Source organism: Pseudomonas sp. Tav-5-1A (assembly GCF_055755055.1).
The window spans coordinates 3203275-3314628 of sequence record NZ_CM146901.1; the positions used below are offsets into that span (position 1 = coordinate 3203275).

The following is a 111354-nucleotide window of genomic DNA, read 5'->3' on the forward strand; positions in this document are numbered from 1 at the left end:
GTAGCAGCTGCCGCAGGCCGCGTCCTGGCCCTACGCCGATTCCAACTGCCGAATCACCTCATGCAACCGCTCGTTGGCAGCCGTCTGCAAGGCCACGTCCGGCGCCTGGCGCACCGGCACGCTGGCCAGGTTGGTCCAGTGGCCGTTGTCGAAGAACCGGTAGCTGGCGTTGCCCTGGGCCCAGTCGCCGGCCAGCAGCGCCTGCAGGTGGAAGGTCTCGGCCAGCTCGCTGGTGCGGCCGCTGGGGTTGCCGTCCAGGTGCAGGCTGAGCTGGTTGACGCCGCCCGGCCCGAACGGCAGCTCGGCGAACTCGCCCCACAGGTCGGCGTGGAATTCGCGCACCGGGTGGGTGGGCTGGGTAATGCGGGCGCTGCCAAACACCTGGCGGGTCACCGTGTTGACCACCAGGTCCAGGGTCAGCTCCGGCGCACCCAGGATGGGTTTGCGCACGTTGAGGCGGGTGTGAAACAGACCGATAGCGTTAGCCATGTCAGTGCTCCTTGCTCAGGCTTTGGCGGATTTGGCGGGTTTGCTGGCAGCCGCCTTGTTCTGGTCGATGGCGCTGTGCAAGGCCGCGCCCGCATGGTCGCCGGCCAGGCGTTTGAGCTGCACCAGGTCGCCGCCGGCAATGGCGGCTTCCACCGTGGCCTGGTGGAAGCGCGCGGCCTGGTCGACATGGCCGCGTTCGCGGATGCGCTGGGCGTCCACTTTCACCGGCACCTGCTCGACCGAATGCCACTGGCCGTTGACCTCATACGAGTAGCTGGCAACGCCGACCTGCCAGTTCGGCTCCAGCACCAGCTGCGCCTTGAAGATGATCGGCGCCGTCGGCCCCTGGCCCGCCTTGCGGCCCTGCAGGGTCAGCAGGATGCGCGCATCGGTCGGTGGAATCAGGCCCAGGTAGGTGTAGTCGCCTGCGACCTGCACATGCAGGTCCAGCGGCGGGTTGATGGCCTGGGTCAGGGTGGCGGCGCCGGTCAGCACGCGGCGCGGGGTGTTCACCAGCAGGTCCAGCTGCAGCTGCTGGGCCCCAGGCTTGTGGGTGCCCACATCCAGGGAAACGGGGAAAAGCCCAACGACGGTGTGCAGAGTTGATTCAGACATTGTTGCCTCCAATGCAAGCAATGGTTAAGGATCAAGTTGCGTTAGTCACAAGGCAGACGGTGGGTGGAGCGCGAAGCCCGCAGGCACGAAACCGTTCGCCGTGGCGCCTGGCGTTTAGGTATTGGCCTAATGATTACGGGTTGTTCGGCTCCGCATCTTGGGGTGCAAGTCGTGCCACCTGCCCGGTGGCTTCCTCAGTTAAGCACCGGTTTTCAGGTGTGCAGATGAAATCGGCGGGGTGCCGACAGGTGGTTGATTATTGCAGAAATAAGAATAACGTTATGCCCATTGCGGTGGCCCGACGAGGGGTCAACGAAACCCCTGCCGCGGGTCCTTCAACCACCCTTGCAGCTCTATCTCCGCCTGTTCCAGCGCCGTGCGGTTGAGCAGTTTGCGCAGCAAAGCCACGTGCACCGCGCGGGCGCGCAGGTTGAAGGCCGGCTGGCTGTCGATGTCGTCATTGGGCTGGCGCACGCCCAGTTTTTCGTACAGCTGCTGCAGGCGGTTCTGCACGCTGCGCAGCGACAGGTTGCGGCGCTGGCCGATGATGCGGTCGGTGAGGCCCAGGGCAATGTCCTGCAGCACTTCGTACTCAGCGTCCGTCAGGCCCAGCACGTGGTTCTGGCTTTTCTGCTGCACGCCGCGCACTTCGCGGTCTATCACGCACTGCTGTTCGATGAACAGGCTGCGCAGCGCCAGGCGCAGGCGGTCCTCGGAGGCAGTCTTGAGGATATAGCCGTAGGCGGCGCCCTCGGGGACGATGCGCGAGATGCCGCGCACGTAGGCTTCGTCGGCGTAGTTGGACCAGAACATGATCGAGGTTTCCGGGCGCTCGCGCCAGATCGAGCGGGCGGCCTCCACGCCGGTGCAGCGCGGCATCTGCAGGTCCATCACCACCGAGGTAATGGCGAACTCGCCGGCCAGGCGCTCGCCCACGTGGCCGTCCTCGGCCTCCATCAGCCGCGAGCATTCGGGCAGCGCCACCTCGATCACTTCCTTGAGGAAAGCACGGTGCACCGGGTCGTCTTCAATCAGCAGAATATCCATGGGGCAGGGCTCCTGTTCAGGCGTGGGCCGGCAGCGGCAGGCTGATTTTCACGCAGGTGCCCTTGCCATGCGGGCCCTTGCCGATGTGCACCTGGGCGCTGAGCAGTTGCGCCCGCACCTGCATGTTCTTCAACCCGCTGCTCTCCAGCGGGCCAGCGCCGTCCAGGCCCAGGCCGTCGTCGAGAATGGTCAGGTGCAGGTGGCTGTCGGTGGTGGTGATGTCCACGGCGATGGACTGCGGCGCAGCGTGCTTGATGGCGTTGTTCAGCGCCTCCTGGATGATGCGGAACAGGGCGATCTGCTGCGGCTCGGCCAGGCGGTTGGCGAGGCCATCGGTGCTGTCGTGCAGGTGGGTGGCGATGTCCAGGCCGCTGTTGCGCACGCTGCGCAGCAGCAGGTCTTCCAGGCCTTCCTCGAAGCCGAACAGCTGCAGCACCGTGGGCTTGACCGCGTCGATGATCGACCGCAGCTCCTGCATGCTGTCCTGCAGCGCGCCGCCCAGCTGCGCCAGTTCCGCGCCGCCGGCGTTGCCCTGCAACTGCAGGCGGCCGATGCGCCGGTACAGGCGGGTCATGTCGGCCAGGGTCTGGTCGTGCAGGTCCATGCCGATGCGCTGGCGTTCGTTTTCCAGCTCTTCGGTGAGGCGCAGCACACCCAGCCTCAGGCCTTCCTCGCGGGCGCGAATCTGCGCCTCGGCGATGGCCAGCTGCTTGGCCTGCTCGGTCTGGTGCAGGGCGTACAGGTAGGAGGCCAGCAGGTCCGCCACGTGCTGGGTGTGACGCACATCGTCGAGGGTGTAGAAATTGGCCGTGTGCATGGAGCAACTGAGCGCGCCAATGACCTCGCCGCGCGCCCGCAACGGCACGTGCAGGCGGCTGCGCAGGCGCGCGTCGAAGATCGGGTGGTTGATGGCGCCGGGAAACTGGAAGCGCGCATCGTTCATGGCGTCGTCGCTGAGAATATAGGTTTCGTCACCGCGCAGCAGCGCGCGGATCGGGCTCTGGGCGATGGGCAGCGGATGGTTGGCGAAGTCGCCCCAGGCGGTGTGCACACCGGTTTCGTAGGCGGACAGGTGGCTGTGGTTGTCCAGCAGCAGGCTCACGTCCAGGTGGTCGTGGGGCAGGATGTGGCGAATTTCCTCGGAAACGGCATCGATCATCGACTGGAAATCCAGGCGCCCGGCCAGGGCGCGGGAGATGCCAAGGAAGTGATGCAGCACGTTTTCGGCGGCAATGGGTGCGCGTGGCGCCATGGTGGTCGGCCTTTGTTGTTATGGGAAGCCTGGCCTGAGTATGACTGAAAGTGGCCTGCAGGCTTGCGCCAACCTTTTGCGGGATCCCGCAAGTAATGTGCGCGCAAAGGGTGTCAAGTATGCAGCAACGCCCCCGGACAGGCCCTGGCGGCCAGCGCAGACTGGGGGCGCAGTTTCAGTAATACCGGCACGACCGAAGCCTTCGGCGGCCTGATGCCCACAACAATAACAAGGGTAAAATCATGAAACGTCACCCGCTGCGCTCCGCGCTGCTGTCCACTGCATTGCTGATCACGCCGTTCATGCTCGCACAGGCCGCCACGGCCGATAAAACCATCGCCTTGTCCAACAACTACGCCGGCAATTCCTGGCGCCAGGGCATGCTCGCCAGCTGGCAGCAGACCAGCGAACAGGCGGTCAAGGCCGGCACCATTGCCGGCGCGGACTCGTTCACCACTGGCGAGAACCAGGCCACCGAACAGGCCGCGCAAATCCAGAACCTGATCCTGCAGGGCTACAGCGCCATCGTCATCGACGCCGCGTCGCCCACCGCGCTCAACGGCGCGGTCAAGCAGGCCTGCGACGCCGGCATCATCGTCGTCTCGTTCGACGGCGTGGTCACCGAGCCCTGCGCCTACCGCATTTCCATGGACTTCAAGCAAAGCGGCCAGCAGGCCATGGACTACCTGGCCAAGCGCTTCCCGCAAGGCGCCAACGTACTGGAAGTGCGCGGCCTGGCCGGGGTGTCGGTGGACGAGCTGATTCATTCGGGCATCAGCGCCGGCGCCACCCAGTACCCGCAACTGAAGATCATCGGCTCGGTGAACGGCAACTGGTCGCAGACCGCCGCGCAGAAGGCCGTGGCCGGCATATTGCCCAGCCTGCCGAAGATCGATGCGGTAGTCACCCAGGGCGATGACGGCTTTGGCGTCGCCCAGGCGTTCAGCGCGGCCGGCCGCCCGGCGCCGGTGATCATCTTCGGCAACCGCGAGGAAGAGCTGTCGTGGTGGAAGAAACAGAAAGACGCCAACGGCTACGAGAGCTTCTCCATTTCCAGCGCCCCGAGCATCAGCAGCCTGGCGTTCTGGGTGGCCCAGCAGCTGCTGGATGGCAAACAGTTGCCCCATGACCTGCTGTCGCCGGCGCTGAGCGTTACCCAGGACACGCTGGAATCCTCGCTCAAGGGCGTGGAAAAAGGCGGCATCGTCAGCCAGGCCTACAGCGTCGGCGATGTCGCCAAGCTGACCAGCCCGACTGCCCGCTAAAGGAGACCTGCGATGCAAGCCAATCAAGCGGCCCTGGTCAGCCTGCAGGGCGTGGGCAAGACCTTCGGCGCGGTGCGCGCGCTGAGCAACGTGGACCTGCAGTTCCACCCCGGGGAGTGCCTGGGCCTGATTGGCCACAACGGCGCCGGCAAGAGCACGCTGATGCAGGTGCTGGCCGGCACCCTGGCGGCGGATGCCGGCGCCTTGCACATGGCCGGCCAGGACGTGCGCACCGGCTACTGCGTGCAGGTGGCCCGCCAGCACGGCATTCGCTGCGTGTTCCAGGAACTGTCGCTGTGCCCCAACCTGAGCGTGGCGGAAAACACCCGGCTGATGTGCCCCGGCCTGCGTGGTTTTGGCTGGCGGCGCAAGGCGGCGGCGTTGATCGGCGCCAGCCTGGACAACATTTTCCCCGGCCATGGCATTGGCGCCGACGAGGTGGTGGCCGACCTGCCCATCGGTCAGCGGCAGATGGTGGAAATCGCCCGTGCCTTCTGCGTGGCGGGCGAGCACCTGGCGCTGGTGATCCTCGATGAGCCCACCTCGTCCCTGGACGCACGGGTGGCCGGGCAGTTGCTGGCCCACGTGCGTCGCTACGTGGCGGGCGGTGGCTGCGTGGTGCTGATCAGCCACATCCTCGGCGAGATGCTTGCCACCTGCGACCGTATCGCGGTGATGAGCGACGGCCAGGTGGTGGCGGTGCGTGCTGCCAGCGCCTTCGACCATGCCTCGCTGGTCGAGTGCATGGGCAGTGGCGCCAAGGCCCATGCCGGCGCGGGCGCTTTCGTGTCCAAGCGCGAGCAGGCCGTGGTGGTCAACCAGCGGCCGACGCGGCAAACCGATGGCCGCCACATAGCCGCCCATGCCGGCGAAATTGTCGGGCTGGCAGGCCTGGCCGGGCAGGGCCAAAGCCAGCTGCTGATCCAGGTGCTGCGCCAGCGCGTCGCCCAGGGCTTGCCGGTGGCCCTTGTGGCCGGCGACCGGCAGACCGATGGCGTATTCGCGCTGTGGTCGATTGCCCAGAACATCACCATCAGTTCGCTGGCGGCGCTCAAGCGCGGCGTGCTGCTGGACCCGCAGGCCGAGCAGGCCATGGCCGCCCACTGGCAGCAACGCATGGGCATTCGCACCCCCGACATGGCCAACCCGATCCTGTCACTGTCCGGCGGCAACCAGCAAAAGGCCCTGTTCGCGCGGGCGCTGGCGTCCGACAGTGCCCTGATCCTGATGGACGACCCCATGCGCGGCGTCGACGTAGGCACCAAGCGCGAGGTCTACGCCATCGTGCAGGAGGAGGCCGCGCGTGGCCGCACCTTCATCTGGTACACCACCGAGCTTGAAGAGCTGGACTATTGCGACCACATCTATGTGTTCCGCGACGGCCAGGTGGTGGCTGACTTCCCCCGTGATGAATTGAGCGAAGCGCAGGTGCTGCGCAGCTCGTTCCAGGAGGCCGTGGCATGAATGCGCCCCATCCCTTGCCCTTGAAAGGCCAAGCCGTGCAGGCGCAGGCAGCGCCCGCCGCCGTGAACCGCGCGCGGCTGTTGCGCAGCGCCTTGCCGGGGCTGTCGCTGGTGGTGCTGCTGGCCACCATTTTCATCATGCAGCCGCGGGCCATGAGCTACATGGGCATGAACCTGATGCTCAACCTGGCGGTGCCGATTGCCTTGGCCACCATCGCGCAGATGCTGATCATCACCGTCAACGACCTCGACCTGTCGCTGGGCAGCTTCATCAGTTTCGTCGCCTGCGTGGCCGCCACCTTGCTCAACCAGCATCCGCTGCTCGGTTGCCTGGCGCTGGTAGCCTGCGTGGTGGTGTATGCGTTGCTGGGGGCACTGGTGCATATCCGCCAGCTGCCCGCCATTGTCGTCACCCTGGGCATGTCGTTCATCTGGGGCGGCGCGGCGGTGTTGCTGCTGCCCGCGCCAGGTGGCAGCGCGCCGCAGTGGCTGCAGGCGCTGGTGAAGATCCGCACGCCGCTAGTGCCGTTCGCCATCATCGTCTGTGCGGTGCTGGCGGTGGCGGTGCATGCCTTCCTGATGCGCTCCACCCTCGGCGTGGTGCTGCGCGGCGCCGGCGGCAACCCCCTGGCCATCGCCAAGGCCGGCTGGTCGCTGTTGCGCATCAAGGTCACGCTGTATGCGCTGGCGGGTAGCTTCGGCGTGCTGTCGGGCCTGTTCCTGGTGGGCCTGACCACCTCGGCTGATGCCAGCATGGCGCTGCGCTACACCTTGCTGTCGATTGCCGGAGTAATCCTGGGCGGCGGCGAGTTCGTCGGCGGGCGGGTGTCGCCCATCGGCGCGGTAATGGGCGCGCTGACCCTGGTGCTGGCCGGCTCGCTGCTGTCGTTCATCCGCATTTCCCCCGATTGGCAGATCGGCGCCCAGGGCGCGATCCTGATCCTGGTGCTGGCCCTGCGCACCGCCGTCAACCGCCTGGAGGCTCGCCCGGCATGACTACCGCCACTGGTTTCAATCGGCTGCTGGGCAAACCCTGGCTGTGGGCATTCCTGGCCGCGCTGCTGGTGTGGCTCGCCACCCTGGCGTTCACCCGCGGCGAAGGCGCTGGCGCGCTAGTGTCGGGGGCGCTGAGCTTCTCTGCGTTCTTCGTGATCGTCGGCCTGGGGCAGATGTTCGTGATCACCACGGGGCCGGGCAACATCGACCTGTCGATCCCGGCCAACATCGCCTTGAGCGGCGCCGTGGGCATGAAGCTGATGGCCGGCCAGGACCTGAACATTGCCCTGGGCATCGCCGGGGTGCTGGCGCTGGGCGGGCTGGTGGGCTGCGGCAACTACGCGCTGATCCGCGTGCTGCGCATTCCGCCGATCATTGCCACGCTGTCGGCCAGCTTCCTCCTGCAATCGCTGGCCATCGCCTACGGGCGCAGCGTGCGCATCGCGCCGCCGGACGGCTTCTACCAGTTCACCACCGGGCATGTGCTGGGCGTGCCGTACCTGGCGATTTTCGTGGTGCTGCTGGCGGTGCTGGGCGGCTATCTGCTGACCCGTACCCGGTACGGGCGCTGGACTCTGGCGATCGGCCAGAACGCCCGCGCCGCCGAACTGGCCGGGGTGCGCGTGGAACGCGTGCGCTTTGCCACCTACGTGCTGAGCGCGGTGTTCGCCAGCCTGTGCGGGCTGCTGCTGGCGGGCTTTTCCGGCGGCGCGTCGCTGAGCATGGGCGACGAGTACCTGCTGGCCTCGATTGCCGTGGTGGTGATCGGCGGCACCTCGGTGGCCGGCGGTTTCTCCAACGTGCCGGGGCTGTGGGGCGCGGCGCTGTTCCTGTATTTGCTGGTGAGCATGCTCAACACCTTCGGCGCCAGTGCCGGGGTCCGCATGATTCTCACCGGCCTGATCATTATCACGGTGATTGCCGCCGTCAGCGGCCGCAAGCGCGCCCTGTGACCAAGGATTGCAGAATGATTGAAGACATCTACGAATACGCCGACCCGCGCTTTCGCACCCTGACCCTGCCCAACACCCAATTGGAGCGCCTGTATGACGGCTGCCGCTGGGCCGAGGGGCCGGTGTGGTTCAACGATGGCGGCTACCTGTTGTGGAGTGACATTCCCAACCAGCGGATCCTGCGCTGGACGCCGGAACAGGGGGTGTCGGTGTACCGCGCGGCCTCCAACTTCGCCAACGGCAACACCCGCGACCAGCAGGGCCGCCTGGTGACCTGCGAGCACGGCACCCGCCGCGTTACCCGCACCGAGCCGGACGGCACCATCACGGTGCTGGCCGATGCCTTCGACGGCAAGCGCCTGAACTCGCCCAACGACGTGGTGGTGCACCGCGACGGCGGGGTGTGGTTCACCGACCCCACCTACGGCATCCTCAGCGACTACGAGGGCTACCAGGCCGAGCCCGAGCAGGCCGGCCGCAACGTCTACCGTGTCGACCCGCACAGCGGCGAGGTGGTGTGCGTGGCCGACGATTTCGTGCAGCCCAACGGCCTGGCGTTCGCGCCGGACGGCAAGACCCTGTACATCGCCGATTCGGCGCGCACCCATGACCCCGCAGCGCCCCATCATATCCGCGCCATGGAGGTGGTGGACGGGCGCTGGCTGGGCAAGTCGCGGGTGCTGGCGCAGATCGAACCGGGCATTCCCGACGGCCTGCGGGTGGACGTGCAGGGCAACATCTGGACCAGTGCCGGCGACGGCATTCAGTGTTTCGATGCCCAAGGCATCTTGCTGGGCAAGATTTTGCTGCCCGAGAAGGTCGCCAACCTGACCTTCGGCGGGCCGCGGCGCAACCGGCTGTTCATCACCGCCAATACGTCGCTGTACCTGATTCACGTGGCTGTGGCCGGCGCGCAATACCCCTGACACCACGCCAACCTTCTTTGTGGGAGCTGGCTTGCCAGCGAGTTTTTAAAACTTCCAAAACTCGCTGGCAAGCCAGCTCCCACAGAAGACCGTCGTAGTTAAGTGGCTGCTTGGGTCAGCTCTTCAATCAATAACCGCGCGGGCGCGGGCAGGCTGACGCCATGGCGGGTAACGATCTCATACGGCTCGCTGCGCGAGGTTAGCGCATACGGCAGGTGCACCAGCATGCCGAAGTCCACGGCCATCCGCGCCACGTCCTCGGGCATTACCGCCACAAGGTTGGGGTCCTGCAGCAACAGCGACAGGGTGGTGAAGGTGGATGAGGTCTCGATGGAATAGGTCGGGAAGGCCAGGCCCGCTTCGCGGAATTCGCGCTCCAGGGTCAGGCGCATGGGCATGTTCACCGGGAACACCACCCAGCGTGACGCCGCCAGCTCATCGAGGCTGACGGTGTCGCGCGTGGCGAACGCGTGCGCCGGGTTGGCCACCACAATCAGCGGCTCCTGCTCGCGGGAGCGGCAGTCATACAGCGCCGGGTTCTTGCTGACGCTGGTACGGCACAGCGCCATGTCCAGGCGGCCTTCATCGAGCAACGACAGCAGCCGCGCGCTGGTGTCCTCGACGATTTCCACCGACAACTGCGGCTGGCGTGCCCGCAGGCGTGCCAGGGACTCCACCAACGCTGGTACCGCGCCCATGATCACGCCCACCGACAAGCGCCCGCCGTGGCCCTGCATGATGCCCAGCAGCTCTTCGCGCAGGTGCGCCACGTCGGTGTGGATGAGCCGCGCGTAGCGAATCACGCAGCGCCCCAGGTCATTGGGCTCCAGCCCTTTGCTGGTGCGCTCGAACAGCGGCGTGCCGAGGGTGGACTCGATTTCGTGCAACGCCTTGGTCGCGCCCGGCTGGGTGATGGCCACCGCTTCCGCGGCCTTGTGCAGCGAGCCATAGTCATCCAGGGCAATCAGCAGCCGAAGCTGCTTGAGGCGCAGGCGCGAGTTGATGGTGGCGAGGGACGGCAGCATGGTGGGGGATCACTAAAAGTTATCGGTGGATCAGCAGCTCTCATTAGGCAACAACCTGTGGCGAAATTAAAGTGATGCCCAACGCGGTGCTCAACGCACCCTGCATAAAAATAACAGCGGAGACCACAGCATGCGGTTGATTCAATTCGAAACCGGACCTCACCAGCGCTTCGTCGGCGTGATCAAAGGGGATTCGATCCAGGTGGTGCGCGACACCTCTACCACCCGTGAACTGGCGCTGGACGCCATCGCCAACGGCCGCAGCCTGGTGGCGGAAGTCCACGCCCGGGGCACCGACGTTTCCCCGCACAGCTACACCCAATTGCTGGCAGAGCGGCGTGTGCTGCCGCCCCTGGACCACGAAGACCCGGCGCACTGCCTGGTCAGTGGCACCGGGCTCACCCACCTGGGCAGCGCCTCGACGCGCGACAAGATGCACCAGCAGAACATCCAGGACGAAGCCGCGCTGACCGACACCGCGCGCATCTTCCAGTGGGGCATCGAAGGCGGGCGCCCGGCCCCCGGGACGGTCGGCGTGCAGCCGGAGTGGTTCTACAAGGGCGACGGCTCGATCGTGGTACGCCCTGGCGAGGCGTTCAGCAAGCCGCCGTTCGCCGAAGATGCCGGCGAGGAGCCCGAGCTGACCGGCCTGTACGTGGTAGGCGGCGACGGCAAGCCTTACCGCGTAGGCTTCGCTCTGGGCAACGAGTTCTCCGACCACGTGATGGAGCGCCGCAACTACCTGTACCTGGCCCATTCCAAACTGCGCAACTGCAGCTACGGCCCGGAGCTGCGGGTAGGCGAGCTGCCGGCCCACCTCACCGGCACTAGCCGCATTCGGCGCAACGGCCAGGTGCTGTGGGAGAAAGAGTTCCTCAGCGGCGAGGACAACATGTGCCACAGCCTGGAAAACCTTGAGTACCACCACTTCAAGTACGCGCAGTTCCTGCGCCCGGGCGACGTGCACGTGCACTTCTTCGGCACCGCGACGCTGTCGGTAGCCGATAACGTGCACACCCAGTTAGGTGATGAATTCGAGATCAGCATGGGCGAATTCGGACGGCCGTTGGTCAATGGAATACAAGCCGGCGAGCGCGAATTGGCCGCCGGCACCATCACTGCGCTCTAGAAGTTCTCGCGGGTCGCCTGCACCGGGCGGCCCCATTGCTGCCTGATAACAATCATAAAAAGCGAGAAGCGTATGAACACCAAGACCGAACGGGTCATGCCGTTGCAAGCGGCCGCTACCCCCACTGGCGCCACCACCGTGCGCTGGCGCATCTTCCTGATCCTGTTGCTGCTGTCGGCCATCAACTACATCGACCGCGCGTCGCTGTCGGTGGCCATGCCGCTGATTTCCACCGAATTCGAAATGACCCCGGCGCTGGAAGGCCTGATGCTCAGCGCCTTCTTCTGGTCGTACGCGCTGATGCAGATCCCCGGCGGCATGCTGCTGGACCGCTTCCAGGTGCGCAATATCGTTGGCGTCGCCACCGTGGGCTGGGGCTTCTTCCAGGCCATCGCCGGCGGCGCCCACAGCTGGATGATGCTGCTGGCCACGCGCATCGGCCTGGGCGTGGCCGAGTCGCCGATCATGCCCGCCGGCGCCAAGCTCAACGGCGCCTGGCTGACCCCCAATGAACGGGGCCGCGGCGCCACCCTGGTGGACGGCGGCGCGCCCTTGGGCACGGCGCTGGGCGCCATCATCATTGCCGCGCTGATCACCTGGTTCGAGTCCTGGCGCATCGCCTTCTTCATCGCCGGCGTCGGCACCATGGTGGTGGGCGTCTGGGCCTGGTGGTACATCCGCAACAGCCCGGCCGAGCACCCCAAGGTCAACGACGCGGAACTGGCCTACATCACCGACGCCAACGCGCAGGCCAAGCGCACCCACGGCGAGCGTGCCGCGGTGCTCAAGGAACTGCTGAAAAGCCGTTCGGTGCTGGCCATGTTCGCTGGCTACGCCTGCTACAACAGCGTGTTCTACGGGTTGCTGACCTGGATGCCGAGCTATCTGCACAAGGTGCATAACCTGGACATCAAGGCCATGGGCGGCGCCACTTTCCTGATCTTCATGTGCGGTTTCATTGGCGAGCTGTTCGGCGGCTGGCTGGCCGACAAGTGGAAGAGCGCCGGCGGCGAGCCCAACCGCGTCATGCGCACGCTGTTCGGCAGCGCCGCGGCGGTCACCGCCCTGTGCATCCTGCTGGTGGCCTACATTCCCGACGCGGGCACGGTCATCACCCTGCTGTGCGTGGCGCTGTTCTTCCTGCGCTGGTGTGGCATGTACTGGTGCCTGCCGGCCATTCTGGGCGGCAAGTCCAAGGCGGGCGTGCTGGGCGGCAGCATGAACTTCTGCGGCAACATGGTCGGGGTGATCGTGCCCATCCTGATCGGCCTGATCGTGCAGTTCACCGGCTCGTATTTCCTGGCCCTGATCTTCTTCGTGGTGATGGCCATGGGCTTGGTGCTGTTCTCCGCCATCATCGACTATCGCGAACGTGGTTTCGCTTGAATTCGCCGTTACCTGGAAGGTTAAACACCATGGAACTCATAACAAAAACAGGCAACAGCGTTGCCAATGCCGTGATTCGCCTGAACCCGCTGGACGATGTACTGATTGCCCGCCAGCCGCTGCCCCTGGGCCTTGAACTGGCGGTGGAAGGCCTGGTGGTGAAGCAGCCAATCCCGTCCGGGCACAAGATTGCCGCCCGTGACATCGAGGCCGGCCAGCCGCTGCGGCGCTATGGCCAGATCATCGGCTTCGCCAGCCAGCCGATCGCCGCCGGCCAGCACGTGCACGTGCACAACCTGGCCATGGGTGACTTTTCCCGCGACTACGCCTTCGGTGTCGACGCGCTGGGCGTTGGCGAGCGCCGCGAAGACACGTTCATGGGCATCGTCCGCAAAGACGGCCGCGTGGCCACGCGCAACTACATCGGCATCCTCACCTCGGTGAACTGCTCGGCCACCGTCGCCAAGGCCATCGCCGACCATTTCCGCCGCGACATTCACCCCGAGGCGCTGGCCGCCTACCCGAACGTCGACGGCGTGGTGGCGCTGACCCACAGTTTCGGCTGCGCCGTGGACCCGGACGGCGAGGCGCTGGCCATGCTGCGCCGCACCCTGGGCGGCTATGCCATTCACCCCAACTTCGCCGCAGTGCTGATGATTGGCCTGGGCTGCGAGACCAACCAGATCCCCGACCTGCTGGCCGCCCAGGGGCTGGAGCGCAACAACACCTTGCGCACCTTCACCATCCAGGGCACCGGCGGCACCTCGAAGACCATTGCCAGCGGGATCGAGCAGGTCAAGTCGCTGCTGGCCGGGGCCAACCGTGTGCAACGTGAGCCGGTCAGCACTAAACACCTGATCATCGGCCTGCAGTGCGGCGGCTCCGATGGCTATTCAGGCATCACTGCCAACCCGGCGCTGGGCAACGCGGTGGATCGCCTGGTGGCCGCCGGCGGTACCGCGATCCTGTCGGAGACCCCGGAGGTGTACGGTGCCGAGCACCTGCTGACCCGTCGCGCCGTAAGCCGCGCGGTGGGCGAAAAGCTCATCCAGCGCATTCACTGGTGGGAAGCCTACTGCGAGCGCATGAACGCGCAGCTCAACAACAACCCCTCGGCCGGCAACAAGGCCGGCGGCCTGACCACCATCCTGGAGAAATCCCTGGGGGCGGTGGCCAAGGCCGGCTCCTCGGACCTGGTGGACGTCTACGAGTACGCGCAAACCGTCACCGCCCATGGCCTGGTGTTCATGGACACCCCCGGCTACGACCCCATCTCGGCTACCGGCCAGGTGGCGGGCGGCGCCAACCTGATTGCCTTTACCACGGGCCGCGGCTCGGCCTATGGCTGCGCGCCGTCGCCGTCGATCAAGCTGGCCACCAACACGCGGTTGTGGGAAACCCAGGAAGAGGACATGGACGTCAATTGCGGCGGCATTGCCGACGGCAGCATGACCATCGAGGAGCGTGGCGAGCATATCTACCGGCTGATGCTGCGCATCGCCTCCGGCGAACGCAGCAAGAGCGAACAGCACGGCTATGGCCAGAACGAATTCGTGCCGTGGCAGATCGGCGCCATCACCTGAACCCGCTGCCAGCTTTTTCAAGGAACCCGCACCATGACCCAGATGACCGGCCACAGCTTTATCGGCGGCCAGCGCAGCCAGCAGGGCAATACGCTGCTGCAGAGCCTGGACGCCCACACCGGCGAGCCGTTGCCTTACCGTTTTTTCCAGAGCACCGAAGCCGAGGTAGACGCCGCTGCGCTAGCCGCTGCGGCCGCCTTCACGCCTTACCGGCAGTTGCCGGCCGAGCGCCGCGCGCAGTTTCTCGACGCCATCGCCAGCGAACTGGATGCCCTGGGCGAGGACTTCATTGCCCTGGTGGGCCGCGAGACCGCACTGCCGGCCGCGCGCATCCACGGCGAACGCGCGCGCACCAGCGGCCAGTTGCGGCTGTTTGCCAGTGTGCTGCGGCGTGGCGACTTTTATGGCGCGCGCATCGACCACGCGATGCCCGAGCGCCAACCGTTGCCGCGCGTGGACCTGCGCCAGTGCCGCCTGGGCGTGGGCCCGGTGGCGGTGTTCGGGGCCAGCAACTTCCCCTTGGCGTTCTCCACCGCAGGCGGCGATACCGCGGCGGCGCTGGCCGCTGGCTGCCCGGTGGTGTTCAAGGCCCACGGCGGGCACATGGCGACCGCCGAGTGCGTGGCCCTGGCCATTACGCGCGCCGCTGAAGGCACCGGCATGCCGGCGGGGGTGTTCAACATGATCTATGGCGCTGGCGTGGGCGCGGCGCTGGTCAAGCACCCGGCCATTCAGGCCGTTGGTTTCACCGGTTCGCTGGCCGGCGGCCGCGCCCTGTGCGACATGGCGGCGGCGCGCCCGCAACCTATCCCGGTGTTCGCCGAGATGTCGAGCATCAACCCGGTGGTGCTGTTGCCCCAGGCCTTGGCAGCGCGGGGCGCAAGCATCGCCCGGGAACTGGGCGCCTCGGTGATGCTGGGCGCAGGGCAGTTCTGCACCAGCCCCGGCCTGGTGGTGGGTATCCGCTCCCCGGCGTTTAGCGCCTTCACCACGGCGCTGGCGCAGTTCTTTTCCGAGCAAGCGCCGCAGACCCTGCTCAACGCCGGCGGCCTGGACAGCTACCGTCACGGCGTCGAGCGGCTCACGGGCACGCCCGGGGTAACCCTGCTGGCAGGCGCGCCGCAGGCCGGGCGCCAGGCCGGGCCGCGGCTGTTCAAGGCCGACGTGGCGTTGTTGCTGAACCAGGACCCGGTGCTGCAGGAAGAGGTGTTCGGCCCGGCCACGGTGGTGCTGGACGTGGCGGACGAGGCACAACTGGCCCAGGCGCTTGGCCAGTTGCAGGGGCAGTTGACGGCCACGTTGATTGCCGAGCCCGAAGACCTGCACAGGTTCGCGGCGCTGGTGCCGGTGCTGGAGCAGAAGGCTGGGCGGCTGTTGATCAACGGTTACCCCACGGGCGTCGAGGTGTGTGATGCCATGGTGCATGGCGGGCCGTATCCGGCAACTTCGGATGCGCGCGGTACCTCGGTAGGCACGGCGGCGATCGATCGCTTCCTGCGGCCGGTGTGCTACCAGAACTACCCGGACCATCTGCTGCCCGATGCGTTGAAGGATGCCAACCCCTTGGGCATTCGGCGTTTGGTGAACGGTCAGTTGCGCGGCGGGGCGTGACGCGGCCTGGGGCCGCTGCTACAGGCTGCGTTCGGGGGGGGGTTAACGGAACCTGCGGATAACTTCCACCAACCGCTCCAGATTGATCGGCTTGCCCACATGTTCATTCATCCCCGCCGCCAGGCACTGTTCGCGGTCCTGTTCGGAGACGTTGGCGGTCATGGCGACAATGGGCAGCTGGTCGGCCGGGATGGCCTGGCGGATGCGGCGGGTGGCTTCCTGGCCGTCGATGTCGGGCATGCGCAGGTCCATCAGCACCAGGTCGTAGGGCGGCTGGGCGTGCAAGGCGCGCTCCACCCCGGCCATGCCGCAGTCGGCCAGGTCGACGCTGGCGCCCTCGGCCTTGAGCAGGCCGGCGGCGACCATCTGGTTTACCGCGTTGTCTTCCACCAGCAGCAGCCGCAGGCCGGCCAGGCGTTTGGGCCGGGCAGGGGCGGCGGGTTTTGCTGGGGGGTGGCTTGGCGCCGGGCGCAGGTCGGCCAGGTGCCTGGCCAGCTGGCGCGGGGTCAGGGGTTTGGTCAGCAACAGCGGTGGCCGCAGCCCGGCGCCGTGCAAGGCCTGGGTGGCGGCGTCGCGGCTGAAGGCGGTCACCAGCACCACCAGCTGTTCGATGGCCTTCAGCGGGCCCAACGCCTGGGGCGGCTGCGCCTCCAGCAGGCGCCAATCCACCACCAGCACATCGAATGCCTGGGTGAACCCCTGGTCCAGGCGGGTGATGCGCTCGGCCGCCCAGCCCAGGCCTTCCAGGTTGCGCTTGAGCAGGGCGCCGGCCAGGGGGTTGTCGTCGACCAGCAGCACCTGCAACGGCGGCAACGGGCTGGCGGGCTGTTGCGCTGGGTCGATGGCCAGGCCCAGTTCGAACCAGAAGCGGCTGCCCAGCCCCGGTTCGCTGTCCACCCGCAGGTCGCTGCCCATCAGGTCGGTAAGCCGTTTGCAGATCAACAGCCCCAGCCCCGAGCCGCCGAACTTGCGCGCCGTGGAGGCATCGCCCTGGCTGAACGCCTGGAAAATCCGCGCCAACTGTTCGGCGTCCATGCCGATACCGCTGTCGGCCACGGCGAACTCGATGCCCACGCGGCTGGCGCTGCGGCGCACCTGGCGCACGCTGATCACCACCTGGCCGGCCGAGGTGAATTTCAGCGCGTTGCCCGCCAGGTTGATCAGCACCTGTTGCAGGCGCAGGCTGTCGCCGATCAGGCCCAGGGGCAGTTGCGGGTCGATATCGAACATCAGCTCGACGTCGTTGTGCGGCTGGTTGCCGGACAGCACCACGCCCAGGTCGCGCAGCAGCTCTTCGAGGTTGAACGGGTGTTCGTCGACCTGTAGCTTGCCGGCCTCGATCTTGGAATAGTCGAGGATGTCGTTGAGCAGGCCCAGCAACAGCGTGGCGGCGGTCTGGGCGCGGCTGACGAAGTCCTGCTGGTCGGCGTTCAGGCCCGACTGCGCGGCCAGTTGCAGCATGCCCAGCACGGCGTTCATGGGCGTGCGGATCTCGTGGCTCATGCTGGCCAGGAACGCGGACTTGGCCATGTTGGCCTTGTCGGCCTCGACCTTGGCCTTCTGCAGGTTGATTTCCAGCTCGCGCTGGGCGCTGACGTCGATGGCGAAGCCCAGGTAGCCGGTGATGGCCTGGGCGTGGTCGCGCATCACCGTCACTACCAGGTGCACCAGCAGGTAGCTGCCGTCCTTGCGCCGGTAATGGCACTGGAACACCGACGGCTCGGCCTGGTTGCGGGTTTGCGCGACGTAGCCGTCGATGCCGCTGAACTCGCCGCCGTAGCGGGCGGCCATCTGCTGGTTCTGGGCGCGCAACTCGTCGGGGTCGTGCATCAGCTCCGGGGTGAAGCGGCCGATGACTTCCTCGGCGCTGTAGCCCAGCATGCGCTCGGCGCCGCGGTTGAACACGCGGATGATGCGGTTGGGGTCGGTGGCGATGATCGACACGCCGGTGGCGGCGTCGAGGATGTTTTTCAGCAGCAGGTCCAGGCTTTGCAGCGCTTGGGTGCGTTGGTTGACCTCGCTTTCCAGCACCTGGGCCAATTGTTGCGTCTTGGCGTGGTGGGCTTTCTGCTCGGTGATGTCGCGCAGCAGGCGCTGGCGCAGCAGTTGCACCACCAGGGCCAGCAGCAGGCTGCTGAGCAGGCCCAGGGCCAGGATCAGCCCGGGCGGGGTAGGGTGCAACTGGCGGACGAACGGTGGGAACACCGTGAGGGTGATGTGCCAGGTGCGGCCGAACAGTTGCCGCTCGATGCTGGAGCTGGCCACGGCCTTTGCATCCTCGGGGCTGCGTGCCTGCACATAGAAGGGCGTGGCCGTCGCGGTGTCGGTGATGTCGGCGATTTCCAGCTGGGTGCCGGCGCTGTGCCAGTTCAGGTCTTTGAGCACGTCCCTGATCAACAGCGACACGTAGGTCCAGCCGATGCCCTGCGCGGTGCGCTGGGCATAGCCGTCAGGCGGGGTGGGCGTCTGGTACACCGGCATCACCATCAGGAAGCCACGGCGCACCTCGCCCTCGGTCTGCACCAGGGTGACGGGGCCGGTAAGCTGCGGCTCGCCGGTGAGCAAGGCGGCGTCGGCGGCCTTGCGGCGGTTGGGCTCGGAGGCGATGTCCAGGCCTTGGGCGATGTTGCGCGGGCCGGGTGGCTGCACGTAGCGGATCACGTAGACGTCGCCGTCGTGGGGGGCGAAGCCGTGCACGGTGAACGCGGTTTCGCCTTCCTGCACCGCCTGTTGGGTAAAGTTGGCGACCTGGGCGGCGGAGATCTTGCGCACGATGCCGAAGCTCAGCGCGCCGGGGAACTCCAGCACCACGTTGCGGGTGGCGTTGTAGGTGGCGAACTGCGCGGGGCTGAGGCTATCGACGCCCACGGTGTGCCACAGCCCGCGCAGGGAGCGCAGGCCGTACTGGTACAAGGTCAGGCGCTCCACCACCCGGTCGGCAATCTGGTTGGCCTGCTGGGCGACGGCTTCGTCGAGTTCCTGCTGGTTGGTGTCCAGGCGCTGCCACACCGCCAGTCCCGTGAGCACCAGCCCCAGCGCCAGGGCGGCAATGGCCCAGCCGGGGTTGCTCCGCAGCCTGGCGGCGGTAATCTCTGCGGCCATCGTAGACCCTTGCGCGGCGCAATCGTTGTTAACAATGTAGCAGCGGCCGGCAGGCCGCGTCAGGGTGGCGGACGCAGACTTCGGCATTGTCTTTGTGGGAGCTGGCTTGCCAGCGAGCTTTTCTGGCCCCAACAGCTCGCTGGCAAGCCAGCTCCCACAGGCCGCGTCAGGCGCGCTGGGGGAGCAGGGTCCTGGCGAGCTGCAGCCACGCCTGGGCCGCAAACGACAGCTGGCCATTGCGCCGCCACGCCAGCACCAGCTTCCAGATCAGCGCCGGCGAGCGCACCGGCACGATGGTGAATTGCTCGGGGCGCAGGGTCTGGCAGTACATCTGCGGCAGCAGCGCGATGCCCACGCCCAGGCCCACCAGCGAGGCGATGAAGTCCCACTGGCCGCTGCGGCCGCTGATGCGCGGCACGAAACCGGCCTCGGCGCAGGCGTCGGTGACCAGGTCATTGAGGGCGAAGGCATCGCCGTAGAAGATGAAGTCGCAGTCGGCCAGCTCGCGCAGTTCGACGAAGTCGCGGCCCTGCCACACGGACTGCGCCGGGGCCAGCAGGCACAAGGGCGACTCGAACAGCGGCAGCGAGTCGAATTCGGCCCAGATGTCGGCCACCCGCGGAAAATCCAGCAAAGTCCCCAGTTCCAGGGCGCCGTCGCGCAGGTCGGCGACCGTGGCGTTGCTGCCGATCTCGAACAGCTTCAGCTCGATTTTCGGGTGGTTGGCGTGGTACGCCGCCAGCACCGGCGCCAACACCGTGTGGGTGAAGGGCGACAGGCCCATGCGCAGCACGCCGCGCTCGATCTGCTGCAGGTCGCGCACTTCCACCTTCATGGCGTCGTGCAGGGCGATGATCTCGCGGGCCCGTTGCAACACCACCAGTCCGGCATCGGTGACCTGGAAGCGCTTGCCGTCGCGGGCCAGCAGGGCCACGCCAAAGCTCTGCTCCAGCTGCTGGACCATCTTGCTCACCGTCGGCTGGGTGACGTGCAGGCGCGTGGCGGCGCGGGTGAAGCTCTGCTGGTCGACCACTTCCACGTAATAGCGCAGGGCACGGATGTCCATGATGCATTCCAGATTGGCATGATTTTGATGAAGTTAATTCATTATATCTTTCAAGGTCAACTGGCTAGCATGGCGTCACTTCACCTGGTTCATTGCACCCTGGAACGCCCCATGTCGACCCGCCCCCTTACTCCCTCACGTCCCTCGCGGACCGCGCTGCGCTGGCTGCAAATCATCGGCCAGATCCTGCTGCTGATACTGGTCTGGTCCCTGGCCGACCGGGTTGCCACACTGGCGCACCTGCCCATTTCCGGCGGCATCCTCGGGCTGCTGGTGCTGGTGGCGCTGCTGCTGAGCGGGGTGGTCAAGCCGACCCTGTTCGAGCAGGGCGGCGAGCTGTTGCTGGCCAACATGCTGCTGTACTTCATTCCACTGGTGGTGTCGGTGGTGCAGTACACCAGCCTGTTCGAAAGCGAAGGCCTGAAGCTGATGGTCGCCATCGGCGTGGGCTTCGTCTCGGTGCTGGTGACCACGGCCTTCACCGTCGAGTGGCTGTGCGCCTGGACCCGCAAGCGCCAGTTGCAGCGCCTGACCGCACAGCGCGGCAAGCGCCCGGTGGCCGGCCCACAGGAGTTGGCACAATGAGCGCGTCGCTGATCTCGCTGCTGTTCCTGCTGGTGACCGTAGGGTTGTTCTACGCCAACCAGGCCGTCTACAAGCGCTACAAGCGCGTGTGGCTGATGCCCGCCATCGTCACCTCGCTGCTGTTGATCGTGCTGGTGCAGGTCACTGCCACGCCGTACCCGCTGTACTTCCAGGACGCCCATTGGCTGGTGTGGCTGCTAGGCCCGGCCACCGTGGCCTTCGCCTTGCCGATCTACCAGCAACGGCGGCTGATCCAGAAATACTGGCTGGCCCTGTGCCTGGGCAGCGTAGCGGGCATCGTGGTGTCCATCGCCACCACCGAACTGCTGGTCAAGGCGCTGCACATCGACAGCCACATCGCCCGCAGCCTGCTGGCCCGCTCGGTGTCCACGCCGTTTGCGGTAGAGGCCTCGGCGCACCTGGGCGGCACGGCGCAGCTGACCGGGCTGTTCGTGATCATCACCGGGCTGTTCGGGATTGTGCTGGGCGAGGTGATCCTGACGCTGCTGCCGCTGCGCTCGCGGGTGGCCAGGGGCGCGCCGTTTGGCGCGGCGGCCCATGGCTTTGGCTTGAGCATCGCCCGCGCCGTGGGCCCGGAGGAGGGCGCGGTGGCCAGCCTGACGATGATCTTCAGCGGCGTGCTGACCGTGGTGCTGGCACCGGCGATCGCGATGCTGCTGGGCTGACGGCCCTCACTTGAGGAAGTTGTTCACCAGCAGGTCCTTCACATCCCCGCCGCGCCCGCCCAACACCGCCTTGGCCGAGTACAGCGCCATGCCGGCCACCTGGGCGAACTCGACCTTGGCCGGCATCACCAGCTCCTCGGGGTTGACCTTGACGTCCAGCAGCGCCGGCCCTGGCTGGGCCAGGAATGCCTGCACGGCCTCCTCGAGCTCGGCGCCCTCGCTGACCTGCCGCCCCCACAGCCCCATGGCCCGCGCCACTTCGGCAAAGTCGGGGTTGTGCAGGTCGGTGTAGTTGTCCAGCAGGCCCTCGACCTTCTGCTCGATCTGCACGAAGTTCAGCGAGGCGTTGTTGTACACCACCACCTTGATCGGCAGCTTTTCCTGCACCGCAGTGAGCAAATCCCCGAGCAGCATGGCCAGGCCGCCATCGCCCGACAGCGAGATGACCTGGCGGTCCGGGTAGGCCTTCTGCAGGCCCAGCGCCTGGGGCATGGCGTTGGCCATGGTGCCGTGGCGCAGGCTGGTGAGGGTACGGCGGGCGCCGTTGACGTTGATATGACGCAGCACCCACACCATGGGCGAGCCGCCGTCGGCGGTGAACAGCGCATCGCTGCTGGCGTGCGTGTCCAGCAGGTGGGTCAGGTACTGGGGGTGAATCAGTTCGCCGTCGGTGTGGCGCTGGTCGTGGGCCAAGGTCTTCAAAGTGTCCTGGCGGTGCTTGAGGCATTCCTCCAGCCAGGCCACGGTGGTTTTTTCCTCGATAAGCGGCAGCAGCGCGCGCAAGGTCGGCAGCACATCGCCCACCACGCCCAGGTCCACCGGGTGGCGGCGGCCCAGGTGCGCGCCCTTGCGGTCCACCTGGATGACCTTGGCCTTCTGCGGGTAGAACTGCTTCCAGGCAAAGTCGGCCCCCAGCAACAGCAGCGTGTCGCACTCCATCATGGCGTGGTAGCCCGACTCGACGCCGAACACGCCGGTCATGCCCATGTTGTAGGGGTTGTCGTACTCGACGAAATCCTTGGCCCGCGAGGTGTGGGCAATGGGCGCCTTGAGCAGCCGCGCCAGCTCCAGCAGCTCGTCGTGGGCACCGGCGCAGCCGAACCCGGCATAGATGGAGACCTTCTTGCCGGCGGCCAGCAACGCCGCCACCTGCGCCAGCTCGTCGGGGTTGGGCTGGCTCTGCGGGCGGGGGTGGTGCGCGGCGAAGGGCAGGTCATCCTTGACCTCGGCCATGCTGATGTCCGACGGCAGGATGATCACCGCCACGCCGCCTTCGTTCAGCGCGGTCTGGGCGGCGAGGGCGGTGACCCGCCGGGCCTGGCCGGGCGTGTAGACCTGCTCGCAGAACACCGTGCAGGGGCCATAAATAGCCTTGAAATCCACCTCCTGGGGAAAGTCCATGCCCAGCTCACTGGTGATCACCTGGCTGGCGATCAGCACCATCGGCGCGCCGTTGCGCTGGGCCTCGAACACGCCGTTGATGAAATGCAGCCCGCCAGGCCCGCACGAACCAGCACAAGCAGTGAGCCGCCCGCTGATGAACGACTCGGCGCCGGCGGCGAAGGCGGCGACCTCCTCGTGGCGCATGTGCACCCACTGGATGTCGCTGCGGTGAATGGCATCGGTGACGTGGTTGAGTGTGTCGCCGACAATCCCGTAACAATGGCGGACTCCGGCGGCCTGGAGTGTTTCGATGACCACGTCGGCGACTTTTTTGCTGGGCATGGGGTTTCCTCGGTTTAGGGGCACAGCAGGTTAGTCACCATGCCCCGCCGGGGAGTTCAGGTTTTAGCCCATGCCGCCGCCCAGGGCACGGTACAGGTTGACCTGGGCCTGCAACTGCGCCAACCGGTCGCTGATCAGCGCCTGCTGGTTGCTGAACAGCGAGCGCTGGGCATCCAGAAGGGTCAGGTGGCTGTCGACGCCGATGCGGTAGCGCCGGTCTGCCAGGTGGTAGTAGGCCTGGCTGGCGGCCACCAGGTCCTGCTGCGCCTGCAGCTGTTGCTGGTAGGTTTGCCGCGCCGCCAGCCCGTCGGCGACCTCGCGGAACGCGGTCTGGATGGCTTTTTCGTAGGTGGCGACGCCGATGTCCTTCTGCAGCTTGGCGTAGTCCAGGCTTGCCTTCAGCGCGCCGGCGTTGAAGATCGGCAGGTTGATGGCGGGCGCGAAGGTCCAGGCCCCGGCGCCACCCTTGAACAGCCCGCCCAGGCTGGCACTGGCGGTGCCGGCGCTGGCGGTCAGGCTGATGCTGGGGAAGAACGCCGCCCGCGCTGCGCCGATGTCGGCGTTCGCGGCCTTGAGCGCGTATTCCGCCTGCAGCACGTCGGGGCGGCGGGCCAGCAGGTCTGACGGCAGCCCTGCGGGCACCTCTTCCAGCTGGTTGGCGGCCAGTGGCTGCGGCGCTGGCAGGTCGGCGGGCAATGGCGCGCCCAGCAGCAACACCAGGGCGTTCTCGTCCTCGGCCACCTGGCGCTGGTAGGTGGCCAGGCTGGCCCGGGCGCTTTCCACCGCAGTGCGCGCCTGGGCCACGTCCAGCGCCGAGGCCACGCCGGTGTCGCTGCTGCGCCGGGTCAGGTGCAGGCTTTGCTCGTAGGCGGCCAGCGTGTCCTGGGTAAGCCCCAGCAGCTCGCGGTCGGCCTGCCAGGTCAGGTAGGCGTTGGCCACGCTGGCCACCAGGCTGATCTGCGCGGCGCGGCGGGCCTGATCCTGGGCGAAATAGGTCTGCAGGGCCGCGTCACTCAGGCTGCGCACGCGGCCGAACAGGTCCAGCTCATAGGCGCTGACGCCCAGGTTTACCCCGTACTGGCCGGCGACGCTGGTCGCGCCGCTCTGGGACAGGTCGGCCGGGGTGCGCGCGCGGGTCGCCGTGGCGTTGGCGCTGACCGCCGGCAGCAGGTCGGCGCGCTGGATGCGGTACTGGGCGCGGTAGGCCTCGACGTTGAGGACCGCCACCTTGAGGTCGCGGTTGTTGTCCACGGCGCGCTGCACCAGCAAACGCAACGCCGGGTCGTGGAAGAAGCTGCGCCAGCCTTGCGGGGCGGCCGCGGCAGCCGCGGCCCCCTGAGGGTACTGCGCCGGCACCGGCGCCGCCGGGCGCTGGTACGCAGGGATCAGCGAGCAGCCGTCGAGCACGCTCACGGCCACCGCCAGGGCAATCAGGGTCTTTCTCATCAGGCAGTCTCACTCTCGATGGAGGCGGCGGGCTTGGGCTTGCGCGCGCCCTTGAACAGCGTCGATACGCTGACGAAGAACAGCGGCACCCAGAACACCGCCAGCAGCGTCGCGGTGATCATGCCGCCGATGACGCCCGTACCGATGGCGTGCTGGCTGCCCGAGCCGGCGCCAGTGGAAATGGTCAGTGGCACCACGCCGAGGATGAACGCCAGGGACGTCATGACGATCGGCCGCAGGCGCATCCGGCAGGCCTGGGTGGCCGCCTCGAACAGGCTCAGGCCTTGCTCGTGCAACTCCTTGGCGAACTCGACGATAAGAATGGCGTTCTTCGCCGCCAGGCCCACGGTGACTAGCAAGCCGACCTGGAAGAACACGTCGTTGGACAGGCCGCGCAGACTGGTGGCCACCAGCGCACCGATCACGCCCAGCGGCACCACGAGGATGACCGCGATGGGAATCGACCAGCTTTCATACAGCGCCGCCAGGCACAGGAACACCACCAGAATCGAGATGGCGTACAAGGCGGGCGCCTGGGAGCCGGACAGGCGTTCCTCGTAGGACAGGCCGGTGAACGAGATGTCCACGCCCGACGGCAGTTGCTGGGCGATGCGCTCGACCTCGGCCATGGCTTCGCCGGAGCTGTGGCCAGGGGCCGGGGCGCCGAGGATTTCAGTGGAGGACACGCCGTTGTAGCGCTCCAGCTTGGGCGAGCCGTACACCCACTGGCCCGTGGCGAACGCCGAGAACGGCACCATCTGCCCGCTGCTGTTGCGCACGAACCACTTGTCCAGGTCTTCGGCGTGCATGCGCGAGTCGGGCTGGCCCTGCACGTACACCTTCTTCACCCGGCCACGGTCGATGAAGTCATTGACGTAGCTGCTGCCGTAGGCCACCGACAAGGTGGTGTTGATGTCCGTCAACGACAGGCCCAGGGCACGGGCGCGTTCGTCGTCGATGGTCAGGTGGTACTGCGGCTCGTCGGGCAGGCCGTTGGGGCGCACGCCGGCGAGAATCGGGCTCTTGGCCGCCAGCTCCAGGAACTTGTTCCGCGCTTCCATCAGCTTGGCGTGGCCGACGCCGGCCTCGTCCTGCAGGTAGAAGTCGAAGCCGGTGGCGTTGCCCAGTTCCAGCACCGAAGGCGGCACCACGGCGTACACCAGCGCGTCGCGGTACTTGAAGAACTCCTGCTGGGCGCGCGCGGCAATCTTGAACACCGAGTTGTCGGCGTTGCGTTCGTCCCACGGCTTTAGCAACACGAAGGCGATGCCCGAGTTCTGGCCACGGCCGGCAAAGTTGAAGCCGTTGACGGTGAACACCGAACTGACGGCGTTGCCCTCGCCGTGCTCCTTGTCCAGCAAGTAACTGGACATGCGGTCGAGCACCTTCTGGGTCTGCTCGGCGGAGGTGTTGGGCGGGGTCTGCACCTGGGTGAAGATCACGCCCTGGTCTTCCTCGGGCAGGAACGAGGTGGGGATGCGGGTGAACATCCACATCATGCCCACCACCAGCAGCGCGTAGGCCATGAAGGCCGGCATTTTGTGGCGGATGACACTTCCCACGCCGCGCTCGTAGCTGGCGGTGGCCGCATCGAACTGGCGGTTGAACCAGCCGAAGAAACCGCGCTTGGGCTGGCCGTGGGCGTGTTCGTCAATGGGCTTGAGGAAGGTGGCGCACAGCGCCGGGGTAAACACCAGCGCCACGAACACCGACAAGGCCATGGCCGAGACGATGGTGATGGAGAACTGGCGGTAGATCACGCCGGTGGAGCCACCGAAGAAGGCCATGGGCAGCAACACCGCCGACAGCACCAGGGCGATACCCACCAGTGCACCCTGGATCTGCTGCATGGACTTGCGCGTCGCCTCCTTGGGCGACAGATGCTCTTCGGCCATCACCCGTTCGACGTTTTCCACCACCACGATGGCGTCGTCCACCAGCAGGCCGATGGCCAGGATCATGCCGAACATGGTCAGGGTGTTGATGGTGAAGCCGGTGGCAGCCAGGATCCCGAAGGTCCCCAGCAGCACCACGGGGACGGTCAGGGTGGTGATGATGGTGGCGCGCAGGTTCTGCAGGAACAGCAGCATCACCAGGAACACCAGCACAATGGCTTCGCCCAGGGTGTGGGCCACGCCCTTGAGCGACTCGGTGACCACCGGGGTGGTGTCATACGGGTAGATCGCCTTCACGCCCGGCGGGAAGAACGGCTTGAGCTTGTCCACCGTGGCGCGGATTGCCTTGGCGGTGTCCAGGGCATTGGCGCCGGTGGCCAGGCGGATGGCGATACCGGAGGCCGGGGCGCCGTTGGACTGGGCGTTGACGCTGTAGTTTTCACCGCCCAGGCCCAGGGTGGCGACGTCCTTCAAGCGCACTTGCGAGCCGTCGGGGTTGACCTTGAGCAGGATCTCCTTGAACTGCTCGGCGCTTTGCAGGCGGGTCTTGCCAATGATGGTGGCGTCGAACACCGTGCCTTTCACCGCCGGCAAGCCACCGATCATGCCGGAGGAAATCTGCACGTTCTGCGCCTGGATGGCCTCGGTCACGTCCACCGGGGTCAGCTGGTACTGGTTGAGCTTGGCCGGGTCGATCCACACGCGCATGGCGTACTGGGTGCCCCACACCTGGAAGTCGCCCACGCCCGGGGTGCGCGAGATCGGGTCCTGCATGTTGGAAACGATGTAGTTGGCCAGGTCTTCCTTGCTCGACTTGCCGTCGGTGGACACCAGGCCCACGAACATCATGAAGTTTTGCTGGTACTTGGTCACGCGCAGGCCTTGCTGCTGCACCTCCTGGGGCAACAGCGGGGTGGCCAGGCTCAGCTTGTTCTGCACCTGCACCTGGGCGATGTCGGGGCTGGTGCCCTGGTCGAAGGTGACGATGATCTGCATGCTGCCGTCGGCGTTGCTGGCCGAGGAGATGTAGCGCAGGTGGTCGATGCCGTTCATCTGCTGTTCGATGACCTGCACCACGGTGTCCTGCACGGTCTGCGCCGAGGCACCGGGGTAGCTGACCTGGATGGCGATGGCCGGCGGGGCGATGTTGGGGTACTGGTTGATCGGCAGCTTGAGGATGGCCAGGCCACCCACCAGCATGATCACCAGCGCCAGGACCCAGGCGAAAATGGGCCGGTCGATGAAAAACTTGGACATGGGTTACTCCGCTTTCGCGTCAGGGGCGCTGGCGTCGGACACCAGGGTTGCCTTGACTTCATGAGGCACGACTTCAGCGCCGGGCTTGACGAACTGCAGGCCTTCGACGATGACCTTGTCGCCGGCCTTCAGGCCGTTTTCCACCAGCAGCTGGGTGCCGATGGTGCGGTTGGCGGTCAGTTCGCGCAGCTCGACCTTGTTGTCGGGGGTCACCACCAGCGCGGTGGAATGGCCCTTGAGGTCGCGGGTAATACCCAGTTGCGGGGCAAGAATGGCATTTTGCGCAGTACCGGTAGGGATCTGCGCGTGCACGAACATGCCCGGCAGCAACAGGCGGTCGGGGTTGGGGAAGACCGCGCGCAGGGTCACCGAGCCGGTGCTGGGGTCCACCGACACTTCGGAGAACTCCAGGGTGCCTTGTTGCGGGTAGAGCCGGCCGTCTTCCAGGGTCAGGCTGACCTTGGCCTTGGTGCCGCCCTGGGTGTGCAGTTGGCCTGCGTCCAGCGCCCGGCGCAGCTTGAGCATGTCGGCCGAGGACTGGGTAACGTCGACGTAGATGGGGTCCAGCTGCTGGATCGTGGCCAGGGCGGTGGTTTGCCCGTTGGCCACCAGCGCGCCCTCGGTGACCTCGGAGCGCCCGATGCGCCCGCTGATGGGCGCCAGCACCTTGGTGTAGCGCAGGTTGATCTGGGCGCTGCGCACCTGCGCCTCGGCCTGCAGCTGCTGGGCGCGGGCGTTGTCGTATTCCTGCTTGCTGACGGCCTGCTCGTCGATCAGCTGCCGGTAGCGGGTGGCCAGCGAGCGGTACTGCTCAAGGCTGGCCTGCACGTTGGCCAGCGTGGCCTCGTAGGTGGCCGGGTCGACCTGGTACAGCTGCTGGCCTGCCTTGATGTCGCTGCCTTCCTGGAACAAGCGCTTGAGCACGATGCCATCGACCTGCGGCCGCACCTCGGCGACCCGGTAGGCGCTGGTGCGCCCCGGCAGGTCCTGGGACAGGTTGACGGTGCCAGGCTGCAGCGTCACCACCCCGACTTCCGGCACCTGGGCCTTGGCGGGAGCCGGCTGCTCCTTGTTGCAGCCACTGAGCAGCGTGACGATGGCAATCGCCGAGGCGAGTGCGGGGGCTATTGGTTTGAGTTGCATGTAAACCTCGAAACGGGCCCGGACAGCAGGCAGCGCTGTCAGGAGCAATAAAAAGTTGGGCAGGACCAGCAAGGAAAAAACGGTGTTTGTTGTGGTTGGGGCAAGCGGGCGCCGTTGCGGCGCGCAATGTCAGGGAGGGGCGTTGTCAGTCGAGGCGCATGTTACCAGCGGGTATTGAGTTGAATAATGCCGATATCGTGAATGAAGATGTGAGCTGTGCTCATCAATGCCCGCCTTCGCAATCAGCGGCGCGGCAGATACACTGCAGGTCAATTGGACGGTGTGGGCGCAGTCGCTGATGATTCGAACAGGGCTCCCGGAGTTGACGGCATTCGTGGCCATCGCCCAGCAACGCAGCTTCAGCGGTGCGGCGCGTACGCTGGGCGTTTCGGCGTCGGCGCTGAGCCATGCCATGCGTGGCTTGGAGGCTCGGCTGGAGCTGCGGCTGTTCAACCGCACCACGCGCTCGGTGGCCCTGACCGAAGCCGGTGAGCAGCTGTTCCAGCGCGTGCAGCCGCTGCTGGACGACCTGGAGGGCGCGGTCAACGAGGTGACCTCGGCACGCAACACACCCTCGGGGTCCATTCGCCTCAGCGCCTCGGAATCGTCCTTCACGTTATTGGTGCGGCACGTGATGCCGCGGTTCCTTGAAGCGCATCCCAACATCCATATCGAGTGCACCGCCGACAGCCGCCTGGTGGACATCGTCGCCGAGGGCTTCGACGCCGGCATCCGCCTGTTCGACGATGTGCCCAAGGACATGATCGCCGTGCGCTTCGGCCCCGACGTGCGTTTTGCTGCGGTGGCCTCGCCCGATTACCTGGCCCGGCACCCGGCGCCCCAAGCCCCTGAAGACCTCAAGGCCCACCGCTGCATTCGCTTTCGCTTCGCCAGCGGCGCGCTGCTGCGCTGGGACCTAGAGCACCTGGGCCGCAGCGCCAGTCTCGATGTAGACGGGCCCATGACCATGGACAACCTCAACCTGATGACCGAGGCGGCGCTGGCGGGCATCGGCATTGCCTGGCTGCCGCGCCAGCAGGTCGAGGAGCACCTGCGGCACGGGCGGCTGGTGCACCTGCTGCCCGACTGGGGCCCGTACTACCCCGGCGCCTGCCTTTACTACCCGGCCAACCGCCATCCGCCGCTGGCGTTGCGCTTGTTCGCCGAGGCGCTGCGCGACTGGGTGCGCACTCAAGGGTAGGGGCCGGCCTTAGTTGGCGGCGTCGCCGTACCAATAGTGCGCCGTCACCCCGCCGTCCATGAGCAGGTCGCTGCCGGTGATGAAGGTGCCTTCAGGGCCCATCAACAAGGCCGCGACCGCGCCCACCTCGTCGGGCGTACCGCCGCGCTGCGCCGGGCTGGCGGCGATCATGGCGCGGTAGCCGGCGCCGCGCGGGCCGTCGAGCTCGTCCCGGGCCAGGGGGGTGAAGATGATGCCCGGGCTGATGGTATTGACCCGCGCACCGCGCTTGCCCCAGCGCAGGGCCTGGGCCGCCACCCGTAGCGAGTTGCCGCGCTTGGACAGCTGATAGGCATTGAGCGGGTCGGTGACCTGGTCGGGTTGCAGCATGGGCAACGCCAGCAGCTCGTCCGTCGGGGTCAGGGCCAGCGCTCGGTTCTGCGCCTGGGACAACGCGGGCAGGCGATGGCCCGACTGCGAGGCGATGACGACGGCGCTGCCGCCTTTGGCGATGACCTCGCCGAACAGCTCCAGCACCAGCGCGGTGCCATACAGGTCCACGGCCAGGATGGTGGCCGGCGGCGCCTGGGAAGGGGAGACGCCGGCGGCATGGACCACCCCGGTGATGTCGCCGAGCGCCACGGCGGTGGCCACCAGGGCTTGCACCGAGGCCCGGGAGGCCACGTCGACACTCGCGGTGCTCACGGCAAACCCAGCGTCGGCCAGCACCTTGGCCGCCGCGTCGGCGTTGGCCTGGCGCAGGTCCGCCAACAGCACGTGCTTGCCGGCGCTGACGCGGCGGGCGATGGCCTGGCCGATGGAGCCGGCGCCGATTACCACGGTTACTTCTGTCATGACTGCCTCCTGAACGTTGTGCCGGCACTATAGGGCAGCAGGCCGGTGACGATTAGAGGGCCAGCGCCGCGTACCCTTGTGAACGCCATTCAGCAGTGCAGCCCCAGGCAGCCGTCGACAGCTTTTATGAGAGTGGTTATTATCCGCACCTTCATTCGCACCCCTGGTTGATCCGCCCTTGTCCACGCCAAGCCCTTGCGCCCCGTCTGCCGCTGACGTCGGCCACCTCTATGTCGATCATGGTGGGTGGCTGCAGCACTGGCTGAGCCGGCGTTTCGGCCATTCCTTCAACGCCGCGGACGTCGCCGACCTGACCCACGACACCTTCGTGCGCCTGCTTCTCAAGCCGCGCCAGTTCGCCGGCAGCGGCGATGCCCGGGCATTCCTGTGCACGGTGGCGCGGGGCTTGTGCATCGACCAGTGGCGACGCCAGCGCATCGAACGGGCGTGGCTGGAGGCGCTGGCGGCGCAGCCGGAGTTCGTCGAGCCGTCGCTGGAATACCGCGCGCTGGTGCTGGAGGCGCTGGAGGAAATCGACGCCATGCTGCGGCGCCTGCCGGGCAAGGCGCGCGAGGCGTTCCTGCTGGCCCAGCTGTATGGCCTGGGCTACCGCGAGATTGCCGCGCGGGTGCAGGTGTCGGAGCGCATGGTGAAGAAGTACATGGCCCAGGCGATGTTCCAGTGCCTGCTGCTGGAAGCGGGCCTGGCGCCATGAGCCATTCCCAGCACCAGGTGCTGCAGCAGGCCGCCGCCTGGTACGCCTTGCTGCGCTCGGAACGGGCCAGCGAGCAGGACCAGGCCAAATGGCGCCACTGGCATGACCAGCACCCCGAGCACCGCCACGCCTGGAGCCTGGTGGAACGGGTGGGCGGGCGCTTTGGCCAGTTCGGCGACAGCGCCGAGAAACACGGCGCCCTGGCGGCGCTGCGGGCAGGTGGCAGCGCCGGCATCAGCCGGCGGCGCACGCTGCTGTCGCTGGGTGGCCTGGGGCTGGCGTCCTGGCTGGGCTGGCGCACGCTGGACGCGGGCGGCAGCGGTTGGTTCGCCGATTACGCGACCCGCACGGGCGAGCACCGCCACGTGGCGCTGGCCGGGGGAGGGCAGCTGTGGCTGAACACCCTGAGCGCCGTGGACCTGCAGCGCGACGGCGGCCTCAAGTTGATCAGCGGCGAGATCCTGCTGGATGACCAACAGCGCCGGGGCGCCACCTTCCGCATCACCACGCCGGTGGCCGAACTGACCTCGCAGCAGGCGCTGTTCAACCTGCGCCTGGCCGAAGCCGGCCTGTGCCTGGACGTGTACGCCGGCGTGGTAGAGGTGGCCTGCAATGGCCGCAGCCAGCGCGTGCAACAGGGCCAGCAGTTGCGCGTCGGCCATCAGGGCCTGGGGCCACTGCTGCCGGCCAACGAGGCACACCGCGCCTGGGTCAACGGGGTGATGGTGGCCGACGGCACGCCGCTGGGGCAGGTGGTGGCAGAGCTGGCGCGCTACCGCCATGGCTACCTGGGTTGCGACCCACGGGTGGCGCAGCTGCCGGTGGTGGGGACGTTTTCCATTCGTGATACCGACCGTGCGCTGGCGTCGCTGGCCAGCGCCTTGCCGGTGCGGGTCAGCCGCGTGCTGCCCTGGTGGGTCAGCCTGGAGGCGCGCGCCTGAGCCACGGGCGCGCCTGGGAAAACTTTTTTTCAACACGCGGTTCCCTTTTCGAGGGCCTCGTTCGGTGTCAGGGAAAGCACGCCATTTCACCTACCCAACGTTGCGGAACCGGCCTCATGTCTTCGATCCAAAAACGCACCCGTCGATTCAACCTTTCGCCCCTGGCCATGGTCATTCCCCTGGCGTTCGGCAGCGTGGCCGCCCTGGGCATGGCCAGCGCCCAGGCCGCCCAGGGGGTGCAGACGTTCCACGTGCCCGCAGGCAACCTCACCCTGCAACTGGCGCGCTTCGCCCAGCAGGCCGGCATCGAGCTGGCCGGCAACGCCCAGCTCACCGATGGCCGCACCGGGCCGACCCTGGAAGGCGACTACAGCGTCGACGGCGCCCTGGCCGTGCTGCTCGGCGGCGCCGGGCTGACCGCGCAGAAGCAGGCCAATGGCGCCTACGTGCTGGTGGCCAGCGGCGACCTGCAGCTGGGCGCCACCGAGATCGACTCCAGCACCGACATCAACACCAGCTACCAGCCGGCGCCGCCGACCTCGAGCTCCATCCTGCACAGCGACAAACCCACGCTGAACACCCCGCAGGTGGTGAACGTGGTCACCAGCCAAGTGCTGCGCGACCAGAAGCCGCGCAACCTCGACGACGCCCTGGCCAACGTCAGCGGCATCACCCAGGGCAACACCCTGGCGTCCACCCAGGACACCATCATGAAGCGCGGCTTCGGTGGCAACCGCGACGGTTCGATCATGCACAACGGCATGCCGCTGGTGCAGGGCCGCGGCTACAACGCCGCCGCCGACAGCGTCGAGGTGCTCAAGGGCCCGTCGTCGCTGCTGTACGGCATCATGGACCCCGGCGGGGTGGTCAACGTGGTCAGCAAGCGGCCGTCGCTGCAGGCCTACAACGCCATCACCGCGCGCGCCTCGGGCTACGCCCACGGCCGTGACGGCAGCGGCGGCACCCTGGACAGCACCGGGCCGATCGGCGACACGCCGCTGGCCTACCGCCTGGTGGTGGACTACGAGGACGAGGACTACTGGCGCAACTTCGGCACCCACCGCGAATCCCTGGTGGCGCCGTCGCTGGCCTGGTACGGCGACGACACCCAGGCGGTGTTGTCCTACGAGCACCGCGAGTACCTGACGCCCTTCGACCGCGGCACGGCGCTGGGCAGCAACGGCAAGATCCTCGACATCCCGCGCACCGAGCGCCTGGACGACAAGTTCAACACCATGGAAGGCCGCTCGGACCTGACCCAGCTGCTGATCGACCACCAGTTCGACGACAACTGGAAGGGCCACCTGGGCTACAGCTGGAACCGCGAGACCTACGACGCCAACCAGCTGCGCATCTCCAAGATCGCCGCCGACGGCACCGCCACCCGCAGCAACGACGCCACCCACGGCGCGGTGAGCACCGACAGCTACGTGATTGCCTCGATGGAAGGCAGCGTTGGCGTGGCCGGTTTGCAGAACGACCTGCAGTTCGGCGCCGACAACGAGAAGCGCAAGATCTACCGCGCCGACCTGCTGCGCGAGACACCCACCAGCGGCTTCAACGTCTACGACCCGGTGTATGGCCAGCTGAGCCCGTCTTCCACCGTGTCGGCCAGCGACAGCGACCAGACCGACAAGCTGCGCGCCCAGTCGCTGTTCCTGCAGGACGCCGTGCACCTCACCGACCAGTGGACCCTGGTGCTCGGTGGCCGCTACCAGATGTACGACCAACTGGCCGGCAAGGGCCGCCCGTTCAAGGCCAACACCGACATCAACGGCCAGAAATTCCTGCCCCGCGCCGGCCTGGTGTACCAGTACAACGACATGCTGTCGTTCTACGGCAGCTACACCGAGTCGCTGAAGCCGACCTCCAGCATCGCCCAGCTGTCCAGCGGCGTGACCATCGATTCCTCGGTGCTGCCCGAGCACGCCAAGTCCTATGAGATCGGCGCCAAGCTGGAGATCCCGGGGCGCATCACCGGCACCCTGGCGCTGTTCGACATCGACAAGAAGAACGTGCTGGTCTCGCAGTACAACAGCGCCACCGCCACCACCGACTGGCGCACCAGCGGCGCGGCCCGTTCGCGCGGCGTGGAGCTGGACGTGAGCGGCGAGATCACCGACGCCTGGAGCCTGATCGGCAGCTACGCCTACCTGGACGCCATCACCACCAAGGACCAGCTGTACGAGGGCAACCGCCTGTGGAACACCGCACGCCAGACCGCCTCGTTGTCTGCGGTGTACGACTTCGGCAACATCTTTGGCGGCGACCGCCTGCGGGTCGGCAGCGGCGCGCACTACGTGGGCGAACGCCCGGGGGACTCGGCCAACAGTTTCTACCTGCCGGCCTACACCACGGTGGATGCCTTCGCCTCGTACGACACGCACCTGGACGGCCACAAGGTGAACCTGTCGCTGAACGTCAAGAACCTGTTCGACCGCACCTACTACACCTCCAGCGTCAACCAGTACTTCATCTCCATGGGCGATGTGCGCCAGTTCATCCTGTCCTCGACGCTGGAGTTCTAAGCCATGCGCACATTGCAAGCGATGGCCCTGGCCCTGGCGTTGCTGGGCAGCCAGGCCCAGGCCGACGATGGCCTGCTGTACCGCACCAGCGCCGTGCGCACCTTGCCTGGCAGCGGCCACAGCTGGGGCTTCGCCGCGCTGGACCCGGCCCGGCCGCTGCTGCTGATTGCCCGGCGCGAGAACGGCCTGACACCGTTCGACGTCGACAAGCAGCAGGCGCTGCCGACGCTCGCCAATACTGGCGGCGCCAACGCCGTGGCGTTCGTGCCCGGGCACAACCGCGCCTACGTGGCCAACATGGACGGCACCCTGGGCATCCTCGACCTTGCGCAGCTGAAGGTGCTGCAGCGCCTGCCGGTGGACAGCGGCAACCTCAACAACCTGCTGTATGACGCGCACAGTGACCGGGTGATCATCACCAGCGGCCGTCGCGGCGACCACTCGACGCTGTACCTGCTGGACCCGGCCACCGACCGGCTGGTGGGCCAGCGCGATATTGCCGCGCGCAAGCTCGACGGTCCCATCGGGCTCAGCGATGGCCGCTTCATCGTGCCGCTGCGCGACGAGGACCAGGTCGCCGTGCTCAGCGGCCCGCTGCTGGCGCAGCAGCGCTTGTTCAGCTACCCCGGTTGCCATCAACCCAGCGCGCTGGCGGCGGACGAGCAGGGCGGTCGGCTGTTCATCGCCTGCCGCGGTGGCCAGCCGCAGCTGGTGATCGCTGACCTTGCCAGCGGCGCGCAGTTGCAGACGCTGCCCATCGGCCGTGCGGTCAACGCCATGGCGTTCGACGCCGCCCGCCAGCAACTGCTGATTCCCAGCGGCGCCGACGCCAGCCTGGGCGTGGTGGGCAAGGCCGCCGACGGCAGCTTCCGCCTGCTGGGCAGCCTGGGCACGCGGCCATGGGCGCACAACATGGTGTTCGACGCCGCCAGGGCCAGCGTCTACCTGCTGGCGATGGACTTTACCCAACCGGCGCCCACCACGGCGGTGCCCAAGCCTGACCCGCAGTTCCACCCGGACACCTTCAGTGTCCTGACCTTGAAGGCGCAGTAAGGGTGGATGGGGCGTTTCGGCGCCCCATGCAGTCTGATAGCCTGCAGATCGGTTCCCCGTACGCAGCCTTTGAGACCCCATTATGCCGATGTCAAAACTCGACGCCCTCGACTCGGACATCGTCCGCGAGTTGCAGGAAGACGGTCGTCGTCCGTTCCGTGAAGTGGCCCGCAACCTGTCGGTGCCCGAAGCCACCGTGCGCACCCGGGTCAAGCGCCTGCAGGACCAGGGCATCCTGCAGATCCTGGCGTTCACCAACCCGGCCAAGCTGGGCGACGCCAAGCTGGCGCTGATGTTCGTCAACGTCGCACCGCAAGACCACGAACGGGTGGTGGACACCCTGGGGCGCTGGACAGAAGTCAGCTACCTGTCCACCACCATGGGCACCGCCGACATCTGCGTGCAGGTGCTGTGCCGCGACAACGACGCGCTGTGGGCGCTGAAGCAGCGCATTCGCGCCTTGCCGGGGGTAGAGGAGGTGCGGCTGATGCAGGAAGTGAAGGTGCACAAGATCCGCTTCACCATTCCCGCCTCCGAGATCGAGCTGTAACCTCCGACCTGGCTTCTGCGCATAACGGCACGGCTTTTTACGCGCATTGCGCAAGATTTCATTTATCTGATTGCGACACGCATCGGTGCCCCGACCTGGGGCACCGCGCCCCCACCTGTCCGCTGCAAGCCCTCTGCGGCCTGCGCGCCGTATTGGTGCAGCTATAATCAATGGAATTATCGCGTATCTATGCGCGACATAAGCTGCGTATTGCGCAGTTTTGCGGCAATAAAACCGTGCTAATGCGCAGAAAAGATGATTATTATTGACCCATCACAAGCTGTTACAAAAATAGCGAATGAGGGTGAAACACCATGCACGAGAGCACCGACGGCCACGCGCCGCAGCAAGGTTTCGAGAAGACGATTCGCTGGTGGGATGGCGTCGCCATCACCCTCAGCCTGCCCGCGGCGCTGTTCGTGGGCCTGGGCTATTCCATGGGCGCCATCGGCGCCTGGGCGGCGGTGGCGCTGTGGGCCACCATTGCCGCGGTGGCCGCCCTGCATAACTGGGTGTACTCGGAAATGGGCGCCATGTTCAGCCACAAGTCCGGCGGCATCGCCCTGTACGCCAACGAGGCCTGGAGCCGCCGTGCACCGGCCCTGGGCCCGCTGGCCACCTATGCCTACTGGTTCGCCTGGGCCACGGCTCCGGCCATCTGGGGCCTGGCGGTGGCGCAGATCCTCACCGAGCAGTTCTGGCCCAACGCAACCTATAGCCTCGACCTGGGCCTGGTGCAGCTGGACCTGCCCAAGCTGATCGCTTTGGGCGTGGCGCTGCTGTCGTGGGCGCTGAGCATGATCGAGCTGCGCTTCACCATGATCCTCATCACCCTGGCCGGGGTGCTGCTGATGATTCCGGTGGTGATCTTCGGCAGCGGCGCCTTCGCCTCGCACCTGTGGAGCAGCGCCAGCTTCACCTGGCGCATTCCCGCCGGCGTTGAAGGCGCGCGCACGGTGCTGGCGTGGCTGTTCGTGATGGCCTGGTCGGCCTACGCGGTGGAGGCGGCAGCGTCGTTCATTCCCGAGTACCGCGACACCGTGCGCGACACCCGCAAGGCCCTGCGCGTGTCGGCGATGATCCTGCTGCTGGTGTTCACCCTCACGCCCCTGGGCCTGGCCGGCCTGCTGGGGGAACAGACCCTGGCCAACCAGCCCAACGGTTTCCTGCAAGCCGGCGCCGTGGCGTTGCTGGGCGGCGGGGCGGCGGGCATCACCCTGGTGCTGATCGCCGGCATCCTGGTGCTGTCGGTGATGGGCACGGCAGACGCTGCGCGGGCGCTGTACCAAAGCTCGCGCGACGGCCTCACCGTGCGCCAGTTCGGCGTGCTCAACCGCAATGGCGTGCCCGCCCGGGCGGTGACCGTGCAGCTGTTGATCAACGTGGCGCTGGTGCTGTTCGTGGGCAACGCGCTGGCGGTGATCGTGGCCGGCAACGTCGGCTACGTGCTGGCGCACCTGCTGGCGGTGGCCGGTTTCGTGGTGCTGCGCAAGGACCAGCCCGACACGCCACGGCCGATTCGCCTGCCACGACGCTGGCTCGGCATCGCCGCGGCGCTGGCGCTGTTCGACGGGCTGATCCTGCTGGTGGGCATCACCAGCAGCGCCATCACCGGCTACGGCGGCTACAAGGAAGTGGCCATCGCCATCGCGGTGCTGGCGGTTTCCCAGGTCATGTACCGCTGGCGCCAGTGGCAGGACCGCAAGCAGCCTCCGGCCGTGCCCCTGCGCACGTAGCCGCTGCCGCCAGGCTGCGCTGGCCCGCATTGCAACGCAGACATCCCGGTTGAACTCCCTGGCCAGCGCAGCCTTCGGCAGCGGCTACGGGAACACTTTTCTTCAAGGAACTTCGCCATGAGCATTGATCACTCATTCGGCCCCGTGTGGCCGAACCGCAGCCCCGTGGCTGTGTCCCTGACCTTCGACGTCGACGCCGAGGCCGGCCTGCTGGGCGACAGCCCCAGCTTTGCGCGGCGCCTGACCGCGCTGTCCGAGGGGCGCTTCGGCGTGACCCGTGGCGTGCCGCGCATCCTCGAGCTGCTGGCGCGCCACCACCTCAAGGCTTCGTTCTTCGTGCCCGGCCACACCGCCGACAGCCACCCCGGCCTGGTCGAGCAGTTGCTCAAGGCCGGCCACGAAGTGGGCCACCACGGCCACCTGCACCTGCGCAGCGACAAGGTGTCCGTGCAGGAGCAGCAGGACGAAATGCACCGCGGCCTGGAAGCCCTGCAACGCGCTGGCGCACCGAAGCCCGCCGGCTATCGCTCGTCGTCGTGGGAGCTGACCCCCGAGACCTTCGCGATGATCGTCGAGCACGGCTTCCAGTACGACTCCAGCTGCATGGGCGACGACCGCCCGTACTTCGAGCGCTGCAACGGCCAGCAGATCCTCGAGCTGCCGGTGCACTGGTCGCTGGACGACTGGCCGATGTTCGGCTGGGGCATCGACAACGGCGGCAATTTCACCCACCCGCGCACCCTCACCGACGTGTGGCTGGCCGAGTACGAGTCGGCGCGCCGCGACGGCCGCCACACCACCTTCACCATGCACCCGGAGGTGATCGGCCGCGCCGCCCGCTTCGAGCAACTGGAGCGCTTCGTCGAGCGCCTGGTCAGCGACGGCGACGTGTGGTTCGCGCGCCTGGATGAAGTCGCCGCCCAGGTGGCGCCGCAGCTGGAGCGCACACGATGACCTACGTCTTCCGTTCCACCGTCAGCGATCCCCATGGCCGTGGCCGCGAGTTCGGCGAATGCCACGCCGCGCAGATCAAGGCATCGGTGCAGGCCTATCGCGGCCTGTTCGAGCGCACCGCGCAACGCCCCGTGGACCTGCTGGGCCTGGGCGCCCAGGCGCTGGAGAAAATCGCCGCCTTCGCACCACCCCTGCACGCCGAAATCCTCGGCATGGCCGAAGGGGCAGGGCTGGACCCTCGCGAGCTGGGCGCCATCAACGCCCGCACCGAGATCCTTGCCTACGCCGGTGCCACGTTGCGTGGCGAGTGCTCCACCGTCGTCCATCTCGACCCGCAGTCGCCCATGCCCATCTCGGTACAGACCTGGGACTGGTACGCACAATTCGCCCCGCAGTGGCTGGTGTGGGAGATCCCCCATGGCGATGGGCGCATGACCACCACGGTGACCGAGTACGGCATCGTCGGCAAGATCGGCGTCAACCGGCAAGGCCTGGGCGTGCACTTCAACATTCTTCACCACGCCACCGACGGCCAAGGCATCGGTGTGCCGGTGCACGTGGCGTCGCGCTGGCTGCTGGACAGCACCGCCGATTTCAACGACGCCCTGCAGCTGCTGGCCGCTACCCGCTTCTCGGCGTCCAGCGTGCTGACCGTGGTCACCGCCCAGGGCGGGGAGAGCAGCGCGGTGTCGGTGGAGCTGTACCCCGAAGGCCCGGCCTTCGTGTTCCCCGGCGCCGACGGCCTGCTGGTGCACACCAACCATTTCCTCGATGGCCGCGCCAAGGCCGGCGACACCGAGTGGGCCACGTACCCCGACACCCTGGTGCGCCACGACCTGCTCACCCGGCGCCTGGCCAACCGCCGCGACCTTGCCGCCGGCCAGATCATCGCCGCCATGAACAGCCACCTGGGCAGCACCGGTGCCGTGTGCTGCCACCCGGACCCGGCCAGCAGCGCCGACCAGTACCAGACCCTGGTCACGGTGGTGCTCGACGTGCCGGCCGGCACCCTGCAAGCCCTGGCGGGCGGGCCCTGCGCCCACGTCAACCATTCCTGACCGATACCCAACGGAGAACCACGCATGCTCAAGCTCAAACGCATCGACAACATGGACATCCTCACCCACGACGTACAGCGCCTGGTGGACTTCTACCACGGCACCCTGGGCCTGGGCTTCTTCCTGCCCTACGTGGCCGAGGAACGCTGGGCCGCCATCGAGACCGGCAACCTGACCCTGTACCTGTTCCACACCGACAGCCCGGCCCGCGTGGCCCGCCGCACCGCCGTGAACGTGGAAGACCAGCCCGGCTTCGACTCCTTCGCCTTCGAGGTGGAGAACCTGGACGAGGCCATCGCCTACCTGGACGGCAAGGTGCAGTGGGTGACTGCGCAGCCCATCGCCTGGCAGCACCCCAGCGGCACCCACTACCGCTACCGGCCGATGTTCGACCCCGACGGCAACATGCTCTACATCACCGAACCGCACAAAGCCTGACGCCCTGGCCACCTGGAGAACAATAAAATGACAGCGACTGTTTCCGCCCAAGCCGCCAAGCTCGCCCCCCAGCCCGTGCTGGACCTGGCCCACGAGGCGCAGAGGTTCACTGGCCGCGTGGCCCTGGTCACCGGCGCCGGCCGCGGTGCCGGCCGTGCCCACGCCCGCCTGCTGGCCGCCCGTGGCGCCGCGGTAGTGGTCAACGACATCGACGCCGACGTGGCCCAGGCCACCGCCGCCGAGATCAATGAGGCAGGCGGCAGGGCCATCGCCCTGGCCTGCGACATCACCACCCGCGACAACGCCGAGCGCTTGATTGCCCAGGCCGTGGAGCACTTCGGCCAGCTGGACATCCTGGTGCACAACGCCGGGATGATGTACTCGCTCACCGGCCTTGAAGCCACCGACGACGCCAACTTCAACCAACTGCTGGCGATCAACGTGCACGCGCCGCTGTACCTGACCCGCGCGGCACTGCCGGCGCTGCGCAACAGCCGCGCGCCGCGGGTGATCTTCATCAACTCGCAGTGGGGCCAGGTGCCGGACGGGCATTCCTACGCCTACATGGTCTCGAAGAGCGCGCAGCTGGGCCTGATGAAAACCATGGCCAAGGAGTTCGTGGGGCAGGGGATTCTGGTCAACGCCATTACCCCGGGCGCGATCCTGACGCGCATGGTGCCGGAGGAATACGTGGAAGGCGAAAAAGCCAACATTCCCCTCGGCCGCCTGGTGCACCCCGAGGAAATCGCCGCCGCCGTGGCGTTCCTGGCCAGTGACGAGGCGGCGTTCATCACCGGCCAGGTGCTGGCGGTGAACGGTGGTGCGCTGGTGGTGGGTATCTAAGCAAGGCCTGATGAGGACACGAACATGACCAATACAATGACTCAACGCCAACGCGCCGAAGCGGCCATGCGCCGCCAGTGGTTCCCGGTGGCCCGCAGCGTCGACTTGACCACGCCGCAATCGGCCACCTTGCTGGGCCAGCGCCTGGTGGTGTACCGCACCGCCTCCGGCCAGGCCGTGGTGCAGGACGCCCGCTGCCCGCACCGCGGCGCCGACTTCGCCCTGGGCCAGGTGCACGGCGAGAACATTGCCTGCCCGTACCACGGCTGGCAGTTCGCGGCCGCCGACGGCAAGTGCAGCCACGTGCCGTCGCTGGAAGACCAGTGCAAGATCCCGCCCCAGGCGAAGATTGCCACTTACCGCGTCATCGAGCGCTTCGCCCACGTGTGGACGGTGCTGGAAGACCCGGTCGAGGACCTCTACGACCCCCAGCAGTGGAAAGACGTGGAGCTGCAATGGCTGGCCGCCGAGCCGCTGCATTCGCCCACCGGCGTGGCCGTGGCCATCGAGAACTTCCGCGACGTGGCGCATTTCCCCTTCGTGCATTTTGTCTCCATGGGCCCCAGCAAGCACGTGGTGGAACCGCTGAAGGTGCGCCGCGACGGCCTCGACATTGTCATGGAGCGGCCACTGGACGCCGGCGATGGCGAGTGGGCCAACGACGGCGACTGCATGATGTATTACCACTGCGCCGCCCCGGGCCTGGCCACCATCACCTACGACTACGAGCGCCTGGGCAAGCGCGTGGTCGCCGGCTTCCCGTGCCCGGTGGCCTACGACGAGGTGAAAATCTTCTGGGGCGTGGCCAACGCCGTCGACTTCAAGGGCGCCAGCCTCGAGGAAAACCTGCGCATCGAAGAGATGGTCTACCTGGAAGACATGCCCATCGCCGCCGGCATCTTCCCGCGGGAAATCGACTGGGACGGCGTGTTCGTCGAGCACTCGGTGCCCGCCGACCTGTTCACCCTCAACTACCGCCGCGCCTTCCGCGAGTTCATCGACCGCGCGGTGCCGGAAGGTGCGGCATGAACCGCCCGGCCCAGGACCGGGAGGTGCTGATCAGCGCCATGCGCCTGGAGGCCGAGGGCGTCATGGCCCTGGAGCTGCGGGCGCTGGGCGCGGATGAACTGCCCCAGTGGCAGGCAGGGGCGCACATCGACGTGCGCCTGCCGTCGGGCACCGTGCGGCAGTACTCGTTGTGCGGCGATCCGTCGGACCGACGCCACCTGCACATTGCCGTGCTGCGCGAGGCCACGGGCCGTGGCGGTTCACGGGAGATCCACGAAGAGCTGCGCGTGGGGCAAATGCTGGCCATCAGTACGCCGCGCAACGCCTTCGCCCTGGCGCCGGCGGCGGCCTACCAGTTCGTCGCCGGTGGCATAGGCATCACCCCAATTTTGCCGATGATCCTGGCGGCCGAGCGGGCAGGGGTGCCGTGGCACCTGGTGTACGGCGGGCGCTCGCGGGCGTCCATGGCATTTCTCGAACGCCTGCTGCCCCATGCCGGCGACCACGTGCAAATCCTCCCGGCCGACGAGTTCGGCCTGCTGGACCTGGACGCCATCGCCGCCCGCGCCGCCGCCGGCGCCGAGACCTACAGCTGCGGCCCCGGCGTATTGCTGGACGCCCTGACCGCGCGCTTCCAGGCCCAGGAACTGGGGCAGCGCCTGCACCTGGAGCGCTTCAGCGCAGCGCCGGTATCGGTGGCAGCGGGCGAGGGTGGTGAGGTGAAAGTGATCCTCGCGCGCAGCGGCCTGGAGGTGGACGTGCCGGCGAATCGTTCGATCATGCATGCGTTGCGCGACGTCGGCATCGAGGTGCCGTCGTCCTGTGAGCAGGGCGTGTGCGGAATGTGTGAAACGCGGGTACTGGATGGCGTGCCGGACCATCGCGACATGCTACTGACAGACCGCGAGCGGGCGCGCAACAACGTGATGATGGTGTGCTGTTCACGCGCGAAAACCCCCACACTGTTACTAGACCTGTAGCAGCGGCCCAAAGGCCGCGTCCTGGCCCAGCGCGGAGGCGGGCACTGGAATCGTACGTAATACGTATTAAATAATGGTCGCGCCTTGCGAAGCGATGGATAACGGATGGTGGTTTGGCAAGTGAGGGAGGCGAACGGCGAGACGAACGTGCAAAGATAACTCAACTAAATAGTTCTTTAGTTGAGTTAACGCTGGAGTCTGGGAAAGACGATGAAGGAGGGTGCCTATCCTACAACCCTTTCATGCAATTGCGCACGTCATCGTCAATCAGGTTACCCGGCTTGATGCAGTCCTGCAGCGTGCGACGATCCGGCTGGCGGGCAAAATCCTGCTGCGCCTGCCGTACACAGGACCGCTGAATGGCCTTGCCCGTGGCCCCCTTGTCATGGGCAAACAAGCTGCACGTCAGCGCATGCGAGGCCTGGGCGACGCCGTCTGCTACGGCGCCCACCATATCCGCTGCCTGTACGGGGCCAACGGCTGCCACGGCAAGTAACATCATGACCGGCCACTTCACCTGGTAGAACATCAAACGACCGCTCCTTGGCTCAAATTCTCGATTTTTAAGCGTGCTCCTACGTGAAATCTGTGCCCATTACCCCTACGGGCACACCTGGATTTCGCGTAGGAGCGCGCTTTTCATGCTGCAACGCTTTGAATTTCAATGATAAATCGGCATTCATCGGCCATTCTTTAGCCGTGCGTCCCGGTGAATACGGCAAATCGGAAAATCCCCAGCACCACACAACGCCTGGCGTGCATTCGATCAACGGGATTCGTTAACGTCCGAGACACCTATCACCAGGCAGCAGACCCAAGGAAGCGCGATGTATACCTACAAGATGGTCCAAGTGCCGCCGACCATTCAGGTCCAGGCCAGCAAGCACCGTGGCAACGAAGCCGCCTTGTACCTGCAGCACGTCGTCAACCAACACGCGGCCGAAGGCTGGGAGTTCTACCGCATCGACTCGATTGGCGTCGCGGTCAAGGCCGGATGCCTCGACGCCTTGCGCGGGAAGAAAGACTCGCTGGCGAGCTACCACGTCATATCGTTGCGCAAGCCGGCATGATGGTTCGTGTATCGGTGTACGGCATCCGGCTTTACCAACGTGTCGCGCCGGCGCGGTTGAGGGATGCGTGCAGGTTCGAGCCGAGCTGTTCGAATTACGCGTTGTTGGCGACTCAGAAGCACGGAGCGTTGAGCGGCTGGGGATTGGCGCTGAAGCGGATTGGTCGGTGCAGGTTTCCGAACGGTGGTGTTGATTATCCCTGAGGGTGGGTTTGGGCTGGATTCGGCGTTTGAAAAGCGCCACACCTGGCCCAGACCTTCGCATACGACACTACGCATAATGTATATTATGTTAAATAGCGTATTGGGTTGTGGGTCGAGTTGCCAGGCTCCGGTCTGCTCCACCCAAACCTCTGCAATCTCGCGCCAGCTGGCGTCCTGTGGGAGCTGGCTTGCCAGCGAGCTTTTAATGCGCCGCTACGCGAAATCTGCACAACCACCTGGGCAACCACCGCCAACATTTCACCCAGCGCCCAATTCCGTTGCCGCTGCCGAAGGCTGCGCTGGCCAACCGCATCACCACACCCACCATGGTGTAAGGTAACCTCAGCCCCCACGCCATCAAGGACGCCCAATGGCCACCCACGCAACCACCGCCCAAAAACACCTGGCCGTCCTAATCGACGCCGACAACGCCCCAGCCGCCATCGTCGAAGGCCTCTTCGAGGAAATCGCCAAATACGGCGTCGCCAGCGTCAAACGCATCTACGGCGACTGGACCGGCCCACAACTGGGCGGCTGGAAAAAAGTGCTGCTCGACCATTCCATCCAGCCCATCCAGCAATTCGCCTACACCAAGGGCAAGAACGCCACCGACAGCTCGCTCATCATCGACGCCATGGACCTGCTCTACACCCGGCGCTTCGACGGCTTCTGCCTGGTGTCCAGCGACAGCGACTTCACCCGCCTGGCCTCGCGCCTGCGCGAAGAAGGCTTGACCGTGTACGGCTTCGGCGAAGAAAAAACGCCCAAGCCGTTCGTGGCGGCTTGCGACAAGTTCATCTACATCGAACTGCTGCGCGATGAAGTTGCGCCGGCGCTAAGTCCTGAGCCATCGGTTGAGTCAGCCGTGGTGCCGGATGCAGCTAAAACGGTTGCCGCGGACAAACCCAAGAAGCCCAAGGCGCCGATCAGTTTCATTACCAAGATCCTCGATGACATTGCCGATGAGGATGGCTGGGCGCAGTTGGGTGCCCTGGGCACGAACATCACCAAGCTGCGGCCGGAGTTTGATCCTCGGACTCATGGGTTCAAGAAGTTGAGTGACTTGATCAAGGCTTATCCGCAGGCGTTTGAGTTGCAGGCGCGGGGTGGTTCTGGGGGAGCTACTTCGATGTATGCGCGGCATAAGGTGGCGAGTAAGTAAGCTTGGACACTGGGAGATCAGCGTGCCTGTCCGACCAGGTGACTAACCTCCCCTCGCCGCTTACACAGCGGCCGGGTTTGGTCACCCGTTCAACTGAAGCTTTCCGTGGCCAAACTTCAAACGCCCTCGTATGCCCGAAACCGCTCTTGAAGAAAAGCAATCAATGCCCTGGTTTTCCCCGGCACGAAATTACTTTCTGATCGGACGGCATAAACAGTGGAAGAAGGTGGGGTAAATACCCCCTCGAACAGCCGATGCAACCTACCAGATTTAATATCATCCTTGACGATATACGTGGGCAGTTGAGATACCCCTTCACCCGCTAGGCACACCGCATAAAGCGCTTCGACGCTATTGCATGAAAACCTGTCGGAAAATGTAGGTGCACGGCCGCTTGACTGAGAAATACCCCAATCATTAAAACTTGTTTCAAAGTTCAAGCCTAAACAAATATGCTTTGCCAGATCGGCAAGATTGGAGGGCTGACCAAACCGGTGTAGATATTCTGGAGCGGCGCAGATGACACGTTCACTGACCCCAACTGCACATGAGACCGCCCCGGGAGTACCCATTTCGCCAAGGCGTATTGCTACGTCGATTTTTTCTCGCCGAATATCAACAAAGTCATCCGTCAATACCAGATCGACCTTGATGTCAGGGTGTGCTTTCATGAAATCGACCAGCATTGGCACTACATGATAGCGGCCAAATACATTGGAAGCGGATATTTTCAATTGCCCGCGAAGCGTCTCGGATTCAGAGACGACAGACAACTCCAACGCCCTGATGGTTTCCAGAATCTCCCGTGCTTCGCCAACGTAAAGCTCCCCGGCTTCCGTAAGGCTCATCTGCCGCGTTGTACGGAGCAGCAACTGGACGCCCAAGCGTTCCTCCAAGCGCTGCACCCGCTTGCTGAGTGCAGAGTGGGTCATATTCAGTTGCCTAGCTGCAGGTGAAAATCCACGCGCATCAACTACTGCAACCAGGACTGCCATGTCGCTATATCGGTCCATCCACCCCTCCTTTTGTTCCATTATGGAACAGCTGTTGAGAAAAATGAAGGAATTCCATTTCAGGGTGGTTTACTCGAAAATCAACTCGTGGCGACGGTTCTCTTACTCTCACAATGGATGTGTGACTCATGAAATCAGTAATCGCAAAGCAATGCGGAACAGAAAATGCAGCTTTGCCTCTGGACGACGCGTTTCACCAGAACGCCATGGCAGACCTGAAAAACTATGGCTCGCACGACCAGATTCAGTCGTACGAAGTAAGTTCCTCCCATGTGGCCGTGACCTGGTACGACGGTCATCTTAGTTATTTTCATCATGGCTGGTTGCGGGAAAACTGCCCGTCCCCTACTTCGCGTCACCCAACATCCATGGAACGTCTCATTCATCCGCTCAGCATTCCCGTGACGATACAACCACTATCAGTCAGCCTCGATAGTCACGGTGCCTTGGCAATAATCTGGCCGACCGCAAATCAACAATCGGCTGACGCTGGCCATCGAAGCCTCTACACCCCGGGCTGGTTGCGAGCGCACTGTTACACCTCAAGCCCAGAGCCGGGAAATACTTCAGCCACGGCCATCAGCAAAGGCCGCGCACCATTGCGCGGGGACTGGCAGTCGTTAATGGACAACGAGGAACACTTCTTCAAATGGCTATCGAATATGGACGAAATGGGATGGTCAGTTGTGAGCGGGGTGCCGAATGAGGACGGGGCGTGCATTAAGTTCGGGCAGAAATCGGAGTGATCCGTTCTAGCAACTTTGGATTCAGCTTCGACGTGCGCTCCAAGCCCAACCCCAACAGCAATGCTTATACCTCATACTACTTACCCCTGCACACGGACATGCCGCATTACGAACTCCCACCAGGGTTTCAGCTGCTTCATTGTCGAATTAATTCAGCAAGTGGTGGGGAGTCGCTGTTGTCGGATGGCTTGAACGTAGCCATAAAGCTTAAAGAATCCCATCCGGACGCGTACAACATCCTGTGCTCCGAGACAATACCTTATCGCTTTCAGGATGCCGATAGTGATTACACGGCCAGGCACCCGTTGATCGAGTGTGATCATCACAAGAAACCCCGGTACATAAACTGGTCCAATAGCACCTCCGCTCCACTGGACGTGCCCCCCTTCGCGAATGGAAAAGATGCGAGAGGCAATCCGGCTGTTTGTGGCGCAACTGGAGCATCCTGATCACCTCATCACCATAAAACTTCAACCCGGTGAAATGCTGGCCTTCAATAACAGGCGGATTTTGCATGGCAGGAATGGGTTTGATACTTCAAGCGGTGACCGTTTTTTCCAAGGTTGCTATCTGGACTCTTCCGAATTGAAGAGCAGGATCGCCGTTTTAGCGCGCACCTGTAAGCAATAGACAATCGCTTGAGCAGCCCGTCGCCGCCTCTCTTACATTCAAATGAGTTTCCCCATGAGCCCATCACTTGGCGTTAGCAGTACATCAACCGTGGGAATAGCCGCGGCCCTCTTTGCGGCGTTGACCTGGTCGATGAATTTTGTTGCACCGCTGGTGATTGGCGACTTTACCATTTACGACCTGGCCGCTTGTAGATTCATCATCTCGGGGCTAATCGGCGTGTCGATTTTGGCCATCCGCAGCAAGGGCGTGCGTGGCTTGGTCCTGCAAGACTGGGTCGCAGCAGCAGCCATCGGGTTCATTGGCTATGTAGGCTATTTCATGGCGGTGATGATCGCCGCGACCTACGCCGGGCCAGTCATCGCTCCCGCATTTCTCGGTCTTGTTCCGGTAATACTTGCGATCAGCGGAAACCTGGGTGGCGGTACGCCTTGGCGCTACCTTTACCTTCCCTTCGGCATGGCTGCCACCGGCCTGATACTGGTGAACGTTCAGACGCTTACGCTCCCGGTTCATACGCCCATTTCGACGCTCTTGTTGGGCGTCGCGGCATCCATTTCTGCGGTGGCACTCTGGACGTGGTTCGGCTTGGCAAACCAAAAGGCCCTAGCGCGACGACCGTCCATGGACGCTTGGGTCTGGACAGCATTGATGATGATCGGAGGCAGCGTCCAAACCCTAGTCGCTATCCCGCTAGGGATGCAACTGGGTGTATTCACGATTGGCGAGGCGGGCCTCCATCTGGATATCAATACCGCTACCCATCTCTTGCTCCCTGCAGCCATGCTTGCCGTAGTTGCATCAATTATTGGAGCCGGCGCGTGGACAATCGCCTCCCAGCGCCTGCCAATTACCTTGGCCAGCCAACTGCTCTCAATGGAGATGGTGTTTGCGACTTGCTTGGGCCTGGCGTTTCACCACCGATACCCGACAGTGCCAGAAGCAATTGGCATTGGCTTTATCGTCCTCGGGGTGGTGAAAGGGGTCGGTGCGTTCAGTCGGAAACGACCGGAAGGCTGTGCTCTGGTTGGTGTAACCCACGTTGATCGGGTGCAGTAAGAACCTTCGGTATTAGGCGAGCCCCACCGCTGAAGTCCACTCGCAATCGTGCGCCATATGTTCGGCACAAGGCGCCAGGGATGTGATCCCCCTAAAAACACGTACACACCTGGAAATACAACTGTCGGAATTCTCCTCAGAAACGTCTTACAAGTTCTGTGATAATCGAATAAATCGCTTACATTTTCGCGCTTGCACCCATCTGGACAGGTGACTAACCTCCCCTCGCCGCTTACACAGCGGCCGGGTTTGGTCACCTGCTCAACTGGAGTTTTCCGTGGCTATGCCTTGCTGGCTGGCCACCCGGTCTATCTTCATAGGGATTCATATAGTGAGTGACGTAGTGGAAACAACCAGCCTGGCTTTCGGGATGCTGGACTCCCGGCAGCAGCCGTTTTTTAGTGTGAACCCTGGGATAAGCCTGGATGATGCACTGTGTCATTTGTCGCATTTGTTGAAATGCGCGCATGAGGCGGCTTATGAGTTGACTGATGGGAATGGGAGTTCGAAGGGGTTGGTTTGGTCAGCGTTGCATCATATTGAGGGGGCTAAGGGGTTGGTGGATGCGTTGATTGCGGAGATGTAGCGCGCTGGTGGCGCTGTATTTGGTTCTTCGCTTCTAGTTTGAGCTTTAATCTCATGTGCCTTGAAAGTTTAGGGCGCATGAGCAAGTCAAAACATCTCGAGGCTAGAGGTCGTCAGCAGTAATCCACAGGCCAAGCTGTCGGCCGTGATCAACAAAACGGCACACTCAGCGGCCAAGGCCGTGATGAGTTACGCGACTTCCTGGGGCACGATCATCTACTTGAACCGTGTTCCGCTCAACGTCGACAAGGACGTACCAGGAATAGTTTTTTGAACAACCAGTCTAATAAGCCCATGCAGTCCACTCTTTCTCCTGCAAATCACACATACGGGCATTTGAACGATGACCACGAGGCGTGTTTTGAAAGGCTGCGCAAGGCATCATGCCAAGGCGTACTAACTCGTTAGCTCCGAGATCGACCATCCGGCTGACCGGAGAGCCGCCCTGTTCTTTTCTCCAGCAGCACCCTTCCCCAGGCTACTCTGGCGTATCGCTAAACACAGCATGTGCGTCGGCCGGGTCATCGCGACATACATCAACATCATGTCTCTCTTGGTAGATTCGGGGAGCGGCCGGACGGCGGTTTTTTTGCCGAGCAGCCACGGCATGAGCTTATGGATCAGATGGGCATTTCTGAACGTCTCTAGGATTAACGTGGCGCCGTGAGTTTTGCCTTTTTCCGAATGGATGGACGACATCCTGATATCGACACCGTCCTTCTCTCCCTGGTATCGATAGGTATTGATCAGCGCACCACCGCTTTCTGTAGTCTCAATCGCTTCTGGCGCCGGTTGCCAGGCGAGATAAGGGCGACTTTCCCTATCAGCAGGCACGCCCTCGGCGTCATGAATCGCGGCAGCGACCTGTAGGAGCTTTGGGGCAACAACTCTCGCCCAGTGCTGCTCCAGCCCCCCAGCATGGGTGAACAGAATTTGCTGAAGGCACTCCCGATACAGGGAAAACGCGTCAGGCTTAGTGCCGAGCTTTTGGTTGATCAGCGTCCGATGCCTTGCTTTCGAATGTACCTGGTCGGTGGGGAACGCTAGCGTGCCGAGCTCCACCAGGCATGCCGCGACCATTTCAACTGCGGAAGATGACGTAGCTTCCCGTGCGGCATAATGGCGAGCAATGTGTGCCCCCTCAGCGAAGGTGCTCGGCCTAAAGGACGCCTTAGTCGTGTCAGACCGATAGGAGGGCCAGTAATGCTCCAGCGCCTTGGGGTACTGTTTCTCTTTAAAATTATCAAGCCGGTGCACGGCGCCCAGCGCAAATACGCCGGCTTTTCGAGCGTCGGCCGGCAGGTGCTCCAGTGTGAGCTTCCCGAACTCATCCAGTACCTTGGTCGCATCCTTATCGGGAAAGGCGATGATAGTGTTGGGAATGAGGTTTGGCCCTTCCGAAATCCGCAGGCCTATCAGCCTTTCTGTGATGGGCACGTAAGCGAAAGGGTTGGCAATCGATGCGATCGCCTGGTCAAAGCGAAAACTGCTCGCGATCTCCAACTGGCGCCCGGTGTCAGGGAACGGGTCTGCCAGCGGGCTCGCCTTCGCGAAGATCTCTTGGTTTGGGTCACCTACGCGAATCAGCCGTATGCCGGGTTCGTCGTGCGGGAATACTCGCTGAAGTATCGCTGCCTGGTTTGCCTGAGTATCCTGCATTTCATCAATCAATACGCATGGGAAACGTAGGCGCAGCGCTTTACCCACTTGATCTTCAGCATCGAGGAGCGCATGCCCGAGCAGGAACACCTCGTCGAAGCAGAAATAACCCGCTTTCGCAGCACTACTCACAGACTTCACAACGCTTTTGTAGGTCGGCGTGGCTGGCGCGAAGCCAATGTCATCGTTGCCTAGCGGTTGATCGAAATTGACCGATCGGATTCGTAGCGACTCAAGTTTCAGGTGGTTTTTTTCAAAGGCGGTCTTTACGCCGAGGTGCTCCTTAAACGTCAACGCCCTTCTGCGTGCTCGATGCGTGGCATCGTCATCGATCGCTTGCAGTAATATCCCTTGTGACCTCAACCAGGGTGAGGCCAGAAACCGTCCCGTGAAACCGTGGATAGTATCGATGTAGTGGGGAAAACGTAGCAGGCGCTGCCCTACTTCCGTTCCTCCGAGGCGTTTTTCAATTTCCTCCCGGGCTGCGTTGGTGTGAGAGAGCACGCAGATACCTTGCATACGGCTCTTCCAGTGGCGAGCCAGGATCGCAAGTTTGGCGACGACCAAGGTCGTTTTCCCACTACCAGGGCACGCTGATACGTCCACGGTATCCATTGATTTTAAAAACGCTCGTCTTTGCACGTCGAGCTTTTTGAGTCCCATGAGTTCGACGACCCAATCCACATCGGCATCCGTAATGGGGTCGACCAGTTCTCTGAACGTCATTCGGTTGCCCCTTCAGCGGGATCGGCTGCCCAAGGAAAGGGAGCATCTGGTGTGACAGCGCTTGGAATTAGAGCCGCTGTAATTGCGCCAGCGCCCGACGGTATCGCAGAGCCCCGGGTAGCATATTCAATAGCGTTGACGACATAAGAAGGCAGCACGCCTCTGAGCGATGTTGGGTCTAAAGTGCTCTTCTTGAATCGCTCATCGATTAGATCAATCAGGTGCTGGGCCGCAATGGCTTTGGACGCCCTTTTGAACAGTTTATAGATCGCCGAGCACCGCGCTTCGGCAGGGCCATGGTCAGCCTGGATCTTGGCGTAAGCAGTGTCCGCCTTCACCAGCAAACTGGCTTTCGTCACCTTCTTCCCGTCGATTAGTTCTTCTGTCAGCGCCAGGTACGCGGCCTGAAACACTTCCTTCTCAAGGCCTTTGATCGCAAGGTCGTATTCAAGCGTCCATTCTTCTGACACGAAAGTTCGAACGCACTGACCATCGCTAACGGTGCGCTTTTCTCGATGTTCTTTGAGGCCCTGTTCAACCTCAGTTGGCGTACTACCGAAGTCTTTTTTGGCTCGCCAACGCCGCTTGTTCATTTCTGGCCAAGCGGTATCGGTCACGCCCTCCAATCCCATGATCTTGGGCGCACAATCGGGCATGACGTCCATGTCGGTGATGCATGCCGTGGGGATGGTAATTTCGCCGAGAGCCGGGTCTTTCCGTTGCAGAATTTTTGAGTACCGGCGCAGGCCCACACCCCCTACATTGATGATGGATACGCCATGCTTGGTGAGGTCTCTGCCCAGCCAGCGCGCCAATGACGGCAGAAGGATCGCCTCTGCATCACCTTCGACGATGAGTAGGCCCTTGGCGAAAAACAACCCGGCCTTGGTCACGTCGAGGAATCGGCTCAGGAAGCGATAGTCATCCGCCGCTAGGCAGGTCAGATCTTCTGCGAGCGAGAAAGCTTGTTGACGCTGCATCAGCACCAAGTTCTGCAGCGGTATTTTCGAGCTCAGGTTGGGGCTATGTGTGGTCAGGATGACCTGAACTGGTCGTAGATCTGTTGAAGGTTGTGCTGCGGCCTCCAAAAACTCCATCAATTGAAGTTGACGTTGCGGATGTAAATGGGCCTCTGGCTCTTCGATCAGGAGTAACGGAAGCCCATCAGGCTCTTTGCCGAGTAGCAGCAATTCGCAGGCCATGAACAGCACGTTGTTTGATCCTAGGCCATAGATCCCGCGTGCCTCACCCGTGGCATGATCCAGTAGCCCCAGCTCCAACCGCTCCAGAATCTGCTTGAGCTTAGCCGGAACTGTGCCTGCCTCTCCGAACCCAATACGGCTTGCCAGGGGCTGACCAGCGAGAGAAAGCGGGCGAAGATAACTGTCGTTGATCTCCTTCTGAGCAGCAACGATAGCCGTGTGACGGTTTACCAGGTGGCGGAGGAAATCGCCCATGCCAGCAATGCTGAGCGCCTCTGCGTCGGGGAGGTCTGTCGGGAGCGCCGCAGGATCGAACGCGTTGCCTGCATCAATATTGGGGAAACTGCTCAAAACCTGGGACAGCCTAGAGTTACGGCCGGGGGACATTTCCCGTTCTGCGTCCCGTAAGGGTTTGAGGTAGGCAGTGGCCAACAATTGCCTTATGCCTACATCCAGAGCCGGGCCTTCGCCGTTCTCGCCGGAGCGAACCGAGATATCAACCCATTTGCGGCTTGAGGCTAATGCGACAACGCGACGAGCTGTCCAATGGATGTAAAGGCATCCAGCTCCGTCCCGGTACGTCACGTACTCAGCGAACGCGCCAAGCTCCACAAGGCTCAAGCCTTTCAACGTGCATCTGAGAGTGATGCTTTCAGCCTGAGTGCCATCGGCGACGATGTGGAAGTCTTCGATTCGTAGTCGAAGGTATTCAGCGTCTCGGGTCTGTAGAACATACCGGATCGCATCAATTACGGCTGTCTTGCCAGCGTCATTTTCACCAACAAGAGCGGTCACGCCTTCGTTAAATTGGATGTTCAACGCATGGTTGTCGCGTCCGAACTGGCGGAAATTCTCAATATGCAAAGCCGATAGATACACGGTACTACCTCCGTCCTGGTTCTGGGGCAGAGATTGAGCCCGTCAGCAGGAAGCCCGGCGCCATCCCATCCCTGGATGCAATAGCTATATGCCATGAATTTCTGTGAAAGGCTACCAATTAGGTCAGCAGTGCCTCGATAGTGAGAAATTATCGGAAGGAGTACAAATGTACTATTTATCGAGCCGTCAACCATATTGCATCGCCAGGCAGAGTGCATGGGTGGTTGCTCTGAAAAGACAGAGCTCCATCAGTGCACCGGCGCCAGCAGCCAGCGTACACCGGGAAAACCTTAGGACAATCCATGACACCACATCTGAAGGCTTAATATCTGAGTCGCGAGCGAGTTCCGAGTCTGATAAAAAATCAGGCGCTGCCCTCCGATATCCATCGATCACTAAGCGGACTCAATTTCTAGCAATTGACTCCGCAGGAGGACAATTATGTTCGATGTGACATCGGTTGAGCACGCGGACGCTGTGGTAGGACTGGCAAGACGCAATCGCCGATGGCGAAGAGTTGGGACGCGAGTCAGGTGTGAAATGCTGTCCGTTTGCACCACGAGCCCCGTGGTCTCATTTTCTTAGTTGTTGGTCTGCTTGAACAAGTTTGGCGCCAAACGTAACTTCAGGCTTGGTGCTGCCGCCGGTTACCCGTTCAACCTCGATGGCGCCATGGCGTTGCACCTTCACAGTGCTTCCTATTGCCCAGGCCTACGGGACCGGGATCGACATGTCGATCACTACGCAGATCTGATGGCGATCTATACCTTCCTGGACATGAGCCGCTCTGTCACCAACTCAGTTGGAAACTCCATCGCCTGTGCTGCAGTGGCAAAATGGGAAGGTGCCATGTATCGCCAGATGCCGAACGCGAGTGTCCATGCTGAGTCGACACAGGTAACAGATCAGCCGCCGAAAGCTGCCAATTTCTAATATTTAATAACCTTACGCGCCGCCCTTTCAGACGGCATTTTTGTTTCCACCAGTCCACTAAATCCCATGAGGTTCCTCAGACGCTATCGATGCGGTAGCATGGGGCCAAATGGCCATCACACCATAAACACGCCGCGTGTGCCCTGAGAGCAAGGACGTCATGAGCATGAAATTCATCAAGGTTCAATACCGAGGTAAGCTCCAGCAGGATGCAAGAAACTCTGGGGTTTTGTATGTAGATAACTGGGACGACTACGGCTACAAAACCAAATTTGCCCTGATCATCGTTGATGGGGCTGGCGTCGAACATAGAGTTGGTGACCTGAAGATCGCTTATCAAGGGCAATCTGAAAGCTGGACAGAACATGGGATGCCTGATGAATTCACGTCGCTAGAACCCAAATTCTTCAGTTTGGGGCAGGACGTCGAATACTATCGGAAACTACTTGAGCTGTTTTCGCCGGAAGACGCTCACGCAATCCTCGTTGCGTTAGGTGATGTGGCTTTCTCCAAGGAGCGTCGGGAGGCTTCCTCTTCAGAGTTAGCGTTTAGGACCTCGCTGCTTAGGGCAGTGAATCCAACGACGATTGACCACCAATTTAAGCGGATCCTCACCGGGGACGCCCCATTGACCCCGTATGACTTCTTTTATGAAAAGGCAAGATTAGACGGTATCGCACCGCTGACTCTCGAGTTCAGTGTCGATCCAGATGTCAAACCGTCCAGTAACGTTCACATCTTGATTGGCCGAAACGGGGTGGGTAAAACAACCCTACTGAATGGCATGGTTGACTCCTTGGTCACGCCAAGTGATGAGGTGTACGCGAAAGGCTGCTTTTTCAACAAGAACATGTGGAGCTTCAGGCGACCGCTCACCAATGATGACTTTGCAGGTGTGGTGTCGGTTTCATTCAGCGCGTTCGATCCATTTGATCCCCCGCCGAACCAGGATGACCCCAGCCAGGGGATGAGATATCGATACGTAGGCCTGAAGCACAGGGTGCTAGCCGCCGATGGAGAGAATGTTTGGGGGTTGAAAACCAAGCCCCTCCTCTGCACGGATTTGGCCGATAGCCTCAAAGTCTGCCTCAGCCTTAGCGCAAAAAGAGCACGGTGGATCAAGGCTATTCACAAGCTCGAATCTGATTTCAATTTTGAGGAAATGAACCTCCTTCAGCTGATTGAGGTTTTTGACGCCGATGGATCAGAAACCAAGGCCGAGTTCGTCCGACGTAGTACGACCATGTTCGAAGGGATGAGCTCTGGCCACGCTATTGTTCTGCTGACCATTACCCAGCTCGTCGAAACCGTTGACGAGAAAACGCTGGTGTTGGTTGATGAACCAGAAACCCACCTGCACCCCCCTCTGCTGTCTGCTTTCACCCGGGCCTTGTCCGATTTGCTTACTGCGCGAAATGCTGTAGCCATCATTGCTACCCATTCACCTGTAGTCCTGCAGGAAGTGCCAAAGTCTTGTGTGTCCATTATCAACAGGAGTGGCGAGACAGCGACAGTCGACCGTCCGGATGCCGAGACATTTGCAGAGAACGTTGGCGTCCTAACTCGACACGTCTTTGGTCTGGAGGTGAGCAAATCAGGCTTCCATGAGCTCCTCGCCGCCGACGTTCGGACAGGTGCTGCGTTTGAGCAAATCAGGGGGGACTATGGAGGTCAGATTGGCACCGAAGGTCAGGCACTTCTGAGATCCATGACTATCGCGCGTGACAAGCAGTGGGAGTCTGATCAATGAGAGCAATCGGCGCCCCCGCTCAGGATCCGCAGCTGGTCTACAATCTCTGCGTAAACAGCATTGCTGACGAGGATCTGAGAGCCCGCTTGCAAGCCATTACAGCGGAGGTAGTTGCTGCCGCGGAAGAGTACCAGCAGAAAGGCCTTATCAATCAACTCTTCGCGATCCCAGCTATCGACTGTGATAACGACGACCTCGTGGTCGGCCAGGTAACCAAGAAGGAGCTGAAAGCTACCTACTCTTCTCACATGGTCGCTGACACGAAGCCTGCCAGGAGGGTGTACACCGACCTGCTCGGTCTGGCTCCGCGTAAAAAATGCCCGTTCTGCGGGTTCGGACAAGCTAGCACCCTCGACCACTACCTACCGAAAGCCAAATTTCCGATATTATCTGTTCTGCCTTGGAACCTGGTGCCAGCCTGCAAGGACTGCAATACCGGCAAAAATGCCGCCACCGCGACCACGCAAGACCAACAAACACTCCATCCGTATTTTGAGCATCCTCGGATGGTCGGTGACCAGTGGCTACACGCGCGGGTGCTTACGGGCGCCCCGCCCGTACTGGAGTTTTTCGTGAGTCCCCCAGAGGATTGGAATCCGATCGATAAGACTAGGGTGTTGGCGCATTTCAGAGACTACAAGCTGGCCTCACGGTTCTCTATCGAAGCCAGTAACGAACTCGCGAATCTCAAGGACACGCTCGACTTGGTATGGTCGGCCTCCGCCTTAGCCGGAGTACAGGACCACCTTCGGGTCATTGCGGCCGGAAAAAAAGCTGTCCATGTGAATGCTTGGGACACTGCTATGTACCAAGCGCTTCTCCACAGTGAGTGGTACTGCAACGAGGGTTTCCGGGCATTCGAATAAGTATTCCGTTGGCCTACACAAACAAAAACGCGACCTTTCGGTCGCGTTTTTCTTTGCTTTCTGCCTCAAACGATAAGGTCTGCCAAGGACTGCATCTCCTACACCCAAATGTCCGGTTGGTGACACTTGCAACCTTGGGTATTGGGGCACAAACGCAAATCATTGCTTATCTTCAGTCGCACCTGCCAAATCCCCACCCGCCGAACCAACGCCGAACCCAAGCCCATCAAATCCCCCCAAGCCCACCCCGAAACACCCCCGCATCCACCCCCACAAGCCCCGCCGCACTACTCCCCTCATTCCCCCACAAATACCGCCTCACCAACTCACCCCCAAGCGAATACCCCAACCACCTCGGCAACTCACCCACCCCAAAAAACCACGCCCCATGCCCATAATCCTCCCGGTCCCAGCAGGCCGCCGCCATATCGACATACCGCCGTACAACCTCCACATCAACCCGCTCCCACGGCTCAGGACAACCACCCCACACTTCCTGCGCAAAAACACCGGCGAGCCCCTCGGAGACGAGAACCTGGCCTAGCGTCGACCCATACCCCGGCCCATCCCAACGCGCCGCATGGTGAAGCTCATGCGCAAACATCCGCTCCAGCGAGGCATTTTCATTCGCCCTGAAAACGTCACTTGCTGGATCGACAGTCAAATAGATCAGCCCAGGTTCAGGCGAATATCCCAGGTGCCCCTTTTCAGGAATAACCTGGTTGCCGGCTTTCACGATCACATCCAGCGGGCGCAGCGGTAGCAACGCGCTCGCCTTGTGGTGGGTGGCTGTCAGGCGCGCCTGAAGCCAGTCGCGGTGGTCGGCCAGTAGGCCGCGGGCGTCTATGAAGTGGAGATTGATGGATGCCATTCCTGTGCTCTGTCCTTGACGAGTAAGGCTGGCAGCATACCTTCATTCACGGGTGTCTACTCCCCACTCCCCGGCCAAACAACCTCCAACCGCGTCCAACTAATCCGCCACTCCCCCGCCACCCGCCGGTACTCATCCGCATACACCCCCAGCAACAACAACGGGTTCGGGTCAGGCTTCCTGGCCGTCTCGAAATCCACCAGGTAACAGCGCCCCTCCGCCGTATCCGGCCCGGTCACGTTGATCCAGTGGTTGGCGATCACGTGCAGGAACGGGTAGCTGCCCCGATGATCGCGGTCGTACAGCGCGAACGCGTCCGTCAAGCCGGCGCGAATGGCGTCAAGCCCTTCCATTCGGCCAACCGTTACTTCCACCACTGCATCCTGGGTGAATACCTGGTCAAGCTGGGCGATGTTGTTGCTGTCCAGGTGGTGAGCATACAGGGTGCGCAGGTTGCGAATTGCCTCGCGGTCGAGCAGTGCCTTGAGTGTGGTGTCCATCGTGTTTGACCTCTGTTTGATGCGAGCAACGCTCGATGGTGATTACTGTAACCCTGCGCAGGGGAAAGATAATCCGGGTTGGATTCCAGGCACTTGAGCTCCGGAGGATGAAGTGTGCCGGGCGATTCTGGACGCGCATTCCAGACTGCTTGGCCTTGGAGCCCGGTTATCTGCGCATTGTTTGTGCGTATGGTGGCCAGGGTCAGCGCATCGCAGCGCTTCACTTGAGAGACCCCAATGAGTATTTTGTTTTCGCCGTACACCTTGGCTGGTACCCAGCTGAAGAACCGCGTGGTCATGGCGCCCATGACCCGGGCCCGCGCCGTGACGACGGTGCCCGATGAGCTTACCGAGCGCTATTACCGCCAGCGCGCCAGCGCCGGGCTGATTATCAGTGAGGGCGTGCCGGTGTCGTTGCAGGGCCGCGGCTATCTGTTCAACCCGGGGCTGTATACCCAGGCGCAGGTGGACGGCTGGAAGACGGTGACCGCTGCAGTGCATGCCGAGGGCGGCAGGATTTTTGCGCAGCTGTGGCATGTGGGGCGTGTATCGCACACCACGCTGCAGGCCGAGGGTGAGGCGCCGGTGTCGGCCAGCGGCAAGCAGGCCGCCCATTCCATGGCATATGCCTATGACGAGCACGGGCAGCCGGGACCGGTGCAGGCGTCGGTGCCGCGGGCGTTGACGACGGCTGAGGTCAAGGGCGTGGTGGCGGACTTTGTGCTGGCGGCGCGGCGGGCCATCGAGGCGGGCTTTGATGGCGTGGAGATTCATGGCGCCAACGGCTATCTGTTCGAGCAGTTCATCAACCCTACGGTGAATGACCGCACGGATGAGTACGGTGGCTCGATCGAGAACCGCCTGCGGCTGTTGCTGGAGACCGTTGATGCGGTAGCTACGGCCATTGGCCGGGGCAAGGTCGGCGTGCGTATTTCGCCGTTTGGCCGGCTGTTCGATATGGCCGCGTTCGAGGATGAAGCCGAGACCTGGGTGCAGGTGGCCAAGGCGCTGCAGCAGCGCGACATCGCCTATGTGCACCTCAGCGACCAGTTGACCATTGGTGCCGAGGGCATGCCGGAGGGCTTTGCCCGCACGTTCCGGGCGTCGTACCAGGGCACGTTGATTGCTGCCGGTGGGTTTGCGCGGGACTCGGCGCAGCGGGCGCTGGAGACGGGTGAGCTGGACCTGACGGCCTTTGGCCGGCCGTTTATTGCCAACCCCGACCTGGTTGAGCGCCTGCGCAACGACTGGCCGCTGGCGACGCCGGACCGCGCCACGTTCTACGGCAACAGTGGTGCCAAAGGCTATGTGGACTATCCGGTCTATTCGGCAGCGGAGTAAACAACCGGGGGGCTGCCCTGTGCAGGCCCCTGTTCAATCCGGGCGAAACACCTTCGCCTCGCGCCGGGACAGCGCCACCAGCTCATCGACGATCATCCGCACCTTGGGCTGGATGTAGCGGGTGCGCGGCCAGAGCACGTTGATCGGCATTTCGGCGCCCGCATAGGCGTCGAGCACCGGCACCAGCCGGCCCTCGTCGATGAAGTCCTGCACCAGCCAGGTGGGCAGCTGCGCCAGCCCGCCGCCGGCCAGGGTCATGTCCAGCAGCATCTCGCCGTCACCCATCTCGTGCTTCACGCACACTTCCTGCTCCACCACGTTGCCGTTGGGCTGCAGCAGCATCCAGGTCTTGCGGGTGCCGTTGCGCCAGCCGACGATGCAGTCGTGGTGCAGCAGGTCCTCGGCGACCTGGGGCGTGCCGCGTCGGGCCAGGTAGTCGGGGGTGGCGCAGATCAGCAGGCTTTGACTGCCCAGTTTGCGCGCAACAATTTCCCCATCGTCCTTGAGGTTGCCGATCCTCACCACCAGGTCGACGCCGTCGTTGATGATGTCGACCAGGCGCTCGCTGAAGCTCACCGACAGGTCCAGTTGCTGGTAGCGCACCGACAGCGCGACCAGCGTCGGCACGATGTGCCGGCGGCCGAAGGCGGCGGGCAGGTCGACGCGCAGCCGGCCCACGGGCTCCTGCTGGCCGGTGGTGAGGAAGCTCTCGGACTCGGCCAGCGTATCCATGGCGCGTTGGCAGCTGGCCAGGTAGGCCTCGCCTTCGCTGGTGAGGATGAGGCGGCGGGTGCTGCGGTGCAGCAGCTTGACGCCCAGGCGGGCCTCAAGGCGGGTGACGCTCTTGCCGACGGCGGAGCTGGTGACGCCCAGCTCGAGGGCCGCGGTGGTGAAGCTGAGGGTACGGGCGCAGGTCACGAACTCCCTGATACCGTCGAAGCTTGGGGTGGGCATTGTGGAATCCGAGGCTGCAATAGGTGGGCGTTTGCCCTGTGAAGCGCTAAATCATACACCAATCCAGGGATGCGCCCAGGCAAGGCCCGGGCGCGGTACCGGTTAACCGGCCGCCGGCGGCGACCACCCTCCTCCCAGTGCCTTGTACAGCTGGACCTGGGCCGTGAGCTGGGCCAGGCGGTCGGTCAGCAGCTGCTGCCGTGCGCTGAGCAGCTGGCGCTGGGCATCCAGCAGCACCAGGTAGCTGTCCACGCCCTCGTCATAGCGCTGCTGGGCCATCTGCGCATAGGCCTCGGCGGTGTGCAGCAGGTCCTGTTGGCTGCGCAGTTGCTCGTCCCAAGTGCCCAGCGCCGCCAAGCCATCCGCCACCTCGCGGAACGCGGCCTGAATGGCCTGCTCGTAGGTGGCCACGCCGATGTCCTGCTGGATGTTGGCGTAGTCGAGGCTGGCCTGCAGGCGGCCGCCGGTGAAGATCGGCAGGTGAATCTGCGGGACGAAGCTCCAGCTTGCCGAGCCGTTGTCGAACAGCCCGCTGAGGTGGCTGCTGGCCGTGCCGCCACTGCCGGTCAGGGTGATGCTGGGCAAGAACGCGGCGCGCGCGGCGCCGATGTCGGCGTGGGCGGCCAGCAGTTGGTGCTCGGCGGCCTGGATGTCGGGCCGCTGCAGCAGGCTGGCCGCCGGCAGCCCGGCGGGAATCGGCGCCAGCACCTGCTGGTCGAGGCTGGCGCTGGGCAGCGTTGCCGGCAGCTGCGTGCCCACCAGCAGTTGCAAGGCGTTGACGTCCTGGGCCACCTGGCGCAGGTAGGCCTGCTGCTGGCCACGGGCGCTGTCGACCAGCGTGCGGGCTTGCCGCACGTCGAGGTCCGAGGCCGTACCCGCTTCGCTGCTGGCTTGTACCAGCGCCAGGTTGTGGCGGTAGTTCTGCAGCGTCGATTGAGTAACGCCGAGCAGTTGCTGGTCGGTCTGCCACGCCAGGTAGGCGACGGCGACGTTGGCCACCAGCGCCAGCTGCACCGTGCGCTGGTGCTGTTCGCTGGCCAGGTAGGTTTCCATCGCGCTTTTGTCCAGGCTGCGCACGCGGCCCCACAGGTCGAGTTCATAGCTTGTCAGGCCAACCTGCAGGCTGTTGTTGCCGGTGGTCAGCTGCTGGCCGGTGGACGACAGGTCCGCCGGCGTGCGTGAGCGACCCGCGCTGGCGTCCACGCCGATTTCCGGCAGCAGTGCAGCGCCTTGAATGCGGTACTGGGCGCGGTAGGCGTCGACGTTAAGGACGGCTTTGCGCAGGTCACGGTTGTGGCGGATGGCGAGGTCAATCAGCTGGTGCAGCGCCGGGTCCTTGAAGAAGCGCTGCCAGTTGACCTGGGCGCCGCTGCCCGCCACGGGCGCCGCATAAGCGCCACCCTGGGGGAACTGCGCGGGCACCGGCAAGGCCGGGCGCTGGTACGCGGGGATCAGGCTGCAACCGCCCAAGGTCATTGCCAGGGCGAGCAGCAGTGGCTTAGGCGTCATGGCGGGCCCCTTCCAGGTTGGCGTGGCGTGGCGTGGGCTTGAACAGCTGCATCACCGCCACGTAGAACAACGGCACGAAGAAAATCGCCAGGAAGGTCGCTGCCAGGGTGCCGCCGACCACGGCAGTGCCGATCGAGTGCTGGCTGCCGCTGCCTGGCCCATGGGCGCGGGCCAACGGCAGCGTGCCCATGACGAAGGCGATCGAGGTCATGATAATCGGCCGCAGGCGCAGGCGTGCCGCTTCGGTGGCGGCCTGCACCAGGGTGCGGCCCTGGTTGTCGTGAAGGTCCTTGGCGAACTCGACGATCAGGATGGCGTTCTTCGCGGCCAGGCCCATGGTGGTCAGCATCCCCACCTGGAAGAAGATGTCGTTGGCCAGGCCGCGGCCCAGGGTGGCGGCCACGGCGCCCAGCACGCCCAGGGGCACCACCAGCATCACCGACACCGGCACCGACCAGCTTTCATACATGGCCGCCAGGCACAGGAACACGATCATCAGCGACAGCACGTAGAGCATCGTCGCCTGGGAACCGGCCGCGCGCTCTTCAAAGGACAGCCCGGTCCAGGACACCCCGAACCCGCTTGGCAACTGGGCGGCTACCCGCTCGATGGCCGCCATGGCATCGCCCGTGCTGTAGCCCGGTGCCGGCTGGCCCAGCAGTTCCACCGCCGGAATACCGCCGTAACGCTCAAGCTTCGGCGAACCGTACACCCACTGGCCCGAGGCGAACGCCGAGAACGGCACCATTTGCCCGGCGTCGTTGCGCACGTACCATTTGTCGAAGTCCTCGGGCGACAGCCGCGCGTCCATTTCACCCTGGACGTAGACCTTCTTCACCCGGCCCTTGTCGATGAAGTCGTTGACGTAGGTCGAGCCCCAGGCCACTGACATGGTGTTGTCGATGGCCTCGATGGACACTTGCAGCGCCCGGGCCTTTTCATCGTCGATGGTCACCTGGTACTGCGCTTCGTCGTCCAGGCCGTTGGCCCTGGTGATAGCCAATGCCGGCTCCTTGGCAGCGAGCTTCATCAACTGATTGCGCGCCTGCATCAAGGCGGCGTGGCCGCGGGCGCCGTTGTCCTGCAGGAACAGGTCGAAGCCGGTGGCGTTGCCCATTTCCATGATCGCCGGCGGCACGATCGAGACGATGCTGGCGTCCTTCACGGTGCTGGCAAATTGAGTGATGCGCTGGGCAATGGCGTTCGCCGTGTTGTCGCCGCCGGTGCGCGCTTCGAACGGCTTGAGCCGCACCCATACCACGGCGGAGTTCTGCCCGCGCCCGGCGAAGTTGTAGCCGCTGATGGAGAACGCCGAGACCACGCCGGCCTGCTCGTGGTCCAGCAGGTAGCCACGCACCTGGTTCAGCACCGCCTCGGTACGCTCGGCGCTGCTGTTGGGCGGGGTCTGGATCTGCACGATCAGCAGCCCCTGGTCTTCATCGGGCAGAAACGCGGTGGGCAGGTGCCGGAACATCATTGCCACGCCGGCCAACAGCAGCACATACACCACGAAGGTGCGCCGGGGGTTGCGCAGAATTCTGCTGACAGCGGCTTCGTAGCGCCCGGTGTTGCGCTCGAACACGCGGTTGAACCAGGCGAAGAAGCCTTTCTGTTTCTTCTCGCCGGCCGCCGGGTGAGTCTTGAGCAGCGTGGCGCACAGTGCCGGGGTAAAGATCAGCGCCACCAGTACCGACAGCGCCATCGCCGTGATGATGGTGATGGAAAACTGGCGGTAGATGATCCCCGCCGAGCCGCCAAAGAACGCCATCGGCATGAACACCGCGCTGATCACCAGGGCAATGCCCACCAGCGCCCCGGAGATCTGCTGCATGGACTTGTAGGTGGCCTGGCGCGGCGACAGGTGTTCCTCGGCCATCAGCCGCTCGACGTTCTCCACCACCACGATGGCGTCATCCACCAGCAGGCCGATGGCCAACACCATGGCGAACATGGTCATCACGTTGATGGTAAAGCCACAGGCGTACAGCACCCCGAAGGTACCCAGCAACACCACCGGCACCGCCAGCGTCGGGATCAGCGTGGCGCGCAAGTTCTGCAGGAACAGCAGCATCACCAGGAACACCAGGATGATGGCTTCGAACAGCGTGTGCACCACCGACTCGATCGAGGCCTTGACCGAGGGGCTGGTGTCATAGGGGTAGACCACCTCGACGCCGGGCGGCAGGTACGGCTTGAGCTGGTCCACGGTTTTCTTGACCCGCTCTAACGTCTCCAGCATGTTCGCGCCGGTGGCCAGGCGCAGGGCAATGCCTGCGGCGGGCTTGCCGTTGTAGTTGACGTCGTAGGAGTAGGTCTCGTTGCCCAGCACCACCTCGCCCACATCCTTCAGGCGGATCTGCGAGCCATCGGGCTGGACCTTGACCAGGATTTCCTTGAACTCATCCGCCGAACGCAGGCGGGTCTTGCCGATGACCGTGGCGCTGAGTTCAACGCCTTTGCGCGTCGGCAGCCCACCAATCGAGCCGGAGGACACCTGCACGTTCTGCGCCGCAATGGCCGCCGTCACGTCGCTAGGCATCAGCTGGTAGCTGTTGAGCTTGGCCGGGTCGAGCCAGATACGCATGGCGTTCTGGAAGCCGAAGACGTAGAAGTCGCCCACCCCTTGGGTGCGGGACAGCGGGTCCTGGAAGCTGGAGACGATGATGTTGCCCAGGTCGCCGTAGTTGAGCTTGCCGTCCTTGGAGTAGAGGCTGACCAGCAACATGAAGTTGGCCTGGTATTTCACCACGCGAATGCCCTGGCGCTGCACCTCCTCGGGCAGGTTCGGGGTGGCCAGTTGCAGCTTGTTCTGCACCTGCACCTGGGCGATGTCGGGGTTGATGCCCTGGTCGAAGGTGACGGTGATTTCGACGCTGCCGTCGCTGTTGGCGGCCGAGCTGATGTAGCGCAGGCCATCGAGGCCGTTGAGCTGCTGCTCGATGACCTGCACCACAGTGTCTTGCACCGTCTGCGCCGAGGCGCCCGGGTAGGTCACGGTGATCTGCACCGCGGGCGCTGCGATGTTGGGGTACTGGTTCACCGGCAGGCCGTGGATCGCCAGCACGCCGCCGAGCATGATGGCCAGGGCGATCACCCAGGCGAAGATCGGTCGATCAATGAAAAAGCGGGACATGGTCGACCTCTCAGTTTGCCGTCAGGGCGGTGTGCAGCTGGACGTTGTCCGCTGGCTGGGCGTCCACCAGCGAGTCGGCCTGCACGAACTGCAGCCCCTCGGTGATGACCCGCTCGCCCGGCTTCACGCCGCTGTCCACCAGCCAGGCGTTGCCGACCGTGCGCAGGGTCTGCAGGTCGCGCTGTTCAACGTGGTTGTCGGCGGTGATGACCCAGGCCGTGGCCACGCCGCGGCTGTCGCGCACGATGGCCTGCTGGGGCACCAGCAGGGCCTGCTCGCGCACGCCCTCCTTCACTTGGGCGTGCACGAACATGCCGGGCAGCAACGCCCGCTCGGGGTTGGGGAACACCGCGCGCAAGGTGACGGAGCCGGTGCCCGGGTCAACGCTGACCTCAGAGAATTTCAAGGTACCCTTCAACGGGTAGGCGCTGCCGTCGTCGAGGGTCAGGCTTACCTCGGCCTGGTCGGCGCCAGCGCTCTGCAAGTCGCCGGCCTTGAGCGCACGCTTCAGGGCCAGGAGGCGGGTCACGGGCTGGGTGACGTCCACGTAGATCGGATCGAGCTGGTTGACCGTGGCCATGGCGCTGCTCTGGCCGTCAGTCACCAGCGCGCCTTCGGTCACCGCCGAGCGGCCAATGCGCCCGGTGATCGGCGCCAGCACCTGGGTGTACTGCACGTTGATGTCGGCAACGCGCTGGTCGGCCTCGGCCTGCTTCCAGGCCGCGACGGCGTCGTCGTACTGCTGCTGGCTGACGGCGTGGGCCTGCAGCAGGCGCCCGTAGCGCTCGGCGAGGTTGCGGGCGCTGCGCAGGTTGGCCTGCGCGCGGGCTTGCTGGGCGACGTAGGTGCGCGGGTCGATCTGGTACAGCGGCTGGCCCTGCTTGACCTCGCTGCCCTCGGTGAACAGGCGCCGCTGCAGGATGCCGGCCACCTGCGGCCGGACTTCCGCCACGCGCAGGGCTGCGGTGCGGCCTGGCAGGTCGGTGGTCAGCGTCAGCGGCGCGGCGGCCACCTCGTAGTAGCCGACCTTCACCGCCGTGGCGGCCTTGGGTTGCGCCTGGGAGGGGCTGCACCCCGCCAGCAACAGCGCCGACAACGGCAGGCCCGCTGCCAGTGCCAGGGGAAATAATCTTTTCATGGAAGCTCCAGGACCCTGCGGCATTCGTCAAGGTGCACGAATGCGCGAGCCCGGAAAAACCGGGCTCGTGCGCAGGTGGGTATGGGTGTGAAGGTTGAACGTGATGGCCTTCAGCAGGCGTGGCCACACGGCTGGGGCGGGATTCTAGCCTTCGTCCTGAAATAGATTAATTGGGTGAAATTCCATTCATTAGAGCCTTGAGTTCCATAATTGGCCTTTGGTCATATCCCCGTAGCAGCGGCCAAAGGCCGCGTCCAAGGCGCACGACCCCCTACTCCACCTCCTCCACCACCCCACGATCCTCACCCAAAAACCCGCCACTCTGATGCTGCCACAACCGCGCATACACCCCATTGCGCCCCAGCAGCTCGGCGTGGGAGCCCTGCTCGATGATCTGCCCTTCATCCATCACGATCAGCCGGTCCATCGCCGCGATCGTCGACAGCCGGTGGGCGATGGCGATCACGGTCTTGCCCTGCATCATCTCGTCCAGGCTCTCCTGGATGGCCACTTCCACCTCGGAGTCGAGGGCGCTGGTGGCTTCGTCCAGCAGCAGGATGGGCGCGTTCTTGAGCATCACCCGGGCGATGGCGATGCGCTGGCGCTGGCCGCCGGACAGTTTGATGCCGCGCTCGCCCACCAGGGTGTCGTAGCCAGAGTGGCCGTCACGGTCGCTGAGCTGGGCGATGAAGCCATCGGCCTGGGCGTTGGCCGCGGCGGTGCGGATTTGCGCGTCGGTGGCGTCGGGGCGGCCGTAGGCGATGTTGTCGCGAATGGAACGGTGCAGCAGCGAGGTGTCCTGGGTGACCATGCCGATAGCACTGCGCAGGCTGTCCTGGGTGACGTGGGCGATGTCCTGGCCGTCGATGCGAATGGTGCCGCTGTCGACGTCATAGAAACGCAGCAGCAGGTTGATCAGCGTCGATTTGCCGGCGCCGGAGCGGCCGACCAGGCCGACCTTCTCGCCCGCGCGAATGTTCAGGCTCAGGCCGTCGAGCACCTGGCGTTCGCCGTTGTAGTTAAAGCTGACGTGGTCGAAGGTCACGGCGCCGCCGCGGGTGACCAGGGTGCCGGCGTCGGGGCGGTCCTGCACCTTGGGGCCGCGCGTGAGGGTGGCCATGCCGTCCTGCACGGTGCCGATGTTTTCGAACAGCGAGGTCATCTGCCACATGATCCAGTGCGACATGCCGTTGATGCGCAGGGCCATGGCGGTGATCGCCGCCACCGCGCCGGTGCCGACCTGGCCCTGGTGCCACAGCCACAGGGCGTAGCCGCCGGCGCCGATGATCAGCGCAACCACCAGGGTCTGGTTGACGATCTCGAACTGGCTCACCAGGCGCATCTGCCGAAAGCCGGTGTCCTTGAAGTCTTCCATGGCGGCGCGGGCGAATTGCGCCTCGCGCTTGGAGTGGGAGAACAGCTTCACGGTGGTGATGTTGGTGTAGGCGTCGGAGATGCGCCCGGTCATCGACGAGCGCGCGTGCGCCTGTTCCTGGCCGACCTTGCCCAGGCGCGGCACGAAGTACAGCATGGCCAGGCCGAACAGCACGATCCAGGCAATGAAAGGCAGCACCAGCTTGAGGTCGAAGGCGCCGGCCAGGGCGATGATGGCGATGAAGTACACGCCGATGCCCGGCACGATCTCGATGATGGTGAACAGCACGTCGCGCACGGCAAGCGCGGTCTGCATGACCTTGGTGGTCACCCGCCCGGAGAATTCATCGGAGAAGAACGACAGGCTCTGGCGCAACATCAGTCGGTGAAAGTCCCAGCGCAGGCGCAGTGGCAGGTTGATGGCCAGCACCTGGTGCTGGACCATCGTGCGCAGCCCCACCAGGCCGATGCTGGCCAGCAGCACCAGGCCAATGCCCCACAGCACATGGCGCTCTTGCGCGGCGGCGTCGCCACCGGCCTGCCAGGTGGACAGCAGGTCCACCACCTGGCCGAGGAAGGAGAACAGCCAGGCTTCGTAGATCGACACGCCGGCGCTGAGCAGCGCCAGCGCCAGCACGTAGCCCCGCGCGCCGCGCGTGCACGCCCACATGAACCGGGCCAGGCCCTCGGGCGGCGGCGGCAGCTCATCGGGTGGGAAAGGGTCTAGCCATCGTTCAAGCACGCGCAGCATGGGGGTCTCCAAATCATCGGTTCCCGGCAATTTTGCCATCTAACGGTGGGCTTAGCCGAGTTTTAGCGCCTGGAGGGTGATTTCGCGCATCTTGAATTTCTGCACCTTGCCGGTGACAGTCAGGGGAAACGCCTCGACGAAGGTGAAGTCCCGCGGAATCTTGTAATGAGCGATGCGCTCCCTGGCCCACAGTTTCAACGCCTCCTGCGTGGCATGCTGGGCAGGATGCAAGCGCACCCAGGCCACAAGGGCCTCGCCGTACTTGGGGTCGGGCACGCCGATGATGGCGATGTCCGCCACCGCAGGGTGGCCGCGGTAGAACGCTTCGATCTCGCCCGGGTAAATGTTCTCGCCGCCGCGGATAATCATGTCCTTGATGCGCCCCACCACACTGACGTAGCCCTGCGCGTCCATGGTCGCCAGGTCGCCGGTGTGCATCCAGCCCTCGCCGTCCAGCACTTCCGCGGTGGCCTGGGGGTTGCCCCAGTAGCCGAGCATCACGCTGTAGCCGCGAGTGCACAGTTCGCCCACCTCGCCCCTGGGCACGATGGCGCCGCTGGCGTCGACGATCTTGCTTTGCAGGTGCGGCTGGGTCTTGCCGACGGTGGCCACGCGCTTGTCCACCTCGTCGTGGGCCGCGGTCTGCAGCGACACCGGACTGGTCTCGGTCATGCCGTAGGCGATCTGGATCTGCGCCATGTGCATCTGTTCCATCACCCGTTGCATCACGTCCACCGGGCACGCGGCGCCGGCCATGATGCCGGTGCGCAGGCTGGACAGGTCAAACGCTGCGCGCCGGGGGTGGTCCAGCTGGGCGATGAACATGGTGGGCACGCCGTACAGCGCGGTGGCGCGCTCGGCCGCCACCACTTCCAGCACCTTCAGCGGGTCGAACGCTGCGCAAGGGTAGATCATGGTGCTGCCATGGGTCATGCAGCCCAGGTTGCCCATGACCATGCCGAAGCAATGGTAGAGCGGCACCGGGATCACCACCTTGTCCTGTTCGCACAGGCCCAGGCTTTCACCCACCAGGAAGCCGTTGTTGAGGATGTTGTGGTGGCTGAGCGTCGCGCCCTTGGGCGCGCCGGTGGTGCCCGAGGTGTACTGGATGTTGATCGGGTCGCTGGGTTGCAGCGCGGCCTGGCGGGCCTGCAGCGCTTGGTCACTGACCGACTCGGCCAGCTGCTGCAACGCCGCCCAGGCGAGCATGCCGGCAGGCGGCTCGGCGCCCAGGCTGATCACCCCGCGCAGGCTGGGCAGGCGCTCGATGCACAGGGTTCCGGGCGCAGTAGCGGCCAGCTCGGGCAGCACCTGGTTGATCATCGCGTGGTAGTCGGAGGACTTGAACGCGGCTTCGGCGATAAGCCAGCTGCAGCCTGACTGCGCCAGCGCGTATTCGAACTCGCTGGCCCGGTAGGCCGGGTTGATGTTCACCAGGATGGCGCCGACCTTGGCCGAGGCGAACTGGGTCAGGCACCATTCGGCGCGGTTGGAGGCCCAGATACCGACGCGATCGCCCGGCTGGATGCCCAGGGCCATCAGCGCCCGCGCATGGCGGTCGACGTTGGCCTTGAGCGTGGCCCATGACCAGCGCACGGCCTGGTCGTGGACCACCAGGGCGAGCCGCTCGGGAAACCGCGCGACGGTGGCATCGAAGACCGCGCCGATGGTCTGGTTGAACAGTGGAGGGTGTGTCGATCCGTGGGAATAGCTCAGCGGGTTCATGGCGTAAACCTTTGTTGTGCTTATTGTGTGCTGATGTCGCTTCCTGCTTGATGTGCCACCTGTGCAGATGTGACGTTAACGTAAACGGAATGCAGATTTGTTGTCAAACCGCCTTGGGCGTGATGCGACGGGTTACAGCAGGTGATTGATGGCGGCGGCCACCTGCAGGGTCGCGTCGTCGACGCTGCCCTCGTTCCGGCACACCAGCCAGCCTTGCTCGGCGGCCGCGCGTTCGAACGCCTGGGTGCAGGCCACTTGCTCCTGCTGGTCGAGGATCACCGTGCTGCCCAGGCCACGGCTGCGCGCCGCGGCCCGCGCCCAGGAAATTTCAGGCGTGGTGACCACGCCGATGTGCAGGTCGGGCACGCGCACGTCAAGCGCCAGGTTCAAGCGCAGGATGTCGGCGAACGGCACCAGCCGCCGGAATGCGGCATCGGAGGGGTACCAGCGGTCGATGAGGATGATGCTGCCGGCCGGCTGCTTGGGCAGCACCTGCTCGGTTATCCACGCGCGGCTCTGGGCCAGCCGCTCGCACACCTGCCACTCCAGGTCCGCGCACGGCCGGCGAGCAAGCTGGTTGACCAGGGCCATGGTCTCGCGCCGGTAGGGATCGTTATTGCGCTCGCACAGGCGGGCGACCTTCTGGCCGGTGGCCCTCAGGGCCTGGGTCACCGTTTCCAGCAGCGTGGTCTTGCCGGTGCCCTTGGGGCCATCCATGGAGATAAACAGCGGGCGGTTCATGGGGCGGTTCCTGGGAAGGCAGCCGTGCACTATATCAAAACGCCGAGCCCGCCCTCGCCCTTAACCACTGGCCAGCATCTCGCCGGCCAGGTCGGCCAGGGCCCGCAGCTTGTCGCTGCGGCGCAGGTCCTGGTGGTAGCCCATCCAGATGTCCCGCGCCGGTGGCGGATCGGCGGTGGCCACGCGGGTCAATGACGCCAGGCTGTCGCCGACCGGCCGCGGCAACACCGCCAGGCCCAGGCCCTGGGCACAGAGCTGCGCCTGCACTGAGCGGCTGCTGCTGTGCGCGACGGTCCTGGCGTGCGGCACTGTCGCTTGCAGCCAGGCGACGTCGGGGTAATGCAGCTGCGCGGTGTTCATCAGGATCAGCGCCTGGCCAGGTTGCCCGGGGTCGAACGGCACGCAGTGGCGGGCACTGCGGTAGAGCCCGTAGGCCATGTTCATGACCCTGCGCTGGACAATGTCGGGCTCGGTGAACGGCACAAGGCGAAACGCCAGGTCGGCCTCGCGCCGGGCCAGGTCGAACTGGCGCGCCCCGGGCATTATCTCGGGCACGATCAAGGGGTAGCGACGGCTCAGCTCGGCCAGCACGGGCGTGAGCACATGGGCGGCAAACCAGTCCGCGGAGGATATCCGCAGGATGCCCTCCACCTCCCGGGGCCTGCCGGCCAGGGTGCGGTCGATGGCCAGCGCGCTGGCTTCCATTTCCTCGGCCAGCGCCAGCACCGAGTCGCCCAGCTGGGTAGTGATCAAACGCTCGCCCACGCGCCGGAACAGCGCGCCGCCGCTGTCCTGCTCCAGCACCTTGAGGCGTCGGCCTGCCGTGGGGTGGCTGATGCCAAGCGCCTTCGCCGCGCCGCCCAGGGAGCCGGCCCGCGCGATTGCCAGGAAAACCCTGATGTCACTCCAGTTCATGTGCCGCCCTTACAAAAATGCACGCCGAATATGCACCCCTGTCAGTCCTCAAGCAAGGCGCCGGGCGCCGACAATGCTCGGCACACGCACAGGCAACGGAGCTTCCATGAAAGTAGCAATCGTCGGTATTGGCAGCATGGCCCGGGCAATCCTCCCGGTGCTGGTGGAGGCAGGCCATGAAGTCAGCGCCTGGAACCGCAGCGCCGGTGCGCTTGAGGGGCTGGAACGGGTGCGGGCCCTGGCCGGCGTGGCGCAGGCGTTCGAGCAGGACGTGGTGATCACGCTGTTGGCCGATGACGCTGCAGTGCGGCAGACGCTGTTGGCACCAGTTGTCATTCACCCTTGGGTCGCGTGCAAGGTGCACGTGGTGATGTCGACGCTTTCCCCCCAGATGGTCGGTGAACTGGAGACGTTGCATCGGCAGGCGAACATCGGTTTCGTCGCAGCGCCCGTGTTCGGCATTCCTGCCGTGGCCCGCCAGGGGCAGTTGAACATTCTGGCGGCCGGTGCGGACGAGGCCGTCGCCCAGGTGCAGCCGCTGTTCGACACCCTCGGCAAGCACACCTGGCGCCTTGGCACGCAGCCGCGCCAGGCGAGTATCGCCAAGATCGCCGGCAATCTGATGATCGCCCAGGCCATCGCTTCCATCGCCGAAGCCTGCGCCCTGGTGCGCAGCCATGGGCTGCCGCCTGCGGTGTTCACCGACGTGGTCACCCAGACGCTGTTCGCCTGCCCCAGCTACCAGCGCTACGCCGGCAACATCGTCGCGCAGCGCTTCGAGCCGGGGTTTGCCCTGCGCCTGGGGTTGAAGGACGTCGGCCTGGCCTTGCAGGCCGCCGGCGCCGAAGGGTTGGCATTGCCGGGGGCGGCACGGGTGCAGCAGGTCATGGCGGCGTGCGTGGACGCAGGCCTTGGGGAGCTGGATTGGTCGGCGTTGGCAACCCAATGCGCCCTGCCGCCAGCCGCGGAACCCCTGTAGCAGCGGCCAAAGGCCGCGTCACGGGCGCCGAGGTGTGCCTGACGCAGCCTGGCGGCAGCTGCTACGCCGGGCCTGGCGGGCGACCAAGTGCGCCCTGTAGCAGCGGCCAAAGGCCGCGTCATAGGCGCCGGGGTGTGCCAGGCAAACCGCGTTTGCGGCCTGATGCAGCCTGGCGGCAGCTGCTACGGGGGTGGCTGGCGTGTTATGCGCAGCGCTTGAGCAGGGTCTTGATCGGCCGGCGCACGCGGCGCTTGGCCACGTCACGGGGCTTGATCCAGCGGCAGGCGTCTATTTCGTTGAGTGGGCGCGGCTTGTCAGCCGACTTGCGCGCTTCGAACAGGTAATGGATGACCTTGTCTTCGCGGTACTCGGAGATGTAGCGCAGTTCATCGAAGGCCAGGCCGGTTTCCTCGGCCATTTCCCGTTGCGCCGCCTGCAACGGCGTCTCGTCCGCCTCGACCCTGCCCCCTGGCAGGTTCCACTTCGCGTTGCGCTTGCGCACAAACAATACTTCGCCGTCCCTGCGATAAATGACCGTGGCGCGAAGCTTGATGCCCTTGCGCCTGGCTGTAGCAATGTCCATTGCCTTCATGCGCTGCTCCGAATGATTGACCCTGCGGCCACTGTAGCCTGCACATGTGTCGGTTAAATGACCGTGGATAGAGCTTCAGCGCACGCAGGGGCCAGCGCAGCCTGGCGGCAGCGGCTACAGGACTTGCCGGCTTTCACCTTTTCACCACTTTTGATCATCAAACCGCACCAATCCGCTCAACTCCCGCCGCCCTTTCCCCTCGCAAATCCGGGCCCCTGCCCGCCTGGCACAGCCCATGCAACCGCCCTGCTACCTAATAACAATCAGCAGGAACCGTCCCATGCCTACCTCCCCCTCTATCGTCCAGCTCCCCCCAGAACCCCACGCCGCCATGATCGAGCGCTTCGGCCTGCACGGCGGCCATATCGGCACCGGCGAGGATGAGTCGCCCTGGGTGCCCTTCGGCGACAGCGCCGCCATCCGCCACCTGAGCTTCGACGTGCGCACCGGCAGCGTCTGCAACATCCTCTGGGTCAAGGGCGGCGGGCGCATCGGCACCCACCGGCATCGCGCCGCGGTGCAGGCAGTGACCCTGGAAGGCACTTGGGGCTACGAGGAATATGACTGGCTGGCGCGCCCCGGCAGCTACGTGTACGAAACCCCGGGCACCGCCCACACCCTGTACGCCGAAGGCCCCGACGGCATGAAGGCGCTGTTCTGGATACACGGGCCCATCGAGTTCTTCGACGAGCACGGCCACCACACCGAAACCACCGACGTGTTCTGGTTCATCAACCATTACGTCAGCCATTGCCGGCAGCACGGCCTGCCGATCAATACCGCGCTATTCGTTTGAGTGCCGGGGGAATCAACATGAACACAGTGCAACGATTCTCCGTGGACGGCCTGACCTGCGTGGTGACCGGCGCCGCCAGCGGCATCGGCCTGGCCTACGCCGAGGTGATGGCCGAAGGCGGCGCCCAGGTGACCTTGCTGGACATTGACGCGGCGCAACTGCACGACCAGTTGGCCCGCCTGCAAGCCCAGGGGCTGGCGGTGCGCGGCGAGGTGGTGGACGCCACCGACCGCGCGGCCCTGTACGCCTGTTTCGAGCGGGTGGGCGCGCACTACGGCCACCTCGACGTTGTATTCGCCAACGCCGGCATCGACGCCGGCCCCGGCTTTCTCGACTGCGACGGCCAGCGTTGCCCGCAAGGCGCGCTGGAGGCGCTCGACGAGGCCCACTGGGACAAGGTGCTGGCCACCAACCTGACCTCGGTGTTCACCACGCTCAGGGCCGCGGTGCGGCTGATGAAGCCCAGGGGCCAGGGGCGCATCATCGTCACCACCTCCAATGCGGCGATGCTCAACGAAGCCATCGTCGGCACCCCGTACATGCCGGCCAAGGCCGGCGCCGCCGCGCTGGTGCGCCAGGCGGCAATGGAGCTGGCGCGCCATGGCATCACCGTGAACGCCATTGCCCCGGGGCCGTTCGTGACCAACATCGCCGGCGGCCGCCTGCGCAACCCGGCGGACCGCGCCGCCTTCGCCACACGGGTGCCGCAACACCGCATCGCTTCCACGGAGGAGATCAAGGGCCTGGCGCTGTTCCTCGCCTCCCCGGCGGCCAGCTACATCACCGGCGCGCAGATCGTCATCGATGGCGGGCAGATGCTCGGCCGCGTGGACTGAGGAGGTGCACATGCAAGCCATTGTCTTCAAGGCGCTGAAGCAGCCCATGCAGCTGCACACCCTGCCCATGCCGGAGCCCCGGGCCGATGAGGTGTTGATCGAGGTGTGCCGCTGCGGCATCTGCGGCAGCGACCTGCACATGACCCAAGAACCGGCGTTCGGCCTGGCGCCCGGCAGCGTACTGGGCCACGAGTACAGCGGCCGCGTGGTGGAATGCGGCGACCAGGTGCAGGGGGTGCGCGTGGGCGACCACGTCGCGGTGGCGCCCTTGCGCGGTTGCGGCCATTGCCCCGAGTGTCAGCGCGGCAGGCCGGCCTGGTGCGCCGGGTTCAGCCTGCAGGGCGGTGGTTTCGCCCAGTGGGCGACCGCCCGCTGGCACCAGTGCGTGGTGCTGCCCGCCAGCGTTGGCGTGGCGGACAGCGCCCTGGCCGAACCCTTGGCGGTGGCGTTGCACGGGGTCATGCGCGCGCACCTGCGCCCCGGCGCCAAGGTGTTGGTGCTGGGCGCCGGGGCCATTGGCCTCGCCGTGGCGTTCTGGGCCCGGCGCCTGGGCGCTGCCAAGGTGGCCGTCACCGACCTGGGCGACTGGCAACGCGAGCGCGCCCTGCAGCTGGGCGCCAATGCCTTGCTGGTGGACGACGGCAGCCTGCACAGGCGCATCCCCGAGCAGCTGGGCGGGCCGCCGGACATCGTCTTCGAATGCGTGGGCCGCCCCGGCTTGATTGCCCTGGCGCTGGAGCACGTGCGCCCCCGTGGCACCGTGGTGGTGCTGGGCCTGTGCACCGTGGCCGATAGCTTCATCCCGTTCCGGGCGGTGTCCAAAGAGGTCAACCTGGTGACCTCGGCGTTCTTCGAGCGCGACGAGTTCCGCGCCGCGGTCGACGTGCTGGAGGGGCCCGGCGCGGCGCCCTTGGCGCTGGTCAGCAGCACCGTGTCGCTGGCGCAGTTGCCCCAGGCGTTCGACGCCCTGCGCCAGCGCACCCACCACTGCAAGGTGCTGGTCGCGCCACACCAGCCTTGACCCTCACCGCTGGCCGTGGGCCTTGAGCCGGTAGGCCAGTTGCGGCCGGGTCATGCCCAGCTGGCGCGCGGCCGCCGAGAGGTTGCCGCCGCAGGCGTGCAGCACCTGGTGGTACTGCTGCAACTGTTGCTGCCGCACTGCCTGCCGCAGCGGCGCCGCGCCTACGCAGGCGTGCGCCTGTTCCCCACCCGGGAACACATGCTGGGGGCCGATGGCGCCATGGGAGGGCGCGGCGATCACCCCGCGCTCTACCAGGTTCTGCAGCTCGCGCACGTTGCCGGGGTAGTCGTGGGCCAGCAGCGCCTGCACCGCCGCGGCGCTGAAGCCGCTCACCGGTTTGCCATGCAGCTGGGTGAAGTGGGCGAGGAAGTGCTCCATCAGCAGTGGCAGGTCGTCGCGCCGCTCGCGCAGCGGCGGCAGGTGAATGGGGAAGACGTTGAGGCGGAAGAACAGGTCCTCGCGAAAGGTGCCCTGGGCAATGGCCGCCCGCAGGTTGGCGTTGGTGGCCGCCACCACGCGCACGTCCACCTTGATCGGCCGGGTGCCACCCACCCGCTCTATTTCCCCTTCCTGCAGCGCCCGCAGTAGCTTGGCCTGGGCGCCCAGGCTCAGGGCTTGCACTTCATCGAGAAACAGCGTGCCGCCCGCCGCCCGTTCGAAGCGGCCGGCGCGGTCATGGCTGGCGCCGGTGTAGGCGCCCTTCTGCGCGCCGAACAGCTCGGCGTCCAGCAGGCTCTCCGGCAGCGCCGCGCAATTGACCGCCACCAGCGGCCGGTTGGCGCGGGGGCTGAGGCGGTGCAGGCACTGGGCGAACACCTCCTTGCCTACCCCCGACTCGCCACTGAACAGCACCGTCGCCCGGGTGGGCGCCACTTGCGCGATCTGGTGGCGGGCCAGCTGGAAGGCCGTGGAGATGCCGATCATTGCTTCCTGGGGATGGCTACAGGCGGCGACCGGGGCCTGCGCCGGCAGTTCAAGGCCGGGCGCGTCGCCGGCGGTATCACCGACGATGCGGCAGGCATGCCCGCCCGCCGCCACGCATTCGACCTCGCGGAACACCACCGGCCGGCCCAGGAAGGCGCTGGCATAACCGGCGGCGTAGCCCAGGGTCATCCAGCACACCGCCTGGTCACCGACGCCATGGCTGGCCAGGTGTTCGTGGGCCTCGCGGGACTCGTGCCACAGGTACTCGCCGTGGAAATGCCCCTGTGCAAGGTTCAGCTCCAGCTGCAGGGTCTGCACCCGCACGATGCCTTGCAGCGCGTGCAGCCGGCCGCCGGCAATAAAGGCGCTGCGCGGGTCCGAACCGGGCCAGCGCTTGCGCACGCGCAGGGCATCCTGGCTGCCGGCGGCGTGGCCGATGCGCGTCAGCACGCGCTGGGCGCCGTCCTGGCCGAGGCTGTCGATCAACTCCTGGCGCAACGCGCCCAAGGCCGTTGAATGCAGCATGACCATGCTCTGGTCGTCCAGCCAGATGCGCGCCTCCTCGTCCGAGAAACGCAGGCACTGGCGCAGGTCCGCCGGGGTCGGCGTGCTGCGTTCATAGGCCAGCAGCGAGTGTTCCATACCCTCTCCTTGTTATTGTTGTGCGTTGATTCATACCGCAATACGTATCAGCAAGCCCTCAGCGAAAATCCCCCGCGCGAATCGAAAACCGCTCCATCTTGCCGTACAGTCCCGCCCGCGACACCTTCAACAGCTGCGCCGCCACCCGCACGTTGCCGCCGGTGCTGCGCAGGGCGCCGATGATCGCGCTCATCTCCTGGGTGCCCAGGTCCATGCCGCTCGCCTGCTCCTGGCCCGCCTCGCGGCGGCCCCTGTGCATCAGTTCCAGCGGCAGGTCGGCTGGCTCGATCAGGCTGCCGGAGGCCATGTGCACCGCCCGCTCCACCGCGTTCTCCAGTTCGCGCACGTTGCCCGGCCAGCCATGGGCGGCCAGCACCTCCAGGGCCGCCGGGGCGAAACCGCTGACCGCCTTGCGCAACGACTGTGCGCACCGCTGCAGGAAGTGCTGCGCCAGCAGCGGAATGTCCTCGCGGCGCAGGCGCAGCGGCGGCACGCTGAGGTTGAGCACATTCAGACGGTAGTAGAGATCTTCGCGAAAGGCGCCCTCGGCCACGGCCTGGCTCAGGTTGCGGTGGGTGGCGGCGATGATGCGCACGTCCACCGGCCGCGATTTGCGCGCGCCCACCGGCGTCACCTCGCCTTCCTGCAACACGCGCAGCAGGCTGACCTGGGCGTCGAAGGCCATGTCGCCGATCTCGTCGAGGAAGATGGTGCCGCCGTCGGCCAGCTCGAACTTGCCCGCCGAGCCGCCGCGGGCCGCGCCAGTGAAGGCGCCCTCGCTGTGGCCGAACAGCTCGCTCTGCACCAGGTCACGGGGAATGGCCCCGCAGTTCACCGCCACGAAGGCGCCGGCGCTGCGCGGGCTGGCGTTGTGAATGGCCTGGGCAAACAGCTCCTTGCCGGTGCCGCTTTCGCCCAGGATCAGGGTGGTGGAATCACTCTGGCTGGCGATGCGCCCCAGGCGCAGGGCGTGCTGCATCACTGGCGAGCCGCCCAGGATGGTGTCGAAGGTATAGCGCGCCTGGGCGCCCATGATGCGCCGGGTGATCTCGCGGATGCGCCGGTTCTCGCGCACCGACACCACCCGCCCCTGGCGCCCCACCAGGCACACCGACACCAGGCAGGCCAGCTGGCTGCCGTCGTGCAGCTGGAAGGTGCAGTCCAGGTCGCGCAGGCCGTCGCCGGCGTGCTGGCAGATCTCGGCATTGAGGTCGCTGCGGCCCAGCTGCGCGAAGGGGCTGCCCACCAGCTCCGGGCCGGCCTTGAACAGCTGGCGGGCGTAGTGGTTGAGGGCCTTGATGCGCCCCGCCTCATCGAGCACCACCAGGCCTTCGTTGAGCAGTTCCAGCACGCTGCGCTGTTCCTGCAGCAGGCCCTGCAGCGCCAGCTGCCGGGAGATGGCCTCGCCCGCCGCCTGCACCGTGCCCAGGGTGTGGAAGTGGAACCAGCCGGGCTCGGCGGTCAGGGTCAGGATGGCCAGGGTGCGGCCCTTGGCGTCGCGGATCGGCGCGGCGGCGCAATGCATGCGGCGTTGGCGCAGGGCGCTGGCGAAGTTTTCCTCGGCCAGCACGTACACCAGGCGGTCCTCGGCAATGGCCAGGCCGGTGCAGTTGGTGCCCTGGGTGGACTCCAGCAGCTGGCTGCCGATGGGCGTCAGCTCCAGGCCGCAGAAGCACAGGGTGGTGCCTTCGGCGTCGGTGAGGTTGATGTGGCCGCGCGGGTTGTAGGCCAGCAGGCCGCCCATGATCTCCATCGCCGTGTCGATCAGCAGCCGGTGCTCGTGCAGCTTGGCGGTCAGGCGTTGGGGGCTGACGAAGCGGTAGGCGGCGTCTTGCGGGTCGATGCCGGCGGCGCAGCTGCGCCGCCAGGATTCCCAGATCAGTGGGCGGACCTTGGGCGGCCGCGCCGTTTGCCCCTCCAGGCAAGCCTGCCAGGCCTGTTCGAGGCCGGCGACGGGGCCGTCGCTGAGCTCGCGGGGGTCGAGGGTGGTGATGTAGTCGAGGGCTTCCTGGGTCAACTCCATGGGCGTCATCGCGGGCCTTGGCAGTGTCTGGATTCTGGACATGTCAGTGTAGACATGTCTTGGAAATAGACACCCCCAGGCCATGCAAAACCCATAAAGCCCAAGGCAATCAGCAACTTATGGCGCTGGCACAGGCCTTGCTCTCTCCCTGTCCAAGCGTGACCACGCTTTCGCCCAACAACAAAAAAGGAGCGTCATCGATGAGCAAGATCATTCGCCTGGGCCTGATCGGCGCCGGCCGCATGGGCAGCTTCCACGGCCAGACCGCCGCACTGCATATTCCCGGCGCCTGCCTGGCCGCCATTGCCGACCCCACCCCCGGCCAGGCCGCGCGCCTGGCCGGGCAACTGGGCGTGCACAAGGTCTACACCGACCCGCAGCAGCTGCTCGACGACCCGGACATCGACGGCGTGCTGATCGCCGCCCCGGCCCGCAGCCACGCGGAACTGGTGATCAGCGCCGCTCGCGCCGGCAAGGGCATCTTCTGCGAAAAACCCATGGCCATCACCCTTGATGAGGCCGACCGCGCCATCGCTGCCGCCGCAGACGCCCGGGTGCCGTTGCAGGTGGGCTTCAACCGCCGCTTCGCCCGCAGCTTCCGCCAGGCGCACCTGGATGTGGCCGGCGGGCGCATCGGCACGCCGCAGCTGCTGCGCTCGGTCACCCGTGACCCGGCGCTGAACAACCCGGCGGGCATTGGCCAGTGGGTGATCTTCCTGGAAACCCTGATCCACGACTTCGACGCCCTGCGCTACCTCAACCCCGGCGCCCAGGCGGTGGAGGTGTTCGTGATGGCCGACGCGCTGGTGGCGCCCGCCTTCAAGGCCAAGGGCCTGCTGGACACCGCCGTGGTCACGATTCGCTTCGACAACGGCGCCATCGCCACCGCCGAGGCCAACTTCCAGGCCGTGTACGGCTACGACGTGCGCGGCGAAGTGTTCGGCAGCGCCGGCATGCTGACCATGGGCAGCGTCGCCCAGTCCGAGCTGGTGCGCTACCTGGCCGACGGCATCCAGGCCGACACCCAGCGCCTGGACACCGACCTGCTGCGCGACGCCTACGTGGCCGAGCTCAACCACTTCGTCGGCTGCCTGCGCACCGGTGCCACGCCGCTGGCCAGTGGTGCCGACGCCCGCGCCGCGCTGGCCATCGCCCGCGCCTGCATCGAGTCCGTGCAACAGGGCAAGGCCATCCAAGTGGCGGGGGTGTCGGCATGAGCCACTGCCCGTTCACCCTCGCCATCAGCGCCGAAATGGTCTTCCTCGACCTGCCGTTGGTGGAGCGCGTGCGGCGCATTCATGCGCAGGGCTTCGCCGCCGAGATCTGGGACTGGACTAACAAGGACATCGCCGCGCTGGTGGCCACCGGCGCGCGCTTCACCTCCATGACCGGCTACATCGAGGGCAACCTCACCGAGGCCGACGGCATCCAACGCCTGCTGGAAACCGCGCGCGAGTCCCTGGGCGTGGCCGAGCAACTGGGCTGCCCCAGCCTCAACCTGCACGGCACCGGCCTTGGCGAAGGCGGCTTGCCGGTGCGGCCGGTGCAGGTCACCACCGGGCGCATGTGGCTGCAGGCCTGCAAGACCCTGGAGCAGCTCGCCCGCCTGGGCGAAGCGCACGGCAAGGTGTTCCTGCTGGAAAACCTCAACACCGCCGTGGACCACCCCGGCGTGCCGTTCGCCCGCGCCGAGGACACCCTGGCCCTGATCGAGGCCGTCGGCAGCCCGCACCTCAAGCTCAACCTGGACCTGTACCACGCGCAAATTGGCGAGGGCAATCTGATCGAACTGCTGCGCCGCGCCGGCCCCGCCATCGGCGAGATCCAGGTGGCCGACGTGCCCGGGCGCAGGGAGCCCGGCACCGGCGAGATCAACTACCCGGCCATCGCCAGGGCCCTGCACGCGCTGGGCTACACCGGCGTGGTCGGCCTCGAAGGCTGGGCCTCGGGCGACTCGGTGCTGGCGTTGCAGCGGTTCCGCGAGGCGTTCACCTTGCACCTTTAAGCCTGTACTCCACCCCATAACAACAACAGGACACTCCCCATGCGTAGCTCCAGACTGCTTCTTGCCGCCGCTGCCTTGCTGGCCAGCCAGCTGGCGTTGGCCGACTACCGCGTCGGCATCACCATCGCCAAGGTCGACGACAACTTCATGACCTATATCCGCAACAACCTGGTGGAGGCCGCCAACGAGCAGCACATCCAGGTGCAGGTGCAGGACGCCCAGGGCGACGTGGTGCGCCAGCTCAGCCAGGTGGAAGACTTCCTGGCGCAGAAGGTCGACGCCGTGATCGTGCTGCCGGCCGACACCGCCGGCGCGGTGAACATCACCCGCGCGGCCACCGCCGCCAAGGTGCCGCTGGTGTACGTCAACCGCCGCCCGGACGAGAAAACGCTGCCACCCGGCGTGGCGGCGGTGACCTCCAACGACATCGAGGCCGGCCAGCTGCAGATGCGCTACCTGGCGGAAAAAATGGGCGGCAAGGGCAACCTGGCGATCATCATGGGCGACCTGGTGAACAACGCCACGCTGGGCCGCACCGAAGGGCTCAAGCAGGTGCTCAAGCAGTACCCGGACATCAAGATCGTCGGCGAGCAAACGGCGCTGTGGCAGCGTGACAAAGGCATGGACCTGACCAGCAACTGGCTGCTGGCCGGCACCCGCATCGACGGCATCGCCGCCAACAACGACGAGATGGCCATCGGCGCGGCCATGGCCTTGAAGCAGGCGGGCCAGAAAGATACCCCGGTGGTGGGCATCGACGGCCTGCCCGATGGCCTGGCCGCCATCGACAAGGGCCTGCTCGCCGCGTCGGTGTTCCAGGACCCCAAGGCCCAGGCCCAAGCCGCGGTGGCCATCGCGCTGAAGATGATCCAGGGCGAACAGGTGAGTGGCGACACCTTCGTGCCCTTCCAGCTGATCAAGCCTGACCAGGTGCCGCTATTCGCGGCGCGCTTCAAGTAGCCACTGCTTGCCGCTTGCCTCGGGCGAGCGGCAACCTCCCTGTTCGTGTACCCTGCCCCGCGTCGTTAGAATGAAAGGGGCTGCCACCGTGCCGACCACACCCCTCGCTGCGCGCGAGGTTTACCAAGTGCTGCGCGACGTCGCCATGGGCGAACGCCGCTTGCAACGGCTGGACGCCGTGACCTTCGACGTCGATGGCTGGGTGGTGAAATTGCACAGTGACGGCAGCGCGCTGGAATATTGCGAGAGTTGCCTCAGTACCGATGCACGAACCTATCTGTTCGACGCCTCGAAGTCCTTCGGCAGCAACCCCGTGGAGCTGTTGAGCGCCTGGGAGCGGGCGCAGCTGGAGCGGATGCTTAAAGACGAATAACCGCCCTCAGCTGGGGCGCGCGTCCAACGCTTGCTCCTTCAGCAGCCCTTGTACCACTTGTTCGATGTAATCAAGCACCTGCGGTTGCACCGAATACTGATATTGCTTGCGTCGATTTTTGGAAACCACGCCATTGTTGGATAGGCACATCATCACAAGGTTGGCCAAGTCGCTGCCGCGCACGTCGTAGGCCTCGTTCACGGCCTTGACGGCGGCATCATAGTTTTCCAGGAAAATAGTCGCCTCGCGAAGTTCGACCTCCAGCGCCCGCTTGGCCATTTCCAAAGTGAACCTGACTCCGGCGGTTGCATCCCAAAACCGATAGATCGCAGGGTCACCCGTAAAGTCGAAGGAGTACTGGCCATGGTCGATCCAGCGGACATCCCAGAACTCCCGCGCCGGGCGCGAGAATTGCTGCAGCGTCTCCAGATACAGGCGCTCCTCGCGCTTCATGGCCACTGAAACCGGCAGTAGCAAACCATTGCTAAGCACACCCGCACGACACAGGGTTTGATGAATCAAAAAGCGGGAAAGGCGGCCGTTGCCGTCCATAAAAGGGTGCAGGAAAACGAAGCCGAATGAAATGACGCCTGCTGCTACCAGTGGGTCCAGACGCTCTGAAGACGAATTTCCCAACTTCATCAGTTCCAGCATCAGCTCCCGACAAAGTTCTGGCTCCGGTGGAACATAAGTGACTCCCGCCGCGCCCTGAAGGCCGCTTGCCAGATGGTTTTGCTCGTGCCGAAATGCGGCGGCCATGTCGAACGGGTTTGAAATGGTCGCGTTCTGCAAGTGGACCAGATAGTCCTCGCTCAGCGGAATCTGCTCATGTGCCTGTTTGAGCAACTGAATGAATTTGCGCGCTTTGTCTTCGCTGGGTGATTCTTTCTCTATGGCAAATGAATCCTGGGTTTCATGAAGGTAAGCCCAGTTAATCGCTCGATCCATCATGCCCGAGGGCAGCGCTCGAATGAACTCCTGGGCCCGTGCGAGAATATCGTGCGCAAGCAACGCTACAATTTCAGGGGTGCGTTCGACTGTGGCGCAATACGCCAGCGAGCCAATGCCATTGAACTCGACACGCCATCGAGAGTTTCGCTCGCCCGGCATGGTTATGTAGAGGGCCGGGTCGAATAGAGGAACGAATGCACCTCGTACAGGAGCGTGCTGGCGCAGTTCTTGGGCGCTAAAAGCCTCACGCAGAAAACAGGCTTTGCGGATATAGATACCGTTGGGCGCCCTTTCCAGTTCCGTTTCGAACATGGCCGCCGGAATTCGAGGCAACGCCTGCGCCAGAATGGCAAGGTCAAGCCCCTCGTGCTTGAGCGCGAAGAGCACATGGCCTAGCAGGTCATCGGCTGCTGGCGCAATGGTAGGCGGCACCGCAAGGGTTTGGCCGATCTGCTTGATGCGGGTGACTGGCTGGACCCTGGCCGGCCGCCGCACAGCAAAAGCGGAAAGCTGCAGGGATTCCTGCAACCAGGCATATCCAGCTGAGTTCATGGCATAAATCCTTAATTGCTCGCGTCGCCGGGCATTTTTTCTTCAGCGACCCAAGAAAATCTTAACTTAAGGGGATTATCACCATTTTTTCTTCACTCGCCAGCGCTCCCGGCGAAAATTGCGTGGCCTAAGCGCTCAGCGCGTCAACATGATCTTCAACCCCAACCCGATAAACACCGTGCCCGCGACCCGATCCAGGATCACCCCCGCCTTGGGCCGACGGTTCAGCCATTGCCCCAGCGCGCCAGAAAAATAGCCCAGCAGCCCGAACAGCAGCGCCGCCTGCAGGGTGAAGGTCAGCCCCAGCTGCGCCACCTGGGCGCCAACGCTGCCGTTGCCGGCGACCACGAACTGCGGCAGGAACGACAGGAAGAACAGCACCACCTTGGGGTTGATGGCGTTGGCGAAGCAGCCTTTGAAAAACAGCTTTGCCAGCGACTCGTCCGCGACGTTGACTGCGCCGACCTTCACCGCGCCAGAGCTGCGCCAGGCGTTGTAGCCCAGCCAGATCAGGTACAGGCCGCCGGCGATCTTCAACAGGGTGAACGCGGTAGGCGACGCGGCGATCAAGGCGCTGACGCCGACCACCGCCAGCAGCGTGTGGCTGAGGCAACCAAAGGCGCAGCCCAGGCCAAAGGCGATGCCCTGGCGCCGGCCCTTGGACATGCCCATGCCCAGCACCATCAGGTTGTCCGGACCGGGCGTGGCGGTGATCAGCAGCGCGGCTGCGAGGAATCCGAGGAATTGCTGCAAGGTCAACATCGTCAGGGCTGCTCCGCAAAAGCACCCATGTTACTGCATCAAGGCTCCAGCCAGGCAACGCTGGGCAGCGCCGTGCGGTTGATGCCTACCACGTCGCAGAACTCCAGGATCGGCAGCACGTAGGTCACCACCCGCGCGCCGAAGCTGCCGTCGGGGCGCTGGCGTGCGGCGCGGCACAACGGGCCGGCGCGCTCGGGGTCCTGGTTGGCCTTGACCTCGATGGCATTGGGGCGGTCGAGGTGGCCGTTGCTGGCCAGGTAACCCAGGGTCTGCTCGAAGGCCCGGCGCGGCAGGCGCACGCGGGTGGCACGCTCGGCGCCGGTGAACACGTCGATGTGCGTCTCGCCGCCCTCGCCCACGAGGAAATTGCGCTGGCCGCCGGGTGTCAGCAAGGAGGCGCCAGCGGCGTCGGTGATGGCCTGCCAGAGCGCGGGCGAGACGTGGGGAGCGGGCATAAATCGAGTCCATGAAAAAACGGGGCGCCAGTGTGCCACGCCGCATCAAAACCGCCTAGAACCACCACCCCGTAGCAGCTGCCGAAGGCTGCGTCCTGGGCCACCGCGGCGCTCGTCGACGCGGCACGGCGGAGCACACATGTACTCCACCTTCCTTAACCCAGCCCCGCCACATACGCCCACGGGTAAATCCCGCGGTCATGCCCATCGCTGAACACCACCTGCAGCCCATACCCTTGGTCCACCACCTGGGTGATGCGCACCTCAGGGTTCACCACGTCGATTCGCCCACGCAGCCGTGCAGCTCGGCAGTGGGAACAGGGGCAGCGTGCGCGCAACTGGCCATGGGTGAGCACCTGTACCCTGCCGCCGGGCCACTCCACCTTCAGCACACCGCTGTGCGCGGTGTTGCGCACGGCCAGGGGCGTGCTCATGGCTGTAGCTGCGACAAGGCGATGCGCACGGCCTTGCGCACTTCGGGGTCGCCATCGTTTTCGGCCGCCCACAGGGCTGGCAAGGCGCGGGCGTCGCCGAACTCGCCGAGGGCCAGGGCTGATTCCTTGCGCAGGTTGCTGATGCTGTGCGCCAGCAACGCCTCGACCGCGGCCCGTGCCGGGCGGTATTTGAGGCGGCCCAGGGAGCGCACGGCGCGCAGGCGCACTTGCCAATAGGCGTCGTCTGCCGCAGCTACCAACGCCGGGCCGGCGCCGTCGTCGCCGACCTTGCCCAACGTGCTGGCAGCTTCCTCGCGCACCCGCCAGTGCGGGTCGCCCAGCGCGGCGGTCAGGGCGTCGGTCACTGCCGGGGTGCTGGCAAAGCCAATGGCGCCGGCGGCCATGCGTCGTACCTCCAGGTCGTCGTCGTTGGCCAGGTGTCGGGCCAGGTCGGCCAGCGCTTCGGTGTGCTTCAACCACCCCAGAATGCCCACGGCTTCGCGGCGAATGTCGGCGGCAGCGTCCTGCAACGCTTCGCGGGCCACCTCGGCGCTGTCCGCCAGGCGCAGCTCGCGCAAGGCGCGCAAGGCACTGGCACGCACGAAGGGATCGGCGTGGCGCGCCCAGGGCAACACCCAGCGCCCGGCGGCTTCGGTCTTCAGCTGGGACAGGCTTTGCGCGGCGGCTTCGCGCACCTGGGCGTCGGTGTCGGCCAGGGCTTCGCACAGGCCGGCTACTACCGGCTGTTCTTCCCAGGCTTCCAGCAGGCGCGCGGCTTCGGCGCGCACGCTGGCGGCGGGGTCGTGCTTGAGGGTGGCGACGAGCCACGGCAGGCTGTCGGGGTCTTCAAGGTCGGCCAGGGCGATCACGGCGATGCGCCGCACCACCGGGTCGGCGTCTTCCAGGCGCGGTTGCAGGCCAAGGATATCGGGGTTGTCGGTGCTCAGGCTCATGGTTGGCTCACAGTGCAATTCGGGACAGGTCGTGTGGCAGGGGCAGGCCCAGGGGTGTCAGGCGCGGCAACGGCGGCGCGTCGGGGCCGTGTTCCAGCAGCTCCAGGCAGTGGCGCTTGAGGGCGACGAACTCGGGGCTGGTCAGCAGCCCTGGTTGGCGCGGCCGCCGGAACGGCAGCTGCAGGTCGGCGATGAAACGCCCGGGCCGGGCGCTCATCACCAGGATGCGGTCGCCCAGGAACAACGCCTCATCGATGTCGTGGGTGACGAACACCACGGTAGTGCCGATGCGCCCCCAGATATCCAGCAGCAGTTGCTGCATGCGCGCACGGGTCTGCGCGTCCAGGGCGCCAAAGGGCTCGTCCATCAGCAGCAGGCGCGGCCGGTTGATCAACACCCGGGCGATTTCGGCACGCTGCTGCATGCCGCCCGAGAGCTGCCGCGGCCAATGCCCGGCAAAATCCTCCAGGCCCACCCAGCGCAGCATTTCCAGGGCCTGGCGATGGCGCTCGGCAGTGGCCACGCCTTGCATCTTCAGGCCGAAGGCGACGTTGTCGAGCACGCTGCGCCAGGGCAGCAAGGTGTGGTGCTGGAACACCATGCCACGGCTCGGCGATGGCCCGTCCACCGCAATGCCGTCCACGCGCAGTTGGCCACTGCTGGGCTGCAGGTGGCCCGCCAGGGCGCCCAGCAAGGTGGATTTGCCGCAACCCGAAGGCCCCAGGATGCACACGAACTGGCCCGGCTCGATGCTGAAATCCAGCGCCTGCACCGCTTCGAACGCCTCGGCACCAGCGCCCAGGCGAATGCCCACGCGTTCGCCTTCAATGCGCCCGGCACTCATTGCTGCGCCCCCGCCTGGCTGTGCCATGGCATGCACCAGGCGCCCAGGCGTTTCACCAGCAGGCTGCTGAGCAGCCCGAACAGGCCGATCAGCAGCATGCCGACCATGATGTCCGCGTAGTTCTGCAAGGTGTACGACTCCCAGGTGTAATAGCCCAGGCCCCATTGCCCGGAGATCATTTCGGCGGTCACCAGGCAGAACCACGAGGTGCCCATGCCGATGGCAAGGCCGGTGACGATGCTGGGCCCGGCGCCCGGCAGCACCACTTCGCGCAGGATGGCCAGCCGCCCTGCCCCCAGGCTGCGGGCCGAAGCCACCAACCGGCGGTCGACGTTCTCCACGCCGTGCACGGTGTTCAGCAGGACCGGGAACAGCGCGCCGGTAAAGGTGATGAAGACCATCGACAGCTCCGATGAGGGGAACATCAGGATCGCCAGGGGAATCCACGCCACCGCCGGAATCGGCCGCAGCACTTCCAGTGGCGGCAGCAGCAGGTCGGACGCCCAGCGCCAGCGGCCAATCAATACACCCAGCGCAACCCCCAGCAGCGCCGCCGTGGCATAGCCGGCCGCCACCCGCGCCAGGCTGGCGGCCACGTGGCGGGCCAGGGCGGCGGACGACAGCAGTTCGTGCAGCGCCGCGAACACCTCGCCCGGGGTGGGCACGTTGCGAAAGGTCACTAACCCCAGGTCCAGGTGGTGGCCGGCCGCGACCTGCCAGAACAGCAGGCAGGCCAGTATCGACAGCCCGCGCAGGCCCCAGCGGGCCGGGTTGGAATGGCTCATGGCTGGTCCTCAGCGCGCAGTCAGCGCAGCGGTGCCGGTAACGCCGGCGAAGTCCAGCACCTGCCCGCCGCGGCTTTGCGCATCACGGCTGGCCTGGTCCTTGAGCAGGAAGGCGTCGACCCGGCCCTGGGCGGTCTTGACGAACCAGGCGTCGTCGGCCAGCAGCTTGATGCCGCTGTCGCTGGCCTGGGCGTAGAAGCCACGGATCGGCGTGCCCGCCTGCTTCAGCGCCGCCAGTTGCACCAGCGCCTCTTCAGGCGTGGCATAGCTGCGCACCTTGGCTTCACCCTTGACCCAGATTTGCGCCACCCGCTTGAAATCGGTGATCGGCTGGCCGGTCACGGCGTCCTTGGCCACCAGCGGCTGCGGCGCATAGTTGGCGAGGGCCTTGGCGTAATCGACGCCGCTGGCCTTGAAGGCTGCCCGCAGGTACTGGTCGTCGATGAAGGTGTCGGTGTTCAAGCCACGGTCAGCCTTCTTCAACAGCTTGAGCGTATCGATGGCGGTGCTCACGGCCTGACGGTATTCAGGCTTCCAGGTCAGGTCGCGGGTCTGCAGGCCCAGCGGGCCGTGGTACAGGTAGTTCACCGCAGCGTCGATGCCGGTGACTTTTTCGATCAGCTCGCTGTACTGCTCCGGCTGCTCGGCCAGCAGGCGGTTGGCTTCCAGCGTGGCTCGCAGGTAGGCGACGACGATCTCCGGGTACTGGCGGGCAAAATCCTGTTCCACCAGGGCGCCATGGAAGGTCGGCGCCTTGGCTTGCGAGCCGTCGTAGATCTTGCGCGCAAAACCTCGGCTGACGAACAGCTCGGCGAACGGCACGAAGTCGGCGTGGGCGTCGATCTTACCCGCCTGCAGCGCCGAGCCGGCCACTTCCGGCGGCTGGGCGATGATGGTCAGGTCGCGCTCCGGGTCCCAGCCCTGGGCCGCCACGGCGCGCAGCAGCATGCCGTGGGCCGTGGAGGCGAACGGCACGGAGACGGTCTTGCCCTTGAGTTCGGCAATCGACTGCACCGACGAGTCCTTGGGCACCACGATACCGTTGCCGCTGCCCTGCACGCTGCCCGACAACACGTTGATAAACAGGCTGTGATGCCCCGCCGCCTCATGGGCCACGCCGTTGAGGGCGCCGGGGAAATCGGCCATGGCGCCGAAGTCCAGCTTGCCAGCGACCATCTCGTTGGTCAGGGGCGCGCCGCTGGTGAAGTTCTTCCACTGGATGTCGTACTGGGCGTCCTTGTACTGGCCGTCATGGGGCAAATACTTCTGCAGCAGGCCCAGCTCACGAATCATCAGGCCACCGGCGGCGCAATTGATGGTGGTGTCCTGGGTGCCGATGGCAATGCGGATGGTCTGCGCCTGGGCGCCGAAAGCGGTGGCCGCCAGCAGCAGGCCGGCCAGTGTGGTACGAAGCATCATAGGTTATCCCCTCGGCGGGTGTTCAGCGCAACAGGTAAGGAATTTCCACTTTCACCGCGCCCGTGGGGCAGTCGGTTTCGCAGGGCATGCAGTACCAGCATTCATCGAACTGCATGAACGCCTTGTGGGTGGTGGGGTCGATGGCCAGCAGGTCCATCGGGCAAACGTCGACGCACACGGTGCAGCCCTTCTCGGCAATGCACTTGTCGCTGTCCACGGTCACCGGGGCGGTGCTGCGGAAGAAAATATCCTGGGGGGCAAAGGCCATGGTGCGGTCCTCGATGGCGGGCAGAAGTCAGGCAGGTTGGCCGGGGGCCACCCGCAGCCGGTTGTAGGCGGTGCGCTCGTCGTTATCCAGGGCCACCACATAGGGTTCCACCGGTCGCTTGAAACTGACCATGCGGCCATCGGCGTCCTTCTTCAGGTGGCAATGGCAGAACCAGTCGGCATCGTTGCGCAGCGGGTGGTCCACCCGGTGGTGGTACAGGCCCCAGCGGCTTTCCTTACGGAACAGCGAGGCGCGCGCGGCCATTTCCGCGCAGTCGCGAATCACCGTCACTTCCAGGGCGCGCATCAGTTCGTGGGGGTTGCTGGCCTTCATGCTGGCCAGGTCCGCCTCGATCTGCGCGAAGCGCTGCAGGCCGATCTCCATCTTGCGGGTGACCTTGGGCGGCTGCAGGTAATCGTTCACCATGCGCCGCAGCTTGTATTCCACCTGCGCTGGCGGCAGGCCGTGTTCACGCAGCAACGGCGCGTAGACCCGCGCCTGTTCAGCCGCCACCTGCTCGGCAGACGGCGCCTGGAAAGCCACGGTGGCCACGTGGTCGGCAGCGTTGACGCCGGCGAACCAGCCGTAGGTAAAGGCACCGAGCATGTAGTTGTGCGGCACTGCGGCCATATCGCCCGCCGAGTACAGGCCTTTCACCGAGGTTTCCGCACGCTCGTTCACCCACACGCCCGAGGCGCTGTGGCCGCTGCAGAAGCCGATTTCGGAGATGTGCATTTCCACCATCTGCTGGCGGTAGTCGGTGCCGCGCCCGGCGTGGAACTGGCCACGGCTGGGGCGCTCGTTGCTGTGCAGGATCTGCTCGATGTTCTGGATGGTTTCTTCGGCCAGGTGGTCCAACTTGAGGAACACCGGGCCGTTGCCGCCTTCGAGTTCCTGGTGGAACTCCCACATCATCTGGCCGCTCCAGTAGTCGCACTCGATGAAACGCTCGCCCTTGTTGTTGGCGGTGTAGCCCCCCAGCGGGCCGGTGACGTAGGCGCAGGCCGGGCCGTTGTAGTCCTTGATCAGCGGGTTGATCTGGAAGCACTCCAGGTTCGCCAGCTCCGCGCCTGCGTGGTAGGCCATGGCGTAACCGTCGCCGGCGTTGGTGGGGTTCTCGTAGGTACCCATCAGGTAGCCGGACGCTGGCAGCCCCAGGCGCCCGGCAGCGCCGCAGCAGAGAATCACCGCCTTGGCCTTGATCACGTGGAAGTCGGCGGTGCGGCAGTCGAAGCCCATCACGCCGCTGACCGCGCCTTCGCTATCCGTCAACAAACGGGTGGCGATGACCCGGTTGGTGATCTCGACCCGCGCCCGCTTGAGCTGGCGGTACAGCACCTTCTTGATGTCGTGGCCTTCGGGCATCGGCAACACGTAGGCGCCCATGTGGTGCACCTTCTTCACCGCGTAGTCGCCGGTCTCGTCCTTTTCGAACTTCACGCCCCAGCGGTCGAGCTGCTCGATGGTTTCGAAGCTGTGTTCGGCGTAGGCCAGCACGGCCGTCTGGTTGACGATGCCGTCATTGGCGACGGTGATTTCCTTGGTGTACTGCTGCGCCGTGGCGTGGCCGGGAATGACCGCGTTGTTGAGGCCGTCCATGCCCATGCTGATGGCACCGCTGCGCTTGACGTTGGCCTTGTCCAGCAGCAGCACGCGCAGGTCGCGGTTGCGCTCCTTGGCCTTGATGGCCGCCATGGGGCCGGCCGTGCCACCGCCGATGACGACGATGTCGTACTCGCGCTCGATTGTCTTGAACTCGGTCATCCCCTGCTCCTCTTGCGCGGCACCCAACAGGTCGCCGCCGCACCTTGATGTAACTTGTTATAACAAGATAAGGGAGGATGTTATTGGTTATCACGGGGGAGCCGTAAATACTGTTTGGCTATAACGATATATTGGCTGTCAGCGGTCGATGCGCAGACGGTACTGGAACGCGTCGCCGCGGTAATACAGGTATTCGAAGTCCAGCGGCTGGCCGTCGGCGGTGTGGGTCAAGCGCTCGATGCGCATGATCGGCGCCTTCGCCTTCACGCCCAGCGCAGCAGCCATGGCTGCATCGGCTTCGGTGGCGTCGATGGCAAGGTCCGCATGCCCCAGGGCGATGTCCAGGTCGTTTTCCAGAATCAGGAAAATGTCGCGGGTGGCCAGGTCCGCCGAGGCCAGGCGGCGCCCCACCGCTTCGGGCAAGTAGGTGATTTCCAGGGACACGGGCTCGCGATTGACCAGCCGCACCCGGCGAATCTCCGCCACTGCTTGCCCCTCCTCCAGCCCCAGCCGCTGAGCGACGATGGCATCCGCCGGCACGTACTCGAAGCCACACATGCGGTTGACCACTTCGTGCCCGGACGCCGCCAGCGCTTCGGCCAGCCCTTGCAGTGAACTGACGTTCTGGAATGCCTTGGGCTTGGACACAAAGGTGCCCTTGCCGTGGATCTTGAAGATCAGCCCTTCTTTCTGCAGGTCGCCCAGCGCCTGGCGCACGGTAATGCGGCTGACGCCGAACGCTGCGCCCAGTTCGCTCTCCGAACCCATGCGGCTGCTGGGCGGGTAGGTGCCATCCAGAATGCGCGAGCGCAGGTGTTCCTTGAGTTGCGCGTACAGCGGCACGGGGGACTGGCTGGTGAGTTTGGCGGGCGGCTCAGGTGTCATGGGGTGTCGCTTGGCAGTGAGGGAGATGAACGGGCGGTAGACTACCTTAGCTAGGGTGAGCATTTCACCCTGCTTGACGGCTCGGTGGCCAAGTACGACACCACTAGGACCGTGGGCACGCGGCGCCTGAGGACGCGGCCTTGGGGCCGCTGCTACGGGGTATGACGGCGGTCAAAGCCGGCCGAAGTTGATCCCCAGCGGCACGTTGAGTGCGTAACCACATCCAACCAGCAGCATCATGATGACCACCCAGTTAAATCCTCGGGAGGCCAGGATGGTTTGTCGGTAGTGTTTCCGATACAGCCACGTCCAATGCGTAGCCACCAGCAAATAAGCCCCCCCGGCAGCCAGCCACATCAATTTCCCGCCGGGCGTTTTTTTCCATAGCAGCATCAACGCCATGACAGCCAGGCTACCGCCGATACCCAGCCAGGTCTTGAAGCCGATCCGTACCTGTTCCCCACTGAAATACCTGAACAGGCGAACCAGGCCAAACAGTCCCCACCACAGAAATAAGGGGATAAGCAGCAAGACCAGCAATGACACCGCGCCAAAGGCAAACAGCGCGATGAGCGGCACGTAGCGGAAGGACAAATACGCATAGACGCACATCAGCGGACAGATGACGCCGTAGAGCTGCAGCTGCACCAGCCGAGGGTGATAACGGAAAAAACGGTCCATGTAGGTTTCCTTGATCGTCCAGGTCATTGGCGCCCGAAGCGCCAGCGCAGCCTAACGACATGGGCCGGCGCCGTGCGATAAACCAGCCGCCGCTTCAGCAACCGTTCAGCACTCCTGTAGCAGCGGCCCCAGGCCGCGTCAGGGAGCGTGAACATGAAAGATATCGTTATGCCATCACCCATGGTTGCCCTGTCCCGCCCTGCCCCCGATAATCAAGCCCTCTGAATACCCCCAAGCAAGGAACCGCTGTGAAAAAAGCTTTATTGTTGGTGCCGTTGTTCGCCCTGTTGCTGCAAGGCTGTGGCGCCACCATGACCCCCTACGAGCCCAACTTCGATAACGTCCAGACCCTCAAGCAGCACGCTCCCCTGCAACCGGTGACCCCGGCCCAGGTGACTGCGGCGCCGGGCCAGGGCTCGATGTTCGTGCGCATGAACCCCATCAGCTCCCCCAGCGGCAGCATTGCCGGCCACGTGCAGGACGCGCTCAACGGTGAGTTGGCCCGCGCTGGGCTGGTTAACCCGCAGTCGCCACGCCATCTGAATGTGCTGGTAACCGAAACCAACCTGGCTGCAGGCCTGGTGACAGGCAATGGCACCCTGGCGGCGCGGTTCACCTTGCTGGACGGTTCGGTGGTGAAGTATGACGCTACCAAGACGGTGAACAGCGAGTGGAGCAGTAGTTTTTTCGGGGTGATTGCCGTCGCGAATGCGGCGAATGCTTATAACCCGCTCGTGCGTGACCTGCTCAAAGCGCTGTACAGCGATCCGTTGTTCACCCAGGCGCTGGCGCAGAAGTAATTGCGGTAGCTCTCGATGTGATCTGGCTTTTGATCTTGATCTTGCTTGTGATCTTGATTGTATGCCCCGTAAAGCGCCAGGGCCGACTGGAGGCGTCGATCAACGGGCTGCCCGAAGGGCCGAGGCCGCAGGCCGAAGAGACGGTAACCCGCAGGCTTCTATAGCGGGTGCCGTCTGCCCGTTGAGCGGCGCCGGAAGGAGGGGACCCGTAGCGCAGCGGAGGGCCCAAGCAGGGGCAAGCGTTTTTTGCTTACTTTTTTTGGCGTTTGAAAAAAAGTGAGTCGCCGTAAGGGCGAAACGGTCAGTGGTCGCACCACAAAAATGGATATGTTCGAAATCGCCGAAGCGGGATACAGAATCCGCGAACATATCCATTACTACGGGTGATGCAAAATCACCTTTTCGGCCTTACGCCGAGTCACTTTTTGACAAACGCCTCAAAAAGTAACCAAAAAAGGCTTGCCCCTGCTTGGTCCCTCCGCTTCGCTGCGGGTCCCCTCCTTCCGGCGTCGCCCAAGCGGCCGACGGCCCGGAATAGAAGCGCCTCCGGTTCCGTCTTCCCTGGCTACGCCAGGGACCGCTTGGCCAACGCCTCCAGTCGGCCCTGGCGCTTTATGGGGCACACAATCAAGATCAAAGGCCGCACGGGATCAAGATCAACGGCGGTTTTGCGGCGCGCGAACTTGCTTTATGCACGCGGAACACGCACATCCAACCCCGAATACTTCAAACTCTGCCGATCCACCATCTGCTTGAGCAACGCATTCACCTGCCGCGTAAACGTATCACTCACCGCCTCCTTCGGCGTATTCGCCATCAGCGGCACAAACAACACCCCCATCCAGGTATTGATCGCATCGTGGTTGCTCTCGGTGCTCAACGTTTTGCCCTGCGCATCCTGCGCTTCCAGGGTCATGGTGTACTGGTCGGTGCCCAGCGCCGGCACCAGCATCAGGGTGAAACCGCTCAGGAACGCCCAAACCACCTGGCCACCGCTTGGCGGGTGGTTGTAGACCTTCAAGTGCAGGGTGTAGTCACCCGGCTGCTTGTTGAATTCGTCCAGGGTTACCCGGCCGAACAGCTTGGAGTCGTTCAGCAACTTTTCCAACTGCGGCCGCAACTGGTTGCGCGCCTGGGGCACTTCCACTGCGTTGCTGCTGCCTGGCGTGCCCTGGTAGAAATCGAAATCCACGAACACGTTAGGTTTGTTGGTGTAGCTGGCCATGGACGGCATCGTCACCGGCGCCACTTCGTCCTTGGTAAAGCTGGCGCAGCCGCCCAGGGTGAGCGAAACGGCCAGGGCCAGGGTTTTTGCGAACTTCATGGGTAACTTCCTTGGTCAAATAGCAAAGTATCCAGGCGACACTTTTTCCAGATTCGCGGGCTTGGGGCGCCGCGCGGGTGAGCATTTTGCCATCACCCCCCGGAGCGTCAATAAACCAGTGTCACAAAACCGACAAGTTTCATCTTGCCCTCGCCAGCCCCGCTCAAGGCGCTTGATCCCGAGGCAATAGCGCGTGCAGACTGGCCGACAGTCCAATGACAACGAAAAAAGGATGTTGCATGCGAACGTTCGACCTGATTCGCGCCGCCGTGCTACCCGAGTTCAAGGAGCGCGTGGCCGACTACCTGATCGAGTACGAAGACGTGCTGCGCGCGAACACTGCCGACCCGGAAACCCTGCGGGCGGTGGCCAATCAGCTGCGCGGGTACTTGCGTGGGTTGAACACGGTGCGGGTACTGGGGATGGCGGACTGGGAAGAGCTGGACCGGCGCGTGGTGACGACCTGGCTCAGCTAGGGCACCCTTGCCCCAGTCAGCGACCCTTCCTGGGCTGCCACCCGGGTGCTGCTGGGGCAAGTGTGTGATACCGACTGCGCTCTGTGCACGCCAGGCGAGCGATGGGGGAAAGCGGGCCTGGCAAAGCATCTGGAGCACTTTCAAAGTACGCCAGCCGATGTGAAAAATACGTGATAGGAAGGGGCTGTCGCTGCCCTTTGTGTCTAATTATTTCCAGCCCCACATAAAACCCCTAGCAGCCTGCGGCAGCGGCTACGGGGCGGCACTGGCGCCACGTCGGGCCACCCGGCTGGCCGCTAGTTGCAGGGCGCTGCACAGCACGAAATAGACCAGCGCCACGAACAGGAAAATCTCCACCGGGTGCACCATCACCCGGTTGCTCACCTGTGTGGCCTCGTAGGACAGCTCCCCTACCCCGATCACGTAGGCCAGCGAGGTGTCCTTGATCAGCGACACCCACTGGTTGAGGAACGAAGGCAGCATCAGCGGCAGCGCCTGGGGCAATATCACCAGCCACAACACCTGCGCCGGCCGCAGCCCCAGCGCCCTGGCCGCCGCCCATTGGCCGGCCGGCAGGCTGTTGATGCCCGCCGCCACCGAGTGCGACAGGTACGCGCCGCCGATCAGCGACAGCGCGCACACCACCGTGGCCAAAGCCGGCACGTTGACGTGGAACAGAATCGGCAGCAGGAAATAGCTCCAGAACATCAGCATCAGCACCGGAATCGCCCGCAGGAAACCCAGCACGCCCACCAACACCCAGCGCAGCCAGCCACGGCTGATGACCAAGGCAATGCCGCCCATCAGCCCCAGCACGCCGGCGGCGACGCCCGACAGCAGGCTCAGCAGCAGGGTCAGCGCCGCGCCGCCCAAGGGGCCGTCGGGGTAGGCGCCCCACATGAAATAGCCGAGGTTGTCGACGATGACGGAAAAGTCCATGGCTCAGGCCACTCCCCGGCGGTAGCGCCGACTGTGTTGGATCAACTGCCCTGCCGCTTCGATCAGGGCGATGGTGAGGATGTACAGCAAGGTTGCGTAGCCGAACGCCTGAAAGGTCTTGAAGGTCTCGGTCTCCACCTGCCGCGAGGTGTAGGACAGTTCCGCCAGGCCAATGGCCATGGTCAGCGACGAGTTCTTCACCGCGTTCATGTACTGGCCCAGCAGCGGGCCCAGGGCCGTGCGCAAACCCTGGGGCAGCACCACGTGCAGCCACACCTGCGCCGGGCGCAGGCCCAGGGCCAGGCCGGCGGCGCGCTGTTCCTTGCGCACCGAGTCGATGCCGGCGCGCAGCTCTTCGGCGACGAAGGCGGTGGTGTACAGGGTCAAACCCCAGAAGCCGGCGATGAATTCAAACGATGGCCACTCCGCCGCCAGCGGTCCCAGGGCCAGGCTGCGCGGGGTGTTGAGCCAGGTCACCAGGCTGTCGGGCAGCAACGCGGTGACACCGAAATACCAGAAGAACAACTGCACCAGCAGCGGCGTATTGCGGATCACCAGCAGGTAGGCCCGCGCCGGCCACGCCAGCAGCCGCGACGGCGCGCTGCGCGCCAGGTACAGCAAGGCGCCCAGCACCGTGGCCACCAGGCACACCAGCAGCGACAGCCCCAGGGTCAGCAGGAAGCCGTCGGCCAGCCACTGCAAATAGCGGGGGGCAAGCAATTCACCAAACATGTAGGCGCGTATCCAGGTCAAACGAAACCAGGCACGCGCCCGTGCAGGCGCATGCCGTGTGCAGTCACAAGGGCGGGATCAGCCCTTGTCGCCGATCTTGAACAGGCGCGCCAGTGGCGTGTTGGTGGTCGGGCCGAACCAGGTGTCATAGATCTTCTGGGCCTGGCCGTCTTTCTCCAGCGCCACCAGGGTGTCGTTGACGAAGTTGGTCAGGGCGGTCTCGCCCTTGGGCAAGCCCACGCCGATCAGGTCGTCGGAGATGGTGAAAGGTGGCACTTCATATTTGTCGCGGTCCGGCACGTTGGCCAGCAGGCCGATCAGCTTCGGGCCGTCCTGGGTGATGGCCTGGACGTTGCCGTTGCGCAAGGCGGTGAAGGCAAACGGCGTGTCGTCGTAGGCCACCACCTTGGCGCCGGGGAATTTCTCGCGCAGCACGCCTTCGTTGGTGGTGCCCTTGTCGACGCCCACGCGCCAGGTGTTGAGGTCGCTCTCGTTCTTGAGCGTGCCCTTCTTGACGATGAACTGCTGCCCCGAGGCGAAGTACGGGGTGCTGAAGTTGACCTGCTCGGCGCGTTCCTTGGTGATGGTGAAGTTGGCCAGCACCAGGTCGACCTTGTTGGCCACCAGCAGCGGCACGCGGTTGGCCGGGTTGGTGGGCTGCAGTTCCAGCTTCACGCCCAGCTTGGCGGCGATGGCCTTGGCGTAGTCCACGTCCAGGCCGGCGAGCTGCTTGGTCTTGGTGTCGATGAAGCCGAACGGTGGGTTGCTGTCGAAGGCGGCGACGCGCAGCACGCCGGCTTTCTTGATGTCTTCAAGACGGTCGGCGTGGGCGATACCGGACAGCAACGCCAGGGACAGGGCCGCAAGGGCAGTAAGTTTTTTCATGGGCTCGACTTCCTGTAGGGGCAGATAGGCAAAGTGCCTGCACCAGAAGTCTTGCAGCAAGGCTAAAAAACCAAAAGGAATATAATATTATTTGTTTATATTCTTAAGGAATATAAAACACGGCTAGCGGTGCGACAGGATATTGGCCAGCAACCCCGGGTAACGGCTCTCCAGCGCCGCGCTGCGCAGCGAGTTCATGTGCGTGGTGCCGACGTTGCGGGTCTGCACCAGCCCTGCCTCGCGCAACACGCGGAAATGGTGGGACATGCTCGATTTCGGCCGCCCGCCGTCCAGCTCGCCGCAGGTGGCTTCGGGCACGCCGGCCAGGTGCCGGACGATGTCCATGCGCACGGGGTCGCTCAAGGCGTACAACAGCCGCTCGAGGGTGAAGTCTTCGGGATTGGGGTGGGTATAGGCTCGCATGGCGCACATGATATCGAGGCTTCCATAAATTGCCATAGTTCGATTATGATCGAACAAGCGAAAATAGCTATCCCCTGGAGTTTTCCCATGTCTGCATTGTTCCAACCCTTCACCCTGAAGGACGTGACGCTGCGCAACCGCATCGCCATCCCGCCCATGTGCCAATACATGGCCACCAACGGCCTGATCAACGACTGGCACCACGTGCACCTGGCGGGCCTGGCCCGTGGCGGCGCCGGCCTGGTGGTGGTCGAAGCCACCGCCGTGGCCCCCGAAGGCCGCATTACCCCGGGCTGCGCCGGCATCTGGAACGACGAGCAGGCCCAGGCGTTCGTGCCCGTGGTGCAGGCCATCAAGGCCGCAGGCTCGGTGCCGGGCATCCAGATCGCCCACGCCGGCCGCAAGGCCAGCGCCAACCGCCCGTGGGAAGGTGACGACCACATCGCCGCTGGTGACCCCAACGGTTGGGACACCATTGCGCCGTCCGCCATCGCCTTCGGCCACCACCTGCCGAAAGTGCCGCGCGCCATGACCCTGGACGACATCGCCCGGGTCAAGCAGAACTTCGTCGACGCCGCACGCCGCGCCCGTGACGCCGGTTTTGAATGGATCGAGCTGCACTTCGCCCACGGCTACCTGGGCCAGAGCTTCTTCTCCGAACACGCCAACCAGCGCACCGACGCCTACGGCGGCAGCTTCGACAACCGTAGCCGCTTCCTCCTGGAAACCCTGGCCGCGGTGCGTGAAGTGTGGCCGGAGCACCTGCCGCTGACCGCCCGTTTCGGCGTGATCGAATACGACGGCCGCGACGAGCAGACCCTGGCCGAGTCCATCGAACTGGCCCGCCGCTTCAAGGCCGGTGGCCTGGACCTGCTGAGCGTCAGCGTCGGCTTCACCATCGCCGAGACCAACATCCCGTGGGGCCCGGCGTTCCTCGGCCCGATCGCCGAGCGCGTGCGCCGCGAGGCCGACCTGCCGGTGACCTCGGCGTGGGGCTTTGGCACCCCGCAACTCGCCCATGACGCCGTCAGCGCCGGGCAGCTGGACCTGGTGTCGGTAGGCCGGGCCCACCTGGCCGACCCGCACTGGTCGTACTTTGCGGCGAAGGAGCTGGGCGTGGACAAGGCCTCTTGGACCCTGCCAGCCCCTTACGCCCATTGGCTTGAGCGTTATCGTTAAGCCCTGACGCGGCCTGCGGCCGCTGCTACGTAATGTGGGAGCTGGTTTGCCAGCGAGCTGTTGAGGCCCTAAAAACTCGCTGGCAAGCCAGCTCCCACAAAGACAGCGCCGCCCGTCTGGCTTATCCTCCTTGCCCTCCTCCTTTTGCAAGGGATCTGCATGTCGCTGTTCCAGGATTTACCCAACGACGACGGCCTGCCCGGCGCCCAACGACGCCTGGCGATGGTGGCGATCATGACCGCCACCGCCATGGCCGTGATCGACGGCACGGTGGTGAACATCGCCCTGCCCTCCATGGCCCATGCCTTCAACGTGCCGGCCGCCACCACCATCTGGGTCGCCAACGGCTACCTGCTGGCGGCCGCCATGACCTTGATGATTTTTTCCTCGCTGGCCACGCGCATCGGCTTCCGCCGCCTGTTCGTGGGCGGCGTAAGTCTGTTCACCCTGGCGTCGCTGGGCTGCGCGCTGGCGCCGTCGCTGGACGTGCTGGTGGCCATGCGCGTGGTCCAGGGCGTGGGCGGTGCTGCCACGCTTAGCATCGGCCCGGCCATCTACCGCACCGTGTTCCCCACTCGCTTGCTGGGCCGCACCCTGGGCCTGAACGCCCTGCTGGTGGCCCTGGCCACCGCCGTGGGCCCGGCGTTCGGCGGCGCCGTGCTGTGGCTGGCCAGCTGGCCCTGGCTGTTCGCGATCAACCTGCCGCTGGGCATCGCCGCCGCGCTGTTGGGCTGGCGCTATGTGCCCGGGCAGCGGGCCAGCAGCGGTGAGCCCTTCGACTACCTCGGCGCCGTGCTGTCGGCCGTGACCATGGGCGCGGCGATCATGGCCACCGGCGCGGCGGCTGCCAGCGAGGCTGGCGTTTACTCACTGTTGATGGTGGCTGCAGGCGCTGCGTTCATCTGGCGCCAACGCCGCGCGCCGGTGCCCTTGCTGCCCCTGGAAATCTTCAAGTACCTGCGCTTTTCCCTGGCCGCCCTGACGTCGCTGACGGCGTTCGTCAGCCAGGGCATTGCCATCCTGTCGCTGCCGTTCCTGTTCCAGAACGCCTACGGCTACGACGTGCTGGGCGCGGCGCTGCTATTCACCGCCTGGCCGGTGGGCATTATCCTGGCCGCGCCCCAGGCCGGGCGCCTGGCCGACCGCCATCCGCCCGCCGTGCTGTCGACCATCGGCCTGGGCCTGCTGACCCTGGGGCTGGTGCTGATGGCCTTGCTGCCGGCCGACGCCGGTACGTTCGGCATTCTCTGGCGCGAATGCCTGTGCGGCGTGGGCTTCGGTTTCTTCCAGAGCCCCAACAACCGCGAGATGCTCGCCAACGTCCCGCGTGAACGCAGCGGCAACGCCTCCGGGGTGCTGGCCATCGCTCGCACCTTCGGCCAGTGCCTGGGCGCAGCGCTGGTGGCGGTGGTGCTGGCGGCGTACCTGGGGCACCCGGCGGCGGGCCAGGCGCTGGCCGATGCCGCGGCGCTGGAAGCGCGGGCCATGCACATGGCCCTGGCAGTGGCCGCGGTGGCGTCCGGGCTGGCGATGTGCGTGAGCATCAGCCGCATTGGCAAGCGCGGCTGATCACACGCCATCGATATGGCGGAAGCGCTCGATCAGGAAGTCGATCAGGCGCCGCACCCGCGCCGACAGGTGCAGCTGCTGCGGGTACACGGCGTAGACGTCGGCGCGGGTCGGGGTCTGGTCTTCCAACACCAGCCGCAGCCGCCCACTGCGCACGTAGCGGGCGATGTCCCACTCGGCGCGCAGCAGAATGCCGTAGCCTTCCAGCGCCCAGTTCAACGCCACCTCGCCGTCGTTGCAGCCCAGGGCACCGTGCACCTTTACGTTCTCGGTGCGGCCGCCGTGGTTGAAGCTCCACACGCCGTAGGGTGATTCGTTCTGGCGAATGAAAATGCAATTGTGGCGGGCCAGATCCGCGAGCTTCACAGGCGTGCCGTGCTTCTCCAGGTACAGCGGCGAGGCACACAACAGGCGCCGGTTGGAGGCGATCTTGCGGGCATGCAGCGCGGCGTCCGGCAGGCTGCCGAAGCGGATGCCCAGGTCGAAACCGTGGGTGGCCAGGTCCAGCGGGTGGTCGCTGATCTCCAGCTGGATCTCCACCTCCGGGTAGTGGCTGAAGAACGCCGCCAGCGCCGGGCCGATGTGACGGCGGCCAAAGCCCAGCGAGGCATTCACCCGGATCAGGCCCTTGGGCGTGGCGCGGCTGCTGCTCACCAGTTGCTCGGCCTCGTCGATCTGCGCCAGGATGCGCGCCACGTGGGCGAAATACAGCTCGCCCTCCGGGGTCAGGCTCATGGAACGGGTGGTGCGGTTGACCAGGCGTACGCCTAGCCGCGCTTCCAGTGCCGCCAGGCGCTTGCTCACCGCCGGTGGCGTCACGCCCAGCTCGCGCGCGGTGGCCACCAGGCTGCCCTGCTTGGCCAACAGATGGAAAAAGGACAGGTCCTGGGCCTGGTTCATTCATAACTCCAGGTTAATGATGTAGTGATTTGTGGTTAACCAATGGCTTTGGCTCACTACATATACTCCAGTCACCCGCCGCAGCCCAGTGCCGGCGCACAACAACAGACCCTGGAGAGAGCCATGAAGACCTACAACATTGCTGCCGTGCCTGGTGACGGCATTGGCGTGGAAGTGATCGAGGCCGGCGTCGAAGTCCTCAACGCCCTGGCCCGTCGCAGCGGCGCCTTTGCCCTGCAGTTCAAGCACTTCGACTGGAATTCCGAGAACTTCCTCAAGCGCGGCCACTACATCCCCGAAGGCGGCCTGGCGGAACTGAAAACCTTCGATGCGATCTTCTTCGGCGCCGTGGGCGCGCTGAACGTGCCCGACCACGTGTCCCTGTGGGGCCTGCGCCTGCCCATCTGCCAGGGCTTCGACCAATACGCCAACGTGCGCCCGGCCCGCGTGCTGCCCGGGGTGAAGAGCCCGCTGCACAACGGCCACGAGATCGACTGGGTGGTGATTCGCGAAAACTCCGAAGGCGAATACTCCGGCAACGGTGGCCGCGTGCACCGCGGGCTACCCGAAGAAGTGGCCACCGAGGTCTCGGTGTTCACCCGCGCCGGCGTCGAGCGCATTCACCGCTTCGCCTTCGAACTGGCACGCACCCGGCCGCGCAAGCACCTGACCCTGGTGACCAAGTCCAACGCCCAGCGCCACGGCATGGTGCTGTGGGACGAGATCTTCCACGAAGTGGCCAAGGACTTCCCCGACGTGGTCACCGACAAGGAGCTGGTGGACGCAGTCACCACGCGCATGGTGCTCAAGCCCGCCAGCCTGGACGTGATCGTGGCCACCAACCTGCACGCCGACATTCTTTCCGACCTGGCCGCGGCGCTGTCCGGCAGCCTGGGCATCGCCCCCACCGCCAACCTCAACCCCACCCGGCGCTTCCCGTCGATGTTCGAACCCATCCACGGCTCGGCCTTCGACATCACTGGCAAGGGCGTGGCCAACCCCATCGCCACCTTCTGGACTGCCGCCATGATGCTCGAACACCTGGGAGAGGTCGCCGCGGCCCGGCAGTTGATGGCCGCCATCGAAGCCGTCACCGAAGCCGGCGTGCACACCCCGGACCTGGGCGGCACTGCCACTACCCGCCAGGTGACCGCCGCGGTGATCGAACTGCTGCAGCGCTGATTTCCCCGACGCTGGCCACACCGCGGCCCCGGCGCTGCGCGAATCACCGCGCCCGCGCCGGGGCGGCGCCTGACAACAACAAGAATCAGGGTCCGTCATGAAACGCATACTCGGCAAACTCTATGTACAGGTACTCATCGCTGTAGCCCTTGGCGCCCTGGTGGGCGTGCTGTGGCCCGACACGGGGGCTGCGCTCAAGCCCATCGGCGACGGCTTCATCAAACTGATCAAGATGCTGCTGGCCCCGGTGATCTTCCTCACCGTGGTCAGCGGCATCGCGCGCATGGAGAACATGAAGGAACTGGGCCGCGTGGGCGTGCGCGCCCTGCTCTACTTCGAGGTGGTCTCGACCCTGGCGCTGGGCCTGGGGCTGATCGTGGTGAACCTGTTCAAGCCCGGCGCCGGCATGAACATCGACCCCAAGGCGCTGGACACCTCCAGCATCGCCACCTACACCGCGGCGGCGCCCCACGCCTCGTTCATGGACTTTTTGCTGGGCATCATCCCCGACATCATCGTCGACGCCTTCGCCAAGGGCAACGTCCTGCAGATCCTGATGTTCTCGATTCTGCTGGGGGTGGCCCTGGCCAACGCCGGGCCGCGCGCCAAGGTGTTCATCGACGTGGTCGACAGCCTGATGAAGGGCATGTTCAACATCGTCAACATGGTCATGCGCCTGGCGCCCATCGGCGCGTTCGGCGCCATTGCCTTCACCATCGGCAAGTACGGCTTCGGCTCGATGTTCGCCCTGGGCAAGCTGATGGCCTGCGTGTACCTGACCTGCATCCTGTTCGTGGTGCTGGTGCTGGGGCCGATCTGCCGCTACACCGGCTTCAGCCTGTGGAAGTTCCTGCGGTTCATCAAGGAAGAGCTGTTCACGGTGCTGGGCACCAGCAGCTCTGAATCGGTGCTGCCGCGCATGATCACCCGCATGGAGCAGGCCGGCTGCTCCAAGCCGGTCGCCGGCATGATGATTCCGGCGGGGCTGAGCTTCAACCCCGATGGCCAGGCGATCTACTACACCATCGCGGCAATCTTCATTGCCCAGGCCACCAACACGCCGTTGAGCCTGAGCGACCAGCTGATCGTGCTGGCGGTGCTGATGTTCACCTCCAAGGGCTCGGCGGGCGTCAGTGGCTCGGGGTTCATCATCCTGGCGGCCACCCTGGCCTCGCTGGGCACCATCCCGGTGGCGGGCATGGTGCTGTTGCTGGGCGTGGACCGCTTCATGTCGGAAGCGCGGGCCATCACCAACACCATCGGCAATGGCGTCGGCACCCTGGCCATCGCCAAATGGGTGGGCGCGTTGGACAGCGACAAGCTGCGCCGGGCCATGGACGGTGAAACGGTGCCGGAGCCCGCAGCCACGGTGCCCCGGCTGCCCCCGGTGCTGCAGCGCTATGGTAAGGTATGGACCGTTTTGGCCCGCGAACCAAGGAGCAGCAATGAGTCTGGAAACCGTCAAATCCTTCCTGGCGGCGAACGCCCCGGACCTCTCGGTCATTGAGTTGGCCGAAAGCACCGCCACCGTGGCCCTGGCCGCCAGCGCGCACAACGTCGAGCCGGGGCAGATCGCCAAGTCGCTGTCGTTGCGGGTCAATGACCAGGTGATCCTGATCGTCACCCGCGGCGATGCGCGCCTGGACAACAAGAAGTTCAAGGCACGGTTCGGGGTCAAGGCGAAGATGCTCGACGCCGCCGAGGTGCAGGCGCACACCAGCCACCCGGTAGGTGGGGTGTGCCCGTTCGGCTTGCCGGCGGCCGTGGCGGTGTACTGCGACGTGTCGCTGCAGGCCTTTGCCGAAGTGCTGCCGGCCGGCGGCGCCACCAATGCCGCAGTGCGCCTTTGCCCCCAGCGCATGGCCACGCTGGTGAACGCGCAATGGGTGGATGTCGCCCAGGCCTGACGCCTGTCAGGCCGGGAACTTGTGCTCGGGGGCAGGGCCTACTCTTGTACTGCCCCCTGCGACAGGACATTCCCCATGTTAAGAAACCTGCATGACCTGGAACACTACACCCTGGGTGCCACCGACGGTGACATCGGCAAGGTCAAGGACGTTTATTTCGACGACGCCACCTGGGTGGTTCGCTACCTGGTGGTGGAAACCGGCTCGTGGCTGGCCAGCCGCAAAGTGCTGATCGCCCCCGCCTCCATCCAGCAGTGCGACTGGAGCAACCACCGCCTCACCGTCAATATCACCCGCGAGCAGGTCAAGGCCAGCCCCGACATCGACACCGCCAGGCCCGTCTCGCGCCAGCACGAAATGGACCACCTGGGCTATTACGGCCTGCCCTTCTACTGGGGCACGGGCGGGGTCTGGGACACGGCCATCGAACCCGCCGCCGCGCCGCGTGAGCCCAAGGACGACGTGCGCCTGCGCAGCGGCGAGGAAGTCAGTGGCTACCATATCCACGCCAGTGACGGCGACATCGGCCACGTCGCCACGCTGCTGGTGAACGAGGACTCCTGGGCGGTGCAGTACCTGGTCATCAACACCAGCAACTGGTGGGTGGGCCACAAGGTGCTGATTGCCCCGGAATGGATCGATTCCATTGCCTGGGAAGAGCAGAAGGTGTTCCTCGACATCGACCGCGCCACGGTGCAGGCGTCGCCGCCCTATGACGAGACGGCGCCGCTGAGCCGCGAGCACGAGACGGTGCTGTACACCCACTACCAGCGCTCGGTGTACTGGTCGGTCGAAACCCGCAACGACCCGCCCGAGTAATCAGTCTTCCATGGCCGGGCGGTACTGGCCCTGGGCGGCGGCGCCGTTGCAGCGGGCGCGCAACAGCAGCGCCTGCTGCGCGCGTTGCACATTGGCGTCGTCGCCGGCCCACAGGCGCAGGGCATCGTCCTGCAAGGCGCGGCCGTAGGAGAAGGTCAGCGGCCACGGCAAGGGCGCACCCTGGTGCATGGCATTGAGATGCTCGGTGGCCAGCGCCGACGACTGCCCGCCCGACAGGAAGGCAATGCCGCCTACCGCCGCCGGCACCGCGCGCCGCAGCGTCTCGACGGTGGCCTGGGCCACGGCCTGCACCGAAACCTGCGGGCCGCCCTCGCCCGGCAGTACCATGTTGGGCTTGAGCACCATGCCCTCCAGCAGCACGCCATGGCGGTGCAGCTGTGCGAACACCGCGTCCAGCACCTCGCGGGTCACTGCCTGGCAGCGCGCCAGGTCGTGGTCGCCGTCCATCAGCACTTCCGGCTCGACAATGGGCACCACGCCGGCCTCCTGGCACAGCGCGGCATAGCGCGCCAGGCCCTGGGCGTTGGCTTCGATGGCGGTGCGGCTGGGCAGGCCGGCGTCGATGCTCAGCACCGCGCGCCATTTGGCGAACCGCGCGCCTTGGCTGGCGTAGTGCTGCAGGCGCTCGCGCAGGCCGTCCAGGCCTTCGGTGATGCGCTCGCCGGGGAAGCCGGCCAGCGGCTGCGCCCCGGCGTCCACCTTGATACCCACGACAATGCCGGCGGCCTTGAGGATATCGACGAAGGGCGTGCCGTCCTTGGCGTGCTGGTACAGGGTTTCCTCGAAGAGGATGGCGCCGCTGATGTGCTGCGCCAGCTGCGGGGTGGTCACCAGCAGTTCGCGGTAGCGCCGGCGGTTCTCCTCGGTCTGGGCGATGCCCAGGGGCGCGAACCGGCGGTTGCAGGTGCCCAGGCTCTCGTCCATGGCCAGCAAGCCCTTGCCTGCCGCCATCAACGCCCGGGCCGTGTCGATCAGGGAATTGGAATGATCGGTCATAATTCACCTCTGCCTTGGCTGAATGGCCAAGGATAGGCGCGATCGGCCCTACTTGCGCGCCAGCTTGTAGTGCAGGCAGCCTTCGTAGAAGGTGTCGTGCACCACCGCCGGCCTGGCGCGGGTGGCGTTGTCGTAGGTCTGCTCGGTGATGCCCAGGGCCAGCATGCGCATCCAGCCCTTGCTGAATTTCATGGTGTGGATCTTTTCCCGCGCGGCGTAGCGCGACACCCCGGCCAGCTTCAGTTCCTGGGCGCGCGCCGCGGTGCCGGCGCCCCAGGCGCACATGTAGCGGTCATCGGGCCGAAGGTCCCGGGCCTGGGCGCACAGTGTGGCCCCGGTGAGTGCAACTCCTGCAAGCGTAATCATTACATTGCGCATTTAATCCCTGCCCCAAGCACCTGAAATTGAAGTGATTTTGGCGGGAAGTAAAAGCCTTGGGGGCCAGCATTTCGCCTGCTTCGCAGGCTGCCTTCACACGGACCGCCTTTGATCTTGATCCCGTGAGGCCGTTGATCTTGATTGTGTGCCCCGTAAAGCGCCAGGGCCGACTGTAGGCGTTGGCCAAGCGGGCTGAGGCGTAGCCGAAGAAGACGGAACCGGAGGCGCTTCTATTCCGGGCCGTCGTCCGCTGGATCGGCGCCGGAGGGAGGGGACCCGCAGCGAAGCGTAGGGACCAAGCAGGGGCAAGCCCTTTTTGCTTATTTTTTGGCTGGGCCGGCACACCGGGCGTTTGACAAAAAGTGAGCCGCCGTAAGGGCGGAAAGGTGATTGTGCATCACCCTTGGTATTGGATATGTGCATGGCTTTCGAATCTCGCTTCTGAGGGATTCGGACATATCCATTTTCGCGGTGCGATCACCGACCGTTTCGGCCTTACGCCGACTCACTTTTTTTCAGACGCCAAAAAAAGTAAGCAAAAAACGCTTGCCCCTGCTTGGGCCCTACGCTGCGCTACGGGTCCCCTCCTTCCGGCGCCGCTCAACGGGCAGACGGCACCCGCTATAGAAGCCTGCGGGTTACCGTCTCTTCGGCCTGCGGCCTCGGCCCTTCGGGCAGCCCGTTGATCGACGCCTCCAGTCGGCCCGGGCGCTTTACGGGGCATACAATCAAGATCACAAGCCAGATCAAGATCAAAAGCCAATCACAAGCAGATCACAAGCAGATCACAAGCAGATCAACTGCCTGATCGCACGGTGCGCTCAGTCGCGGGTAATCAGCTTCGCGGGCAGGAACCGATGCTGCGGCGAAAACAGCCTACGGTAGGTCAATAGCACCGCCACCACCGTGCCCAACGCCGACGCCGCTGCTATAAGGAACATGATGATTATCTGGTAACGCACTGCCTGCAAAGGACTTTCCCCTGCCAGCACCTGGCCAGTCATCATGCCAGGCAAGCTCACCAGCCCCACCACGGTCATCTGGTTCAAGGTCGGGATCATGCCCGCCCGCACCGCCTGGCGCGCCGCCAGCTGGGCGGCCTCCCAGCGGGTGCCGCCCAGGGCCAGGGTCATTTCGACCTGCCCGCGCCCGGCGGTCAGCTCCTGGATCATGCGCTCGATGCCCAGGGACACCCCCGTGAGGGTGTTGCCCAGGATCATGCCCAGGATCGGGATGGCGTACTGTGGCTCGTACCAGGGGTGAATGCGGATCACCGCGAACAGCCCCACCGCCGCCACCAGCCAGCTGCTCACCCAGATGGACCAGACGCTGTCGGCGCGGCGCCCGACGTAGGTGCGCTTGCCGCGCCCGGCCGCCGACAGGCCGGCGATCAGGGTCATCAGGCACATCACCGGCAACACCACGTACCACTGGGCGTTGGCGAAGATCCAGGTCAGCACGTAGCCGATGGCCAGCAGCTGCACCACGGTGCGCACCGAGGCCACCAGCAGCTGCCGCCCCAGGCCCAGGTTCAGGCACAGCGAGAGGATGCCGTTGATCAGGATCAGCGCCGCGGCAATGGCGATGTCCAGGTTGGAAAGGCTCTGGTAGTTCATGTCAGGCTCCCCGCCTTCATCACGTGCTGGCGGTTGCTCACCCGCTGGGCCTGCGCCGGGTCATGGGACACCCAGATCAGCGCCCGGCCGCCGTCGAACCAGGCGTCCACCAGGGCTTCCACCTGGCGCGCCGATTCCGGGTCCAGGGCCGCGGTGGGTTCATCCAGCAACAGCACCTGGGGGTTCAGCTGCAGGGCTCGCACCAGGGCCAGCACCTGGCTTTCGCCGCCGGACAGCTCACTGGCCTGTTTGTCGAGGAAGCTGGCCGGCTTCCCGGCCTGCGCCAGTAGCTGCAGCGCCGCCTCGCGCTGGTAGCGCGCCCTGGCGTGCACCTTCAGGGAATAGGGGTAACGCAGGTTGTCCTCGACGCTGCCGTCCAGCAGCG

The 111354-nt window shown here is 65.0% G+C and carries 103 protein-coding genes (1 of these 103 only partly in view); 52 read left to right on the forward strand and 51 right to left on the reverse strand.

The window, feature by feature from the left end; translation table 11 throughout:
• Nucleotides 1–30: 30 nt before the first annotated feature.
• The 4 genes from AC0J42_RS14635 to AC0J42_RS14650 all read right to left on the reverse strand — a co-directional run bounded on the left by AC0J42_RS14635 (nucleotide 31) and on the right by AC0J42_RS14650 (nucleotide 3403).
• Complete coding sequence (locus AC0J42_RS14635) at nucleotides 31–489, reverse strand: DUF1842 domain-containing protein (protein ID WP_473006713.1); 459 nt, start codon at nucleotides 487–489, stop codon at nucleotides 31–33.
• Between the two features lie 15 nt (nucleotides 490–504).
• A complete protein-coding gene (locus AC0J42_RS14640; protein WP_473006714.1) occupies nucleotides 505–1104 on the reverse strand; it encodes a DUF1842 domain-containing protein in 600 nt (199 codons plus the stop codon).
• A 309-nt stretch (nucleotides 1105–1413) separates the two neighbouring features.
• Entirely contained in the window at nucleotides 1414–2151 is a 738-nt protein-coding gene (locus AC0J42_RS14645) for a response regulator transcription factor (RefSeq protein WP_416424274.1), read from the reverse strand.
• Nucleotides 2152–2167: 16 nt separating this feature from the next.
• Entirely contained in the window at nucleotides 2168–3403 is a 1236-nt protein-coding gene (locus AC0J42_RS14650; protein WP_473006715.1) for a GAF domain-containing sensor histidine kinase, read from the reverse strand.
• A gap of 242 nt (nucleotides 3404–3645) precedes the next feature.
• Between AC0J42_RS14650 and AC0J42_RS14655 the strand changes: the two genes are divergently transcribed.
• The 5 genes from AC0J42_RS14655 to AC0J42_RS14675 are packed head-to-tail and all read left to right on the forward strand — an operon-like array spanning nucleotide 3646 to nucleotide 9006.
• Complete coding sequence (locus tag AC0J42_RS14655) at nucleotides 3646–4668, forward strand: substrate-binding domain-containing protein (RefSeq protein ID WP_473006716.1); 1023 nt, start codon at nucleotides 3646–3648, stop codon at nucleotides 4666–4668.
• Nucleotides 4669–4680: 12 nt separating this feature from the next.
• Entirely contained in the window at nucleotides 4681–6132 is a 1452-nt protein-coding gene (locus AC0J42_RS14660; protein ID WP_473006717.1) for a sugar ABC transporter ATP-binding protein, read from the forward strand.
• The gene (locus tag AC0J42_RS14665; RefSeq protein ID WP_473006718.1) at nucleotides 6129–7127 is read left to right on the forward strand and encodes an ABC transporter permease; all 999 of its coding nucleotides are present in this window, start codon (nucleotides 6129–6131) and stop codon (nucleotides 7125–7127) included. Before AC0J42_RS14660 ends, AC0J42_RS14665 begins: the two co-directional genes overlap by 4 nt.
• Nucleotides 7124–8080: an ABC transporter permease gene (locus AC0J42_RS14670; RefSeq protein WP_473006719.1), complete on the forward strand. Its 957-nt coding sequence runs from the start codon at nucleotides 7124–7126 to the stop codon at nucleotides 8078–8080. Before AC0J42_RS14665 ends, AC0J42_RS14670 begins: the two co-directional genes overlap by 4 nt.
• Before the next feature lie 14 nt (nucleotides 8081–8094).
• Nucleotides 8095–9006: an SMP-30/gluconolactonase/LRE family protein gene (locus AC0J42_RS14675; protein WP_473006720.1), complete on the forward strand. Its 912-nt coding sequence runs from the start codon at nucleotides 8095–8097 to the stop codon at nucleotides 9004–9006.
• A gap of 98 nt (nucleotides 9007–9104) precedes the next feature.
• Here AC0J42_RS14675 and AC0J42_RS14680 read toward each other — a convergent pair whose 3' ends face one another.
• A complete protein-coding gene (locus tag AC0J42_RS14680; RefSeq protein WP_473006721.1) occupies nucleotides 9105–10031 on the reverse strand; it encodes a LysR family transcriptional regulator in 927 nt (308 codons plus the stop codon).
• Nucleotides 10032–10161: 130 nt separating this feature from the next.
• Here AC0J42_RS14680 and araD1 point away from each other — a divergent pair, with 130 nt between their 5' ends.
• The 4 genes from araD1 (at nucleotide 10162) to AC0J42_RS14700 (ending at nucleotide 15740) form a co-directional block, all read left to right on the forward strand.
• Nucleotides 10162–11160, forward strand: a complete 999-nt coding sequence (araD1, locus tag AC0J42_RS14685) for an AraD1 family protein (RefSeq protein WP_473006722.1) — start codon at nucleotides 10162–10164, stop codon at nucleotides 11158–11160.
• Between the two features lie 72 nt (nucleotides 11161–11232).
• A complete protein-coding gene (locus AC0J42_RS14690) occupies nucleotides 11233–12546 on the forward strand; it encodes an MFS transporter (protein WP_473006723.1) in 1314 nt (437 codons plus the stop codon).
• 29 nt (nucleotides 12547–12575) lie between these two features.
• Nucleotides 12576–14129, forward strand: a complete 1554-nt coding sequence (locus AC0J42_RS14695) for a UxaA family hydrolase (protein WP_473006724.1) — start codon at nucleotides 12576–12578, stop codon at nucleotides 14127–14129.
• 33 nt (nucleotides 14130–14162) lie between these two features.
• On the forward strand, nucleotides 14163–15740 hold the full coding sequence (locus AC0J42_RS14700) for an aldehyde dehydrogenase (NADP(+)) (RefSeq protein WP_473006725.1): 1578 nt from the start codon (nucleotides 14163–14165) through the stop codon (nucleotides 15738–15740).
• Nucleotides 15741–15782: 42 nt separating this feature from the next.
• Here AC0J42_RS14700 and AC0J42_RS14705 read toward each other — a convergent pair whose 3' ends face one another.
• Both AC0J42_RS14705 and AC0J42_RS14710 read right to left on the reverse strand, forming a co-directional pair.
• Complete coding sequence (locus AC0J42_RS14705; protein WP_473006726.1) at nucleotides 15783–18842, reverse strand: PAS domain-containing hybrid sensor histidine kinase/response regulator; 3060 nt, start codon at nucleotides 18840–18842, stop codon at nucleotides 15783–15785.
• Nucleotides 18843–19008: 166 nt separating this feature from the next.
• Complete coding sequence (locus AC0J42_RS14710) at nucleotides 19009–19908, reverse strand: LysR substrate-binding domain-containing protein (protein ID WP_473006727.1); 900 nt, start codon at nucleotides 19906–19908, stop codon at nucleotides 19009–19011.
• A gap of 111 nt (nucleotides 19909–20019) precedes the next feature.
• Here AC0J42_RS14710 and AC0J42_RS14715 point away from each other — a divergent pair, with 111 nt between their 5' ends.
• Both AC0J42_RS14715 and AC0J42_RS14720 read left to right on the forward strand, forming a co-directional pair.
• Nucleotides 20020–20493 (forward strand): CidA/LrgA family protein, encoded by a 474-nt coding sequence (locus AC0J42_RS14715; protein ID WP_416424288.1) that lies wholly within the window; start codon nucleotides 20020–20022, stop codon nucleotides 20491–20493.
• Nucleotides 20490–21179 (forward strand): LrgB family protein, encoded by a 690-nt coding sequence (locus AC0J42_RS14720; protein ID WP_473006729.1) that lies wholly within the window; start codon nucleotides 20490–20492, stop codon nucleotides 21177–21179. Before AC0J42_RS14715 ends, AC0J42_RS14720 begins: the two co-directional genes overlap by 4 nt.
• Nucleotides 21180–21185: 6 nt before the next feature.
• Here the strand turns inward: AC0J42_RS14720 and AC0J42_RS14725 are convergent, their stop codons facing one another.
• From AC0J42_RS14725 to AC0J42_RS14740, 4 genes are all read right to left on the reverse strand, one after another.
• Nucleotides 21186–22904 carry a thiamine pyrophosphate-dependent enzyme gene (locus tag AC0J42_RS14725; RefSeq protein WP_473006730.1) on the reverse strand — a complete coding sequence of 573 codons (1719 nt, stop codon included), beginning with the start codon at nucleotides 22902–22904 and terminating at the stop codon, nucleotides 21186–21188.
• 63 nt (nucleotides 22905–22967) lie between these two features.
• A complete protein-coding gene (gene adeC / locus AC0J42_RS14730; RefSeq protein ID WP_473006731.1) occupies nucleotides 22968–24350 on the reverse strand; it encodes an AdeC/AdeK/OprM family multidrug efflux complex outer membrane factor in 1383 nt (460 codons plus the stop codon).
• On the reverse strand, nucleotides 24350–27502 hold the full coding sequence (locus AC0J42_RS14735) for an efflux RND transporter permease subunit (RefSeq protein WP_473006732.1): 3153 nt from the start codon (nucleotides 27500–27502) through the stop codon (nucleotides 24350–24352). The genes adeC and AC0J42_RS14735 overlap by 1 nt, the downstream gene beginning before the upstream one ends.
• A 3-nt stretch (nucleotides 27503–27505) precedes the next feature.
• Nucleotides 27506–28645 carry an efflux RND transporter periplasmic adaptor subunit gene (locus AC0J42_RS14740; RefSeq protein WP_473006733.1) on the reverse strand — a complete coding sequence of 380 codons (1140 nt, stop codon included), beginning with the start codon at nucleotides 28643–28645 and terminating at the stop codon, nucleotides 27506–27508.
• Nucleotides 28646–28943: 298 nt separating this feature from the next.
• On the opposite strand from AC0J42_RS14740, the gene AC0J42_RS14745 reads away from it, so the two are divergent.
• The gene (locus tag AC0J42_RS14745) at nucleotides 28944–29846 is read left to right on the forward strand and encodes a LysR family transcriptional regulator (protein ID WP_473006860.1); all 903 of its coding nucleotides are present in this window, start codon (nucleotides 28944–28946) and stop codon (nucleotides 29844–29846) included.
• 9 nt (nucleotides 29847–29855) lie between these two features.
• Here the strand turns inward: AC0J42_RS14745 and AC0J42_RS14750 are convergent, their stop codons facing one another.
• Entirely contained in the window at nucleotides 29856–30680 is an 825-nt protein-coding gene (locus AC0J42_RS14750; protein WP_473006734.1) for an SDR family oxidoreductase, read from the reverse strand.
• Nucleotides 30681–30858: 178 nt separating this feature from the next.
• Between AC0J42_RS14750 and AC0J42_RS14755 the strand changes: the two genes are divergently transcribed.
• The 12 genes from AC0J42_RS14755 (at nucleotide 30859) to AC0J42_RS14810 (ending at nucleotide 43484) form a co-directional block, all read left to right on the forward strand.
• Complete coding sequence (locus AC0J42_RS14755; protein ID WP_416424295.1) at nucleotides 30859–31395, forward strand: sigma-70 family RNA polymerase sigma factor; 537 nt, start codon at nucleotides 30859–30861, stop codon at nucleotides 31393–31395.
• Nucleotides 31392–32336 carry a DUF4880 domain-containing protein gene (locus tag AC0J42_RS14760; RefSeq protein ID WP_473006735.1) on the forward strand — a complete coding sequence of 315 codons (945 nt, stop codon included), beginning with the start codon at nucleotides 31392–31394 and terminating at the stop codon, nucleotides 32334–32336. Before AC0J42_RS14755 ends, AC0J42_RS14760 begins: the two co-directional genes overlap by 4 nt.
• A 116-nt stretch (nucleotides 32337–32452) precedes the next feature.
• A complete protein-coding gene (locus AC0J42_RS14765; protein ID WP_416424297.1) occupies nucleotides 32453–34864 on the forward strand; it encodes a TonB-dependent siderophore receptor in 2412 nt (803 codons plus the stop codon).
• A gap of 3 nt (nucleotides 34865–34867) precedes the next feature.
• Complete coding sequence (locus AC0J42_RS14770) at nucleotides 34868–35917, forward strand: YncE family protein (protein ID WP_473006736.1); 1050 nt, start codon at nucleotides 34868–34870, stop codon at nucleotides 35915–35917.
• An 82-nt stretch (nucleotides 35918–35999) separates the two neighbouring features.
• A complete protein-coding gene (locus tag AC0J42_RS14775) occupies nucleotides 36000–36467 on the forward strand; it encodes an Lrp/AsnC family transcriptional regulator (protein WP_416424299.1) in 468 nt (155 codons plus the stop codon).
• Between the two features lie 314 nt (nucleotides 36468–36781).
• Nucleotides 36782–38203: an APC family permease gene (locus tag AC0J42_RS14780; protein ID WP_473006737.1), complete on the forward strand. Its 1422-nt coding sequence runs from the start codon at nucleotides 36782–36784 to the stop codon at nucleotides 38201–38203.
• Between the two features lie 117 nt (nucleotides 38204–38320).
• Entirely contained in the window at nucleotides 38321–39157 is an 837-nt protein-coding gene (locus AC0J42_RS14785) for a polysaccharide deacetylase family protein (RefSeq protein WP_473006738.1), read from the forward strand.
• Nucleotides 39154–40215 carry a C45 family autoproteolytic acyltransferase/hydolase gene (locus AC0J42_RS14790; protein WP_473006739.1) on the forward strand — a complete coding sequence of 354 codons (1062 nt, stop codon included), beginning with the start codon at nucleotides 39154–39156 and terminating at the stop codon, nucleotides 40213–40215. The genes AC0J42_RS14785 and AC0J42_RS14790 overlap by 4 nt, the downstream gene beginning before the upstream one ends.
• A 24-nt stretch (nucleotides 40216–40239) precedes the next feature.
• Nucleotides 40240–40653, forward strand: a complete 414-nt coding sequence (locus AC0J42_RS14795; protein WP_473006740.1) for a VOC family protein — start codon at nucleotides 40240–40242, stop codon at nucleotides 40651–40653.
• Nucleotides 40654–40680: 27 nt separating this feature from the next.
• Nucleotides 40681–41496 carry an SDR family NAD(P)-dependent oxidoreductase gene (locus tag AC0J42_RS14800; protein ID WP_473006741.1) on the forward strand — a complete coding sequence of 272 codons (816 nt, stop codon included), beginning with the start codon at nucleotides 40681–40683 and terminating at the stop codon, nucleotides 41494–41496.
• Nucleotides 41497–41520: 24 nt separating this feature from the next.
• Nucleotides 41521–42525: a Rieske 2Fe-2S domain-containing protein gene (locus AC0J42_RS14805; protein ID WP_473006742.1), complete on the forward strand. Its 1005-nt coding sequence runs from the start codon at nucleotides 41521–41523 to the stop codon at nucleotides 42523–42525.
• Entirely contained in the window at nucleotides 42522–43484 is a 963-nt protein-coding gene (locus AC0J42_RS14810) for a PDR/VanB family oxidoreductase (RefSeq protein ID WP_473006743.1), read from the forward strand. Before AC0J42_RS14805 ends, AC0J42_RS14810 begins: the two co-directional genes overlap by 4 nt.
• Before the next feature lie 229 nt (nucleotides 43485–43713).
• Here AC0J42_RS14810 and AC0J42_RS14815 read toward each other — a convergent pair whose 3' ends face one another.
• The gene (locus AC0J42_RS14815) at nucleotides 43714–44013 is read right to left on the reverse strand and encodes a hypothetical protein (protein WP_416424307.1); all 300 of its coding nucleotides are present in this window, start codon (nucleotides 44011–44013) and stop codon (nucleotides 43714–43716) included.
• Nucleotides 44014–44311: 298 nt separating this feature from the next.
• On the opposite strand from AC0J42_RS14815, the gene AC0J42_RS14820 reads away from it, so the two are divergent.
• The 3 genes from AC0J42_RS14820 (at nucleotide 44312) to AC0J42_RS14830 (ending at nucleotide 45919) form a co-directional block, all read left to right on the forward strand.
• Nucleotides 44312–44554, forward strand: coding sequence for a DUF4177 domain-containing protein (locus AC0J42_RS14820; RefSeq protein WP_416424308.1), 243 nt, complete (start codon nucleotides 44312–44314; stop codon nucleotides 44552–44554).
• Complete coding sequence (gene yidD / locus AC0J42_RS14825; protein WP_473006861.1) at nucleotides 44554–44757, forward strand: membrane protein insertion efficiency factor YidD; 204 nt, start codon at nucleotides 44554–44556, stop codon at nucleotides 44755–44757. The genes AC0J42_RS14820 and yidD overlap by 1 nt, the downstream gene beginning before the upstream one ends.
• Before the next feature lie 370 nt (nucleotides 44758–45127).
• On the forward strand, nucleotides 45128–45919 hold the full coding sequence (locus AC0J42_RS14830) for an NYN domain-containing protein (protein WP_473006744.1): 792 nt from the start codon (nucleotides 45128–45130) through the stop codon (nucleotides 45917–45919).
• Between the two features lie 116 nt (nucleotides 45920–46035).
• Here the strand turns inward: AC0J42_RS14830 and AC0J42_RS14835 are convergent, their stop codons facing one another.
• A complete protein-coding gene (locus tag AC0J42_RS14835; RefSeq protein ID WP_473006745.1) occupies nucleotides 46036–46932 on the reverse strand; it encodes a LysR family transcriptional regulator in 897 nt (298 codons plus the stop codon).
• A 128-nt stretch (nucleotides 46933–47060) separates the two neighbouring features.
• Here AC0J42_RS14835 and AC0J42_RS14840 point away from each other — a divergent pair, with 128 nt between their 5' ends.
• From AC0J42_RS14840 to AC0J42_RS14860, 5 genes are all read left to right on the forward strand, one after another.
• The gene (locus AC0J42_RS14840) at nucleotides 47061–47678 is read left to right on the forward strand and encodes a gamma-butyrobetaine hydroxylase-like domain-containing protein (RefSeq protein WP_473006746.1); all 618 of its coding nucleotides are present in this window, start codon (nucleotides 47061–47063) and stop codon (nucleotides 47676–47678) included.
• A 32-nt stretch (nucleotides 47679–47710) separates the two neighbouring features.
• Entirely contained in the window at nucleotides 47711–48127 is a 417-nt protein-coding gene (locus AC0J42_RS14845) for a TauD/TfdA family dioxygenase (RefSeq protein WP_473006862.1), read from the forward strand.
• Nucleotides 48081–48308 carry a TauD/TfdA family dioxygenase gene (locus AC0J42_RS14850; RefSeq protein WP_473006747.1) on the forward strand — a complete coding sequence of 76 codons (228 nt, stop codon included), beginning with the start codon at nucleotides 48081–48083 and terminating at the stop codon, nucleotides 48306–48308. Before AC0J42_RS14845 ends, AC0J42_RS14850 begins: the two co-directional genes overlap by 47 nt.
• A gap of 54 nt (nucleotides 48309–48362) precedes the next feature.
• Nucleotides 48363–49367: a DMT family transporter gene (locus AC0J42_RS14855; protein ID WP_473006748.1), complete on the forward strand. Its 1005-nt coding sequence runs from the start codon at nucleotides 48363–48365 to the stop codon at nucleotides 49365–49367.
• A 370-nt stretch (nucleotides 49368–49737) separates the two neighbouring features.
• Nucleotides 49738–49953 carry a DUF3077 domain-containing protein gene (locus AC0J42_RS14860; RefSeq protein ID WP_473006863.1) on the forward strand — a complete coding sequence of 72 codons (216 nt, stop codon included), beginning with the start codon at nucleotides 49738–49740 and terminating at the stop codon, nucleotides 49951–49953.
• Between the two features lie 395 nt (nucleotides 49954–50348).
• On the opposite strand, the gene AC0J42_RS14865 is transcribed toward AC0J42_RS14860, so the two are convergent.
• On the reverse strand, nucleotides 50349–52337 hold the full coding sequence (locus AC0J42_RS14865; RefSeq protein ID WP_473006749.1) for a UvrD-helicase domain-containing protein: 1989 nt from the start codon (nucleotides 52335–52337) through the stop codon (nucleotides 50349–50351).
• Nucleotides 52334–54418 carry an ATP-dependent nuclease gene (locus AC0J42_RS14870; RefSeq protein WP_473006750.1) on the reverse strand — a complete coding sequence of 695 codons (2085 nt, stop codon included), beginning with the start codon at nucleotides 54416–54418 and terminating at the stop codon, nucleotides 52334–52336. The genes AC0J42_RS14865 and AC0J42_RS14870 overlap by 4 nt, the downstream gene beginning before the upstream one ends.
• A gap of 597 nt (nucleotides 54419–55015) precedes the next feature.
• On the opposite strand from AC0J42_RS14870, the gene AC0J42_RS14875 reads away from it, so the two are divergent.
• The 3 genes from AC0J42_RS14875 to AC0J42_RS14885 all read left to right on the forward strand — a co-directional run bounded on the left by AC0J42_RS14875 (nucleotide 55016) and on the right by AC0J42_RS14885 (nucleotide 57967).
• The gene (locus AC0J42_RS14875) at nucleotides 55016–55351 is read left to right on the forward strand and encodes a hypothetical protein (protein ID WP_473006751.1); all 336 of its coding nucleotides are present in this window, start codon (nucleotides 55016–55018) and stop codon (nucleotides 55349–55351) included.
• A 166-nt stretch (nucleotides 55352–55517) separates the two neighbouring features.
• Entirely contained in the window at nucleotides 55518–57101 is a 1584-nt protein-coding gene (locus AC0J42_RS14880) for an AAA family ATPase (protein ID WP_473006752.1), read from the forward strand.
• A complete protein-coding gene (locus AC0J42_RS14885; RefSeq protein WP_473006753.1) occupies nucleotides 57098–57967 on the forward strand; it encodes an HNH endonuclease in 870 nt (289 codons plus the stop codon). Before AC0J42_RS14880 ends, AC0J42_RS14885 begins: the two co-directional genes overlap by 4 nt.
• Before the next feature lie 226 nt (nucleotides 57968–58193).
• Here AC0J42_RS14885 and AC0J42_RS14890 read toward each other — a convergent pair whose 3' ends face one another.
• A complete protein-coding gene (locus AC0J42_RS14890; protein WP_473006754.1) occupies nucleotides 58194–58838 on the reverse strand; it encodes a DUF2268 domain-containing putative Zn-dependent protease in 645 nt (214 codons plus the stop codon).
• A gap of 56 nt (nucleotides 58839–58894) precedes the next feature.
• Entirely contained in the window at nucleotides 58895–59338 is a 444-nt protein-coding gene (locus AC0J42_RS14895; RefSeq protein WP_473006755.1) for a nuclear transport factor 2 family protein, read from the reverse strand.
• A 237-nt stretch (nucleotides 59339–59575) separates the two neighbouring features.
• Here AC0J42_RS14895 and AC0J42_RS14900 point away from each other — a divergent pair, with 237 nt between their 5' ends.
• Entirely contained in the window at nucleotides 59576–60679 is a 1104-nt protein-coding gene (locus AC0J42_RS14900) for an alkene reductase (RefSeq protein ID WP_473006756.1), read from the forward strand.
• Between the two features lie 33 nt (nucleotides 60680–60712).
• Here AC0J42_RS14900 and AC0J42_RS14905 read toward each other — a convergent pair whose 3' ends face one another.
• The 8 genes from AC0J42_RS14905 to AC0J42_RS14940 form a co-directional block, all read right to left on the reverse strand.
• On the reverse strand, nucleotides 60713–61633 hold the full coding sequence (locus AC0J42_RS14905; protein ID WP_473006757.1) for a LysR family transcriptional regulator: 921 nt from the start codon (nucleotides 61631–61633) through the stop codon (nucleotides 60713–60715).
• 102 nt (nucleotides 61634–61735) lie between these two features.
• Entirely contained in the window at nucleotides 61736–63142 is a 1407-nt protein-coding gene (locus tag AC0J42_RS14910; protein WP_473006758.1) for an efflux transporter outer membrane subunit, read from the reverse strand.
• Nucleotides 63132–66275 carry an efflux RND transporter permease subunit gene (locus AC0J42_RS14915; protein ID WP_473006759.1) on the reverse strand — a complete coding sequence of 1048 codons (3144 nt, stop codon included), beginning with the start codon at nucleotides 66273–66275 and terminating at the stop codon, nucleotides 63132–63134. The genes AC0J42_RS14910 and AC0J42_RS14915 overlap by 11 nt, the downstream gene beginning before the upstream one ends.
• 10 nt (nucleotides 66276–66285) lie before the next feature.
• Nucleotides 66286–67413, reverse strand: a complete 1128-nt coding sequence (locus AC0J42_RS14920) for an efflux RND transporter periplasmic adaptor subunit (protein WP_473006760.1) — start codon at nucleotides 67411–67413, stop codon at nucleotides 66286–66288.
• A gap of 271 nt (nucleotides 67414–67684) precedes the next feature.
• Nucleotides 67685–69538, reverse strand: coding sequence for an ABC transporter ATP-binding protein (locus AC0J42_RS14925; RefSeq protein ID WP_416424326.1), 1854 nt, complete (start codon nucleotides 69536–69538; stop codon nucleotides 67685–67687).
• A gap of 51 nt (nucleotides 69539–69589) precedes the next feature.
• Nucleotides 69590–71263, reverse strand: a complete 1674-nt coding sequence (locus AC0J42_RS14930; protein WP_473006761.1) for an AMP-binding protein — start codon at nucleotides 71261–71263, stop codon at nucleotides 69590–69592.
• Nucleotides 71264–71395: 132 nt separating this feature from the next.
• Nucleotides 71396–72004: a dTMP kinase gene (locus AC0J42_RS14935; protein WP_473006762.1), complete on the reverse strand. Its 609-nt coding sequence runs from the start codon at nucleotides 72002–72004 to the stop codon at nucleotides 71396–71398.
• A 60-nt stretch (nucleotides 72005–72064) separates the two neighbouring features.
• The gene (locus AC0J42_RS14940; protein WP_473006763.1) at nucleotides 72065–72919 is read right to left on the reverse strand and encodes a LysR family transcriptional regulator; all 855 of its coding nucleotides are present in this window, start codon (nucleotides 72917–72919) and stop codon (nucleotides 72065–72067) included.
• A 106-nt stretch (nucleotides 72920–73025) separates the two neighbouring features.
• Between AC0J42_RS14940 and AC0J42_RS14945 the strand changes: the two genes are divergently transcribed.
• On the forward strand, nucleotides 73026–73898 hold the full coding sequence (locus AC0J42_RS14945) for an NAD(P)-dependent oxidoreductase (RefSeq protein WP_473006764.1): 873 nt from the start codon (nucleotides 73026–73028) through the stop codon (nucleotides 73896–73898).
• Between the two features lie 202 nt (nucleotides 73899–74100).
• On the opposite strand, the gene AC0J42_RS14950 is transcribed toward AC0J42_RS14945, so the two are convergent.
• Complete coding sequence (locus tag AC0J42_RS14950) at nucleotides 74101–74490, reverse strand: NUDIX domain-containing protein (RefSeq protein WP_416424331.1); 390 nt, start codon at nucleotides 74488–74490, stop codon at nucleotides 74101–74103.
• Between the two features lie 280 nt (nucleotides 74491–74770).
• Between AC0J42_RS14950 and AC0J42_RS14955 the strand changes: the two genes are divergently transcribed.
• From AC0J42_RS14955 to AC0J42_RS14965, 3 genes are read left to right on the forward strand one after another with little or no spacing between them, the layout of a single operon-like run.
• On the forward strand, nucleotides 74771–75286 hold the full coding sequence (locus AC0J42_RS14955) for a 2,4'-dihydroxyacetophenone dioxygenase family protein (RefSeq protein ID WP_473006765.1): 516 nt from the start codon (nucleotides 74771–74773) through the stop codon (nucleotides 75284–75286).
• Between the two features lie 17 nt (nucleotides 75287–75303).
• On the forward strand, nucleotides 75304–76122 hold the full coding sequence (locus tag AC0J42_RS14960; protein ID WP_416424333.1) for an SDR family NAD(P)-dependent oxidoreductase: 819 nt from the start codon (nucleotides 75304–75306) through the stop codon (nucleotides 76120–76122).
• A 10-nt stretch (nucleotides 76123–76132) separates the two neighbouring features.
• Nucleotides 76133–77143, forward strand: coding sequence for a zinc-dependent alcohol dehydrogenase (locus AC0J42_RS14965; RefSeq protein ID WP_473006766.1), 1011 nt, complete (start codon nucleotides 76133–76135; stop codon nucleotides 77141–77143).
• 3 nt (nucleotides 77144–77146) lie between these two features.
• Here AC0J42_RS14965 and AC0J42_RS14970 read toward each other — a convergent pair whose 3' ends face one another.
• Together AC0J42_RS14970 and AC0J42_RS14975 are read right to left on the reverse strand one after the other, a co-directional pair.
• The gene (locus AC0J42_RS14970; RefSeq protein WP_473006767.1) at nucleotides 77147–78709 is read right to left on the reverse strand and encodes a sigma 54-interacting transcriptional regulator; all 1563 of its coding nucleotides are present in this window, start codon (nucleotides 78707–78709) and stop codon (nucleotides 77147–77149) included.
• A 58-nt stretch (nucleotides 78710–78767) separates the two neighbouring features.
• Nucleotides 78768–80741 (reverse strand): sigma-54-dependent Fis family transcriptional regulator, encoded by a 1974-nt coding sequence (locus AC0J42_RS14975; protein WP_473006864.1) that lies wholly within the window; start codon nucleotides 80739–80741, stop codon nucleotides 78768–78770.
• 191 nt (nucleotides 80742–80932) lie between these two features.
• Between AC0J42_RS14975 and AC0J42_RS14980 the strand changes: the two genes are divergently transcribed.
• From AC0J42_RS14980 to AC0J42_RS14995, 4 genes are all read left to right on the forward strand, one after another.
• A complete protein-coding gene (locus tag AC0J42_RS14980; RefSeq protein WP_473006768.1) occupies nucleotides 80933–81949 on the forward strand; it encodes a Gfo/Idh/MocA family oxidoreductase in 1017 nt (338 codons plus the stop codon).
• Nucleotides 81946–82737: a TIM barrel protein gene (locus AC0J42_RS14985; RefSeq protein WP_473006769.1), complete on the forward strand. Its 792-nt coding sequence runs from the start codon at nucleotides 81946–81948 to the stop codon at nucleotides 82735–82737. Before AC0J42_RS14980 ends, AC0J42_RS14985 begins: the two co-directional genes overlap by 4 nt.
• A 39-nt stretch (nucleotides 82738–82776) precedes the next feature.
• Nucleotides 82777–83697, forward strand: coding sequence for a substrate-binding domain-containing protein (locus tag AC0J42_RS14990; protein ID WP_473006770.1), 921 nt, complete (start codon nucleotides 82777–82779; stop codon nucleotides 83695–83697).
• 88 nt (nucleotides 83698–83785) lie between these two features.
• Nucleotides 83786–84070, forward strand: a complete 285-nt coding sequence (locus tag AC0J42_RS14995) for a DUF7693 family protein (protein WP_473006771.1) — start codon at nucleotides 83786–83788, stop codon at nucleotides 84068–84070.
• Between the two features lie 6 nt (nucleotides 84071–84076).
• On the opposite strand, the gene AC0J42_RS15000 is transcribed toward AC0J42_RS14995, so the two are convergent.
• The 12 genes from AC0J42_RS15000 to AC0J42_RS15055 form a co-directional block, all read right to left on the reverse strand.
• The gene (locus tag AC0J42_RS15000) at nucleotides 84077–85573 is read right to left on the reverse strand and encodes a Fic family protein (RefSeq protein WP_473006772.1); all 1497 of its coding nucleotides are present in this window, start codon (nucleotides 85571–85573) and stop codon (nucleotides 84077–84079) included.
• Between the two features lie 135 nt (nucleotides 85574–85708).
• Nucleotides 85709–86335 carry a LysE family translocator gene (locus AC0J42_RS15005; RefSeq protein ID WP_473006773.1) on the reverse strand — a complete coding sequence of 209 codons (627 nt, stop codon included), beginning with the start codon at nucleotides 86333–86335 and terminating at the stop codon, nucleotides 85709–85711.
• Between the two features lie 38 nt (nucleotides 86336–86373).
• On the reverse strand, nucleotides 86374–86790 hold the full coding sequence (locus AC0J42_RS15010; RefSeq protein WP_473006774.1) for a hypothetical protein: 417 nt from the start codon (nucleotides 86788–86790) through the stop codon (nucleotides 86374–86376).
• A gap of 155 nt (nucleotides 86791–86945) precedes the next feature.
• A complete protein-coding gene (locus AC0J42_RS15015) occupies nucleotides 86946–87224 on the reverse strand; it encodes a DUF971 domain-containing protein (RefSeq protein ID WP_473006775.1) in 279 nt (92 codons plus the stop codon).
• On the reverse strand, nucleotides 87221–88177 hold the full coding sequence (locus AC0J42_RS15020) for a HEAT repeat domain-containing protein (RefSeq protein WP_473006776.1): 957 nt from the start codon (nucleotides 88175–88177) through the stop codon (nucleotides 87221–87223). The genes AC0J42_RS15015 and AC0J42_RS15020 overlap by 4 nt, the downstream gene beginning before the upstream one ends.
• A 7-nt stretch (nucleotides 88178–88184) precedes the next feature.
• Entirely contained in the window at nucleotides 88185–89048 is an 864-nt protein-coding gene (locus AC0J42_RS15025; RefSeq protein WP_473006777.1) for an ABC transporter ATP-binding protein, read from the reverse strand.
• On the reverse strand, nucleotides 89018–89806 hold the full coding sequence (locus AC0J42_RS15030; RefSeq protein WP_473006778.1) for an ABC transporter permease: 789 nt from the start codon (nucleotides 89804–89806) through the stop codon (nucleotides 89018–89020). The genes AC0J42_RS15025 and AC0J42_RS15030 overlap by 31 nt, the downstream gene beginning before the upstream one ends.
• A gap of 9 nt (nucleotides 89807–89815) precedes the next feature.
• A complete protein-coding gene (locus AC0J42_RS15035; protein WP_473006779.1) occupies nucleotides 89816–91225 on the reverse strand; it encodes an ABC transporter substrate-binding protein in 1410 nt (469 codons plus the stop codon).
• 22 nt (nucleotides 91226–91247) lie between these two features.
• Complete coding sequence (locus tag AC0J42_RS15040) at nucleotides 91248–91493, reverse strand: 4Fe-4S dicluster domain-containing protein (RefSeq protein WP_416424347.1); 246 nt, start codon at nucleotides 91491–91493, stop codon at nucleotides 91248–91250.
• A gap of 27 nt (nucleotides 91494–91520) precedes the next feature.
• Nucleotides 91521–93257: a fumarate reductase/succinate dehydrogenase flavoprotein subunit gene (locus AC0J42_RS15045; RefSeq protein WP_473006780.1), complete on the reverse strand. Its 1737-nt coding sequence runs from the start codon at nucleotides 93255–93257 to the stop codon at nucleotides 91521–91523.
• Nucleotides 93258–93395: 138 nt separating this feature from the next.
• The gene (locus AC0J42_RS15050) at nucleotides 93396–94142 is read right to left on the reverse strand and encodes a GntR family transcriptional regulator (protein WP_416427609.1); all 747 of its coding nucleotides are present in this window, start codon (nucleotides 94140–94142) and stop codon (nucleotides 93396–93398) included.
• Nucleotides 94143–94313: 171 nt separating this feature from the next.
• The gene (locus AC0J42_RS15055) at nucleotides 94314–94823 is read right to left on the reverse strand and encodes a hypothetical protein (protein WP_416424349.1); all 510 of its coding nucleotides are present in this window, start codon (nucleotides 94821–94823) and stop codon (nucleotides 94314–94316) included.
• A gap of 248 nt (nucleotides 94824–95071) precedes the next feature.
• Here AC0J42_RS15055 and AC0J42_RS15060 point away from each other — a divergent pair, with 248 nt between their 5' ends.
• Nucleotides 95072–95623 carry a hypothetical protein gene (locus AC0J42_RS15060; RefSeq protein WP_416424350.1) on the forward strand — a complete coding sequence of 184 codons (552 nt, stop codon included), beginning with the start codon at nucleotides 95072–95074 and terminating at the stop codon, nucleotides 95621–95623.
• Between the two features lie 688 nt (nucleotides 95624–96311).
• On the opposite strand, the gene AC0J42_RS15065 is transcribed toward AC0J42_RS15060, so the two are convergent.
• Nucleotides 96312–96947, reverse strand: coding sequence for a hypothetical protein (locus AC0J42_RS15065; protein ID WP_473006781.1), 636 nt, complete (start codon nucleotides 96945–96947; stop codon nucleotides 96312–96314).
• A 239-nt stretch (nucleotides 96948–97186) separates the two neighbouring features.
• On the opposite strand from AC0J42_RS15065, the gene AC0J42_RS15070 reads away from it, so the two are divergent.
• A complete protein-coding gene (locus AC0J42_RS15070; protein WP_473006782.1) occupies nucleotides 97187–97423 on the forward strand; it encodes a hypothetical protein in 237 nt (78 codons plus the stop codon).
• A gap of 252 nt (nucleotides 97424–97675) precedes the next feature.
• Here AC0J42_RS15070 and AC0J42_RS15075 read toward each other — a convergent pair whose 3' ends face one another.
• The 4 genes from AC0J42_RS15075 to AC0J42_RS15090 form a co-directional block, all read right to left on the reverse strand.
• Entirely contained in the window at nucleotides 97676–98362 is a 687-nt protein-coding gene (locus tag AC0J42_RS15075) for an amino acid ABC transporter permease (RefSeq protein WP_473006783.1), read from the reverse strand.
• A gap of 3 nt (nucleotides 98363–98365) precedes the next feature.
• Nucleotides 98366–99094 carry an amino acid ABC transporter permease gene (locus AC0J42_RS15080; RefSeq protein ID WP_473006785.1) on the reverse strand — a complete coding sequence of 243 codons (729 nt, stop codon included), beginning with the start codon at nucleotides 99092–99094 and terminating at the stop codon, nucleotides 98366–98368.
• Between the two features lie 78 nt (nucleotides 99095–99172).
• Nucleotides 99173–99979 carry an ABC transporter substrate-binding protein gene (locus AC0J42_RS15085; protein ID WP_473006786.1) on the reverse strand — a complete coding sequence of 269 codons (807 nt, stop codon included), beginning with the start codon at nucleotides 99977–99979 and terminating at the stop codon, nucleotides 99173–99175.
• 123 nt (nucleotides 99980–100102) lie between these two features.
• A complete protein-coding gene (locus AC0J42_RS15090; protein ID WP_416424356.1) occupies nucleotides 100103–100438 on the reverse strand; it encodes an ArsR/SmtB family transcription factor in 336 nt (111 codons plus the stop codon).
• A 51-nt stretch (nucleotides 100439–100489) separates the two neighbouring features.
• Here AC0J42_RS15090 and AC0J42_RS15095 point away from each other — a divergent pair, with 51 nt between their 5' ends.
• Nucleotides 100490–101581 carry an NADH:flavin oxidoreductase/NADH oxidase gene (locus tag AC0J42_RS15095; protein ID WP_473006787.1) on the forward strand — a complete coding sequence of 364 codons (1092 nt, stop codon included), beginning with the start codon at nucleotides 100490–100492 and terminating at the stop codon, nucleotides 101579–101581.
• Between the two features lie 159 nt (nucleotides 101582–101740).
• Complete coding sequence (locus tag AC0J42_RS15100) at nucleotides 101741–103150, forward strand: MFS transporter (protein WP_473006788.1); 1410 nt, start codon at nucleotides 101741–101743, stop codon at nucleotides 103148–103150.
• On the opposite strand, the gene AC0J42_RS15105 is transcribed toward AC0J42_RS15100, so the two are convergent.
• Nucleotides 103151–104050, reverse strand: coding sequence for a LysR family transcriptional regulator (locus AC0J42_RS15105; RefSeq protein WP_416424359.1), 900 nt, complete (start codon nucleotides 104048–104050; stop codon nucleotides 103151–103153).
• Nucleotides 104051–104173: 123 nt separating this feature from the next.
• Between AC0J42_RS15105 and AC0J42_RS15110 the strand changes: the two genes are divergently transcribed.
• The 4 genes from AC0J42_RS15110 to AC0J42_RS15125 all read left to right on the forward strand — a co-directional run bounded on the left by AC0J42_RS15110 (nucleotide 104174) and on the right by AC0J42_RS15125 (nucleotide 107958).
• Nucleotides 104174–105232, forward strand: coding sequence for a tartrate dehydrogenase (locus AC0J42_RS15110; RefSeq protein WP_473006789.1), 1059 nt, complete (start codon nucleotides 104174–104176; stop codon nucleotides 105230–105232).
• A 97-nt stretch (nucleotides 105233–105329) separates the two neighbouring features.
• Nucleotides 105330–106739: a dicarboxylate/amino acid:cation symporter gene (locus tag AC0J42_RS15115; RefSeq protein WP_473006790.1), complete on the forward strand. Its 1410-nt coding sequence runs from the start codon at nucleotides 105330–105332 to the stop codon at nucleotides 106737–106739.
• The gene (locus tag AC0J42_RS15120; protein WP_416424362.1) at nucleotides 106678–107139 is read left to right on the forward strand and encodes a YbaK/EbsC family protein; all 462 of its coding nucleotides are present in this window, start codon (nucleotides 106678–106680) and stop codon (nucleotides 107137–107139) included. Before AC0J42_RS15115 ends, AC0J42_RS15120 begins: the two co-directional genes overlap by 62 nt.
• Nucleotides 107140–107214: 75 nt before the next feature.
• The gene (locus tag AC0J42_RS15125; protein ID WP_416424363.1) at nucleotides 107215–107958 is read left to right on the forward strand and encodes a PRC-barrel domain-containing protein; all 744 of its coding nucleotides are present in this window, start codon (nucleotides 107215–107217) and stop codon (nucleotides 107956–107958) included.
• Here the strand turns inward: AC0J42_RS15125 and AC0J42_RS15130 are convergent, their stop codons facing one another.
• The 4 genes from AC0J42_RS15130 to AC0J42_RS15145 all read right to left on the reverse strand — a co-directional run.
• Nucleotides 107959–108975 carry a class I fructose-bisphosphate aldolase gene (locus AC0J42_RS15130; protein ID WP_473006791.1) on the reverse strand — a complete coding sequence of 339 codons (1017 nt, stop codon included), beginning with the start codon at nucleotides 108973–108975 and terminating at the stop codon, nucleotides 107959–107961. It abuts the gene before it with no gap.
• A gap of 48 nt (nucleotides 108976–109023) precedes the next feature.
• Entirely contained in the window at nucleotides 109024–109353 is a 330-nt protein-coding gene (locus tag AC0J42_RS15135) for a hypothetical protein (RefSeq protein ID WP_416424365.1), read from the reverse strand.
• Between the two features lie 821 nt (nucleotides 109354–110174).
• Nucleotides 110175–110969 (reverse strand): ABC transporter permease, encoded by a 795-nt coding sequence (locus AC0J42_RS15140; RefSeq protein WP_416424367.1) that lies wholly within the window; start codon nucleotides 110967–110969, stop codon nucleotides 110175–110177.
• Nucleotides 110966–111354, reverse strand: partial view of an ABC transporter ATP-binding protein gene (locus tag AC0J42_RS15145; RefSeq protein ID WP_473006792.1) — the 3' portion only. The gene runs 283 nt beyond the window's last position; 389 of the gene's 672 nt are visible here — the last part of the coding sequence; its start codon lies off the right edge, out of view; it ends in the stop codon at nucleotides 110966–110968. The genes AC0J42_RS15140 and AC0J42_RS15145 overlap by 4 nt, the downstream gene beginning before the upstream one ends.

What these genes read in the sequence shown, in the direction of transcription:
- AC0J42_RS14635 (WP_473006713.1), bottom strand. Translation starts at nt 489, where the DNA reads ATGGCTAACGCTATCGGTCTGTTTCACACCCGCCTCAACGTGCGCAAA.
- AC0J42_RS14640 (WP_473006714.1), bottom strand. Translation starts at nt 1,104, where the DNA reads ATGTCTGAATCAACTCTGCACACCGTCGTTGGGCTTTTCCCCGTTTCC.
- AC0J42_RS14645 (WP_416424274.1), bottom strand. Translation starts at nt 2,151, where the DNA reads ATGGATATTCTGCTGATTGAAGACGACCCGGTGCACCGTGCTTTCCTC.
- AC0J42_RS14650 (WP_473006715.1), bottom strand. Translation starts at nt 3,403, where the DNA reads ATGGCGCCACGCGCACCCATTGCCGCCGAAAACGTGCTGCATCACTTC.
- AC0J42_RS14655 (WP_473006716.1), top strand. Translation starts at nt 3,646, where the DNA reads ATGAAACGTCACCCGCTGCGCTCCGCGCTGCTGTCCACTGCATTGCTG.
- AC0J42_RS14660 (WP_473006717.1), top strand. Translation starts at nt 4,681, where the DNA reads ATGCAAGCCAATCAAGCGGCCCTGGTCAGCCTGCAGGGCGTGGGCAAG.
- AC0J42_RS14665 (WP_473006718.1), top strand. Translation starts at nt 6,129, where the DNA reads ATGAATGCGCCCCATCCCTTGCCCTTGAAAGGCCAAGCCGTGCAGGCG.
- AC0J42_RS14670 (WP_473006719.1), top strand. Translation starts at nt 7,124, where the DNA reads ATGACTACCGCCACTGGTTTCAATCGGCTGCTGGGCAAACCCTGGCTG.
- AC0J42_RS14675 (WP_473006720.1), top strand. Translation starts at nt 8,095, where the DNA reads ATGATTGAAGACATCTACGAATACGCCGACCCGCGCTTTCGCACCCTG.
- AC0J42_RS14680 (WP_473006721.1), bottom strand. Translation starts at nt 10,031, where the DNA reads ATGCTGCCGTCCCTCGCCACCATCAACTCGCGCCTGCGCCTCAAGCAG.
- araD1 (WP_473006722.1), top strand. Translation starts at nt 10,162, where the DNA reads ATGCGGTTGATTCAATTCGAAACCGGACCTCACCAGCGCTTCGTCGGC.
- AC0J42_RS14690 (WP_473006723.1), top strand. Translation starts at nt 11,233, where the DNA reads ATGAACACCAAGACCGAACGGGTCATGCCGTTGCAAGCGGCCGCTACC.
- AC0J42_RS14695 (WP_473006724.1), top strand. Translation starts at nt 12,576, where the DNA reads ATGGAACTCATAACAAAAACAGGCAACAGCGTTGCCAATGCCGTGATT.
- AC0J42_RS14700 (WP_473006725.1), top strand. Translation starts at nt 14,163, where the DNA reads ATGACCCAGATGACCGGCCACAGCTTTATCGGCGGCCAGCGCAGCCAG.
- AC0J42_RS14705 (WP_473006726.1), bottom strand. Translation starts at nt 18,842, where the DNA reads ATGGCCGCAGAGATTACCGCCGCCAGGCTGCGGAGCAACCCCGGCTGG.
- AC0J42_RS14710 (WP_473006727.1), bottom strand. Translation starts at nt 19,908, where the DNA reads ATGGACATCCGTGCCCTGCGCTATTACGTGGAAGTGGTCGACCAGCAG.
- AC0J42_RS14715 (WP_416424288.1), top strand. Translation starts at nt 20,020, where the DNA reads ATGTCGACCCGCCCCCTTACTCCCTCACGTCCCTCGCGGACCGCGCTG.
- AC0J42_RS14720 (WP_473006729.1), top strand. Translation starts at nt 20,490, where the DNA reads ATGAGCGCGTCGCTGATCTCGCTGCTGTTCCTGCTGGTGACCGTAGGG.
- AC0J42_RS14725 (WP_473006730.1), bottom strand. Translation starts at nt 22,904, where the DNA reads ATGCCCAGCAAAAAAGTCGCCGACGTGGTCATCGAAACACTCCAGGCC.
- adeC (WP_473006731.1), bottom strand. Translation starts at nt 24,350, where the DNA reads ATGAGAAAGACCCTGATTGCCCTGGCGGTGGCCGTGAGCGTGCTCGAC.
- AC0J42_RS14735 (WP_473006732.1), bottom strand. Translation starts at nt 27,502, where the DNA reads ATGTCCAAGTTTTTCATCGACCGGCCCATTTTCGCCTGGGTCCTGGCG.
- AC0J42_RS14740 (WP_473006733.1), bottom strand. Translation starts at nt 28,645, where the DNA reads ATGCAACTCAAACCAATAGCCCCCGCACTCGCCTCGGCGATTGCCATC.
- AC0J42_RS14745 (WP_473006860.1), top strand. Translation starts at nt 28,944, where the DNA reads ATGATTCGAACAGGGCTCCCGGAGTTGACGGCATTCGTGGCCATCGCC.
- AC0J42_RS14750 (WP_473006734.1), bottom strand. Translation starts at nt 30,680, where the DNA reads ATGACAGAAGTAACCGTGGTAATCGGCGCCGGCTCCATCGGCCAGGCC.
- AC0J42_RS14760 (WP_473006735.1), top strand. Translation starts at nt 31,392, where the DNA reads ATGAGCCATTCCCAGCACCAGGTGCTGCAGCAGGCCGCCGCCTGGTAC.
- AC0J42_RS14765 (WP_416424297.1), top strand. Translation starts at nt 32,453, where the DNA reads ATGTCTTCGATCCAAAAACGCACCCGTCGATTCAACCTTTCGCCCCTG.
- AC0J42_RS14770 (WP_473006736.1), top strand. Translation starts at nt 34,868, where the DNA reads ATGCGCACATTGCAAGCGATGGCCCTGGCCCTGGCGTTGCTGGGCAGC.
- AC0J42_RS14775 (WP_416424299.1), top strand. Translation starts at nt 36,000, where the DNA reads ATGCCGATGTCAAAACTCGACGCCCTCGACTCGGACATCGTCCGCGAG.
- AC0J42_RS14780 (WP_473006737.1), top strand. Translation starts at nt 36,782, where the DNA reads ATGCACGAGAGCACCGACGGCCACGCGCCGCAGCAAGGTTTCGAGAAG.
- AC0J42_RS14785 (WP_473006738.1), top strand. Translation starts at nt 38,321, where the DNA reads ATGAGCATTGATCACTCATTCGGCCCCGTGTGGCCGAACCGCAGCCCC.
- AC0J42_RS14790 (WP_473006739.1), top strand. Translation starts at nt 39,154, where the DNA reads ATGACCTACGTCTTCCGTTCCACCGTCAGCGATCCCCATGGCCGTGGC.
- AC0J42_RS14795 (WP_473006740.1), top strand. Translation starts at nt 40,240, where the DNA reads ATGCTCAAGCTCAAACGCATCGACAACATGGACATCCTCACCCACGAC.
- AC0J42_RS14800 (WP_473006741.1), top strand. Translation starts at nt 40,681, where the DNA reads ATGACAGCGACTGTTTCCGCCCAAGCCGCCAAGCTCGCCCCCCAGCCC.
- AC0J42_RS14805 (WP_473006742.1), top strand. Translation starts at nt 41,521, where the DNA reads ATGACCAATACAATGACTCAACGCCAACGCGCCGAAGCGGCCATGCGC.
- AC0J42_RS14810 (WP_473006743.1), top strand. Translation starts at nt 42,522, where the DNA reads ATGAACCGCCCGGCCCAGGACCGGGAGGTGCTGATCAGCGCCATGCGC.
- AC0J42_RS14815 (WP_416424307.1), bottom strand. Translation starts at nt 44,013, where the DNA reads ATGTTCTACCAGGTGAAGTGGCCGGTCATGATGTTACTTGCCGTGGCA.
- AC0J42_RS14820 (WP_416424308.1), top strand. Translation starts at nt 44,312, where the DNA reads ATGTATACCTACAAGATGGTCCAAGTGCCGCCGACCATTCAGGTCCAG.
- yidD (WP_473006861.1), top strand. Translation starts at nt 44,554, where the DNA reads ATGGTTCGTGTATCGGTGTACGGCATCCGGCTTTACCAACGTGTCGCG.
- AC0J42_RS14830 (WP_473006744.1), top strand. Translation starts at nt 45,128, where the DNA reads ATGGCCACCCACGCAACCACCGCCCAAAAACACCTGGCCGTCCTAATC.
- AC0J42_RS14835 (WP_473006745.1), bottom strand. Translation starts at nt 46,932, where the DNA reads ATGGACCGATATAGCGACATGGCAGTCCTGGTTGCAGTAGTTGATGCG.
- AC0J42_RS14840 (WP_473006746.1), top strand. Translation starts at nt 47,061, where the DNA reads ATGAAATCAGTAATCGCAAAGCAATGCGGAACAGAAAATGCAGCTTTG.
- AC0J42_RS14850 (WP_473006747.1), top strand. Translation starts at nt 48,081, where the DNA reads ATGCGAGAGGCAATCCGGCTGTTTGTGGCGCAACTGGAGCATCCTGAT.
- AC0J42_RS14855 (WP_473006748.1), top strand. Translation starts at nt 48,363, where the DNA reads ATGAGCCCATCACTTGGCGTTAGCAGTACATCAACCGTGGGAATAGCC.
- AC0J42_RS14860 (WP_473006863.1), top strand. Translation starts at nt 49,738, where the DNA reads ATGCTGGACTCCCGGCAGCAGCCGTTTTTTAGTGTGAACCCTGGGATA.
- AC0J42_RS14865 (WP_473006749.1), bottom strand. Translation starts at nt 52,337, where the DNA reads ATGACGTTCAGAGAACTGGTCGACCCCATTACGGATGCCGATGTGGAT.
- AC0J42_RS14880 (WP_473006752.1), top strand. Translation starts at nt 55,518, where the DNA reads ATGAAATTCATCAAGGTTCAATACCGAGGTAAGCTCCAGCAGGATGCA.
- AC0J42_RS14885 (WP_473006753.1), top strand. Translation starts at nt 57,098, where the DNA reads ATGAGAGCAATCGGCGCCCCCGCTCAGGATCCGCAGCTGGTCTACAAT.
- AC0J42_RS14890 (WP_473006754.1), bottom strand. Translation starts at nt 58,838, where the DNA reads ATGGCATCCATCAATCTCCACTTCATAGACGCCCGCGGCCTACTGGCC.
- AC0J42_RS14895 (WP_473006755.1), bottom strand. Translation starts at nt 59,338, where the DNA reads ATGGACACCACACTCAAGGCACTGCTCGACCGCGAGGCAATTCGCAAC.
- AC0J42_RS14900 (WP_473006756.1), top strand. Translation starts at nt 59,576, where the DNA reads ATGAGTATTTTGTTTTCGCCGTACACCTTGGCTGGTACCCAGCTGAAG.
- AC0J42_RS14905 (WP_473006757.1), bottom strand. Translation starts at nt 61,633, where the DNA reads ATGCCCACCCCAAGCTTCGACGGTATCAGGGAGTTCGTGACCTGCGCC.
- AC0J42_RS14910 (WP_473006758.1), bottom strand. Translation starts at nt 63,142, where the DNA reads ATGACGCCTAAGCCACTGCTGCTCGCCCTGGCAATGACCTTGGGCGGT.
- AC0J42_RS14915 (WP_473006759.1), bottom strand. Translation starts at nt 66,275, where the DNA reads ATGTCCCGCTTTTTCATTGATCGACCGATCTTCGCCTGGGTGATCGCC.
- AC0J42_RS14920 (WP_473006760.1), bottom strand. Translation starts at nt 67,413, where the DNA reads ATGAAAAGATTATTTCCCCTGGCACTGGCAGCGGGCCTGCCGTTGTCG.
- AC0J42_RS14925 (WP_416424326.1), bottom strand. Translation starts at nt 69,538, where the DNA reads ATGCTGCGCGTGCTTGAACGATGGCTAGACCCTTTCCCACCCGATGAG.
- AC0J42_RS14930 (WP_473006761.1), bottom strand. Translation starts at nt 71,263, where the DNA reads ATGAACCCGCTGAGCTATTCCCACGGATCGACACACCCTCCACTGTTC.
- AC0J42_RS14935 (WP_473006762.1), bottom strand. Translation starts at nt 72,004, where the DNA reads ATGAACCGCCCGCTGTTTATCTCCATGGATGGCCCCAAGGGCACCGGC.
- AC0J42_RS14940 (WP_473006763.1), bottom strand. Translation starts at nt 72,919, where the DNA reads ATGAACTGGAGTGACATCAGGGTTTTCCTGGCAATCGCGCGGGCCGGC.
- AC0J42_RS14945 (WP_473006764.1), top strand. Translation starts at nt 73,026, where the DNA reads ATGAAAGTAGCAATCGTCGGTATTGGCAGCATGGCCCGGGCAATCCTC.
- AC0J42_RS14950 (WP_416424331.1), bottom strand. Translation starts at nt 74,490, where the DNA reads ATGAAGGCAATGGACATTGCTACAGCCAGGCGCAAGGGCATCAAGCTT.
- AC0J42_RS14955 (WP_473006765.1), top strand. Translation starts at nt 74,771, where the DNA reads ATGCCTACCTCCCCCTCTATCGTCCAGCTCCCCCCAGAACCCCACGCC.
- AC0J42_RS14960 (WP_416424333.1), top strand. Translation starts at nt 75,304, where the DNA reads ATGAACACAGTGCAACGATTCTCCGTGGACGGCCTGACCTGCGTGGTG.
- AC0J42_RS14965 (WP_473006766.1), top strand. Translation starts at nt 76,133, where the DNA reads ATGCAAGCCATTGTCTTCAAGGCGCTGAAGCAGCCCATGCAGCTGCAC.
- AC0J42_RS14970 (WP_473006767.1), bottom strand. Translation starts at nt 78,709, where the DNA reads ATGGAACACTCGCTGCTGGCCTATGAACGCAGCACGCCGACCCCGGCG.
- AC0J42_RS14975 (WP_473006864.1), bottom strand. Translation starts at nt 80,741, where the DNA reads ATGACGCCCATGGAGTTGACCCAGGAAGCCCTCGACTACATCACCACC.
- AC0J42_RS14980 (WP_473006768.1), top strand. Translation starts at nt 80,933, where the DNA reads ATGAGCAAGATCATTCGCCTGGGCCTGATCGGCGCCGGCCGCATGGGC.
- AC0J42_RS14985 (WP_473006769.1), top strand. Translation starts at nt 81,946, where the DNA reads ATGAGCCACTGCCCGTTCACCCTCGCCATCAGCGCCGAAATGGTCTTC.
- AC0J42_RS14990 (WP_473006770.1), top strand. Translation starts at nt 82,777, where the DNA reads ATGCGTAGCTCCAGACTGCTTCTTGCCGCCGCTGCCTTGCTGGCCAGC.
- AC0J42_RS15000 (WP_473006772.1), bottom strand. Translation starts at nt 85,573, where the DNA reads ATGAACTCAGCTGGATATGCCTGGTTGCAGGAATCCCTGCAGCTTTCC.
- AC0J42_RS15005 (WP_473006773.1), bottom strand. Translation starts at nt 86,335, where the DNA reads ATGTTGACCTTGCAGCAATTCCTCGGATTCCTCGCAGCCGCGCTGCTG.
- AC0J42_RS15010 (WP_473006774.1), bottom strand. Translation starts at nt 86,790, where the DNA reads ATGCCCGCTCCCCACGTCTCGCCCGCGCTCTGGCAGGCCATCACCGAC.
- AC0J42_RS15015 (WP_473006775.1), bottom strand. Translation starts at nt 87,224, where the DNA reads ATGAGCACGCCCCTGGCCGTGCGCAACACCGCGCACAGCGGTGTGCTG.
- AC0J42_RS15020 (WP_473006776.1), bottom strand. Translation starts at nt 88,177, where the DNA reads ATGAGCCTGAGCACCGACAACCCCGATATCCTTGGCCTGCAACCGCGC.
- AC0J42_RS15025 (WP_473006777.1), bottom strand. Translation starts at nt 89,048, where the DNA reads ATGGCACAGCCAGGCGGGGGCGCAGCAATGAGTGCCGGGCGCATTGAA.
- AC0J42_RS15030 (WP_473006778.1), bottom strand. Translation starts at nt 89,806, where the DNA reads ATGAGCCATTCCAACCCGGCCCGCTGGGGCCTGCGCGGGCTGTCGATA.
- AC0J42_RS15035 (WP_473006779.1), bottom strand. Translation starts at nt 91,225, where the DNA reads ATGATGCTTCGTACCACACTGGCCGGCCTGCTGCTGGCGGCCACCGCT.
- AC0J42_RS15040 (WP_416424347.1), bottom strand. Translation starts at nt 91,493, where the DNA reads ATGGCCTTTGCCCCCCAGGATATTTTCTTCCGCAGCACCGCCCCGGTG.
- AC0J42_RS15045 (WP_473006780.1), bottom strand. Translation starts at nt 93,257, where the DNA reads ATGACCGAGTTCAAGACAATCGAGCGCGAGTACGACATCGTCGTCATC.
- AC0J42_RS15050 (WP_416427609.1), bottom strand. Translation starts at nt 94,142, where the DNA reads ATGACACCTGAGCCGCCCGCCAAACTCACCAGCCAGTCCCCCGTGCCG.
- AC0J42_RS15055 (WP_416424349.1), bottom strand. Translation starts at nt 94,823, where the DNA reads ATGGACCGTTTTTTCCGTTATCACCCTCGGCTGGTGCAGCTGCAGCTC.
- AC0J42_RS15065 (WP_473006781.1), bottom strand. Translation starts at nt 96,947, where the DNA reads ATGAAGTTCGCAAAAACCCTGGCCCTGGCCGTTTCGCTCACCCTGGGC.
- AC0J42_RS15070 (WP_473006782.1), top strand. Translation starts at nt 97,187, where the DNA reads ATGCGAACGTTCGACCTGATTCGCGCCGCCGTGCTACCCGAGTTCAAG.
- AC0J42_RS15075 (WP_473006783.1), bottom strand. Translation starts at nt 98,362, where the DNA reads ATGGACTTTTCCGTCATCGTCGACAACCTCGGCTATTTCATGTGGGGC.
- AC0J42_RS15080 (WP_473006785.1), bottom strand. Translation starts at nt 99,094, where the DNA reads ATGTTTGGTGAATTGCTTGCCCCCCGCTATTTGCAGTGGCTGGCCGAC.
- AC0J42_RS15085 (WP_473006786.1), bottom strand. Translation starts at nt 99,979, where the DNA reads ATGAAAAAACTTACTGCCCTTGCGGCCCTGTCCCTGGCGTTGCTGTCC.
- AC0J42_RS15090 (WP_416424356.1), bottom strand. Translation starts at nt 100,438, where the DNA reads ATGGCAATTTATGGAAGCCTCGATATCATGTGCGCCATGCGAGCCTAT.
- AC0J42_RS15095 (WP_473006787.1), top strand. Translation starts at nt 100,490, where the DNA reads ATGTCTGCATTGTTCCAACCCTTCACCCTGAAGGACGTGACGCTGCGC.
- AC0J42_RS15100 (WP_473006788.1), top strand. Translation starts at nt 101,741, where the DNA reads ATGTCGCTGTTCCAGGATTTACCCAACGACGACGGCCTGCCCGGCGCC.
- AC0J42_RS15105 (WP_416424359.1), bottom strand. Translation starts at nt 104,050, where the DNA reads ATGAACCAGGCCCAGGACCTGTCCTTTTTCCATCTGTTGGCCAAGCAG.
- AC0J42_RS15110 (WP_473006789.1), top strand. Translation starts at nt 104,174, where the DNA reads ATGAAGACCTACAACATTGCTGCCGTGCCTGGTGACGGCATTGGCGTG.
- AC0J42_RS15115 (WP_473006790.1), top strand. Translation starts at nt 105,330, where the DNA reads ATGAAACGCATACTCGGCAAACTCTATGTACAGGTACTCATCGCTGTA.
- AC0J42_RS15120 (WP_416424362.1), top strand. Translation starts at nt 106,678, where the DNA reads ATGAGTCTGGAAACCGTCAAATCCTTCCTGGCGGCGAACGCCCCGGAC.
- AC0J42_RS15125 (WP_416424363.1), top strand. Translation starts at nt 107,215, where the DNA reads ATGTTAAGAAACCTGCATGACCTGGAACACTACACCCTGGGTGCCACC.
- AC0J42_RS15130 (WP_473006791.1), bottom strand. Translation starts at nt 108,975, where the DNA reads ATGACCGATCATTCCAATTCCCTGATCGACACGGCCCGGGCGTTGATG.
- AC0J42_RS15135 (WP_416424365.1), bottom strand. Translation starts at nt 109,353, where the DNA reads ATGCGCAATGTAATGATTACGCTTGCAGGAGTTGCACTCACCGGGGCC.
- AC0J42_RS15140 (WP_416424367.1), bottom strand. Translation starts at nt 110,969, where the DNA reads ATGAACTACCAGAGCCTTTCCAACCTGGACATCGCCATTGCCGCGGCG.